This is a genomic window from Streptomyces sp. NPDC086777, assembly GCF_040702065.1.
GTDB lineage: Bacteria > Actinomycetota > Actinomycetes > Streptomycetales > Streptomycetaceae > Streptomyces.
The window spans coordinates 1-113,717 of sequence record NZ_JBFBJI010000026.1; the positions used below are offsets into that span (position 1 = coordinate 1).

A 113,717-nucleotide genomic window follows, 5' to 3' on the forward strand; every position below is an offset into this window, starting at 1 on the left:
CCGGGCGGGGGGGGGGCCGGCATCGCGCCCCCGGCGGGGGGCCCGCCAAACCCCCCCCCCCGGGGGGCGGGGGCGCCCGGGCGCACCACGGGGGCCCCCCCCCGCCCCCCCCCCCCGGTCCGGTCGGCCGGGCCTGAACCCCGGCCGACCGGACCTGAACGTTCCTGCGGGGCCTGACGACCGCCGTCGGACCGCTCTCAGACCCCCGCCGCCTCCGCGTCCGGCCGGGCGGCCAGCGCGGCGGCCGCGGCGCCCACCAGACCCGCGTCCGTGCCCATCTGGGCCGGTACGACCGTCAGGCGCTGGACGAAGGAGAGGGTCGCGTAGTCGGTGAGCGCCTTGCGCAGGGGCGTGAAGAGGATGTCCCCCGCCTTCCCGACGCCACCGCCGATCACCGCGATGTCGATCTCGACCAGGGTCGCGGTGGCCGCGATCCCGGCCGCGAGCGCCTGCGCGGCCCGTTCGAAGGAGGCCACCGCGACCGGGTCGCCGGCCCGGGCGGCGGCGGCCACCGCCGCCGCCGAGGTGTCGCCGTCCGGGCCCGGCTGCCAGCCGCCCTCCAGCGCGCGCCGGGCGATGTTGGGGCCGCTCGCGATGCGCTCGACGCAGCCGCGCGACCCGCAGGGGCAGGGATCCCCGTCGAGGTCGACGCTGATGTGGCCGATGTGGCCGGCGTTGCCCGTCGGGCCGGGGTGCAGCCTGCCGCCGAGCACCAGGCCGCCGCCGACGCCCGTCGAGACCACCATGCACAGCGCGTTGTCGTGGCCGCGGGCGGCGCCCTGCCAGTGCTCGGCGGCCGTGATGGCGACGCCGTCGCCGATCAGCTCGACCGGCAGCCCGCCGGCGGCCGCCCGCACCCGCTCGACGAGCGGATACTCCCGCCAGCCGGGCACGTTGACCGGGCTCACGGTGCCGGCGGAGGCGTCCACCGGGCCCGCGCTGCCGATCCCGAGCGAACGGGCGCGCCCCCACAGCGGTGAACCGGCGAGTTCGCCGACCACCTCCTCGACGGCCCTCATGACCGTCTCGCCGTCCTGCTGGGCGGGCGTGGCGCGCTGGGCGCGCGCCTGGATCCGTCCGTGACCGTCCACCAGCGCGCCGGCGATCTTGGTGCCGCCGATGTCGAGGGCCGCCACGAGGTCGGTGTGCATCAGAGTCAGTTCTCCCCGTCAACCATGAGTAGCCGAGTGACACAACAGGCCGGTCAAGCGGTGGGGACGCAGGCCGGAGATTGCGGTGGACAGTCTCCCTTGCATCTGACAACGTTGTCCAGGCTCTATGCTCGACGCCACATCCTCATACAAACCCACGAGCCTGTGTATCCCTGATACAAACCCATGAGCCCAGACACAATTCCGTGAGCCCATGCATCCCGTGGACGACAGGACAGGACGCCGCATCGTGCCCGAGACCTCCCGCCGCGCAGACCGTCTCCCCGGCTCCCGTTACGGGACCCGGCCGACGATGAAGGACGTGGCGGCTCGGGCCGGTGTGGGCCTCAAGACGGTGTCCAGGGTGGTCAACGGCGAGCCCGGCGTGACGCCGGACACCGAGCGCCGGGTCCAGGAGGCGATCGACGCGCTGGGCTTCCGCCGCAACGACAGCGCGCGGGTGCTGCGCAAGGGCCGTACCGCGAGCATCGGCCTGGTCCTGGAGGACCTCGCCGACCCGTTCTACGGCCCGCTGAGCCGCGCGGTGGAGGAAGTGGCCCGCGCGCACGGGGCGTTGCTCATCAACGGCTCCAGCGCCGAGGACCCGGACCGGGAGCAGGAGCTGGCACTCGCGCTGTGCGCGCGGCGGGTGGACGGCCTGGTGGTGATCCCTGCCGGGGACGACCACCGCTATCTGGAGCCGGAGATCAGGGCGGGCGTGGCGACGGTGTTCGTGGACCGCCCGGCCGGGAAGATCGACGCCGACGTGGTGCTCTCCGACAGCTACGGCGGTGCCCGGGACGGGGTCGCCCACCTGATCGCACACGGCCACCGCCGGATCGGGTTCATCGGCGACATGCCCCACATCCACACCGCGGCCGAGCGGTTGCGCGGCTACCAGGCGGCGCTGGAGGACGCCGGGATAGCCGTCGAGGCCGCGTGGACCTCCCTCGGCGTGACGGACCCGGAGCGGGTGCGCCGGGCCGCCGAGGAGATGCTGTCGGGGCCGGAACCGATCACGGCCATCTTCGCGGGCAACAACCGTGTCACCGTCACCGTGATCCGCGTCCTCGCCGAGCAGGCCCGCCCGGTCGCGCTCGTCGGCTTCGACGACATCGAACTCGCCGAGCTGCTGCACCCGGGCCTCACGGTCGTCGCCCAGGACGCGGCCCTGCTCGGCCGCACGGCCGCCGAACGGCTCTTCCGCCAGCTGGACGGCACCCTCATGGCACCCGAGCGGATCGAGCTGCCCACCAGGCTGATCACGCGCGGCTCGGGCGAACTGCCCCCGGCGGACTGAGCCGGGCATGACGGACCGGACGCGCACGGGACCGTGCCGCCGCACCGCCGCCGGCCGGGAGTGCGCCGAGGCGCGCCGCGGGAGGACCGTCCGGACGCCCGGGGCGTCGGGCCGCCGGTCGACGGGGCGGATGCCGGCCGCGCCGAGCCGGACCACGGCCTGCCCCGCGCTCGCCGGATCGCGTCGCCCGTGACCGGCCGTACGCTGGCCGAGCTGGGCCTCGACAAGGCGCCGCGGGACCATCCGCTGACCTACCCCGGTGTCTGGCCCGCCGACTCCGGGCTGCTGGACGGCGACCGGCTGCTGCCGCTCGGGCGGCTGGTGCACGACGGGGACCGGGTGCCGGTGCTCGCGGTCGGCTCCAACGCCTCACCCGCCCAGCTCCAGCACAAGATGGCCGAGTCCGGTGTCACCGGAGCCATTCCCATGGTGCGCGCCCGGGTCCGCGGACTCGACGTCGGGGTATCGGCGCACGTCAGCCGCCTCGGCTATGTCTCGGCGTCCCCGATCGCCTCCCCTTCGGCGGTACGGGAGTTGTTCGTCCTCTGGCTGGACGGGCGGCAGCTGGAGGTGATCGACGCGAGCGAGGGCGTACCGCTGCCGAACGGGAACTTCGTGCGGGCCTGGCTGCCCGCCCCGGCCGTCCGCGCCACCCTCGCGGACGGCTCGACGCTTCCCGGCGTGCACGCGTACGTCAACCGGCACGGCGTGCTGCACGACGGCACCGGCGCGCCCCGCCGCCACCCCGGCGAGCGCGCCCTGCTCACCGAACTCCTCACGGGTTCCGCAGAGTTGAGAGAGCTGTTCGGAGGCACGCCCGAGCAGTTCTGTGCGCGGGCGCGGGCCGACGCGGCGCTGTGCGGGCAGGGCACCCGCTTGTTCGCGGAGCGGAAGTGGGCGGTCGCGTCGGGACTGGAGCGGTACGTCCGTGCTCAGCAGACGGGAAGTCCGGGCAGCGGCTCGTCGTTCGTGCCGCCCTTGATGTAGACGTCGCTGACGTACACGCCGGTGTTGCCCTTGTCGTCGTCGGTCTCGGCCCACCAGACGTTGGTCCACTGCCCGTGGGTCTCCCGGCGGCCCAGGTCGGCCTGGCAGTAGAACGAGTGGACGCCCGGGCGGACCTTGCCGACCTTGGTCCCGTCGGCGGTGTAGGACTTGGCGCCGCCGCTGCGCACCTGGCAGGTGTACGTGCCGTCCCCCGCGGGCGCGCAGACCGGGACGGGGGTGTCGGGGGCGGTGGCGGGAGCCGTCGCGGTGGCGGGGGCGGTGGCACCGGCGGTGCCGGATCCGCCGGAGGGGCTGGGGCCGGAGGACCGCGCCCCGGACGGTGTGGCGGAGGCGACGCCGTCCGCCGGTCCCGCCGGTGCGCCCCCGGCGGCGTGCGTGGCGCTGCCGGCCGGTACGGCGCCCGTCTCCGCGCCCTGCCCCACCGGATCGGCCCCGGCCGGGCGCCCGGCACCGGTGCCGCGGGCGCTCTTCGAGGCGCCGGGCGGCGTCGGGGCGGGCGGACCCGCGTCCGTCTTCGCCGTCTGTCCCCTGTCGTTCCGTAACGCGACGGTCAGTCCGGTCGCCGTGAGGACGACGGCGACGGCCATCACGACGAGCAACCGGGCGCGGCGGCGGGTGCGGCCCGGGCGGGCGGCGCCCAGCGGGCCGTCCGGGGCGCCGGGCAGGGGCGCGGGCGCTAATCTTCGGGCGCGCACCAGTTCGGCACTCCGGGTGCCGGCTCCGGTGGCGAGTCCGGCGGCGGGCACCGGGGCGAGCTGTCCGGCGTGCTCCGGGGCGGACCCCTCGGTGGGCTTCGGGCCCCGTTGCTCGCCGGCCCCGGCGCCGGCCTCCTCCCCGGTCCCCGGGACCGGCCCGTCCGCCGCCGGCAGCGGCACCGGCCCGGGCCCGGGCTCCGGCCGCTCGGGCTGGGGCTCCGGCTCCGGCTCCCTGAGGACCGTCGTCGGCGTGTCCGGGACCGGCTCCCGCGCGGCCGCCCGCAGCAGCGCGCAGGCCTCCTCGGCGTCCGGGCGGGCGTCGGGAAGCTTGTCCATCAGGCGCCGGAGCACCGGCGCGAGCGGGCCGGCCCTGCGGGGCTCCGGGAGGGGCTCGTCGACGATCGCCGTGAGCGTCGAGAAGGTGGACGTACGGCCGAACGGCGAGGTGCCCTCCACGGCCGCGTACAGGGCGGCGCCGAGGGCCCAGATGTCGGAGGCCGGGCCGGGGGCCGCGCCCTTGGCCCGCTCGGGCGCCAGGTAGTCGAGGGAACCGACGAGTTCGCCGCTGCCGGTCAGCTGGGTGGCGGAGCCGTCGCCTGGGTCCGCCATGGTGGCGATGCCGAAGTCGGTGAGGACGACCCGGCCCGAGCGGTCGAGGAGGATGTTGCCGGGCTTGACGTCGCGGTGCAGGACGCCGACCCGGTGGGCCGCGGCCAGGGCGTCCATGACCTCGGCGCCGACGCGGGCGGCCTCCTGTGCCCCGAGCGTGCCGCGCTCGCGCAGCAGGTCGTCCAGGGAGGGGCCGTCGACCAGTTCCATGACGATGAGCGGGCGGCCGTCGACCTCGGCTATGTCGTGCACGACGACCACCCCGGGGTGGCGCACCCGGGCGGCGGCCCGCGCCTCGCGTTGCATCCGCAGCCGCAGGTCGGCGAGTTCGGGTGCGGCGCTGTCGGTGTAGGCGCGCAGTTCCTTCACGGCGACCTCGCGGCCGAGGACCTCGTCGACGGCGCGCCACACCACACCCATACCACCGCGCCCGAGCCTGGCGACGACCCGGTACCGCCCTGCCAGCAGGCGACCGGTCCCGTCAGCCTGTCCGTACGAACCCGACACCGCAGCCCCGATCCTGAAGACACGTCCGTGAATGGCGCACCAGAGTACGGGGCAGTGACAGGGTCGGTTCAAGTCGGCTGGAAAAGCTGTGACTTGACCGGTACGCGCTACTTCCCGGAGGCCGTCAGGCCGCCGCGCCTGGGCACCGCGAAGCCCTCCAGGTCGGCCCGGGTCAGGCCGGTCAGCCGGGCCACCTCGCCGTTGTCGAGGGCGCCGCAGTCCAGGCCGCGCAGCAGGTAGCCGCTGAGGGCCTTGGCGGTGGCGGGCTCGTCCATGACGTCGCCGCCCGCGCGGTCGGCGTACCGGGCGAGCCGGGCGGCCGCCTGTTCCAGGCCCTCGCGGTAGAAGGCGAACACGGCGGCGTACCGCGTGGGGAGGTGGCCGGGGTGCATGTCCCAGCCCTGGTAGTAGGCGCGGGCCAGGGCGCGCCGGGTGAGGCCGTAGTGCAGCCGCCAGGCGTCGTGCACCCTGGCCGTCGGGCCGACCGGCAGGACGTTGGTGGAGCCGTCCGAGACGCGTACGCCCGTGCCGGCGGCGGCGACCTGCATGACCGCCTTGGCGTGGTCGGCGGCCGGGTGGTCGCTCGCCTGGTAGGCGGCGGAGACGCCGAGGCAGGCGCTGTAGTCGAAGGTGCCGTAGTGCAGGCCGGTGGCGCGGCCCTCGGCGGCCTGGATCATCCGGGCGACGGTGGCGGTGCCGTCGGCGGCGAGGACGGCCTGGCTGGTCTCGATCTGGATCTCGAACCCGATCCGGCCGGGCTCCAGTCCATGGACCTTCTCGAAGGCCTCCAGGAGCCGGGCCATCGCGGTGACCTGTTCGGGGTAGGTCACCTTGGGCAGGGTCAGCACGAGCCCGGCGGGCAGTCCTCCGGCCTCGATCAGCCCGGTGAGGAAGATGTCGAGGGTGCGGATGCCGCGGTCGCGCACCGGCGCCTCCATGCACTTCGTCCGGATGCCCATGTACGGCGCCGCGGTGCCCTCGGCGTACGCCTCGGCGATCAGCAGCGCGGCGCGGGCGGCGGCCTCGTCCTCCTCCGCGTCGGGGCGGGGGCCGTAGCCGTCCTCGAAGTCGACGCGCAGGTCTTCCACCGGCTCGCGCTCCAGTTTGGCGCGGACCCGGGAGTGGACGGGCTCGGCCAGCTCGTCGGGCAGGCCGAGGACGGCGGCGAAGGCGGCGGCGTCGGGTGCGTGTTCGTCGAGGGCGGCGAGGGCCCGGTCGCCCCAGGAGCGGATCGTGCCGGCCGTGAAGGCGTCGCCGGGGACGTACACGGTGTGGACGGGCTGCCGGGTTCCCGGATCACCCGGATAGCGGCGCTCCAGTTCGGCGTCGACGGGGGCGAGGGAGGCGCTGATCTCCTCGCTGACGGCGCCCGTGAGGCTCGTCGCCACCTTCTGCTGCCGACCCTGACCCATCCCGCACCCTCCTGTTTTCCACTGTACGGAATCAACAATCCGTTGAATGAAGGTATCCGGGCGTCGACGGGGCGGTCAACACCGTGTCCACGGGGCGACACGCCCCCATCTGGGCATGTTCACGCTCATCACACTCCGGGGTATCACACTGCTCAACGCCCGCCCGTCCGGCTTGTGCCCCCTTGAAGGAGCCGTCGTGCCGAACCAGCGCCGAGTCACCCGCCGGCTGGGACTGCAGGCCCTGTTGGCCGCAGCGGTCACCGTGCCCCTCTCCAGCGCCGCGATCCCCACCTCCGCCGCCTCCTCCGTCTCCGCCGCCGGATCCCGGGCCCGCCGGCTCGCGACCCGCGCGGTACCGGCGCGGCCGGCCCCCCGTCTCGACGTCATGACCTTCAACCTGCGCTACGCCGGCACCGCCGAGCCCAACAGCTGGGCCGACCGCCGCCCGGTGCTGGCCGAACTGCTGCGTCGCGCACAGCCCCAGGTCATCGGCACCCAGGAGGGCCTCTACCAGCAGCTGCGCGACATCGACAGCGACCTCGGACCGCACTACGACTGGGTCGGCACCGGCCGCGAGGGCGGCAGCCGGGACGAGTCGACCGCCGTCTACTACGACCTCCGGCGCCTGGCACCGGTGGAGCACTACACCTTCTGGCTCTCCGACACCCCGGAGGTCATCCGCTCCAACACCTGGGGCGCCGCGTTCCCCCGCATCGTCACCTGGGTCCGCTTCCGCGATCTGGCCGACGACGGGCGGGAGTTCTACGTCGCCAACACGCACTTCGACCAGAAGAGCCAGTACGCCCGCGAGCGCAGCGCCACGCTCCTGGTCAGGCGGATCGCGGAGTTCGACCGGAGGCTGCCCGTGGTGGTGACCGGCGACTTCAACGCCTACGCCCACCGGAACCGGGCCTACGACACCCTGGTGGACTCGGGGCTCGTCGACACCTGGGACGTGGCGGAGCACCGCGGCCCGCAGTACGCGACCTTCCACGGCTACCACCGCCTCAGGCCGGACGGCGACCGGATCGACTGGATCCTGACCTCGCCGGGCGTGACCACGCATCGGGCGACCATGGACACCTTCTCGATGCACGGCCAGTTCCCGAGCGACCACCTGCCCGTGCAGGTCTCACTGAGCCTGCGGTGACACGGCGAGGCCCCCGCGACCGGTGCCGGTCACGGGGGCCTCGCACCGCCCTGCGGCGGTGATCAGCCCTTGCGGGCCTTGACCTCGTCGGTCAGCTGCGGGACGACGTCGAAGAGGTCGCCGACCACGCCGAAGTCGACCAGCTCGAAGATCGGGGCCTCGGCGTCCTTGTTGACGGCCACGATGGTCTTCGAGGTCTGCATGCCCGCCCGGTGCTGGATCGCGCCGGAGATGCCGTTGGCGATGTACAGCTGCGGGGAGACGGACTTGCCGGTCTGGCCGACCTGGTTGGTGTGCGGGTACCAGCCGGCGTCGACGGCGGCACGCGAGGCGCCGACGGCCGCACCGAGGGAGTCGGCGAGGGCCTCGATGATCGCGAAGTTCTCGGCGCCGTTGACGCCGCGGCCGCCGGAGACCACGATCGCGGCCTCGGTCAGCTCCGGACGCCCGGTCGACTCGCGCGGGGTACGGCCGGTGACCTTGGTGCCGGTCGCCTGGTCCGAGAAGGTCACGCTCAGGGCCTCGACCGCACCGGCCGCCGGGGCCGCCTCGACGGCGGCGCTGTTCGGCTTGACCGTGATGACCGGGGTGCCCTTGGAGACACGGGACTTGGTGGTGAAGGACGCGGCGAACACCGACTGGGTGGCCACCGGGCCCTCGTCGCCGGCCTCCAGGTCGACGGCGTCGGTGATGATGCCGGAGCCGATGCGCAGCGCCAGGCGGGCGGCGATCTCCTTGCCCTCCGCGGAGGACGGGACCAGCACGGCGGCCGGGGAGACGGCCTCGACGGCGGCCTGGAGGGCGTCCACCTTCGGGACGACCAGGTAGTCGGCGTACTCGGACGCGTCGTCGGTGAGGACCTTGACCGCGCCGTGCTCGGCCAGCGCGGCGGCGGTGTCGGCGGCGCCGTTGCCCAGCGCGACGGCGACGGGCTCGCCGATCCGGCGGGCCAGGGTCAGCAGCTCCAGGGTGGGCTTGCGGACGGCACCGTCCACGTGGTCGACGTAGACGAGGACTTCAGCCATGGGAATGCTCTCCTGCTTGGATCAGTTGAGGGGCGGTCAGCGAGTGCGGGGCTCAGATGAACTTCTGGCCCGCGAGGAACTCGGCGAGCTGCTTGCCGCCCTCGCCCTCGTCCTTGACGATCGTGCCCGCCGTACGGGCCGGACGCGCGGTGGCGTCCTGGACCGCGGTCCAGGCACCCTCCAGGCCGACCTCCTCCGCCTCGAGGTCGAGGTCGGACAGGTCCCAGGACTGAACCGGCTTCTTCTTGGCGGCCATGATGCCCTTGAAGGACGGGTAACGCGCCTCACCCGACTGGTCGGTCACCGACACGACCGCCGGCAGGGAGGCCTCCAGCTGCTCGCTCGCGGCGTCGCCGTCACGGCGGCCCTTGACCGTGCCGCCCTCGACCGAGACCTCGGAGAGCAGGGTGACCTGCGGGACGCCGAGGCGCTCGGCGAGCAGCGCCGGCACGATACCGGCGGTGCCGTCGGTGGAGGCCATGCCGGAGACCACCAGGTCGAAGCCGGCCTTCTCGATCGCCTTGGCCAGCACCAGCGAGGTGCCGATGGCGTCGGTGCCGTGCAGGTCGTCGTCCTCGACGTGGATCGCCTTGTCCGCGCCCATCGACAGCGCCTTGCGCAGCGCGTCCTTGGCGTCCTCGGGGCCCACCGTCAGGACGGTGACCTCGACGTCGTCGTCCGAGTTCTCCGAGATCTGCAGCGCCTGCTCGACCGCGTACTCGTCCAGCTCGGAGAGGAGACCGTCCACGTCGTCACGGTCGACGGTCAGGTCATCGGCGAAGTGCCGGTCGCCAGTGGCGTCGGGCACGTACTTCACAGTGACAACGATCCTCAGGCTCACGCCGGCTCTCCTACTGCATCGTCTTTTCTGGGCTGCCTCTTGCAGGCAGCATAGGCGCCTCAAGCGGCTCATCCCGGTCGGGGCGGCCGCGCGCTCCGAACGAAATATTACTCACCAGTACACCCAGTTCGTTCCCGCTAAGCAAGCGCTTTGAACTGTGACCTTCGCAACGCAGCGTAACCGGAACTCGACGCGCTCGCAGAGCGAGCGGCGTGTGATCCGCGGAACCAGGGGCGTGTGATCAGTCCCGCAGTCCGTTGAAGGCGCCCTGGTGGTACAGGAGCGGCCGGCCGGCCCGGGAGGGATCACCGACGAGCACCTCGGCCAGCACGATCCGGTGGTCACCGGCAGGCACCCGCGCCACGACCCGGCACACCAGCCACACCAGCACGTCGTCGAGCACCGGGACGCCCTCGTGGCCGTCGCGCCAGCCGGTGGGCGCCCCGAACCGGTCCGCGCCGCTGCGCGCGAAGGTGGCCGCGAGCTCCGCCTGGTGCTCGCCGAGGATGTGGACGCCGATGTGCTCGGCGGTGGATATCGCGGGCCAGCTGGAGGCACCCGCGCCGACACCGAAGGAGAGCATCGGGGGCTCGGCGGAGACGGAGGTGAGGGAGGTGGCGGTGAAGCCGACCGGGCCGTGGGCGCCGCGCGCGGTGATCACCGCCACACCGGCCGCGTGCCGCCGGAAGGCGGAGCGGAGCAGGTCGGGAGAGGCGAGCCGAGGAGCGCCGAGGTCGGGCGTGGCCGTCATGGAGTTGTCCTTCTGCGGGAGGCGGTCGTCGGGTCCGGGGCTGCTCAACAACCCGGACAGCGCGCGCTCGCGGTGCGGGCCAGGTCCACGTGGACCCGTCCGAAGAGAAGGAGTTCCTGAGGCATACAGTCAGGCTGACGATAGGTGGTGCGCCCAGTCAAGTACGTTCCGGGATATGGGAGGTGCCTCACCGTCATCGTCATGGCCGTCAGACCGCCTCGCCCAGGGCCGCGATGACGTCGGCCCTGCGGGGCTGCCCGGTGGCCCGGCGCACCACCCGGCCGGTCGCGTCGAGCACCAGCACGGTGGGGGTCTTGAGGATCTCCAGCTCGCGTACGAGGTCCAGATGGGCCTCGGCGTCGATCTCGACGTGGGTGACGCCGGGGACCATCCCGGCGACCTCGTCCAGCACCCGCCGGGTGGCCCGGCAGGGGGCGCAGAAGGCGCTGGAGAACTGCACCAGTGTGGCCCGTTCGCCCAGTTCGCCGCCGAGTTCGGCCGCCCCGAGCCGCTTGCCGTCGTCGCGCCCGCGCACCCTCACCCTCCCGCTCCGCCGCCTGTGCAGCACTCCGTAGAAGCTCGCCGCCGCGAGCACCGCCACGCACACCACCAGTCCGGTCGTCACCGGACAAGGATCCACGAGACGGCTCACCGCGGGGAAAAGCGTTCACGAGACTGCAAAGATTCCCGGCTCCCCTACCGGCCCGCGGGGCGGAATCCTTGGCTCATGGACATCGACGCACGTGGGCCGCGGTTCGCGGCGACCGTGACGACGGTCGTACTGGCCGCCGCACTCATCACCAGGAGCCCCTGGATCCTCGCCTGGCAGACGCTGGCGTTCGCGCTCGGCGCGGCCGGGGGCGTGGGCAGATCACCGTACGGCTGGGCGTTCCGGACACTCGTACGACCGCGCCTCGGCGCCCCGACGGAGTTCGAACCGCCGGAGCCGCCGCGGTTCGCGCAGGCGGTCGGACTGGTCTTCGCGGGGCTCGGTCTGGTCGGATTCGCGCTGGGGCCCGCGTGGTTGGGCCTCGCGGCGACCGGGCTCGCACTCGCCGCGGCCTTCCTCAATGCGGCGTTCGGGTACTGCCTGGGATGCGAGATGTTCCTGCTCATACGGCGGTTGACGGCCCGCCCGGAGTAAAGACGGGTTAAAACCACGAGGTGGATCAAGGGGCCCAACGTGACGAGGATCTCGCCACGCCCGGGCACCAGGGCTGGCTACCCGTCCGTTCTTCGGGCACGATCTGCGAGACGCCGTAAACCTACGGCTCCGTAACTTCCCGCCGGGAGCCCCTTCCCCAGGCAGAGCAGAGAGGGTCCGCCCCGCCCATGCCAGAGCTGGTCTACCGTCCCGTCATCGGTTTCGCCAAGACGCTGTTCAAGGTCTGGGACCTCAGGATCGACTGCCAGGGCTCGGAGAACATCCCCCGCTCGGGCGGCGCCGTACTGGTGAGCAATCACATCAGCTACCTGGACTTCGTCTTCGACGGCCTGGCGGCGCTGCCGCAGAAGCGTCTGGTGCGGTTCATGGCGAAGGAGTCGGTGTTCCGGCACCGGATCTCCGGCCCCCTGATGCGCGGCATGAAGCACATCCCGGTGGACCGCAAGCAGGGCGAGGCCGCCTACCAGCACGCGCTGGACTCGCTGAAGTCCGGTGAGATCGTGGGCGTCTTCCCCGAGGCCACGATCTCCCAGTCCTTCACCCTGAAGAGTTTCAAGTCGGGTGCCGCGCGCCTCGCGCAGGAGGCCGGCGTCCCGCTCGTACCGATGGCCCTGTGGGGCACCCAGCGCATCTGGACCAAGGGCCAGGCGCGCAACTTCAAGCGGAACCACCTGCCCATCACCATCCGGGTCGGTGAGCCGGTCGACGCGCCGCGGGACCAGTACGCGGGCGCCATCACCCGCCGGCTGCGCGAGCGTGTCCAGGAGCTCCTCGACGCCGCCCAGCGCGCCTACCCCGCCCGCCCGAAGGACGCTTCGGACACCTGGTGGCTCCCGGCCCACCTGGGCGGCACGGCCCCCACGCTCGACCAGCTGAAGGCCGCCGAGGCGGTCTGAGCCTCAGCCCGCTCCGAGCCTCAGCCCGCCGGCTCGGGCGCGCGCACCTCGATACGGGCGCCCGGACTGAACTTCTCCAGCAGTTCGGCGAGTTCGGCGCCCGCCGCCACCACGTCCGGCACCGGGGCGAGGCCCTCCAGCAGGAAGACGGCCGACGCGGTCCGCTCCGTGAGGCGGGTGCGCGGGCCCTGGCGCCAGTTCCAGCGGCGGCAGGTGACCCCGGCGTCGTCGCACCACACGACCTCGCCGGCATCGGGGTGCTCGACGGTCTCCTCGCCCCCGGCCACGGTGACGAAGTCCTCCTCGCCGGTGGCGCGTACCAGGCGCATCCCGCCCTGGATCAGGTCGAGATCCTCGCCGCCGACCGGGATCAGGTGGGCGACGCTGACGGCGTTGTAGAGGTCCACGAGCAGGTTGATCCGGGGCAGGCCGCCGTCCGCGAGGGCCCGCTTCGCCAGCGCCTCGGCCGAGTTACGGGTGCGGGACGGCTTGGAGCCGAAGGCCGTGTAGGCGGCCCGCCAGGCCACCATGTGCGGGTCCTCGTGCGGGGCGCGGCCGTCGAGGCGTGCCGCCAGCCGGCCGGCCGCGTCGTCGAGGAGCGCCGAACTCGCCTCCGTGCTGGGCCCGTTGAGCAGGCCGTGGGCCTCGATGACGAGGTGCGTGAAGCCGGGCGCGAGAGCGCGCACCTCGTCGGACACGGTGAGCGTGAGAGTCATGGACCTTGCCTCAGAGTGCGGTGGGGAGCGTCTTCCAGAGGTACGGGCGGTCGGGCGCCGCTTCGAGCGCGCCGAGCACGGCCGGATGAGGTTCAGCGTACAGGACCGGATAGTCCACCTCATTGGACTGCGGGTCGGGGACCCAGGCCAGCCGTTCGCCGTCCAGGGAGAACCGCGCGTCCACCCCCGGCTTGTTGCCGCGGGGGTCCTGCCGGTGCCAGGCGCCGTGGAAGCGGACGGCGACCAGACCGTGCACGACGTGGCCTCCGCCGTCGTCGTGCGTCAGGCGCTGATAGCACAGGGCCGTGGGGATGTCCTCGGCGCGCAGCAGGGCGGCCAGGGCATGGGCCTTGGCGTGGCAGATGCCGGTGCGCCGCTCCAGCACGTCCGAGGCCCGCCAGGTCACGCGCAGGTCGCCGGAGTCCTGGGAGTGCGGGATGGCGTCGCGCACGAATTCGTAGGCGGCGCGTGCATAGCCATACGAGTCGTCGACTCCCGCAGCCAGCCGGGCAGCCGTCTCCCGGACCAGGGGATGGCGATGGTCGATGACCTCGTCAGCGGCCAAATAGGCAGACAGGTCGGTGGTGTTCTGGATCAGCTCCATGCCCGCAGAGCATAGGAATGCAGCCACCCGAGAGTCAATGACATTTCATTGGATCGCATACCTATGCAACATTGGTTCTGCGGCGCCCCGAAGGGGGCGCGGGGAACGGCGCGATCAGCCACGACGCCGCCGCGGCCGAAAGATCACGGCACTCCCCGCCGGGCCCTCAGCGCGCCATCTCCTCCTTGAGCGCGGCCACGAACGCGTCCACGTCCTCCTCGGTGGTGTCGAAGGCGCACATCCAGCGCACGTCCCCGGCCGCCTCGTCCCAGAAGTAGAACCGGAAACGCTTCTGCAGGCGCAGGCTCACGTCGTGCGGGAGCCGTGCGAAGACGCCGTTGGCCTGCACCGGATGCAGGATCTCGACGCCGTGCACGGCCCGCACCCCCTCGGCGAGCCGCTGGGCCATCCCGTTGGCGTGCCGGGCGTTGCGCAGCCACAGGTCCTTGGCGAGCAGGGCCTCCAGCTGGACCGACACGAAGCGCATCTTGGACGCGAGCTGCATGGACAGCTTGCGCAGGTGCTTCATGTGGCTGACGGCGTCCTGGTTGATCACCACGACCGCCTCGCCGAAGACCGCGCCGTTCTTGGTGCCGCCCAGCGAGAGGATGTCGACGCCGACGGCGTTGGTGAACGTGCGCATCGGCACGTCCAGGGAGGCCGCCGCGTTGGCTATCCGGGAGCCGTCCAGATGCACCTTCATGCCGTGCGCGTGGGCGTGCTCGCAGATCGCGCGGATCTCGTCCGGCGTGTACAGGGTGCCCAGCTCGGTGCTCTGGGTGATGGACACCACCTGGGGCATGGCGCGGTGCTCGTCGTCCCAGCCGTACGCCTGCCGGTCGATCAGGTCCGGGGTGAGCTTGCCGTCGGGGGTGGGCACGGTGAGCAGCTTGAGGCCGCCCATGCGCTCGGGGGCGCCGCCCTCGTCGACGTTGATGTGCGCGCTCTCGGCGCAGATCACCGCGCCCCAGCGGTCGGTGACCGCCTGGAGCGCGACGACGTTGGCGCCGGTGCCGTTGAAGACCGGGAAGGCCTCCGCGGTGGCCCCGAAGTGGCTGCGGACGATGCGCTGGAGGTTCTCGGTGTACTCGTCCTCGCCGTACGCCACCTGGTGGCCGCCGTTGGCGAGGGCCAGGGCGGCCAGCACCTCGGGGTGGGCTCCGGCGTAGTTGTCACTGGCGAAACCGCGGACCTGCGGGTCGTGGTGGCGACGGGCGTCGGTCCTGGGAGGGTTCACGGCTTCTCGGTCAGCCACAGACGGTTTCCGTTCACTTCGGCGGCGGACTTGCTCCAGACGCCCTCGACGGCCTCGGCGAGGTCCTTGACGTCCGTGAAGCCCGCGAACTTCGCGTTGGGCCGCTCCGCGCGCATCGCGTCGTGCACCAACGCCTTCACCACCAGGATGGCAGCAGCGGAGCGGGGGCCCGCCTCGCCCCCGGCCTTGCGGAAGCCGTCGGCCATGGCGAGCGTCCAGGCCTCGGCGGCCGCCTTGGCTGCCGAGTAGGCGGCGTTGCCGGCGGTGGGCCTGGCCGCGCCGGAGGCGCTGATCAGCACGTACCGGCCGCGCTCGCTGCGCTGCAGGCCCTCGTAGAAGGCCAGGGAGGTGTGCTGGACGGTGCGGATCAGCAGCTTCTCCAGCAGGTCCCAGTCGGCGAGGTCGGTCTCGGCGAAGGTGGCGCTGCCGCGCCAGCCGCCGACCAGGTGGACCAGGCCGTCGATCCGGTCGTGGTCCTTCTCGATGCGGTCGGCCCAGGCCCGGGTCGAGTCCAGGTCGAGCAGGTCGACCGTCTCGCCGGTGACCACGGCACCGCCCCCCGCGTACCTGGCCGCGTCCACGGCCTCCGCCAGACGCTCGGGACTGTTGTCGGCGCCGACGACGGTCGCGCCCGCCTCCGCCAGCCTGACCAGCGTCGCGTGCCCGGCGGGTCCGCCCGCCCCGGCCACCGCGATCACAGCACCACTGAGAGACCCGTTGCCCGCCATGTGCTTCCCCTCTTGAGCAGTGTTCCGCAGATCTTGAGCAGTGTTCCGCAGCAGGTCGCTCACGCGGCGACCGGCTCGGCGCTGTCCGCGGTGATGCCCCTGGTCTCGGCGATCACGTTCTTCAGCTTCTTGGACAGGGCCTCGTAGAACATGCTCAGCGGAAACTCGTCGGGAAGCACGTCGTCCACGAGCTTGCGCGGCGGCAGGGTCAGGTCCAGGGCGTCCGGACCCTTGGCCCACTTCGAGCCCGGGTGCGGGGCGAGGTAGCCGGCGACCAGTTCGTACCCGGCGAACCAGTGGACGAGCTTCGGGCGGTCGATGCCGTCCTTGTACAGCTTCTCGATCTCGGCGCACAGCTGGTTGGTGACCTGCGGGGCGCGCTCCCAGTCGATGGCGAGCTTGTTGTCGGTCCAGCGGACCACGTCGTGCTTGTGCAGGTAGGCGAAGAGCAGCTGCCCGCCGAGCCCGTCGTAGTTGCGGACCCGGTCGCCGGTGACCGGGAAGCGGAACATGCGGTCGAAGAGCACCGCGTACTGCACGTCACGGGCCTGCGGGACGCCGTCCTCGGCCAGCTTCACGGCCTCCTTGAAGGCGGTGAGGTCGCAGCGCAGCTCCTCCAGGCCGTACATCCAGAACGGCTGCCGCTGCTTGATCATGAACGGGTCGAACGGCAGGTCGCCGTGGCTGTGGGTGCGGTCGTGGACCATGTCCCACAGCACGAAGGCCTCCTCGCAGCGCTTCTGGTCGTGGACCATCGCGGCGATGTCCTCGGGGAGTTCGAGGCCGAGGATGCCGACGGCGGCGTCGGTGACCCGGCGGAAGCGGGCGGCCTCGCGGTCGCAGAAGATACCGCCCCAGGAGAATCGTTCCGGCGCCTCACGTACGGCGATGGTCTCGGGGAAGAGGACGGCGGAGTTGGTGTCGTAGCCGGCCGTGAAGTCCTCGAACTTGATGCCGCAGAACAGCGGGTTGTCGTACCGGGTGCGCTCCAGCTCGGCCAGCCAGTCCGGCCAGACCATGCGCAGCACGACCGCCTCCAGGTTGCGGTCCGGGTTGCCGTTCTGCGTGTACATCGGGAAGACGACCAGGTGCTGGAGGCCGTCCGTGCGACCCGCGGCGGGCTGGAAGGCGAGCAGCGAGTCGAGGAAGTCGGGCACCTGGAAGCCGCCGACGGCCCAGCGCCGCAGGTCCGTGACCAGCGCGTGGTGGTACTCGGCGTCGTGCGGGAGCAGCGGGGACAGCTCTTCCACCGCCTCGACGACCCGCCGGACGGCCGCCTCGGCGTCGGCACGTGCGGGCGCGCCCTCGGCCTCGAAGTCGACCGACCCGTCCTTCGACTGCCATGGCCGGATCCGCTCCACGGCATCCTTGAGCACGGGCCATGCCGGGTGCTCGACCACCCTGGTCACGGGAGAGACCTGTCCCTCCGAACCCACCTGCACAAGAATTTCCGTCATGACCCATCCTCCACGGGAGAAGCTTCCGTGTGGACACCGTATGCGTACGGGGTTTCTCCCAGCAAGGGGGCTCTCGGGAAATTATCCTGCGGCATCCCATCTTCACCGCGCTTTTTCCTGTGTGAAACCGTGAAGGCGCTCACATTCACTACGACGTGTGACGAGGCGTCAGTTGTGGCGGACCGCACGGATCCGGCCGGTCAATGCACGAGGGGACGCGCCCACCACCGGGTGACCGCCGACCGGGGCACGGGCCAGGTGTCGCGCGCCCGGCACACCAATCCCCCCGTGTACGTACGGGTTCATCGCGACGGGCGGCCATTAGGCTGCGCCCAGCCGCGTGGACAGCGACGTCCGTCGTACGGTCCGCGCGCCTGCCCCCCACCGCCGCCGTCGACGGAAGCGAGTTGAATCTTGAACTTCCTTACCATCGGTCACCGCGGAGTCATGGGCGTCGAGCCCGAGAACACCCTCCGTTCCTTCGTCGCCGCCCAGCAGGCCGGCCTCGACCTGATCGAACTCGATCTTCACCTCAGCAAGGACGGCGCCCTGGTCGTCATGCACGACGCGGAGGTGGACCGCACGACCGACGGCACCGGACCGATCGCCGAGAAGACCCTGGAGGAGCTGCGCGGCCTCGACGCCGGCCGGGGTGAGCGGGTACCGGTGTTCGAGGAGGTCCTGGACGCGGTGCGGACACCGTTGCAGGCCGAGATCAAGGACGTGGCCGCGGCCAGGGCGCTGGCCGAGGTCATGCAGCGACGGGACCTGGTGTCCCGGGTGGAGGTGTCCTCGTTCCACGACGAGGCGGTCGCCGAGATCGCCCGGCTGGTGCCCGGGGTGCGTACCGCGCTGATCGCCAGCCGCTACGGCACCGACGTCGTGGAGCGGGCCCGGGAGGCGGGGGCGGCCACCCTCTGCCTGAACATCCGCAGGCTGACCCTGGAGGTCGTGGAGCACGCCCGCAAGGCGGACCTGCGGCTGATCGGCTGGGTGGTGAACACCCATGACGATCTGCGGCTGGTGCGCGCGCTCCAGCTGGACGGTGCGACGACCGACTACCCGGAGATCAAGCGCACCGCCCGCTTCACGGCCTGACCACCGGCCCGCGCCTCACACCAGCGGCTTGACCAGCAGCTCGAACTCGAGGTCGGCACGCTGCGGAATGCCGAAGCGCTCCTCGCCGTACGGGAACGGGGTCATCCTTCCCGTACGGCGGTAGCCGCGCCGTTCGTACCAGGCGATGAGGTCCTCGCGCACCGAGATCACCGTCATGTGCATCTCGGTCACGCCCCAGTCCTCGCGGGCCTGGCGCTCCGCCTCGGCGATGACCGCCTTGCCGAGGCCGGCGCCCTGGCGGGCGGGGCTCACCGCGAACATGCCGAAGTAGGCGTGGTCACCGCGGTGTTCGAGCTGGCAGCAGGCGAGGACCCCGCCGTCCCGCTCGACGACGAGGAGCTTGCCGTCCGGCGCCTTGATCACTTCGAGGACGCCCTCCCGGTCGGTGCGCTGCCCCTCCAGGATGTCCGCCTCGGTGGTCCAGCCGACCCGGCTGTCGTCGCCCCGGTAGGCCGACTCGACCAACGCGACCAGGACGTCCACGTCGGCGTCGGTGGCGTCACGGAAGGTCAGTCCGGCGGCGACGTTCTCCATGGGCGGGTTCTCCGTTCTCAAGCGCTACTGAACCGGCCACGAGCCTATCCCCGCTTCCCCGCTCCCCCGCTCCGCCTCCCGGCACCCGTGGCACCCGGCTCCCGCCGTGGCCTGCCACTACGCTCCGGTCGCATGGTGCATGTACTGAGCAGCCGTACGCTGATCCACCCCACCGATCCCGAGCGGTCCCGCGCCTTCTACGGTGAGCGGCTCGGGCTCGCCGTCTACCGCGAGTTCGGTGAGGGCCCGGAGCGCGGCACGGTCTACTTCCTCGGCGGCGGGTTCCTGGAGGTCTCCGGCCGGTCGGACACGCCTCCCTCGCCGGCCGTGCAGCTGTGGCTGCAGGTCGCGGACGTCGCGGCGGCGCACGAGGAGCTGGCGGCGAAGGGCGTCGTGATCGTGCGCCCGCCCGTGCGGGAGCCGTGGGGCCTGGTCGAGATGTGGATCGCCGATCCGGACGGGATCGCCATCGTGCTGGTGGAGGTACCGGCCGACCATCCGCTGCGCCACCGTCCGGGGATCTGAGCAGGCCCGGCGCCCCGAAGGGGTGCTGGGGGCATCCCTGGCCGAGGGCTGGAGGAGGAACTGCGCGACCGGCCACGACGGCGCATCGCGGCCATCGGTGCCGCCGTCGCCTCAGGCCCGCAGCACGCCCGTCCTCCCCTCCAGCCGGCCCAGCAACTCCGCGAGGAGTCCCGCCAGTTCACCCTGCCCCTCGGGAGCGAGGACGGCCAGCACGGCCGTCTCGTAGGCGAGCTGCTCGGGCAGGATGCCGTCGACGAGGTCGCGGCCCGCGTCGGTGAGGCGGAGGTGGGCGACCCTGCGGTCACGGTCGTCGCCGCGCCGCTCGACCAGGCCGCGCTCGGTGAGCTGCTTGAGGCGTTTGGTGACGGCGGCGCCGGAGGAGAACGTCTCCTTGGCGAGCTCGCTCGGGGTCAGCTCGTGGCCGGTGCGGCGGAGCGCGCCGAGCAGGTCGAACTCGGGGCGGCTGAGGCCGGCCCGGCGCAGCGGGGCGTCCTCGGCCTGCTGGAGGAGGGCCGCGCAGCGGTTGATCCGGCCGATGACCTCCATGGGAGCCGTGTCCAGGGCGGGATGGACGCTCCGCCACTGCCGGACGACGGCCGCGACCGTGTCGTCCCGGCCGGCACCGCCTCCCGCGCCCCTGTCCGCGTCACTCCCGGCCGCCGGTCGTCCGTTGGTCGCCGTCATGGCCGTACGTCCTCCGTTGTCCTCGCGCCGTCCCAGGAGTGCGCTCCCTGGCGTCGTACCGTCGCGGCGAGCGTACGGTGTCCGGACTGCTCGGCGAGCACGACCCGCTCCTGGGGCAGCGCGCGCTGCCACCACTCGCCGGACGCGGCGTCGGCCGCGGCGCGCAGGTCGGCCAGGGCCGCGGACAGGGTGCGCCGGGCCGTCTCCAGGGCGCGCGGGGCCGGTCGCGGCCCGGTGAGCAGGCGGGCGGCCTGTTCGTGGGCCTGTTCGACGGCGGTCAGGGCGTGTTCGATGCGGTCGCCGGCCCGGCGGTTGGTGACGACGACGGCGGTGGCGAAGCCGACGAGCGCGCCGACCAGGGTGTCCACGACCCGCTCGGTGATCAGCTGTCCCGGGTCCTGGGTGCGGGCGAACTCGGTGACGAGCAGGGCCATCGGCGTGACGCAGACGCTGCCCAGCCAGTAGTTGCGGCCGATGACCGCCTCGGCGCCGAAGTTGAAGGCGAGGCAGCACAGCACCAGGGCGGCCGGGTGGAGGTGGGCGAGCGGCACGACGGCGGCGAAGACGAGGACGCCGAGCAGGTTGCCGACGACGCGCTGGACGCCCCGGCTCCAGGTGAGGGTGACATTCGCCTGGTAGAGGGAGGCGGCGGTGACCAGCGCCCAGTAGGGGCGGCCGACGCCCAGGGCCAGGGAGGCGTAGCCGGCCAGGGCGCAGCCGAGCGCGGTGCGGACGGCGAAGGGGGCGAGTGGGCCGAGCCGGCGCCACAACGGGGTCCGCGGTACGGCGCGTTCGGCGTCGACGCCGAGGAGGTCGTCGTCGGCGCCGGCGACGCGCGGGACGCGTCCGGTGCCGCGCAGGGCGCGGGACCAGCCGCGCAGCAGCGCGGGGTCGGCGTCGGCCGGGGCGGCGAGGGCGACCTCGGCGCGGACGACGAGGTGTTCGAGGGCGCGCCGGGTGCGGTCCGTGCGGGCGCCGGCGGCGAGCAGGGACTGCCAGGCGGCCTGCACGGCGGCGGCCGCGGCGGCCCGGGCCCGGTCGTGGCCGTCGCCGGTGCCGGTGCCCGTGCCGGTGCCGTGGGTGTCGGCGTAGGCGGCGGTGGCGTGCAGGGCGTGGGCGGTGGCCCGGCGTTCGGGGCCGTGCGGGCGCAGCAGGCCGGGGGCCATGCCGACCAGCCAGGCCCAGGCGCCCGCCGTGACGGCGAGGCCGACGTGGCCGGGGACCTGGCCGGGGGTCTGCGGGGCGAACAGGGAGGCGGAGCTGATGAAGGTGAGGACCACGTTCCCGGGCGGGCCGACGCGGGTGGCGTCGCAGAGGACCTTCTGCACCGCCGCCATGAGCGCGCCGACGGTGACCAGGACGACGGCGTCGGTGGTGAGCGAGGCCGCGGTCAGGGCGACGGCGAGGCCGCCCACCATGCCGAGGATCACCCACGCCAGGGTGCGGGCGCGGGCGGGGTAGGGGCGGTTGTGGCCGTAGAGGGCGCACAGCGAGCCCGCCATGGTGTACATCGCCAGATCGAGGCGGCCGAGGGCCAGCAGGGCCAGGTTGGGCGGGGCGACCGCGGCGACCACGCTGCAGGCGGGCTTGAACCAGATGTCGGAGGGCCGGCCGAGGCGCAGCGCACCGGCGAGGGGGAGACGGCGGGCGGTCGTGGGGGGCGCGGAGCTCATACCCATCAATTTAGCATGTGTTTTACTCGTAAATCATTCTCGAACAGCCCTGGTCACCGGCTGTGCTCCGGCGAATGCTCCCCGTGTACACCCTTGCGCTCGCGTGCGCGCCGCACGGCCTGGGCATCGCATCCAACGACGCGACGTCGAGTCGAGCGGGGAGGTGCGCCGTGCACGGACCGGCTTCGCCCGGCTGGCTGCTGGTCGCGCTGTGCGCGGCGACCGGGGCCTACTGCCTGCTGCGGATGCGCAGCAGTGTCCTGGAACAGCGGCGCGCCGCGGGCGGCGAGGCGCTGATGGGGTTCGGCATGGCCGCCATGGCCGTGCCCGGGACGGCGTTCACGCCGCCGGCGTGGGCCTGGCCGGTGTACGCGGCGGTGTTCGGCGCGGCCGCGCTGCGCGCCCTGTGGGGCGCCCGCAGCAGCTCGCACCATCTGCACCATCTGGTCGGAACGGCGGCGATGGTCTACATGGCGGTGGCGATGGCGGCCACCCCCGGCGCCCACCATCACGGCGGTGCCGGAGTCCCGTCGGTGACCGGGCTGTTGCTGCTCTACTTCACCGGCTACGTGCTGCTCTCCGGTGCGCGGCTCGTTCCGTTCGCGGTCGCCGCCGGGACGGGGACCCTCCGGTGGGGCGACCGGCCGGAGTTGGCGCGGGCGTGCCGGCTGTCGATGGGGATCGGCATGGTGGCGATGCTGCTGGCACTGTGAGGACCTGACGGCCCGCTCGGCGCGGACGTTGCCTGCGTCACTTTGGCGTCATGGCCTGTACCGGTGAACGGTCCCCCGCTCATAGGGTGCTGGCCATGATGGTCCCCGTGGCACTGCTGCTGCTCGGCGCCCTGACCGGCGTGGTCGGTCCCCGGCTGCTCGCCCGGGCCGACTGGCCGGACCGGGAGCCGGTGGTCGCGCTGTGGGTGTGGCAGTGCGTGGTGGCGGCCGTTCTGCTGTGCTGCGCGCTGTCGATGACGCTGAGCGCGGCGGCTGCCTGGCAGGCGGTGCGCGGGCACGTGTTCGCGACCGCCCCGAGCGGGGTGGTGGACGCCTACGCGCTCGGCACGGCCGGCCCGTGGGCAGCGGTGACCGCGGTGGCCCTCGCCGGTGCCGGGCTGTGGAGCGGGGCGATGCTGGTACGGGAGATCGCGCGGGCCAGAGCCAGACGCAACCGCCGGCAGGCCGAACTGCTGCTCCGGTCACCGCTGTTGCCCGGCGAGGAAGCGGCCGACGGCCGGCTCGTCGTCCTTGAGGGCGAGCGCCCGGACGCCTGGTGGCTGCCCGGAGCGGCACCCCAACTCGTCGTGACCACGGCCGCGTTGCGGCGCCTGAAGGGGCGTCAGCTGGACGCGGTCCTGGCCCACGAGCAGGGCCACGCGCAGGCCCGGCACGACTGGCTGCTGCACTGCTCGGCGGCGCTGGCGGGCGGGTTCCCGCAGATCCCGGTGTTCGCCGCGTTCCGCGACGAGATGCACCGGCTGGTCGAACTGGCCGCCGACGACGTGGCCTCCCGGCGGCACGGCCGTCTCACCACCGCGCTCGCCCTGGTCGAACTCAACGAGGACCGTGGGGTGTTCGGTCCCGGGCCGACCCCGCACGCCCATGTCCCGCAGCGGGTGGACCGGTTGCTCACCGCCCCGGACCGCCTCCCCGCCCGGCACCGGCTGCGGCTGACCGCGACGGCCGCCCTGGTCCCGGTGATCCCGGTACTCGTGGCGCTCGTACCGAGCCTGCGCGCCCTCGGGTAGAGCCGTACCCCGCAGGGGAATTGCCCCGCGGGCAATGATTCGGCAAAGATCGCGCCATGTTCCCCCCACCCGGCGACCGCCCGGCTCCCCTTCTCACGACCGCCGTCCTCGCCCTGGCGTCGGCGCTGCTGCTGGCCCTCGTCGCAGGCGAGTGGCCTCCCCTGGTCGCGGTGGACGAGGGCATCGCCGGGACCACCCACCGCTGGGCCGTGGCGGACCACGGCACCACACAGGTGCTGCGAGTCCTGGCGGACTGGGTCTGGGACCCGCTCACCATGCGCCTGCTGTGCGCCGCGGTCGCGGTGTGGCTGGTGTGGCGGCACTCGGCGTGGCGGACCGCACTGTGGCTGACCCTGACCTGTGCGCTCGGCACGGTCGCCCAGCAGTCCCTCAAGGCCGCCGTGGGCCGCCCGCGCCCGGCGTGGCCCGACCCGGTCGACTCCGCCCGCTACTCCGCCTTCCCGTCCGGGCACGCCATGACGGCGACGGTGGTCTGCGGCCTGCTGCTGTGGCTGCTGCACCGCTGCGGGGCCGGTCGCGCGATACGGCGTACGGCCCTGGCCGCGGCCGGGGTCTCGGTCGTGGGCGTCGGCCTGACCCGGGTGTGGCTCGGCGTCCACTGGCCCTCCGACGTGCTCGGCGGCTGGCTGCTCGGGGCGCTGGTGGTGGCGCTGGCGGTGCTGGCGTACGAGTGGGAGCGCGACCGCCGGGGACACCCTCGCCCCTAGGCCGCGCCACGGCGCCCCTCTGTAGAGTCCGGCGCATGACTGCCGTGCTCTTCGACTTCTCCGGAACACTCTTCCGCATCGAGTCCACCGAATCCTGGCTGCGGGCGGTGCTCGCCGAAACCGGGGCAGCGCTCTCCGAGACCGAGCTGACGCAGGCGGCGCGCGCGCTGGAAGCGGCGGGCGCACAGCCCGGCGGGGCCCTCCCGGTCGCGGTGCCCGCGGAGCTGTCCGACATGTGGGCGGTGCGCGACGAGAGCGCGGAGCTGCACCGGGCCGCCTACACGGCCATGTCCCGGCGGGTGATGCTGCCGGACCCCGCCCTGCACGACGCGCTCTACGAGCGGCACATGGACCCGCTGGCCTGGACCCCCTACCCGGACGCCGCCCCGGTCCTGCGCACGCTGCGCGAGCACGGCATCGGGGTCGGCGTGGTCAGCAACATCGGCTGGGACCCGCGGCCGGTCTTCCGCGAGCACGGACTCGACGCCTACGTGGACACGTACGTCCTGTCGTACGAGCACGGCGTCCAGAAGCCGGACCCCCGGCTCTTCACGGTCGCGCTGGAGGCGCTCGGCGCCGGGGCCGCGGAGACGCTGATGGTCGGGGACAGCAGGCCTGCCGACGGCGGGGCGGCGGCACTCGGCTGCCGGGTGCACTTCGTGGACCATCTGCCGGTGGCCGAACGTCCGGACGCGCTGCTGGCGGTCCTGGACCTGGTGGGCGCGGCCCGCCGACAGGTCACGCCCACCCAGGCCTGACCTGTCGCGCCGTCCGCCCGAGACGCTCCCCCGTGTCGCCCCGGACGGACGGCAGCCCTGAACAGGCCCCGCACAGGGCGGTGCCTACTGCGTCGATTATAGTTGGCTGGCAGCCAGTCAACGCAGGAGTTCCAGGATGTCCCCCCGCAGCCCCTCGGTCAATGAAGAATTGCGCAGGCGTTCGCGTGAGCGGCTGCTGCAGGCCGCGGTGGAGCTGGTGGACGAGCACGGTTTTGAAGCGACCACGCTGGGCGCCATCGCGGACCGGGCGGGGTCGGCGCGCGGACTGGTGTCGTACTACTTCCCCGGCAAGCGCCAGCTGGTCCAGTCCGCCGTGCACCGGCTGATGCACCGCACCCTGGAGGAGGCGCTGGAGCACGAGCCGCGCACCGAGGACGGGCGGGAGCGGCTGGCCCGGGCCATCGACGCGATCCTGGGGCTCGCGCAGGACCGGCCGGTGCTGATGCGCCAGCACATGGCCGGCCTGCTCCAGGCCGAGGGCTTCGTGCAGTGCCCCGAGCAGCGGCGGCTGGCGGAGCTGCTGGGCGACACCGTGGCCCGCTACGGCTCGCACCACGTCGAGGTCGACTACCCCATGCTGCGCGCCATGCTGATGGGCGCGGTGTACGCGGCGCTGGTACCGGGGGTGCCGATGCCGATCCCGGCGCTGCGGGCGGAGCTGTTCGAGCGCTACGGGCTCGACCGGGAGCTGGGCCTGCCCCTTCAGTCCGCGCCCCCGGCCGAACGGCGGGACCTGTCCCGGTTCTTCGCCACCGAGGACCGGTCGGAGCCCGGATCCGAACCCGGCCCCGAGGCCGGCTAGACGGCTCCCGGCTTCGCGAAGTCCGGCAGCAGACACCTCTCCGCATACGCAGCGCGATCACATGATCACATCTTCCGCACCTTGACACGCGTGCACGTCACCCCAGCGGCTCCTGCCCAGGCGGCCGGGCCGGTGGGATGCTGGAACCACCAGCCCCTCGGGCAAGGAGTCCCCCGTGTTGCGTGTCGCCGTCGTCGGCTCCGGGCCGAGCGGGTGCTACACCGCCCAGAACCTCGTCCAGCTCGACCCCACGGTTCGCGTGGATGTCCTGGACCGGCTGCCGTGCCCGTACGGACTGGTGCGGTACGGCGTCGCCCCGGACCACGAGAAGATCAAGTCGCTGCAGGGAAACCTGCGCACCGTACTGGAGCACGACCGGGTGCGGTTCCTCGGCGGCGTCCGGGTCGGGGGCGCGGGCGGGCTGCCGGTGGCGCGGCTGCGGGAGCTGTACCACGCGGTGGTGTACTGCGTGGGCGCCGCGACCGACCGCCGGCTCGGGATTCCCGGCGAGGAGCTGCCGGGCAGCTGGTCGGCGACCGAGTTCGTGTCCTGGTACAGCGCGCATCCGGACGCCGTCGACGCCGGGTTCGTGCGCGACGCCCGGTCCGCGGTGGTCATCGGGGTCGGCAACGTCGCGGTGGACGTGGCGCGGATGCTGGTCCGCGGCGTGGCGGAGCTGAGCCCCACCGACATGCCCCAGGCGGCCCTGACGGCACTGGCGGCGAGCCGGATAGAAGAGGTCCACGTGGTGGGCCGGCGGGGCCCCTCGCAGGCGCGGTTCACCACGAAGGAGCTGCGTGAGCTGGCCGGGCTGCCGGAAACCGAGGTCCGGGTGGAGGCAGCCGATCTGGCGCTCGATCCGGGCTGCGCCGACCCGTCCGCGCTGCCCGCCGCCCAGCGCCGCAACGTGGAGGTGCTGCGCGGCTGGGCGGAGGCCGGCGGCCGGGGCACGGGCCGCGGCATCCGGTTGCGCTTCTTCCTGCGTCCGGTCGAACTGCTCGACGACGGCGGCCGGGTGGGCGGCGTGCTCTTCGAACGCACCGAACCCGACGGCAGCGGCGGGGTGCGCGGCACCGGGCGGTACGAGACGGTCGAGGCACAGCTGGTGCTGCGCTCGGTCGGCTATCGAGGGGTGGCGCTGGACGGGCTCCCGTTCGACGAGGAGAGCGGCACCGTGCCGCACGAGGCGGGCCGGGTCCTGGACAGCTGCTTCGGCGCGCCCGGCAACTACGTGGCCGGCTGGATCAAGCGCGGCCCGACCGGCGTCATCGGCACCAACCGTCCCGACGCCAAGGAGACGGTGACCTCCCTCCTGGCGGACGCGCCCGCACTGCTGGACAAGGCGGTGCCGGAGGATCCGCTCGCCGCGCTCCGCTCGGCCGGCATCGAGCCGGTCCCGTGGACGGGATGGCAGGCGATCGAACGGGCCGAGGCCGCGCTCGGCGCCCGGCTCGGCCGGAGCGTGGTCAAGCTGGCCGACTGGAACTCCCTGCTGGCGGCGGCGCGGACCGGGTCGTAGCGGAGCGGGATCCACCCGCGTCCGGGTGGGCATGACACGTATCGGCAACAGACCGGAAATCAACAAACTGTTCAAACCGCTTACGGTCTCGTGCTGTCCGGATGTCGTCCCCGCTCTGGAGTCCTCATGGCCACCACCGGCGCCTCCGTCCATCCCGTCGACGAGGTCCCACCCGTACGGCAGTTGACCGCGTTCGGCCTGCAGCACGTGCTCGCGATGTACGCGGGCGCGGTCGCCGTGCCGCTGATCGTGGGCGGCGCGATGAAGCTGTCGCCCGCCGACCTGGCCTACCTGATCACCGCCGACCTGCTGGTGTGCGGCATTGCCACGCTCATCCAGTGCGTCGGCTTCTGGCGCTTCGGCGTCCGGCTGCCGATCATGCAGGGCTGTACGTTCGCGGCGGTCTCGCCGATGGTCCTCATCGGTACGACGGGGGGCGGACTCCCCGCGATCTACGGCTCGGTGATCGTCGCGGGCCTGGCGATCATGCTCCTCGCACCCGTCTTCGGCAGGCTGCTGCGCTTCTTCCCACCCCTGGTCACCGGCACGGTGATCCTGATCATCGGGGTCTCGCTGCTGCCGGTCGCCGGCAACTGGGCCGCGGGCGGCGCCGGGGCGAAGGACTTCGGGGAGCCGAAGAACCTGGCGCTGGCGGCCTTCGTGCTCGCGGTGGTGCTCGGCGTGCAGCGGTTCGCGCCCGCCTACCTCGCCCGGATCGCGGTCCTGATCGGCATCGCGGTGGGCCTCGCGGTGGCGGTGCCCTTCGGGTTCACGGACTTCGGCGGGGTCGGGGACGCCGACTGGCTCGGCATCAGCACGCCGTTCCACTTCGGGGCGCCCACGTTCCGGGCCTCGGCGATCGTCTCCATGCTGGTGGTGGCCCTGGTCACGATGACCGAGACGACCGGTGACCTGCTCGCGGTGGGCGAGCTGACCGGCCGCCGCGTCGAGGCGCGCCCGCTCGCCGACGGTCTGCGCGCCGACGGCCTCTCGACCGTCCTCGGCGGTGTCTTCAACACCTTCCCCTACACGGCGTTCGCGCAGAACGTGGGCCTGGTGGGGATGACCCGGGTGCGCAGCCGCTGGGTGGTCGCGGCGGCCGGCGGCATCCTGGTGCTGCTCGGCCTGCTGCCGAAGCTGGGCGCGGTGGTCGCGGCGATTCCCGCTCCGGTGCTGGGCGGTGCGGGCCTGGTGATGTTCGGCACGGTGGCGGCGAGCGGCCTGCGCACGCTGGCGGCCGTCGACTTCACGGGCAACAACAACCTGACGGTGGTCGCCGTCTCGGTGGCGGTCGGCGTCCTGCCGGTGGGCGTGCCCACGGTCTACGCGAAGTTCCCCGACTGGTTCCAGACGGTGATGAACAGCGGCATCAGCGCGGGCTGTCTGATGGCGATCGTCCTGAACCTGCTCTTCAACCACCTCCCGTCGAGAGCGGATTCGGCCCCGGGCACGGTCCCCACCGGGGCCGGGTCGGCCTAGGTGTTCTGTCCGGCGGACCACGTCGCGGGAAGGCCGGGAGCGCTGTTCAGCCGAGGTGAGCGGGCGTGCCGTACCCGGCGCGTCCGCGGCACGATCCGCCGGACAGCCCCCGGCCCTCCGCCCGCCGGGCAGCCCCGCGTGGGGCGCCCGTCTCACACCTCGACGAGGCCGAGCTGCCGCAGCATGCCGAGCTCGTCGCTGCTGCCCCAGCGTTCGACGAGTTTGCCGTCGGGGTCGAAGCGGCTGATCTGCATGCCCCGGTAGCTGGCCTTCCTGCCGGTCGCCGGGTGCCCCAGCAGCGGTCCCAGGTTCGTTCCGGAGATGACGTAGGCGAAGGCCAACTCGTCGTCGGTGGCCACCAGATGCTCGACCTGGATGTTCAGGTCGGGGAAGGCCGTTCGCAGTTCGCCGAACATGGTCTTGTACCCTCCGGGCCCGGGCGCCTGTCCCGGGGCGGGGTCGTGGTCGGTCGAGTCGGCCGCGACGATCGCGTCGAGGGCATCGAGGTCACCGGCGACGACGGCCTCTCCGAAAGCGGTCTGCGCGGCGATGTTCGTCTGCTGAGCCATGGGCACTCCCGGAGCATCTGGGCCACTGGCCGGAGGTCGGCTGCGAAGCGCATGCGCACGGTATGTCGAACGTACACCGCTCCCCCGGCCCCGGCATGTCCGCGCGACGGGCCCCCGGGGCAACCGCTCGCTGCCGGACCTCACGTGCCGAGGCCGCGTCTCACGTGCCGAGCCGGAGGCGTCGCAGTACGTCGGCGACCTGTTTGTGGTCGTCGCCGGACAGGCCGCGCAGCGGGAGGGGCAGGGTGTCGTGGGGCGTGAGGCCGAGTTCGGCGGCCACTGCCGCGATGACCCGCAGCGATCCGTGCCGGGCGAAGAGGTCCCACAGCGGCTGGAGCCGGTCCGACTCCTCCCGGGCCCCGTCCGCCCGCCCCGCCCGGGCCGCCCTGGTGATGGCGAGGGCCGGTCCGGGGAGGGTGCCGGCGGTCACCGAGTACCAGGCGTCGCAGCCGGCGATCAGTCCGGCCGCTCCCGACGCGTCCCCGCTCACCCCCACGGTCACGTGCGGCGGCAGGATCTCCCGCAGCCGCGCGACCCGGGCCCGGGCCGCGGCCGGGTCGGCGGGAACCCCGGGAATCTTCACCGACGCCACGCGGGGCAGCCGGCCCACCCGTGCGTACAGCTCGTCGGCGAAGGTGAACCGGGTGGTGCGCGGGTTGTCGTAGACCACCAGCGGCACGGAGAGGTTCGCGGTGACGTCCTCGTACAGCCCGAACACCTCCTCGTCGGTGAGCGGCTGGTACGACACCGGCGCCAGCAGCACGCCCGCGGCCCCGGCCCGCTGCGCGTCCTCGGCCGCCCTCAGCACGTCCCGGGTGCGCAGCGCACCGATGCCCACGACGACCGGGACGCCGTCGGCGTGCTCCACCGCGACACGGGCGGCGCGGGCCCGTTCCGGGAGGGTGAGGTAGGCGTACGACCCGGTGGAGCCCAACGCTCCGATCGAGTCGACGCCGGCCGCGGCGAGGCGCCGGACCAGACGGGCGAACGCTTCCTCGTCGACGTCCCCGTCGGCGGCGATCGGGGTCAGCGGAAAGGCGCTCAGGCCGGTGAACATGGGTGGCTCCTAGGTGGGTCCGGCGGTGTCGGAGGCCGGCATTCCGAGGGTGCGGGCGCACTCACTCATCGATCCGCCTGGCTCTCACCTCGTAGAACGCCGGCCCTTGCTGCTGAGCGTAAGGCCGCGCCGCCTCGGCGGAGCGGTGCGGCGGTCAGCTGGCCGGGGCCCCCGTCGGCCCGCTCAGTTCGGCGCGGTAGGCGGCGTACGCGGCGCGCAGTTCGTCGCCCGGCCAGTCGGCGGGCAGGAGTTCCGGGGGCAGCACGGGGTCGGTCAGCAGGTGGCGTACCGCTGCCGCGAACACCGTGAAGCGGTCGGCCGGGAGGCGGGCCCCGGACGCCCGGGCCAGGAGGGCGCGGGCGGTGCTGGACCAGGTGGTCAACGGCCAGAGTGCGGCGGCCAGTTCCGGGGCGGGGCGGTCGGGGCGGGCCGTGTAGGACTGGGCGGTGTCCGCGAGGTCGGCGGGGAGGGGCCTCGCCAGGTTCGCCGGGCGGAGCCAGACGCCCTCACGGAGTTCGGCCAGGCGCAGGGAGGTCAGACGGGTGCGCAGGTCGGCGCGTGCGGCGGGGTCGCGGCCCGTGGCGGTGACGACCAGCATCTCCCACTCGCCGCGCCACGCGCGCGTACGGGGCCGTACCGCCTCGTCCTGACGGCGCTGGCGGGCCAGCAGCCGGTCGCTGAGGCCGTAGACGGCGTCGCCGGTGCGGCGCAGGTCGCCGGCGGCCGTCATGCGGCTGAGCGCGGCGCGGAGCGTGGAGCCGCCGACCCCGAAGGGCTCGACGAACCGGACCAGGTCCTTCACCGGCAGCTGGGGCGGATGCGTGCCCAGCAGCAGGCTCAGCACGACCGACCGGGCGGACAGGGGCGGCAGGCCGACGTCGGCGGGCTCGGCGGACACGTCCTTCATGCGCATGGTCACGTACTGTACGTGCGGCACATTGTTGCACTATTGCTGCGGTCGCAGGATTCCTGCAACATGGCAGCCATGGACTCGACCGCCGCGCTTCCGCAGCCGCAGTACGCCACCCACGACGTCACCAACCAGCCGCCGCCGCTCGCCCCGTACGACGCCTCCGACGACCCGGCCCTCATCGAGGGACTGCGCCGGGAGGGGGCGGAGTGGGCCGAGGCGGGGATCCGGCGGCTCGGGGCGCGGGCCGGGAGCGCGGAGGCGCAGGAGTGGGGCGAGCTGGCCAACCGGCACGAGCCGGAGCTGCGCACCCACGACCGGTACGGCAACCGGATCGACGAGGTCGACTTCCACCCCAGCTGGCACCACCTGATGCGGGCGGCGGTGGAGGAGGGCCTGGCCGGGACGGCCTGGGCGGACGACCGGGCGGGGGCCCACGTCGCGCGGACCGCGGGCGGACTGGTGTGGGGGCACACCGAGTCCGGCCACGGGTGTCCCACGTCGATGACGTACGCCGCCGTTCCGGCGCTGCGGGCCGAGCCCGAGCTGGCCAAGGTGTACGAGCCGCTGCTGACCAGCCGGGAGTACGAGCCGGGGCTGCGCGTGCCGACCGAGAAGCCGGGGCTGCTGGCCGGGATGGGCATGACCGAGAAGCAGGGCGGTTCGGACGTCCGGACGAACACGACGGCCGCCGCACCCACCGCCGAGCCGGGCGTGTACACCCTGCGCGGGCACAAGTGGTTCACCTCGGCGCCGATGTGCGACGTCTTCCTGGTGCTGGCCCAGGCGCCGGGCGGCCTGTCCTGTTTCCTCGTGCCGCGCGTGCTCCCGGACGGCAGCCGCAACGCGTTCCGCATCCAGCGGCTGAAGGACAAGCTCGGCAACCGCTCCAACGCGTCCTGTGAACCGGAGTTCGACGGGACCGTGGCCTGGCTGGTCGGGCCCGAGGGGCGGGGGGTGAAGACCATCATCGAGATGGTCAACTGCACCCGGCTGGACTGCGTGATGAACTCGGCGACCCTGATGCGCAAGACGCTCGTCGAGGCCGGTCACCATGCGCGCCACCGCAGCGCGTTCGGGGCGCGGCTCGCCGACCAGCCGCTGATGCGCAACGTGCTGGCCGATCTGGCGGTGGAGTCGGAGGCCGCGACCACGCTGACCCTGCGGCTCGCGGGGGCGGCGGACCGGGCGGTGCGCGGGGACGAGCAGGAGCGGGCCTTCCGCCGGATCGCGACGGCCGTCGGCAAGTACTGGGTCACCAAGCGCGGCCCGGCCTTCACCGCGGAGGCCCTGGAGTGCCTGGGCGGCAACGGCTACGTCGAGGACTCCGGGATGCCCCGGCACTACCGCGAGGCGCCGCTGCTGTCGATCTGGGAGGGCTCGGGGAACGTCAACGCGCTCGACGTGCTGCGCGCGCTGTCCCGCGAACCCGGCGCCGCCGACGCCCTGTTCGGCGAACTCGCGCTCGCTCGCGGCGCGGACGCCCGGCTGGACGCGGCCGTGACCCGGCTGAGGAACGAATTGGCCGAGACCGACCAGGTGGCGGCGCGCCGGCTGGTCGAGCGAATGGCGCTGGCACTGCAGGGCTCGCTGCTGGTCCGGTACGCTCCCGCCGCCGTCGCGGACGCCTTCTGCGCGACCCGGCTCGGCGGCGACTGGGGCCACGCGTTCGGCACCCTGCCGGCCGGCACCGGGTTCGACGCGATCCTGGAGCGGGCGCTGCCTGGCCGGAACTGATCCCTGTGCGATCCGTCGACGGTCGCCGACCGTCGACGGATCGCACACAGTTGCCGTCCGATTCCGCATCGTTGTCAGTCCGGTGGTGCAGACTCCGGAACAGGTGGTACTCGCCTGGGGAGGACAACGGTGTTCACGGGGATCGACGAGGTCGACTGGGCCTCGCTGCGGCACGCGTACGGCAGTGCGGCGGACGTGCCCGGTCTGCTGCGCGGACTGGCCTCGGCCGACGCGGCCGAACGGGAGGCCGCGCTCGACGGGATGTACGGCTCGGTGCACCACCAGGGGAACGTGTACGACTCGACGCTCGCCTGCGTCCCGTTCCTCTTCGCGCTCGCGTCCCGTCCGGAGGTGCAGGACCGGGGCGCCATAGTCGAACTGCTGGTCAGCATCGGCGCGGAGAGCGCGGGTTCCCGGGCCCGGGCGGCCGTCCGCGCCGGCGCCGAGGCGCTCGTGCCGCTGGCCGACGACCCGTGCCCGGGGGTGCGCCGCGCGGTGCCCGGAGCGCTGGTCCGGTTCCTCGACGCACCGGAGCGGGTGCTGGCGCTGTTACGACGGCGGAGCACGGTCGAGCGCGACGAGCAGGTGCTGCTCGCCCTGACGGAGGCCCTCGGGATGTTCGTCCGGTGCCGTCCCGAACGGGCCGCCGCGGCGGTCGAGTTGCTGGCCGCGCAGAGCGGTCCGCCGTACGCGCCGGGGTCGCGGCTGGCCGCGCTCGGGCAGCTGGGGCTCGGCGCGCCCGAGCGGCTGCCCTCCGACCTGGTGCCGACCGCGGTCCGGCTGCTCAGGGAGCGGTCGGAGCGGCGTGCAACCGGTCCGGACCGGATGGACGCGGACACCCTGGTCGGCCGGATACGGCGGCTGCGGCCTTCGGACGAGGAGGGCTCGTATCTGCTGCGCACCCTGCACCGGGCGCTGGACGACCGGGTGGCGGACCGGATCGCGCTGCTCGTCGGCCAGTTGGGCAGCCCGGACCCGATGGACCGGTGCAACGCGGTGTGGATGTCGGCCGGCCTGTTCCGTGACTGGCGGGCGGACTTCACCGCGCCGGTCTCCCTGATCGGCAGACAACTGGGGCGTGAGGAGGACCAGTTGCGGGACGCGGCGGTCTCGGTGCTGGTGGACCTGTTCGGGCTCGCCGGGCCGGCCGCCGACGAGCTGCACGCGCTCGTGACCGTGCGGCCCGACCTGTGGATGCACACCTGGGAGCGCGGCAGGCCCTCGCTGGGCGGTCCGCTGAAAGCGCTGGCCAGAAGCGGCGATCCGCGCGCGGTGCCGGCCCTGTCCCAGCTGCTGGCCAGACCGGTGGTGCCCGGTGGGCTGGGCTTCGAGATCGTGCACCTGGGCCCGGCGGCCGCCCCGCTCGCGCCCGCGCTGCGCCGCCGGCTCGGCCAGGTCGACCCGGACTCGCCCGACGCCGCCGAGACCGCCGCGCCGCTGCTGGCGGCGGTCACCGCTCTCAAGGACCCGGCGGCGGTCCCCGAGGTGCTGCGGCTGCTGCGCGGCGCACCGGACGGGCTGGGCGCCAGGGAGGCACTCGTCGGGCAGGCGGTGCGCACGCTCGACGTCCTGGGTACGGCGGCCCGGGCGGCGGCGCCGGTCCTGCGCGGGCTCCTGGACACCCGGCACGCGGCCCTGGCGGCGGGGGCCCTGTGGTCGGCGGAGAGGGACGCGACGGCCGTACTCCCGGTGCTGCTGCGGGAGCTGACGCACGGCCGCAGCCGCAGCGCACGGACGGCCGCCGAGCAGCTGGGACGGCTGGGGGCGGCCGCCCGCGGCGCGCTGCCCGCGCTGCGCCGGCTCGCCGGGTCCGGCAGGGCCTGGGAACGGGCGGCGGCGGCCGAGGCGTTGTGGCACATCGACGGGGATCCGGAACCTGTCCTTCCGGCGTTCCGGGCCGCCTGGTCGGAGAACCCGTACACCCGGGGCGCGATCGCCGGGTGTCTGGCCGCCATGGGCCCGGCGGGTGCCCCGCTGCGCGACCTGGTGGCGGCCGAACTCGCCTGCGCCCGGCGGCACACGGCACGGCCCGGCGGTTACGGCAGCCACGACATCGCCCAGGACGAGCGGCTGCTCGCCGACTGCCGCCGGGCACTGGCTCGGCAGTCCCCGTGAACCGGCGGCCCGGCCGCGCGGGCACGGGCGCCGGCTGACGCCGCCGGACTCCGACGTCAGCCGGTCATCCGGCCCCACTGCGGTCCGAGCCGGGCCCATTCCGCGTCCCAGCGGTCCATCCGCCGCCGCTCCAGCCGGCCGCGCGCCACCAGACCGGCGACGAACGGGACGGCGGCCGCGCTCAGTCCGACCAGGCCGCCGATCAGCGCGGAGCGCAGGTGGGCCTCGGAGACGGTGGCGGGCCGGGTGACGAGGTGCCCCTGGAGGTCCGTCCAGACGGTGACCGGCGTGCCGACCTTGCTGCCGGCCGGGACCCGCGCCTGGCCGGTGTGCGCGGAGCCGTCGGCGACGGTCCAGCCCACGCGCGCCCAGACCCGTTCGCCGTTCGACGAGTCGGAGGACTCGGACTCGGAAGACCCGGAGGATCCCGAGGAGCCGGACTTCGAGCCCGCCGAGCCGGGGGCCCTGTCCAGTACATGGGCCACGACCGGGTGCCACTCGACGCGCTCGCGGGCCAGGCCGCCCTCGACCGACCGGGCCGCCGCGAGCCCGGCGAACACCCCGGCCAGCAGGGTGAACAGCCAGGCGCCCAGCAGCACCCAGGCCTCCATCGTGTCGGCACGACGCTTCAGCGGGTTGCGCCGCCAGCGCCACAGCCAGACCTTCGGACCACGGAACGCCTTCAAAGGCATCCTCCTCACGCGCGCACGGACAGCCCGGACCGCCCTCCCATACGGGAGCGGCCGCCCTGTTGCTCACGGGCGAACTCCGAGTCGACGGTCGCACGTGCGGCCCGGCTCGCGCAGGCGTCTCCCGGAACGCGTCCCGCTGTCTTGTCCGACCGGCCGACACGGCGGCTCCGACCTGCGCCGACGCCGGCCCTCGGGTGACTGTCAGTGGTGGGGTGCAGACTGGCGGGTGTCCGGGTGCCGACTGTGACGGGAACTGTGCGCCGGACCACGAACCCCGCCGTGTCCAGGACTGCGGCCAGGGGTCTGTGACAACGTCATGGAGGTGATCGGCATGACCGAGGTACTGCTCGCCGTGGGGACCCGCAAGGGGCTCTTCCTCGGTAGGCGGCGGGGTGGCGCCTGGGAGTTCGACGAGCGTCCCTGCTTCAACGCGCAGGCGATCTACTCGGTCGCCATCGACACCCGGGGCGCGCGGCCCCGGCTCCTGGCGGGCGGCGACAGCGCGCACTGGGGGCCGTCCGTCTTCCATTCCGACGACCTGGGCCGCACCTGGACCGAACCGGCCCGGCCCGCCGTGAGGTTCCCCAAGGACACCGGTGCCTCCCTGGAGCGGGTCTGGCAGCTCCACCCGGCCGCCGCCGAGCCGGACGTGGTCTACGCGGGCACCGAACCGGCCGCGCTGTACCGGTCCGAGGACCGCGGGGAGAGCTTCGAACTGGTCCGGCCCCTCTGGGAGCACCCGACCCGCGACAAGTGGGTGCCGGGCGGCGGCGGTGAGGGCCTGCACACCGTGGTCACCGACCGGCGCGACCCGAAGGCGGTGACGGTCGCCGTCTCGACGGCCGGCGTGTTCCGCACCGGCGACGGCGGCGCGAGCTGGACGCCGTCCAACTCCGGTGTCGCCGCGGTCTTCCTGCCGGACCCGGACCCGGAGTTCGGCCAGTGCGTGCACAAGGTCGCGCAGGACGCCGGGGACCCGGACCGGCTGTACCTGCAGAACCACTGGGGCGTCTACCGGAGCGACGACGCGGGGGCGCACTGGACCGACATCGGCGCGGGGCTGCCGTCCACGTTCGGTTTCGCGGCGGCCGCCCATCCGCACCGCGGGGAGACCGCGTACGTCTTCCCGATCAACGCGGACGCCGACCGGGTGCCCGCCGGGCACCGGTGCCGGGTCTTCCGCACGGCCGACGCGGGAAGGACCTGGGAGCCGCTGTCGGCGGGGCTGCCGACGGAGGACCACTACGGCACGGTGCTGCGTGACGCGCTCTGCACGGACGACGCGGATCCGGCCGGCGTGTACTTCGGCAACCGCAACGGCGAGGTGTTCGCCTCGGCCGACGACGGCGACAGCTGGCGCCAGTTGGCCTGCCACCTGCCGGACGTGCTGTGCGTGCGGGCGGCGGTCGTCGCCTGATGCCCGGTCCCCGCAAGGAGAGCGGCCTCTGTCATCCGGGGCGCCGGTCCGGTCGTCCCCGGTCGTCCCGCGACCTCGGTGGTCTCGGCTTGATCGCCGACCCGTGTACGGCAGTAGGGTGACGCCGTGGCACCACGACCCTTGCATGAAATCGTCGAACCGGGCTGGGCGAAGGCCCTGGAACCAGTGGCCGGGAGGATCGCCGCGATGGGCGACTTCCTGCGCGCGGAGATCGCCGCGGGACGCACCTACCTCCCGGCCGGCCCGAACGTCCTGCGGGCCTTCCAGCAACCTTTCGACGACGTCCGCGTCCTGATCGTCGGGCAGGACCCGTACCCGACCCCGGGGCACGCGGTGGGGCTGTCGTTCTCGGTGGCGCCCGAGGTACGCCCGCTGCCGGGCAGCCTGATCAACATCTACCGGGAGCTCAACACCGACCTGGGGCTGCCGCAGCCGTCCAACGGCGACCTCACCCCGTGGACCCAGCAGGGTGTGCTGCTGCTCAACAGGGCGCTCACCACCGCCCCCCGCTCCCCGGCCGCACACCGGGGCAAGGGCTGGGAGGAGGTCACCGAGCAGGCGATCCGGGCGCTGGCCGGCCGCGGCAAGCCGCTGGTGTCCGTCCTCTGGGGCCGCGACGCCCGCAATCTCCGCCCGCTGCTCGGCCAGTTGCCGGCGGTGGAGTCCGCGCACCCCTCGCCCATGTCGGCGGACCGCGGCTTCTTCGGCTCCCGCCCGTTCAGCCGCGCCAACGACCTGCTGATCCAGCAGGGTGGACAGCCGGTGGACTGGCGTCTGCCGTGAGCAACGCGGGTGGTGGGCCCGGGGAGGCGGGGTTCCTCGCCGTCGACTCCGGCGGCTCCGGGTTACGGGCCGTCGTGGGCGTGCCGGGGCGCGAGCCGTCGGCGCCCCTGGAGTCCCGGGAACCGGTGCGGACCGGGGCGCGGGGCATCGACCCCGGGCACCTGCTGGAACAACTCCTGCCCATGGCACGGGCGCTGGCCGCCTCGTACCGGCCGGTGCGGGTGACGACAGCCGTCGTGGGCGCCGCCGGGCTGGCCAGCCTCGGCGAGGCGCTGCGCGCCGAACTACCGGGCGCGCTGGCCCGCGAGCTCGGGGTCGGTACGGTCGCGCTGGCCGCCGACGCCGTGACCGCGTACGTCGGCGCCCTCGGCCCGCGCCCCGGCGCGGTCGTCGCCGCCGGGACCGGCCTGATCGCGACCGGGACCGATCTCACCCGGTGGCGGCGGGCGGACGGCTGGGGGCACCTGCTCGGCGACTGCGGCGGCGGCGCCTGGATCGGCCGGGCCGGGCTGGAGGCGGCGCTGCGCGCCTTCGACGGGCGCGACGGCGGCTCGGCCGCGCTGCGGGCCGCCGCCGAGGACCGGTTCGGGCCGCTGCCCGGGCTGCCGGGAGAGCTCTACCCGCGCGCCGACCGGCCCGCGGTACTGGCCTCCTTCGCCCCGTGCGTCGCGGCCTGCGCCGGTGCGGGCGACCCGGTCGCGGCCGCGATCCTGCGCGCCGCGGCCCGGCACATGGCCGAGTCGGCCGCCGCCGTCTGCCCCACCGAAGGTGACCCCCTGGTCGCCGGCACAGGCGGCCTGTTCAAGCTGGGCGGCCCGCTTCTCGTACCGCTGGCCGAGGAACTCGCGCGGCTGCTCCCGCGGGCGCGGCAGGTGCCGGCGGAGGGCGATCCGCTGCACGGAGCGGTACGCGTCGCGAGTGACCTGGTCACGGGTCGGCTCACCCTGCCGGGTGATGAGAAAATGCTGTCCGTTGTACACACAAACCTTGTACATACAAAAGGGTATTGATCCGGCCGGGACGCGAAGTGTCCGACAGGTGACGGAATCACCTCTGAATCATGCGTAACTCATCAGACAAAAGCGGACGGATACCGCTCACCTGCACCCTCCCCGAACAAGGGAGCCCAGATAGCCAGTAACATGCGGCGCCATGAGCTCCCCCACTGGGCCCGCCGGCCTGCCTGTACGAATGCCGCGCCCCCGCCAGCCCGGACGGCACCGCCGCCCCGAGCCGCTGGTGGCTCCCGAGGACGCGCCCGCGCTCGTCCTCGCGGTCCCGGGAACGCCCAGCGCGGCCACGCGCGGCCTCGCCGAGGAGGTCGTCAGCATCGCCCGCTCCGAGCTGCCCGGCCTGGACGCCCGCATCGGGTACCTGGACGGGGACGACGCGGAGTTCCCCACCCTCCAGTCCGTGCTGGCCCGTGCCGCCGAGGAGCGCACCGCCCGCTACGAGCAGGCCGTCGCCGCCGGCGTCGAGGGGATCAAGGCCCCCGACGGCCCGGTCGCCGTCGTCGTGCCGCTGCTGGCCGGCCCGGACAGCGCGCTGCTGCGCCAGGTCCGCCACGCGGTCATGGAGAGCCGGGTCGCCGCCGACCTGACCGACGTCCTCGGCCCGCACCCGCTGCTCGCCGAGGCACTGCACGTGCGCCTCTCGGAGGCGGGTCTGGCCCGCGCCGACCGCGCCCGGCTGTTCACCGTGGCCACGGCCGCGGACGGCATCGTCCTCGCGTCCGTGGGCGGCGACGAGGCGGTGCAGGCCGCCGGGATCACCGGCATGCTGCTCGCCGCGCGCCTGGCCGTGCCGGTGATGGCCGCCGCGCTGGACCAGGACGGTTCGATCGCCTCCGTCGCGGAGCAGCTGCGGGGTTCGGGGTCGCAGCAGCTGGCGCTGGCGCCGTACCTGATAGGGCCGGAGATCGACGCGGAGCTGCTGGCCGCGGCCGCGGAGGAGGCCGGTTGCGCCACCGCCGAGCCGCTGGGGGCGTACCCGGCGATCGGGAAGCTCGCGCTGGCCAAGTACACGACGGCGCTGGGGATCGCGCCGCAGCAGTCGCAGGGCGCGCCGGTGCGGTGATGCGCTTCGCGCGTCGGCCGACGTGAGGTGAGGGCCCGTTCCTTGAGGGAGCGGGTCCCTTTTTTTTGGGGGGTGCGGGTCCCTTTTTTTTTGGGGGGGACGGGCGGTGTTCGGGTGCGGGGCGGTGGGGGCTGGTCGCGCATTCCCCGCGCCCCTTGCGGGGCGCTGCAGACGGGGTACTGAAGGCGGGATGCCGGTGGTGGGGCGCTGGCGATCAGGTGGGTGGTCGGGTCTTCAGTCGAAGACGATGCAGGAAGGGGCCGGGATCTCCACTGAGCCGTCGTAGCGGGGCTGGCCCGTCTGCTGGTCGAGGGTGAACCAGGTGATGTTGCCCGAGCGCTCGTTGGCGGCGTAGAGGAAGCCGCCCGACTCGGTGATCGCGCGGGGCCAGTGGCCGCCGCAGGGGACCGTCGCCGTGCGGTGGAGTCGGTCCTCGCGGACCGTGAACGTGGTCAGGACGTCCTCGCCCCTGGTCGCCGTCCAGACGAAGCGGCCGTCGGGCGAGACGGCGATGCCGGACGGGTAGGCGTCGCCGGCCGGGGCGCCGGGCAGGACCGGGGTCTCGGTCAGCGGCTTGAGGGTGCCGGTGGTGGCGTCCCAGCGGCAGACGGTCACGGTCGGGGTGAGTTCGTTGACGACGTAGGCGTACCGGCCGCCGGGGTGGAAGGCCAGGTGGCGGGGGCCGGAGCCGGGGCGCAGGGCGAACTCGCGGTGCAGGGCCGGGGCGCCCTGGTCCAGGGTGCAGACGCGGACCGAGTCGGTGCCCAGGTCGACGCTGACCGCCCAGCGGCCACTGGGGTCGGGCTGCACCTGGTGGGCGTGCGGTCCGCGCTGGCGCCGTTCGTGCGGGCCCGAGCCGGTGTGCTGGAGCAGTCCGGAGGGGGCGGGGGCGAGCGTGCCGTCGGGGCGCACGGGGACGGCGGTGACACTGCCCGAGCCGTAGTTGGCGGTCAGGACATGGCCGTCGAAGACGCTGAGGTGGGTGGGGCCGCTGGCGTCGACCGGGACCGGCGGCCCCGCGAGGCGCGGTTTGTCGTCGTGGACGTGGTAGGCGGCCACCGCGCCGTCGGCGGTCTCGCTGACCGCGTACAGGGTGCGCCCGCCGGGCGCGAGCGCGAGATACGACGGGTCGGGGACGCCGTCGACGCTCTCCAGGAGCGCCAGGGCGCCGCTGTCCGGACGGACCGCCGCCGTCACGACTCCCGGGCCGCCCGCGGCCGTGAACGACCCGATGAAGGCCCTGCGCCGCCTGCCGCCGTCTGCCACCGCTGTCCCCTATCGCCGCGAGCCACCACGAGCCGGTACGTGTCGGAACGGGCCGGTTCGAGCCCGCCCGGGGCCGACGGTAGCAGCTGGCGGTCTAGACCAGGGTGTGGGGCGGCGCGTCTCAGGCGCCGACCAGGGGCGAGCCCGAGGGGGCGCGCAGCGGCTCGGCGAGCTCGGCCAGCGCGCGCTCCAGGCCGTGCAGATGGGCGAGGGCGGGTTCGGCGGGCGGCTCGGTGGGGGCGGTGATGTGCTCCGAACCCCTGGTGAGCGCCTGGACGGCGGCCTCGACGCGCCAGCAGGCGGCGGCCGGCCGGGCGTCGTGCGAGGCCTCCGGGTCGGCGGCGACCGCGACCAGACCGCGGATGTCGCGGGCGCATTCGTCCAGCAGGGCGAGGACGCGGCGGGCGCGGCGCCTGCGGCCGTGCATCGGGTTGAGCGGGTGCACGAGCGGGGCGACCGAGAGCCGCACCCGGCCGAGGAGCTGCTCCAGTTCGGCCACCCGGGGTGCCGGGTCGGCGGTGGCGGAGCCGGCGATTCGGGCGGCGGCCTCGGCCGTGCAGGCGTGCACGCAGCGCAGGGCGCGCTGGATCCAGACGTCGGTGGTGAGGTGGGTGGTGACCGGCAGCACGAACAGCACGGCGAGCACGGCGCCGAGGGCGCCCACCACGGTCTCGGCGAGCCGGAGCGCCAGCAGGCCCGGGGTGAGTACGCCGAGCAGGCCGTAGAGCAGTTCGGCGAGGAAGGTCACCCAGAGCATCATCCAGGTGTAGGAGACGGCGGCCGTGTAGAAGATGCCGAAGACGGCGACCGCGACCAGGACGGCGGTGGGGGCCGCGGCGCCGTGCACGGGAGCGGCGACCAGCAGGCCCAGCACGACGCCGATGACGGTGCCGAGGACCCGGCGGAAGCCGCGCACCAGGGTCTCGCCACGCGAGGCGGTGTTGACGAAGATCCACCACGCGGCGCCCACCGCCCAGTACCAGCGCTGGCCGGACACCAGCTGGCCGGCGACCAGCGCGAAACCCGCGCCGGCGGTCGCCTGGACCGCCTGCCGGGTGGTCACCCGGGCCAGGCCCGTGCCGGCGGACGGGGCGGGCACCGGCGGCGGAGGCAGCCGGCGCTCGTAGCACCAGAGGCCGAAGCGGACGGCGACGGCGCTGCCCACGGAGAGCAGGACGGCGGCGTACAGCTCCGGCAGCTGCCCCGGGGTGGCGTGCAGGAACTGGGCGACGAAGAAGGTCATGAAGGCGAACACGCCCAGGCTGTGGCCGCGCGGACCCCAGCGGCGCGCGTACACACCCGCGCCGACCACGGCGAGGAAGACCAGGTCGCGGGCGACCGGGACGTCGTGCAGCCAGGCCGCGGCCGCGAGCACCGGCAGGCCCGTGACGGGCAGCAGCGCGGTGGTGACGGCCTGTCCGCGCACCGTGCCGTCCGCGACGGTGAACAGGGCCAGCAGTGCGGCCAGACCGCCGGTGACGGCGCCCGTGACGGAGTGCCCGGCCGACGCGCAGACCACGACGGCGAGGCCGATGCCCAGCACGGCGCGCACGGCGAAGCGCAGCCGCACCCGCCCCGGGTCCGGAGCCACGAACACCCTCTTCAGCACTGCTTCCCCTCCGCGGCCGGCACAGAAAAGGCGCCGCGGGGATCCGCAGCGCCATCGACACACCCCATGAGAGCACCGGAGAGACACCTGGCTCAAGCCGCATCGATTTCGCTGTGCCAACGGCCTATTGACGAGGGGCATCACTTGGCGACCGAAATGCCAATGGTCCAGGTCAGCCGGGAACCTCGCTGAGCCATTGGTACAGTCGTACGCCATGACCGTGGACGAGCTCGACACCCGCATCCTGCGGCTGCTGCTGGAGCAGCCGCGCACCAGCGTGCGCGAGTACGCCCGGATCCTCGGGGTCGCCCGGGGCACGCTCCAGGCCCGGCTGGACCGGCTGGAGCGGGACGGTGTGATCACGGGCACCGGCCCCTTCCTCTCCCCCGCCGCACTCGGCCACCCGGTGCTGGCCTTCGTGCACATCGAGGTCACCCAGGGGCACCTGGACGACGTCGGGGACGCGCTGGCCGCGGTGCCGGAGATCGTGGAGGCCTTCTCGATCACGGGCGGCGGGGATCTGCTGACCCGGGTGGTGGCGCGGGACAACGCGCACCTGGAGGACGTGATCCAGAAGCTGATCAGCCTGCCGGGCGTGGTCCGCACCCGCACCGAGGTCGCGCTGCGCGAACGGGTCCCGCACCGGCTGCTGCCGCTGGTGGAGTCCGTCGGCCGGGCCGCGCGCGGGTAACGGCATCCTTGTCGCATGAACGATCCTGACGGCCTCGCGGTCATCTTCGACCTCGACGGCACCCTCGTGGACAGCGAGCCGAACTACTACGAGGCGACGCGGCGGATGCTGGCCCGGCACGGCGTCACGGACTACACCTGGGTGGAGCACGAGCGTCTCGTCGGCATCAGCACGCGGGAGACGGTGACCCTGCTGCGCGACCGCCACGGACTGCGGCCCCCGGTTGCCGAGCTGCTCGCGGAGGCGAACCGGCGGTATCTGGAGCTGGCCCGGACCGGGACGCGTGCCTACCCCGAGATGCGGAAGTTCGTGGAGCTGCTGGCGGCCGAGGGCGTCCCGACGGCGGTGGCCTCCGGCTCCTCTCCCGAGGCGATCGAGGCGATCCTGGCCGGCACCGGCCTCGGCGCCCATCTGCGCACCGCGGTCTCGGCGGACGAGGTGGCGCGCGGCAAACCGGCGCCGGACGTCTTCCTGGAGGCGGCCCGCCGCCTCGGTGCCGCACCGGCCGACTGCGTGGTGCTGGAGGACGCGGCTCCGGGCGTGGCAGCGGCGTACGCCGCCGGGATGCGCTGCATCGCGGTCCCTTCCACGACCGCCCGGGCCGATCTCTTCGGCACGGCCGATCTCCTGCTGCGCGGCGGCCAGGCGGAGTTCACGGCACGCGCGGCCCACGACTGGCTCACGTCGTCCTGAACAGCGGCCTCCCCGCGACCTTCCCTGCGTCCTCCAGGCGACCTTCCCCGCGTCCTCCCCACGACCTTCCCCGCCTCCTCCCGGCGACCTTCCCCGCGTCCTCCCCACGGCAGACGCCCGGGCCGTCACCCCGACGGAGCAGTTCGGCCATCCGTTCGCTCCGCCGGTCGTGCGATGCCCGGAATGCCTGCATAGCGTGGCCGCATGACCACGACCTGCTCAAAGCCGCAGCAGCCGGCCACCGACAACCGACGGTGGAAGGCGCTCGGGGTGTGCCTCGCAGCCGGCTTCATCTCGCTGCTCGACACCTCGATCGTCAACGTGGCGCTGCCCTCGATGGAGCGCGGACTGGGCGCGACGGAGGCCGCCCAGTCCTGGGTGGTCTCCGGGTACGCGCTGACCTTCGGACTGGCACTGGTCCCGGCCGGCCGGCTCGGCGACATGCGCGGCCGGCGCCAGGCCTTCCTGATCGGACTCGCCGCGTTCACGGTGGCCTCGGCGGCCTGCGGGCTCGCGGCGAGCCCCGACCGGCTGGTGGTGTTCCGGCTGATCCAGGGCGCGGCGGCGGGCATGGTCGCGCCGCAGACCTCGGGCCTGATCCAGCAGATGTTCCAGGGCTCCGAACGCGCCAAGGCCTTCGGGCTGCTCGGCAGCGTCATCGGGATCTCGACGGCGGTCGGCCCGCTGGCGGGCGGCGTGATCATCGACGCCGTGGGCACCGACCAGGGCTGGCGCTGGGTGTTCTTCGTCAACCTGCCCATCGGCATCGCCGCGTTCGTCGCCGGCCTGCGGCTGCTGCCCCGCTATCCCGCGTCGGCGGACCGGCGGGAACGGTTCGACCCGCTCGGGGTGCTGCTCCTCGGCGGCGGCGTGCTCGCGCTGATGCTGCCGCTGGTGCAGGAGCAGCAGTGGACCGGACGGGCGAAGTGGGCGCTGCTGCCGGTGGGCGCGGTGCTGCTCGGCCTGTTCTGGGTGTGGGAGCGGCGGCAGGGCAGGCTCGGACGGGCGCCCCTGCTCGATCTGAACCTGTTCTCGATGCGGTCCTTCACCCTCGGCGCGCTGGTGAGCCTGTCCTATTTCGCGGGCTTCACCACGGTCTTCTTCGTCCTCGCCATCTTCCTGCAGAACGCCGCGGGGTACAGCGCCCTGGCGGCCGGACTCGCGGTGCTGCCGTTCGCGATCGGCTCGGCGGTCGGTGCCGCGCTCGGCGGCCGGCTGGTGGTGCGCCACGGACGCAAGGTGGTCGTCCTCGGTCTCACCGGAGTGGCGGTGGGGCTGATCGGCATCATCGCGGTGGTGCGGCTGGTACCGCTGGAGAGCTTCGGATGGGCCGCGGCGGTGCCGATGATCATCGGCGGCATCGGCTCCGGCATCACGGTCTCCCCCAACACCACGCTCACCCTGACCCGGGTCCCGGTGAAGCGGGCCGGCGCGGCCGGCGGCGTGCTGCAGACCGGCCAGCGCGTCGGCTCGGCGGCCGGTATCGCGGTGGTGGGCTCGGTGTACTTCGCCCACCTCGCGCACCACGGCCCGGCCTCCGAGGCGCTTCAGCTGGGCCTGCTCACCTCGGTGGGGTTCATCCTGGTGGCGCTGGGCCTGGCGGTGGCCGATCTGGGGGAACGGGCGAAGGTGCCGGAGACGCCGAAGGCGCAGGGCATGCCGGAGGCCGAGAGCCTGACGCCCTGACCACGAGGGGCCGGGGCAGCTCCCCTGGAGGGGCGCTACGAGCGACGACGGGGCTTGCCGCGCTTCGCGGGCTTGGCGGACTTCGCGCCGGCGGCACGCGCGCGTGATGTGCGGGCGCCCGGCGCCGCCTTGGCCGATGCGGCCGGCTTCTGCGCCCGTTTGGCCTTCTCCGGTGCGGCCTGCGCCGCCTTCGGGGCGGGTGCTGCCTGACGGCCGCGGGTGCTGTTGACCGTGCGGCCGCGGACGATGCCGATGAAGTCGTCGACCAGGTCGGTGGTGGCCTCCTCGGGCCAGGACAGGGCGACGGCGGACTCCGGGCCGTCCGTGAGCGGCCGGTAGGTGAGGTCCCGGCGGTGGTAAAGGCGGGCCAGGGACTGCGGGACGACCAGGAGTCCGACACCGGCGGCGACCAGTTCCACCGCGTCCTCGGTGGTCGCGGGGCGCTCGAAGGCGGGCTCGCCAGGCGGCGCGTCCCAGTCGAAGACGTCGTCGAGGGGATGGAAGAGGACCTCGTCGGCGAGGTCCGCGACGGTGACCTCCTCGGCCGCCGTGATCACGTGGTCCCTGGGGACGACGACCACCGTCGTCTCGGTGTAGAGGGGGATCGCGCTGAAGAACGTGCGGTCGACCGGGAGCCGTACGAGACCGGCGTCCGCGTCGCCCGCGCGCAGTACGGCGGACGCCTCCGCGGCGGGGACCTGGAGGAGGGTGAGGGGGACGCCGGGCCGGCGCTCGTTCCAGATCCGAGCCCACTTGGCGGGCGTCACGCCGGGGACGTACGCGAGCCGGAACGACGGTGTTTCCTCCGAGCCTGTCACCAGCCCAGGTTAACGGGCCGCGGACGGCCGTCCGGCACCGGCCACGGAAGGCCGCCGGTATCGGCCGTGGTCGGGGCCCGGCATCGGCCGTGGTCGGGGCCCCGTATCGGCCGTGGTCGGGGCCCCCGCGCCCGGCCGATACCCTTGACCTCATGAGTTCGCACCAGACCGCCCAGACGATGAAGCCCGCTACCGCGGCGAAGAAGCTCGGCGTGTACCTGCCCGCCACGCCCGCCGCCTTCCAGGAGGGCGTCGTCTCGCGCGCCGAGCTGACCGAGCTCCAGGCGAATCCGCCCGAGTGGCTGCGCGAGCTGCAGGCCAACGGGCCGCACCCGCGTCCGGTGGTCGCGGCCAAGCTGGGCGTGTCCATCGCGGGGCTGGCGCGCGGCGGGGTGACGGAACCGCTCACCACGGAGCAGATCGAGGAGCTCAAGCGTGAGCTGCCCGAGTGGCTGGCCAAGGAGCGCACCACGCAGGCCGAGGTCCGCAAGGAGACCGTGCGGCTGAAGAACCTGCAGCGGGAGAAGGAGTCGGGCCAGGGCTGAGGCCACTCCCGCCGCGACTCTGCACGGCCCCGGTCCAGGCGCCTCCGCCTGCACTCCGGGGCCGTTGCCGTACCCGCCGCGCCCCTTTCCCGGTCCGGGGTTCCCCGTCCCGTCATCCGCCCCGGTCCCCGTCCGGACCCGGCCTCGGCCCCGGCCACCGTCGCGGCCCGCCGGCTCCCCGCCCCAGCCCCCTCGGCCGGTCCCCGACTCCGCCTCGTGCCACTCCTGCGCAGGCCCATGCCACCCTGGCCGAGCCGCGGTTTCCCCGTCGTCCACAGACCGCGGCAGGCGTTGTCAGTGGTCTCCCCTACAGTCGCCATCACTTGATCACTGCGGTGCGGGGAGGCACGCATGGGGTGGGTGACGGCCGGGGACTACGAAGTGGCCCTGGACGACGGGAAGGTGGTCTGCCGCAACGCGGCGGGGCGGCAGCTGAAGTCCGTGCCCGCGAAGCTGGCGGACGATCCGGCCGTGCTGGGGCTGCGGCAGCTCGCCGAGTGGCTGGAGCGGCACGAACGGCAGTGCCTGGCCGACGTGGAGCGGTGGCTGACCCGCTCGCTTCCGGTGCCGCTCGCCGTCCTCGCGCAGGTCTGGCCGGACCCCGCCTGGCAGGCGGCGCTGCGCGACCTGGTGGTCACCGGCGCCGACGGTGAGGTCGCCGGATTCCTGCGGGACGCCGACGCCGAACGCGGGCTCGGCCTGGTCGACCTCGACGGCGACACCGTGCGCATCGCCCCCGAGCTGGTCCGCCTGCCACACCCGGTCCTCCTTGAAGACCTGGAGGAACTGCGGGAGTTCGCCGTCGACCTCGGCGTCGAGCAGAAGGCCGGACAGCTGTTCCGTGAGGTCTGGCACCGCCCGGCCGCGCTGGACGCCGAGGGCACCCAGATCGAGGAGTACGCGGGCGGCGTCTTCAAGGAGCTGCGGTTCCTGCACGGCAGGGCCACCCAGCTGGGGTACCGCGTACGCGGCGGATACGCGGTGTGCTCGGTGCTGGAGGAGGGCCGCGGTGTCGAGGCCCGGGTCTGGATCGGCGACTACGACAGCTACTTCGAGACCGAGACCGGCCCGCTGGCGTGGACCGATCCGACGGGCCGCACGCTGAGGCTGGGTCAGGTCGGCCCGGTCGCCTGGTCGGAAGGCATGCGGATGGCGGCGGCGCTGTACGCCGGGCGGGACATCGAGGACGAGGAGCGGGCGGCATGACCACGTACGACGACACCACGGCCGCGCTGCTCGACGCAGGCGCGATCCTGCCCCCGGGCACCACCGCGCGGGAGGACGCCGACGTCCTGACCGCACGCACGTACACGCACCCCGCTTGGGACGAGCGGGCGGTGGTGCGGCTGGTGCCGGGCACCCTCGGTGAGGCCGAGGACCTGGCCCTGGAGTTCCTCGGTCTGACCCGGGAGCCGGCGGCGCCCGAGGTCGGCCAGGTGCGCCGGGAGACCCTGGGTTTCCCCGCCTGGGCGCTGGTGCACGACCCGGCCAACGGCCATCACGCCCTCGCCCTGGTCAAGGACGTCGAGCGGCTGGCCCGGCAGGCCAAGTCCAAGCCGGGCAACGCGAAGGAAGGCTTCGAGGCGCTCGGTGAGCGGCTGGGCCGCGCGGTCCCGCACTTCCTGCCGACCTTCTACGAGCAGGCCGCCCGGATCTTCCTCCAGCACGAGAACACGACCTACGCGGCCGCCTTCTTCGGCAAGGCGCGCGAGGCCGAGCGGGTGCACGCGCTGGCCGTGGACGAGGAGCGGCAGCGGGCGGTGTTCCTGGAGTTCGCCTTCGCCGGCGCACTCACCGTCAAGGCGCTGAAGGAGTACGTGAAGGACCTCGCGCGCCGACTCGAACCGGCCACCGCCTGGGCGCAGTTCCGGCAGCTGACGGTGGAGCGGTGCGCGGCCGGCATGCCGCCGTACGCCTCGCTGCCGCAGGACGCGCGGGGGCTGATCAAGGCGGCCGGGCTGGACCGGGTCACCGAGGAGTGCGCGCTCGTCGCCGACCTGCTCGCGTCCCCGGCCGCGGTACGGGCACCCGGCTCCTTCTGGAACGCCTACCGGGGCGTGCTGCCGGTCCTCGCCGAGCGGCGGCCCGGGACCCGGGCACGGCTGCTGGAGATCATGCCGGCCGGTCTCGGCCGGGAGGTCGAGGACGACGAGTTCTGGCTGGCGCTGCTGGCCGAGTGCGGGGCCGACCTGCTGCTCACCGAGGACGGCGACGCCGAGGTCGACCCGGCGGACTGGCTCGGCCGGTGGGCCCAGCACCGCAAGCACGGGGCGGCGTACTCGCACCGCTCCCCCGCGACGCTGGCCCTGGCCGAGCGGATGGCGCCCCGGCTGCGGGCGGCCGGACGCCCCGTCGACCTGTTCACCGGGCGCTGGCAGGCGGGTGCCGACCTCGACCTGCTGGACCTGTGCGTGGCGGAGGGCATCGCGCTCGCCGTACCCGACGCGGAGACGCAGGTGCATCTGCCGCTGGCCCTCTGGCTGCGCGACAAGCGGCCCGGGCAGCGGGACCTGAAGGCCGTCGCCGCCGAGTCCCGTTACCGCACGCTGCTGTTCGAGGCCGTCAAGGGCCTCGGCCGCGGACAGGGGCCCGCGGTACTTCCCACGGTGGCCGCGCATCCGGTGCTCGGCGACGTGCTGCGCGAGTGGCTGCGGGAGGCCACCGAGGAGTTCGCCGCCGTCGCCGGACTGCCCGGCGCCGACGCCGGGCTGGAGCGGCTGCGGCCCTTCCGGGCGGTGGTGCAGGAGAGCCCGCAGGCCGTGAGCCGGCTCACCGGGTACGACATCGTGCCGGTCCTCGGCCGTACGCTGCGCGCCGGGATCCTGGACGAACTGGGCTGGCCCGCGCTGGACGAGGCGCTGGAGCTGCTCGACGGAGAGGTCCGCAAGGACCGGGACGTCGCCCTGACGGTGACCGACGCGTGGCCCGCACTGATCCTGGTGCGCGGTCACAAGGCGGTCGTCGTCGGCCCCGAGGGGATCCTGCTCAGCCACGACCTGCGGCTGCCCGCCGGCCTGGACCGCTGGCAGCGCCCGCGGTTCCGGTACGCCGACGGCGAGTTGCTGGTGATGTGGCGGGACGGCTCGAAGCAGCACGGCTACTGGTCGAACCGCCCGTCGGAGGTGTTCCCGGTCGGCGGTGAGCAGATCCCCCACTGGTGGTCGGCGATGGACGCGGCCAACGCCTCGATCCCGCTGCCGGCCGGCGGCCGGGTCACGGGCGGCCGCACCCTGCACGCCGGGGACACCGTCGTGCCGCCGAGCCGCCCGGTCATGGGCGACGGCACCACGTACTGGCGTCAGGGCAGGCAGGGCCGGCAGTCGCTGTGGCTGGAGTACGACCCGGCGACCGGCGAGCACGGGCGGGCCTCGCTGCCCGCGCTGCTGGCGTCGGCCGTCCGCGAGGACGCCTCGCTGCTGCACGGCTCCTGCGAGGTGCTGCCGCTGCAACCCGGGCTTGAGCGCAGTCCGTTCGGCACCGACGGCACGGTCCTCGGGCGCTGGGTGCGTACCGAGGGCGAGGGAGCGCAGGCGCGGACGACCGCGGGTACGCCGGACGGGCGGACGGCGACCCTGCGGGCGGCCCGCAACGGCCGGGTGCCGGCCGTGCCGCTGGGAGCCCTGCGGCTGCCCGGCGGAGCCGAGCCGGTCGCCGCCCAGACGTACCAGAGCGTCGCCCTGCACGCCCACGACGGCACCGAGCTCGGGCGGGTGTCCTTCGGCGAGTCCGGCGGGGCGTACGCGGCCGGTACCCGGCTGGTGCCGCCGGTCGCGTTCTGGCACGCGCTGCGCCCGCGTGACGAGCGCGGGTCGGCCGTGCTGCGCGCCCTGACCGACGACTCGGCCGGTGCGCTGCTGCGGGCGACGGCGACCGCGCTGGACGAACGGCGGCAGGCGCTCGCCGAAGCCGGGAAGGACGAACGGGCCAGGGCCGCGGTGCCGAGCACGGACGACGTCGCCGTGACCGCGTCGGCACGGGCGCTGCCCGGACTGACCGACCGGCGGCTGCTGGCCGGTGTCGCCTCCCTGGTCCTCACGGCGCTGCGGATCGCCGAGGCGGCCGCATCCCTGGCCCGGCCTGCGCAGGAGCGGCCGCGGCAGCCCCGGCAGCGGACCGAGGGCATGTTCGCCGACTACTCCCCGGACCACGGTGGCGACCGGATGCTGCACGAGGCCACGGCCGGAGTCGTGGCCCTGCAGAGCGCGTGGCACGGCGGCTGGGCCACGCTCCGCCAGATCCGCGCGGTCAACCACGTGCTGTCCGGCAGACCCGCCGACGGCAAGCCGCTGCCCGACTCCGAGCGGCTCACCGGCGTCGGAGCCGGCTGGCAGAGCGACGAGCACACCATCCCCACCATCGGCGCGGTGTGGCCGCCCGTCCTGGGCGCCCTGCGGCCCCTCGCCTACCGCGCCGCGTCGCCGGCCCTCACCGACGCCCAACGCGAGCCGCTGCTCCTGCTGTTCGAGGCGCTGACCGAGGGGCCGCTCCCCGGGCTCGGGACCACGCTGCGCGAGGTGGTGCTGAGCGAGCCGCACGACAAGCAGCAGCGGGTGGGCCAGGTGCTCCGCCGGGACGGCCGTACGGTGGTGGTGCTCGGCTGCCAGAGCGTCGACGGCCGGCCGGGATCGGTCGAGTGGCTGGCGCTGGACCACGACCCGTCCGGGGCGTTCGGTGCCGTCGGGCACTTCACGCTGGTCCGGGAGGCGCGGTACGACGCCGGGATCCCGGCGGACCGGCTGGCCGAACTGACCCGCCTGGTCCGGGGGAAGGGCGCCGCGCCCTGGCGGCCCGCGGCCGCCGAGGCACTGGTCGCCGCGACCGGCGGCGCCCTCGGCCCCCTCCAGGCCGCCGTGCTGCTGGCCGGGCTTCCGCACGCGCCCGTCGCCGAGGGGCTCGCCGCCGTCGGACTGAAGCCCGGGCAGCGGGCTTTCGGCGCACAGCTGCTGAACTCCCTGGGCCAGGACGAGAGGCGGGCCCTCCTCGGCGCGCTGCTGCCGGACGACCCGGGCGAGCTGTGGACGACCGGCCCCGACACGGCGGCAGCGGGCCGGCTGTGGGCGGAGCGCCTCGGCACCCTGGTGCGTCTGCCGGAGGACCTCAGCGCCGATCTCGCCGGCGTGGCGGCCGGTCATGCCGAGGCGGTACTCAACCCCGCGCGCACCCCCTGGCTCGCCCGCACCACGGTGTTCCGGCCCGACAAGGACGGCGACCTCGCACCGGCCGACCCGGCGGCGGTGCCCGGCTCGTACACGCTGGCCGGGGCCGTGGAGAGCCTGGCCGCGCTGGCGTACGTGCTGCCGTACGGGCATCCGCTGCGGGCCGGGCTGGCGGACGGGCTCGGCGCGGTGCGCCGCCGGCTGGCCGATCCCGAGCTGCTGCTCGACCTGGACCTGGAGTGGACCGAGAAGGGCGGGCCGACCAGCGTGCAGCTGCGCAAGGTCTTCGGCCTGCCCGAGACCGGCGGCGGCGACGCGCACGGGCTGACGAGGGCCGGTGACACGCTGGTGCTGCGCCCCTGGTACTCGGACACGGAGCACGTGCTGCTGCGGCCCGGAGCGCTGAGCGGGCCCGACGACCCCGTCTTCGGGCTCCTGGAGGGCCTGCTCGGCGAGGGGCGTTCGTCCCGACTGCGGGCCGTCCGGACGCTCCTCGGCGACGAGCTCGCCCGTGCCCTCGCGGCCGGCGGCCCGGCCGGTCACGCCCAGGACCCCACGGTGTCCGTGCCCGCACTGGTCGCGGAGGTCGCCGAGGCGCACGGTCTCGGCGCGGACGCCGCTGCGCTCTACCTCCAGTTGCTGGCGCTGCCCGACCCCACCGACCGCAACTGCGCGCGCTGGACCGGCTGGAAGCCGGCCCGGACGAAGAAGGCGCGCGCCGAACTGGCGGCGACCGACCTCGTCGTCGAGGCGAAGCGCCCGCGGGCCGGCCGCTCCCTCTTCCTGCCCGGCGGCTGGCGCGAGCTCCGGGCTCCCGCCCTGCCGTCCGAGACCTGGAAGGAAACCCTCTATCCCGTCGCCGACGGCCACCGGACCCTCCCGCTGGTCCCGGTGCCGGAGCTGTTCGCCCGCGCCTGGGAGCGCGTGCGCACCGGGGACGCACCCGCGTACGAGCAGCTCACCACGCGGGCGACCCGAGCGGGCCGCCGCCGATGACCACGATCCGCACCACCGTCCGCACCGCCCCGGAGGACCTCCGCCGATGACCGTCAGCACCGCGCCCCTGCGCCAGATCGTTCCGCCCGAGGACCGGTACGCCACCGAACTGGCCTTCCTCGCCGCGTACGACGCCGGTCCGCGTCCGCCCGCCTGGCGGCTCACGCCCCGGGCCGTCGTCACCTTCGTCATGGGCAGCGGCGGCCTGGCGCTGCGGCTGCCCGACGACGCCGAGGTGCCGGAGGGCGTGCCGCGCCGGCTGGTCGTGGAGGGCAAGTTCGTCGGCGACCGGGCCCTCGTCGAGCGCTGTGTGGTGACCCTCGCCGGTGAGCGGGGGCTGCTGCTGGTCGGCGAGCCCGGCACCGCCAAGTCGATGCTGTCCGAGCTGCTGTCGGCCGCCGTGTGCGGCACCAGCGGCCTGGTCGTGCAGGGCACCGCGGGCACGACGGAGGACCAGCTCAAGTACGGCTGGAACTACGCCCTGTTGCTCGCCCAGGGCCCGAGCCGCCATGCGCTGGTGCCGTCGCCGGTCCTCACCGCGATGTCCCGGGGTGCCGTCGCCCGCGTGGAGGAGGTCACCCGCTGCCTCCCCGAGGTGCAGGACTCCCTGGTGTCACTGCTGTCCGAGCGGCGCATCGCGGTTCCCGAACTGGCGGGAACGGAGGACGCGTTGGCGCATGCCGTACCCGGGTTCAGCCTGATCGCCACGGCCAACCTGCGGGACAAGGGGGTCTCCGAGATGTCCGCGGCGCTCAAGCGGCGCTTCAACTTCGAGACCGTGGGTCCGATTCCGGACCTCGACGCCGAGACCGCGCTGGTGCGCGGCCAGGCCCGGGCGTCGGTGGAGCGGGCCGGGGCGCCCTTCCAGGTCGACGACGCGGTCCTGGAGGCCCTGGTGACCGCGTTCCGTGACCTGCGCGAGGGACGGTCGGCGGAGGGCTGGGAAGTGGAGCGCCCGTCCACGGTGATGAGCACCGCGGAGGCGGTCTCGGTGGCGGGCGCGCTGGCCCTGGCGGCGGCCTACTTCCCCGGGGACCGCGACGTCCTCGGCCTGCTGCCGGGTCATCTGCTCGGCGTCGTGCGCAAGGACGACCCCGCCGACGCGGCGCGGCTGCGCGGCTACTGGGACGGTCCGGTACGGCGGCGCGCGGAACAGGGCTCGGCGACCTGGCGCACGCTGTGGGACCTGCGCACGGTCCTGGAGGCATGACGTCGTGCCCGACTCCCCCGAGGCGGCCCTTGCCGCGCTCACCGACCCGGCGGGGCCCTACCTGATGGGGGTGCGGCACCACGCGCCCTCGCTGGCCGCCGCCGTACCCGACCTGCTGGACGCGGCGAAACCGGAGGTGCTCCTCGTCGAACTGCCGGCGGAGTTGCAGGAGTGGCTGCCATGGCTGGCCCACGAGGAGACCCGGGCCCCGGTCGCCCTCGCCGCGGCACCGGCCGACGGCAGCGGTGGCCCGGCGTTCTACCCGTTCGCGGACTTCTCCCCCGAACTGGCGGCGGTGCGGTGGGCGGCGCGCACCGGGGTGCCGGTCGTGGCCTGCGATCTGCCGCTCGCCGATCGGGGATGGCGGGTAGGGGAGCGTGCCGTTCAGGGGCCGGGCCGGCTGTCGGAAGCCCTGCGTTCCCGGCTCACCGGACGGCCGGGCGACGACCTCTGGGACCGCCTGGTCGAGGCCGCCGCGCCCGGTTCGACACCGGAGGCACTGCGGCGGGCGGCCCTGCTGACGGGGTGGGCGCTACGGGAGGAGTCGGCCGTGTCGGAGGTGGATCTGCGACGGGAGGAGTGGATGCGTTCCCGGCTGGCCACCGCGACGGCGAACGGCGAACGAGCAGCCGTAGTGGTCGGCGCCTTCCACGCCCCGGCGCTGTTGCGCCCCGTCAAAGGCGCGGTGAACTGCACGACCAGCCCCCACCGGTCCGGACCCGAATGGACAACCTCCCTCATCCCCTACACCTACGCCCTCCTGGACGAGCGTTCCGGCTACCCGGCCGGAATCCGCGACCCCGAATGGCAGCACATGGTCCTGGCAGCAGCGGGCGACCCCCGCGCTCTGGAGCACGCGCTGACCGGCGCGGCGGTCCGCATCTGCGCCGAACTCCGCGGTCTCGGCCACCCCTGCGGCCCCGCCGACGCCCGCGAGATCACCCGGCTGGCCGGCGACCTCGCCCGCCTCCGCGGCCTTCCCGCCGCGGGCCGCGGCGAGTTGGTGGAGGCGACCCAGACCGTGCTGGCCCAGGGCGAACCGTACGGACGGGGCCGGGCGGTGGCGAGGGCGATGGAGAACGTCCTGGTCGGCACCCGTGCCGGCCGACCCGCGCCGGAGGCGCCGCGCAGCGGTCTCGCCCCCGCCGTCGAGGCCGAGCTCACGGCGCTCGGCCTGCCCGGTCCGGCGGACAGCGGGGCCGCCGCCCGGGACCTCCGGCTCGACCCGCTCCGCTCGGACCACGACCGGCGTCGCGAACTGCTGCTGCGCCGCCTGACGTTGTGCTCCGTGCCGTACGCCGACCCCAGGCCGGTGACCGGGGCGGGCGGGGCCGACGCGCTCACCTCGCGCTGGGAGGTGCGCTGGACCCCGGCGACCGCCGCGATGCTGACGGCCACCGGGGTCCGCGGGGTCACCCTCGCCCAGGCGGCCGAGGGCCTGCTGCGCGAGCGGAGCCGCAAGGAGCGCAACGCGGGTGGGCCGACGGCGGCGCAGGTGCTCGACGGCCTGGAGCAGGCGGCGCTCTGCGGTCTGCCCGGCCTCGTCGAGGAGCGACTCGGCGACACCGCCGAGGTACTCCCGGACGCCGGTACGCTGCCCGAACTCCTCGCGGGGCTGGCCCTGCTGGACCGGCTGCGGACCGGGCACATCGGCGGTCCGGACCCGGAGGGCGACCGTGGCGCCAGGTCCGTCGCCGTGGTGGAACTGCTGACGGCGGCCGCGGTGCGCCAGGTCGACGGCCTGACCGGTTCCGAGGACCCGGCCGACGCCCGCGCCCTGCTCGAACTCGCGCACCGCGCCGACCTGTCCGGCGGCATCCGGCTCGCCGACGCCCTGGCGCGGCTGGCGGCCGACGGCTCCCCGTTGATGCGGGGCGCCGCCGGAGCCGTCCGCGTGCTGCTCGACCAGGAGGATCCGGGGGCGTTCGGCGACCGGGTCGCCTCCTGGGTGGACGGCGCGGTCGACGCCGGGTCACGGGCCGCGCTCACCGCTCGGCTGACGGGGTTGCTGACGGCGGCCGGACGGTTGCTGGCGGCGGCCGTACCGGCGTTGGAGCCCCTGGTCGAGAGGGTGTCGGAGCTGTCCGACCAGGACTTCCTGGACCGGCTGCCGGCCCTGCGCGGTGGTTTCGACACGCTGAGCCCGGCCGACCGGGAGCGGCTGCTGTCCGCGGTCGAGGAGCGGCTCGGCGTCGACCGGGTGGCCGACACCGGGACGGTCGACCCGGCCGCGCTGGCCACCTGGACCCGCGCGGACCTCGCCGCTCGCGAAACCCTGGGCGTGCTCGGCCTGCTGCCCCCGCCGCGGACGGCTCGGGAGTCCGGACCGCCCCGTGCCGCGGCGGTCCCGCCGGAACGTCGGCTGGCCCCCGCCGACCGCTGGCGTCTGCTGCTCGGCCGCCGTACCGACCGGCTCCCCAAGTCGGCACGCGCCTTGGCCACCGCGCTCGACGAGCTGTACGGCAGCGGGCAGGGCGAGGGCAGCCGACGCGACTTCGACGGCTCGGGCGGCGGGCGCGAGGCGTCGTACCCCGGGGTACGGGAGTGGTCGGAGGAGCTGGCGGCGCTGTTCGGGCCGGGCATCCGGGAGGAGGTGCTGGCGGCGGCCGCCGCGACGGGCCGGCAGGACGTGCTGGCCGAGCTGGACCCGGACGGCGTTCGGCCCTCCGTGGACCTGCTGCGCGCGGTGCTGCGGCACGCGGGCGGGCTGCCCGAGGCCCGGCTGGCCGCGCTGCGCCCGCTGGTCCGGCGTCTGGTGGACGCGCTGACCCGGGAGCTGGCGACCCGGCTGCGCCCCGCTCTGCACGGAAGCGTCCTGCCCCGGCCCAGCCGGCGCCCCGGCGGCGGCCTGGACCTGCCGCGCACGCTGCGGGCCAACCTGGCCACGGCTCGCCGGGCGGCCGACGGCACGGTCCGGGTGATCCCGGAGCACCCGGTCTTCCGGGCCCGGGCCCGGCGTGCCGCCGACTGGCGGCTGATCCTGGTCACGGACGTGTCCGGGTCCATGGAGGCGTCGACGATCTGGGCGGCACTGACCGCCTCGGTGCTGGCCGGGGTGCCGACCCTGTCCACGCACTTCCTCGCGTTCTCCACCGAGGTCGTCGACCTCACCGGGCACGTCGACGACCCGCTGTCGCTGCTCCTGGAGGTGAGCGTCGGCGGCGGCACCCATATCGCGGCGGGGTTGCGGCACGCGCGCGAGCTGGTCACCGTGCCGTCCCGCACGCTCGTGGTCGTGGTGAGCGACTTCGAGGAGGGCTATCCGGTCGGCGGGCTGCTCGCCGAGGTGAGGGCGCTGGTGGGGGCGGGCTGCCAGGTCCTGGGGTGCGCGAGCCTCGACGACTCGGGGCGGCCCCGCTACTCCACCGGAATCGCGGGGCAGCTGGTCGGCGCCGGGATGCCGGTCGCCGCCCTCAGTCCGCTGGAACTCGCCCGCTGGGTAGGGGAGAAGATCGCATGAGTACGGAACGGGAGCTGCCCGGCGTCGCCCCGGCCGTGACGGCCGACCTGGTCGCGGCCCTCTCGCCCCGGTTGCGCAAGCGGCTGGACGCGGGCATCGCCAAGCTGGCGGACCGGCCGGTGGTGCGCGACGGCGACACCGTGCGCGTCACCGTCGACGACGAGGGCTCCGAGCTCGAACTGCACGCCCCCGGGGGCGTCGTGGCCGAGGCCGCGGCCATCCGCTGCGGCTGTCTGCTGGCCCCGGACTGCCTGCACCGCGCGGCAGTGGCCTCGGCGGCACCGGTCGCGAACGCCGCCGCGAACACGGCGAGCGCACGGGACGCGCACGGGACCGCGGGCACCCGGACCACCGAAACCACCACGACCACCGCGCAGTCGGCGCCCCTCTCGGGTGCCCGTGGGGCACCCGTCCTCGACGAGCCGGCGACGCCCCCGCAACTCGACGCCGCCCAGGCCGTGCTCGACGCCGTGGCCGCCGTGCTCGACGCCGGTACGGACGGTTCAGGTGCCGTGCTCCAGGCCGAGTTGCTGCGGGCCGCGCACTCCGCGCGCCTCGCGGGTCTGCCCCGGGCGGCCGCGGCCGCGGTCTCCGTGGTCACGGCGGTGCGCGCGGCCCGTGCGGCCGACCCGGCGTTCCGGCTCGCCGAACTCGTCGGCGCCGTGTCGGAGGCCCTGTTCGTCGCCCACCGGGTCCCGCACGCCACGGGCGCCGAGCTGGCCGGGCTGCGCGGCACGGTACGGCAGCCGTACACGCCGGACGGTTCGCTGCGGCTGTACGGCCTGTTCTCGGAACCGGTACTCACCGCCGGCGGCTACGCGGGGGCCGTCACCTGGACCGCCGACGCCGAGGGGCGGCTGTACACGGTCCCGGACGTGGCGCCGGGCGGCACCGGCCGGGCGGTGGGCGCCGCCGACCGGGCCGTACGCATCGGGGACACCGCGCTCACCCACCGCGAGCTGGCGCGGGCGGGGCTCGCGGTGTCGGGGGCGACGGTCTCGCCGACCGGTCGGCTGGGCGCCGGTGGGGGGGTACGGGCGGTGCGCGCGTCCGGGGCGGAGTGGCGGGCCGAGCCACTGGACCGGTTGTGGGCGACGCCCGTGGCCGAGCAGGTCGGGCGGGCTCTGGACGGCGGCCACGATCTGCTCTTCCTGGAGGTGACGCTGGTCGGCGCGGTGCGCGAGGCGGCGGGCGACTGTCTGCTGGCCGACTGCGACGGGGTGCCGGTGCGGCTGACGCCGGCGCACGACCATCCGGCGCTCCCGCACCGCGACAACCTGCGGCTGCTGGCCGCCGCGCGGGGCAGCCGGCTGCGGGTGATCACACGCCTCGCCGCGGCCCCGCACGCCCGTGCCCAGCTCCTCGCGACGGAGCACCCCTTGACTGCCGGGAGCCGTGTCGACGTGGGGCTGGACCGGCTCCAGCACGCGGACCTGCCGGCTCCGGCAGCGCCGTCCGCCGCGCCGGTTCACGTGGTGCACACGCCCGACGAGGCGCCCCTGCACCTGCTGCGCCGCCGGATCGAGCAGGCGCTTTCGGGCGGGCGGCGCGTGCTGGCCTTTCCGGGGGATTCCGCGGCCGACGCCCGCCGGCTGCACCGGCACGGCCTGGGCACGGCCGGCGATATCCTCGACGAGTTGCTCGCCGCGGCCGCGGAGCGCTCGCGCGACGCCTTCGGCCGTCTCCTTCCCGCGGACACCGGCCGCTTCGCGCGGGCCTGGCTGACCGCGGCGCGCTACACGGACGAGGTCGACCGGGTGCTCTGTGCGGCAGCCTGGGGCGGCTGACGGGCACGGCGACGACCGGAAGCGGGCCGCCGCTCCCCCGTGCCGGCGGCCCGCGTGACCGGAGTCGTCCGATCCGGTGCCGGGTTGAAGCATGCGACACCCGGCCGCCGCCTGGGTATGCGTAGAACTGCGTAGGGGGACGAGCGGAGAGGAAGACGTGGTACACGGGCTGGACAGGGCCTATGAACGCCTCACCGGACTGGCCGTCGCCGCGCTCAACGAACGCGAGCCCGAGCGGCTCTGGCCGCTGCTGGCCGACGCGGTGACCGGCCTGTGCGGCGGGGAGACGCTGATCTACAAACTGGACGACTGGAGCGAGGGCAGGGGCACGCTCGGCCTGTCGCCCGCCGCCGCGGACGCGTGGGACCGGCTCGGCGGCGAGGCGCTGGGGGTGCTGCGCTCCGGCTACCCGTTCGCCCGCCACTACGGGGCCGGTCTCGGCCGTGCGCCGGTGACGGCCCGTCGGCTGGCCGGCCGGGCCTGGCCGGTGAGCGAGACCGCCCGGATACTCGGCGACGGCCTGGACCTGAACCAGGTCCTGGCGCTCCCGCTGCCCGGCACGGTCGCACCGATCACGGGCTGCCTGGTCTACCGCTCCGGCGCGGACTTCACCGACGACCACCTGCGGATCGCCGAGCGCGCGCAGCCGGTGCTGGCCGCCGTCGAGCAGCAGCGCAAACTCCTGGAGCAGTGGCGCCGGTCGACGGCGGCGGCCGGCGAGGCGGAGGAGAGCGCGGCGGAGTGCGCGCTGACGCCCCGGGAGCTCACCGTCCTCCTGCTGCTCACCGACGCGCTGACCGCCGACGCGATCGGCCGTCGGCTCGGCATCTCGGCGCGCACGGTGCACAAGCACGTCGAGAACATCTACCGCAAGCTCGGCACCCGCGACCGTCTCGGGACCGTCCTGCACGCCCAGCGGCTGGGGCTGGTGCCGGCGCCCGGTCCGGCCCGGTCCGGAAGGCGGCCGGCGGCCGGGAAATCCGGTGGACAGCGGCGTCGTCCGCCCGGCACAGTGACCGCTCGTGACGACCAGTGAGCTGTGGGGCAGGGCCGAGGCAGACCGTTACGACGGCGAGGAGACCGAGATGTCCTCGGCCGCGGTGCTCGGGCCGACCGTCGACTTCCTCGCCGGACTCGCCGGAGACGGCCGGGCGCTGGAGTTCGCCGTGGGCACCGGACGGGTCGCCGTCCCGCTACGGGAGCGCGGGGTGCCGGTGGCGGGCATCGAGTTCTCCGAGCACATGGTGGCGGTCCTGCGGCGGAAGGCCGACGAGCAGTCGCTGCCGGTCGTGGTCGGGGACATGGCCACGGCCACCATGCCCGGTGAGTTCGCCCTGGTCTACCTCGTCTACAACACGATCTCGAACCTGCTCACCCAGGACGAGCAGGTCGAGTGCTTCCGCAACGCGGCCCGGCATCTGCGGCCCGGGGGCCGGTTCGTGATCGAGCTGGGCGTGCCGCCGCTGCGGTCGCTGCCGCCCGGTCAGGTCGCGGTGCCGTTCGACGTCTCCGCGGGACACCTCGGTTTCGACACCTTCGACCTGGTCGAGCAGATCCTCGTCTCGCACCACCTCACCCGTGACGGCGCGGACGGCCGCTATCGCCGCGATGCCTCCCGGCACCGTTACGCGTGGCCCGCGGAGCTGGACCTGATGGCCCGGATCGCGGGCCTCGCGCTGGAGCGCCGGGTGGCCGACTGGGACGGCTCGCCGTTCACCCAGAACGCCACGAAGCACATCTCGGTGTGGCGCAGACCCGAGTGACCGGCCCGGGCCCCCTCCGCGCGGTCAGCCGCTCACCGGCGTCCACTGGATGCGCGTACTGCACAGGGAGACCACGACGGCCGCCGCGGCGACGACTCCGAGGCCCCACACCAGGCTGCTCGAACCCGCGACGAACCCGATGAGCGGCGGCCCGGCCAGCAGGCCCGTCGTGCCCATGGCCGCGACCAGGGCCAGCGCCTCCGAACCCTGTTTGGCCGCGGCGACGTAGACGCACGGGGTCACGGCGGCACAGCCGAGTCCGACGCAGGCGAACCCGACGAGCGCCGCCGCCACTCCCCCGGTCAGCAGGGCGAAGGCGAGCCCGGCGGCGGCGAGGGCGCTGCCGAAGAGCACGACACGGCCGTCGCCCCAGCGGCTGCGCCAGCCGTCCGCGAAGAGGCGGGCCAGGACCATCATGCCGGAGAACACGGCGATACCCATCGGGGCCAACTCGGCGGTCGCCTTGGCGACTTCTCGCAGGTAGAGGGCGGACCAGTCGTTCATGGCGCCCTCGGTCACCGTGCCGAACGCCATGGCGCAGCACATCCAGAGCGTGACCCGGGTCGGCAGGCTCCATCCGGCGCGGCTCCGGCGCTCGTTCTCCGCCTCGCTCTCCCCCGCGGTCTCCGTCGCCGTGCCCCTCGTCACCTCCTTCTCCTTCTCCGCCGCGGGAGCGTCGTCCTGGAGCAGGCCGGAGCGGGCCAGGGCCGCCAGCAGGACGAGGACGACCGCGGCCACGCCGAAGTGGGCCGCGACCGAGGAGGTGGCCGCGTTCATGCCGGAGGCGAGCAGCGCGGCGAGCAGCGAACCGGCGCTGAACGTCGCGTGCAGCCGGGCCATGGTGTTGCGGGTGTACCGGGTCTCCAGGGCCGTTCCCTGCGCGTTCATGGCCACGTTCAGGCACCCGACGAAGACACCGTCGGCGACCATGACCAGCAGGGCGACCGGATAGTCCGGGGCCAGTGCGAGCGCCACCAGCAGCAGGGTCAGGCAGAGGGCCGACAGCAGTGCCAGCCGTGCCGAGCCCAGCCGTCTCATGAGCACCGGCACCAGGGGGAACGAGGCGACGGCGCCGATGCCGGCCGCCATGAGCAGCACCCCCACCTCGGCCGCGGTCAGCCCCAGGTCCGCCTTGATGGCGGGGATCCTGGAGGCCCAGGTGGCGTACTGGAAGCCGAGGGCGCAGAACAGCGCGGCGATCGCCACCTGGCTGCGCTGGAAGGGATCACGGGCAGGGAACACACGCATCAACTCGCTTCGTCGGCTCGGCCGTCGCCCGGGACATGGACGTCCCGGACGTGCGCGCCCGGGGCGTTCGGGCGGGACATGTAGACGGCGTTCGTGCCGTATCCGCCGGGGGCGATCCCCGGGTACGCGGTGAACCCGCGGGTCGCCCAGAAGGGCTCGCTGCGGCCGACGGCGATCAGCGAGATCCGTTCGAACCCCCGGGCACCGGCGGTCCGGGTGAGGTGGGTCAGGAGACGCCGGCCCAGTCCCCGGCCGCGCTGCCGCTCCGCCACGACCATGTCGTGCAGATGCAGGTTGCGTGGCCCGGGCGGGGGGCCGGCGGCGGGCTCCTCGGCCCGTTCGAGGTCGGGGTACCGGAACACGGGATACGGCAGCGCCAGCACGTATCCCGCGGGTTCGGAGCCGACGTCGAGGACGAAACAGGTCTCCGGCGAGGCGTCCGCCCTGGATTGCAGGGCGGCACGTCCCTCGGAGAGGCCGAGTTCCGCGTAGGCACGGGCCTCCATCGCGGAGATGGCGTCCCAGTCGGCGTCGGCGATGCGGCGTATGCGTACCCCGTCGCCGCTCACGCGCGTCCTCCGCCGACGCAGGTGTACGGGAGCGGGGCGAAGCCGTTGAAGCCCTGGGTGGTGTAGCTGATCGCGTAGGCGCCGCTGGAGAGCACCCAGACGGGGTCGCCGGAGGCCAGGTCCCGGGGCACGTGGACGAGGGCGTGTCCCTGGGGGTAGGCGTCGTCGCTGTCGCAGGTGGGTCCGGCCAGGACGGCGGGGACGTACCCGGCCCCGGGGCCCGGGTGGGTCGGGAAGACGAGCGGGTACTGGAGCGCGTCCATCTCGTAGAGGCCGTTGAACTTGCCGCAGCTGAGGTAGAGCCAGTGCTGCCGCCGGCCGTCCGGCCGGCGGCGCTCGGACAGGCGGGCCACGTGGGCCCGGATGGCCCCGTGGTCGGCGACGAGGTGGCGCCCCGGCTCCATGACGAACGAGAGGTGGTCGCCGTGGACCTTCCTGAGGTGGCGCATTCCCTCCCGGACGACGGCGAAGATCTTGTCCAGCGGCGGTTCCAGGGGGAGGCCGTGCCGGTCGAGGTAGCCCAGGGCCGGCAGCCCGCCGCCGAGGTTGACGTGGTCGAGGACGATCCCGCGCCGGCCGAGGGCGGTCAGGACGTCCGCCAGACACTCGACGGCGTTGTGCCAGGCGTCGGCGGTCATCTGCTGGGAGCCGACGTGCACGGAGAGCCCGGAGGGTGTCAGGCCCATCCCCGGGGCCGCCGCCAGGATGCGCACCGCTTCGGCGGGCGAGCAGCCGAACTTGTTGCTCAGCCCCCACAGTGCGCCGTCGCCGCTGGTCGCCAGCCGGCAGAACACGCGTGCTCCCGGCGCGTGGGCCGCGATGGCCGCCAGGTCCTCCATGCTGTCGGTCGCGAAGTCCCGGACGCCGAGCCGGTGGGCTTCGGCGATGTCCTGGTCGGACTTGACGGTGTTGCCGTAGTGCGTCCGGCCGGCCGGCACGCCCGCGCGCAGCGCCTGCGCCAGTTCGGGCGGGCTGGCTCCGTCGACCCCGGCGCCCTCGTCCGCGAGGCAGCCGAGCACCTCGTCCACCGGGCAGGACTTCAGGGCGAACCGGATGTCGACGTCCGGCAGTTCGCGCCGCAGGGTGCGGTAGCCGCGCCGGATGCCGGCCAGGTCGAAGAAGATCCCGTCCTCGGCGGCGTCCGTCAGCGCGGCGCGCAGCGGGGAGACGTGGGCCATGGTCGCCGTCACCGCTGCCGCCCTGGCGTCCGGGGCACGGACGTGGTGCGGGCCGCTTCGACGAGCGGCTCCCACGCCTCCGTGAGCAGGGCGAAGTCCTCGATGTCGCCGCGCGCTTCGTCCAGCAGGCGGTCACGGCGCCCGGCCAGCAGGTCGGCGAACGCGGCGTACCGGCCGCCGAGTGCGCGGTACGCGGTGTCGAGGACGTCCAGCCGGTGCGCGTTCTCGTCCGGGTCGAGCCCCGCGCTCTCCCGCGCCAGCCGGGCCACGACGGATCCGCGCACCTGCCCCTGTCCGTCGAGCAGCGACGCGCCGGCCCGCCCCATCCGGTCGTAGACGAAGTTGAAGTAGAGCATCGACAGCAGGAACTTGACGAAGCGCAGTTGGTACGCGACGAACCCGGAGTCGGTCCGGCGTTCGCCGGTGTAGAAGTTGACGATGTTCCGGTTGTGCAGGACGCCGGGCAGCGCGGCGTCGTGGACCAGGTGGATCAGGAAGTAGTCGCTGCCGATCGTGTCGGTCGCCGGTGGCAGCGGCACCCGTTCGTGCACGCCGTGGAAGGCGATGTTGCACATGTCCACACGCATGGGGTCGACCACGGTCAGGGTGGAGTGGTCCGCGGTGAAGGCGTCCGTGCCCGCGCCCCGGAAGGACTCCTCGACGAGTTCCCGCTTCTGCTCGGGCGACCAGTGCGCGGGCGCCCACAGGCCGACCATGTCGTGGTAGACGTCCGGGTCGATCCGCAGTATCTCGCCGATGTCCACGGACAGTTCGCCGACGAAGGAGCTGCCGACCATGGCCACCCGCCGGTCCATCCGGTCGGCGGCGAGTGCTGTCTCGGTGACGTGGTGGGCGGCGTCGGCCGCGCGGCTGCCGAGCGAGAGCAGTTCGTGGTGGACGGGGAAGACGGGCTCGCCGTCCACCGTCTGGTAGCGGCTGTCGGAGTCCCTGCGGTGCACGGATTCGCAGCCGAGCGCGGCGGCGAGCAGGAAGGCGCGGTTCGTGCAGGCGCCGTAGGAGACGCCGGCGGGCAGCATCAGGTCCAGCAGGAGGTCGGGCTTCGTGGCCGCGGACCGGTCGATCGCGCGCCGCAGGAAGTCCCGCTGACGTGCCTCGTCGAGATGGTGGACGACGATCCGCGGGTCGTCGGGTATCCGGTGCACGGCCTCGGCGTGTTCGGCGAAGGCCGGTGCCGTGCAGGAGTCCAGGATCAGGAGGTGCACTTCGGCTTCGAAGTGCCGGACGGCGTAGGCCGCTTCCTCGGCCAGGGCCGTGATCGTCGCCGCGCAGGGCCTGTTGGTCGGCAGCGTCAGGCAGATTCGGCGCATGTCTCTTCTCCGGCCGGCCGCTCCGCACCGTCGAGGTCCGCCCCGTCGAGGTCCGCCCCGGTCCAGGACGTGAGGCCCAGCAGCTTCTCCCCGAGGTCGTCGAGCCTGGCCCTGCCGTACCGCAGGGACTCGTGGCGCTTGGCGTCGCCCAGCAGCGTCGCGTTCCAGTCGGGCGTGGCGAGGGTGCGCCAGGACTCGACCCGGGAGCGCCTGAGCGTGTCGTGGGACTCCAGCGCCGGCATCATCGACAGGTACTGGACCGCGCGGACCGTCCGTTCCGAGGTGTTCGGTGCCACGCCGTGCGCCAGCAGGCCGTTGAAGATCAGCAGGTCGCCGGCTTCGAGCTGCGGGCGTACCACGGGGAACTCGGCGCGGTCGATCCTGGGGCGGATCGGGTCGCGGTCCGCCGGCTGGAACGCCTTCCACTGGTCGAAGCGTTTGAACAGCTCGGGACAGCACTGGAAGCCGCCCAGTTCCGGCCTGGTGTCGGTGAGGGCGATGATCCCCTGGACCCGCTGCGGCAGCACGCCGAGCGTGGTGTCGACGTCCCAGTGCAGTTCGATGTCGAAGCCCTCGGCCGTGCCCGGTATCAGGGCCCGGTCGCGGTTCCTGATGTTGGGCGGGTTCAGGTTGAGCCGGTCGAGGGTCACCCAGAGCTCTTCGCAGTCCCAGATGTCGACGAAGGCGTCGTAGACCCGGCGGGTCTGCCGGCTGTCCCAGATGAGCTGGTGGTGGTAGGCCTCGACGAAGCCGTAGATGTGCAGGTCCCGGTCCAGGTCGGAGCGGTACTCGCGCTCCTCGTACCAGGTCTCCGGGCGCTCGGCGTCGAGTCCCTCGAACTCCCAGGCGAAGTCGAGCAGTTCGCGGGCCGCAGTGGTGGGGATGGCCTGCTTGACCACCACGTAGCCGTACGTCTGCCAGTGGGCGAGGTCCTCCTCGGAGAGGACTCGCAGCGGGCGGGTCTTGGCCAGGTCCCGCAGGGGTGTCTGGGCGAGGTAGGTCTCGCCGTCCGAGCTGAAGTAGGGGATGTCCGAGGGGGCTCGATGGAGATAACGGTCAGTCGTGGGCATGCGGTGCTCCACACCTCGATATCAGGTACCGGCGGCCCGTCCGGGTCGCCAACTGCGCGGAGTGAGGGGCGGGGACCGCGTCGGCAGGGTCACTGCACCACTGGCCGCACCAGCCCCTCTTCGAACTCGCGTGCCTCCAACTTGGACTAGACCAACTCATCCTGTCAAACACCCCAGTTGAGGGCGCGTCGCACCAACAGGGCACCCCTCAGGCCCCCTTGACACGGGCCGTTAGCCTGGCGGAGACGCATTGGTCTGTACCAACCAGGAGGGCGCACGCTATGGTCTCCAGCAAGCACAGCCAGGAGTTGCGACGACTGGCGCGCTCCGTCCTGCAGCCGGGGTTCATGGGCACCGAGGCCCCCGACTGGGTGCTGCGCGAGATCGGGGACGGACTGGCATCGGTCGTGCTCTTCTCCCGCAACATCGTCACGCCCGAGCAGGTCGCCCGCCTCACCGGGCAACTTCGCGCGGAGAACCCCGAGTTGATCATCGCGATCGACGAGGAGGCCGGTGACGTCACCCGGATCGAGTCGGCGACCGGCTCCACCCGGCCGGGCAACTTCGCGCTCGGAACCGTCGACGACACCGAACTGACCGAGGCCGTCGCCGCCGACCTGGGCCGTCAGCTGCGCACGGCCGGGGTGAGCCTCGACTACGCACCGAGCGCGGACGTGAACTCCAACCCCGACAACCCGATCATCGGGGTCAGATCCTTCGGCGTCGACGCCAAGGTGGTGGCACGGCACACCGGCGCCTGGATCCGCGGACTGCAGTCGGCCGGAGTCGCCGCCTGCGCCAAGCACTTCCCCGGCCACGGCGATGTCGCCGTCGACTCCCACCACGGACTGCCCGTCTACGAGGCCGACCGCGACCGGATCGCCGAGCAGGCCCTGCCGCCGTTCCGGGCCGCCCTCGACGCCGGCGTCCGCGCGGTGATGAGCGGCCACCTGCTGGTCCCCGCCTACGACCCCGACCTGCCCGCCACGCTGAGCCGCCGCATCCTGGAGCAACTGCTGCGCCAGGAGCTCGGGTTCGACGGCATCATCGTCACCGACGCCATCGAGATGGGCGCCGTGACCGGCCGGTACGGGATCGGTGGGGCCACGGTCCGGGCCGTCGCCGCCGGAGCCGACGCCGTCTGCGTCGGCGGCGAGAACGCCGACGAGGCCACCGCCACCCTGCTCGTGACCGCCCTCGCGGACGCCGTCCTGGCCGGCGGCCTGCCGGAGGAGCGGCTCGCCGAGGCGAGCCTTCGGGTCCGCGAGTTCGCGGCCTGGTCGGCAGGGCTGAACCCGGCCGGCGCCGCGGTCTGGGACGCCGACGGCATCGGCTTCACGGCGGCCCGCCGCGCCATCCGGCTGACCGGAGCCGTCCGGCACGCCCTGCCCCTGGTCAACGCGCCGCACGTGGTCGAACTAGTGCCCACCACCCATCTGGCCATCGGCAAGGAGACCCCGTGGGGCGTGGCCGCCCCGCTGGGCGAGCGACTGCCGGGGACGACGTCGGTCCGGGTGGGCCGCGAGGAGCTGCTGTCCCGCGCCGGCACGCTGGAGACCCGGGCGCTCGCCCCCGCCGCGGGACGGCCCCTGGTCGTGGTGGTGCGGGACGCCGCCCGGCACACCTGGATGGCGCAGGCGCTCACGGAACTGGTCGCCGCCCGGCCCGACGCGATCGTCGTGGAGATGGGCCTGCCGGGCACCGTCGCGGCCTCCGCCGCCCAGATCTTCACGCACGGCGCCACGGCCGCCTCCGGGGTGGCCGCCGCGGAGGTGCTGGCGGGTGCCCTTTAGTGCAGACCTGAGTGCAGATTGGTACGGACCTGCGCGCAACATCCGTACCCGTGCGCGACGTTGACGCCTCCCCGTCCCTTCCCTACGTTCCGAGAGCGCTCTCACATCCATCCCCCCGAAGCAGGGAGGTCCCCATGCCCTCCGTGCGCAGACCGAGCAGCCGCCGCCTTCGCCGACTGGCGGCGGCACTCGCTCCGGCACTGTTCACCGTCCTCGTCCCCCTCACGCCCCCGGCGGCCGCGGCCGGCACGGGCGCGGCGGCGGCCGTGTGCAACAAGTACTGCGACGCCCGGGACCCCGCGCTCTCCCCGGGCAACCGCACCCCGGTCTCCGCGGGCATCTACGCACGGTCGATCGTCCTGCACTTCGACGACACCGACGCCATGGGGTGGGCCTCCCTCGACAACGGCAACCCCGGCGACGAGGTGTGGCTCGACCGGTCCTTCGACGGCGGCCGCACCTGGAGCTCGGGCAGCAAGCTCGGCGACACCGGCGTCCCCAGCGGTCAGCGTGGCCGGCGCACGCTCATGTACAACGTCGACGACTGGAACAACCTCGGCGTCGGCGCCCTGCGCGCCTGCGGCAAGGCCGGGGACCGCGCCGAGATCGCGTGCACCCCCTGGGCCCGCACCACCTGGAACGCGGGCGAGCCGCGCACCGCGGCGGCCACCGGCCTGATGACCTTCTACGACTACGGAACCGGCCTGTTCGACACCACCGGCTGGTGGAACTCGGCGAACGCCCTGACCGCAATCATCGACAACATCCGTGTGACGGGCATGGGCAGTTACCGGTACGCGATCGCCCGCACCTACGACCTGAACATCAACGCCCAGGGTGGGCAGTTCCGCAACGACTACATCGACGACACCGGCTGGTGGGGCCTCGCCTGGGTGGCCGCCTACGACCTGACCGGCGACAGCCGCTACCTCGACACGGCCCGCGCGGACGCCGACCACATGGCCGCCTACTGGGACTCCACCTGCGGCGGCGGCGTGTGGTGGAGCACGGCGCGGACGTACAAGAACGCCATCGCCAACTCCCTCTACATCCAGCTCGACGCGGCCCTCCACAACCGCATCCAGGGCGACACGACGTACCTGGCCCGGGCCCGGGCCGGCTGGACCTGGTTCCAGGGGACCGGCATGGTCAACGGCTCGCACCTGGTCAACGACGGCATCGACCTGTCCACCTGCGGCAACAACGGGCAGACCGTCTGGTCGTACAACCAGGGTGTGCTCCTCGGCGCGCTCGCCGAGCTGTACCGGGCCACGGGCGACGGCAAACTCCTCACCAGCGCGCGGCAGATCGCCGACGCCGCCACCACGACCCCCCTGCTCCACACCTCCGACGGCATCCTGCGCGATCCGTGCGAGAGCGGCGACTGCGGAGCCGACGGCCCGTCCTTCAAGGGCGCCGACGTACGCGGCCTCGGCAGACTCGACTCGGTCCTGCCGGACCACCCGTACACCGCCTACCTCGGACGCCAGGCCGACCGCGCCCGCGCGAGCGACCGCAACGCCCTCGACCAGTACGGCCTGCGCTGGTACGGACCGCTCGACCAGGTGGACGCCGCCCGTCAGCAGAGCGCCGTCGACCTGCTGGACGCGGCGCCCTGACCGGCCGCGGCCCGGGGGTCAGGAGCCCCTGAGGAACGAGAGTCGAACCTTCCGTCGGGGATTGTCCCGGTTCGTGTCGACCAGGCACACCGACTGCCAGGTGCCCAGTGCCAGGCGGCCGTCGATCACCGGGAGGGTGGCGTGCGGGGGGACGATCGCCGGGAGGACGTGGTCGCGGCCGTGTCCGGGGCTGCCGTGCCGGTGCTGCCAGCGGTCGTCGGCGGGCAGCAGGGTGTGCAGGGCGGCCAGCAGGTCGTCGTCGCTGCCGGCGCCGGTCTCCAGGACCGCGACGCCGGCCGTCGCGTGCGGGACGAAGATGTTCAGCAGTCCGTCGCGTCCGGCCGCGGCCTCGCGGAGGAAGTCCTCGCAGTCGCCGGTCAGGTCGACGACCCGCTCCCGGCTGCCCGTGGCGACGTCGAGCTCTCGTGTGGTGAAGGCGTCCGACATGCCTCCATCCTGTCCCATGCGCGGGGCGGCCGGCGCGGCGGCCGGGCCGGGAAGATCCACGCCCGTCCCCGCTGTTGGTAGAGGCGTGAACAACGCGCGCGTGGCCCAAGAGGTCGAGGTAGTGGTCATCGGCGCCGGTCAGGCGGGTCTGTCCGGCGCCTATCACCTGCGGCGCACCGGTTTCGAGCCGGACCGTGACTTCGTCGTGCTCGACCACTCCCCCGCACCCGGCGGCGCCTGGCAGTTCCGGTGGCCGTCCCTGACCTACGGCAGGGTGCACGGGATGCACGCGCTCCCGGGCATGGAGCTGACCGGGGCGGACCCGGCGCGGCCGTCCGCCGAGGTCATCGGGGAGTACTTCGCGGACTACGAGCGCACCTTCGGCCTGCGGGTGCGCCGACCGGTCGACGTCCGCGCGGTACGCGAGGGCGCTGGCGGGCGGCTGCTCGTGGAGACCGACCACGGCGACTGGTCGACGCGGGCGCTGATCAACGCCACCGGCACCTGGGACCGGCCGTTCTGGCCGCGCTACCCGGGCCAGGAGACCTTCCGCGGACGGCAGTTGCACACCGCGCAGTACGCCGGGCCCGAGGAGTTCGCCGGGAAACGGGTCGTGGTCGTCGGCGGTGGCGCCTCCGGCACCCAGCACCTGCTGGAACTCGCCCCGTACGCGGCCGCCACGACCTGGGTCACCCGGCGCCCGCCGGTCTTCCGCGAGGGCCCCTTCGACGAGGGCACGGGCCGGGCCGCGGTGGCGCTGGTGGAGGAGCGCGTACGGCAGGGGCTGCCGCCGCGGAGTGTGGTCTCGGTCACCGGGCTCCCGCTCAACGACGCGATCCGGCAGGGCCTGGCGGACGGGGTCCTGGACCGGCAGCCGATGTTCGACCGCGTCACGCCCGAGGGTGTGGCGTGGCAGGACGGCCGGCACGTCGACGCGGACGTCATCCTGTGGGCCACCGGCTTCCGGGCGGCCCTGGACCATCTGACCCCGCTGCGGCTGCGCGAGCCGGGCGGCGGGATCCGGGTCGAGGGGACCCGGGCGGTCGCCGACCCGCGCGTCCACCTCGTCGGCTACGGTCCGTCCGCCAGCACCATCGGCGCCAACCGCGCCGGGCGCGAGGCCGTACGGGACATCAGGCGGCTGCTGGCCGGGGAGCCGGCCGCCGCGTGACGCACCGGCCGCTCACCGCGGCGGCAGCGAGACCTGCGGCGACCGCCGGCTCCTGGCCTTCTGCTCGGCGTTGAAGTCGGCGACGTTGCGCTGGTGTTCGGCGAAGTCGGCGGTGAACCGCGTGTCCCCCGGCTTGACCGTGACGAAGTACAGCCAGTTGCCCGGCGGCGGGTTGAGCGCGGCACGCATCGCGTCGGTGCCCGGGTTGTCGATCGGAGTGGGCGGCAGGCCCATGCGCTGGTAGGAGTTGTACGGGTTCTCGACGCGGGTGTCGTTCACCGTGGTGTTGAGGGTGCTGCGGTTGAGGGCGTAGTTCAGGGTGGAGTCCATCTGGAGCGGCATGCCCCGCTGCAGCCGGTTGAGGACGACGCGGGCCACCTTTCCCATGTCGGTCTTGTCGGCGGCCTCCGCCTGGACGATGCTGGCGATGGTCACGGCCTGGTAGACGTTCATCGCGTCGCGCTGCGCGCCGGCCGCGACGGGCGCCCAGCCGAACCGCTGGTTGGCGGTGTCGACCATGACCCGCAGCACCGACTGCGGGGTCGCGTCCTTGTTCAGGGGGTAGGTGGCCGGGAAGAGATAGCCCTCCGGGTTGCCCCCGGCCTCGCCGGGGAGTTTCAGGCCCGCGGTGCCGACGGAGTTCCTGGTGCTTCCGGACGGGAGGGCGAGGGCCTTGTCGACGGCATCGTAGACCTGGGAGGCGCGCCAGCCCTCCGGGACGACCAGGGTGGCGGGTCCGGCCGTGATGCCGGCCAGGGACAGCAGGGGCACCGCCACGGCGGCGCCGGCGATGACGGCGCCGGTCAGGACGAGGACGAGCCTGCCCCGGCGGGTCAGCCGGACCGACTTGCCGCGCGTCGAGGCGCCACGGCCGGCGGGGGTCCGCCGGCCCGGGGTCCGTGACGGAGTGTTGATCTGCATGCGGGCACGTTAGCTCGCAGACCGCCATAAACCCGACATATCTTCAGCTTGTCGACGGCAATTCGTCAGCTCCGGCGGACCGGGGTGACGAGCCGCCCGACACGAGGCGACCGACGCGGGTCGGGCGGCGGCACGGGGAGTCGCGGTCCGTCCATGTGCCGCAGCTCGGCCCGCTCCGGCCGTTCGGCGCAGGTCGACCGGTCCTCGCCGGTCGGGGCCGAGGAAGATGGGCGGTCCACGCGGGCGGCTCGGCCGACTCCGGCGGTTCGGCTTGGGCCGGGCGGGCGGGGCGGGGCGACCCCGGTCGTGGGCTTCGGTCGGCCGGGGCCGGCCGTCGGCTTCAGCCTGCCGGTGGTGTCGCGTGCCTGCGTCCCCGGTCGCCCCGCCTGCGCACCGGTCGCAGGGCCGTCTCCCGCTGGGCCGCCTCGCCGGTTCCGGGCTGCTCCCCCGCCGTCTCCAGCCGGGCGTCCCGGCGTACCAGCGCCGCGTAACGGCCGTCGAGTTCCAGCAGCTCCTCGTGCGTGCCGCGTTCGGCCACCCGTCCGGAGTCGAGGACGACGATCTGGTCGGCGTCCTGGATCGTGGAGAGCCGGTGGGCGATGGTGATGGTCGTCCGGTTGGCCGACAGGGCGTCGATCGCGTCCTGGACCGCGTGTTCGGTGCGGGTGTCCAGGGCGCTGGTGGCCTCGTCGAGGATGAGGACCGGCGGGTCGCGCAGGATGGTGCGGGCGATGGCCAGCCGCTGCTTCTCACCGCCCGAGAAACGGTGCCCGCGTTCGCCGACGACGGTGTCGTAACCGTCGGGCAGCGCGGCGATGTGGTCGTGTATCTGGGCCGCGCGGGCGGCCGCGTGCAGTTCCTCCTCGGTGGCGTCCGGCTTGGCGAAGCGCAGGTTGTCGGCGACCGAGGCGTGGAAGAGGTAGGTCTCCTGGGAGACGACCCCGACCGCGCGGGCGAGGGTGTCGAAGTCGAGGTCGCGGACGTCGACGCCGTCCAGGGTGACCCGGCCGCCGGTGACGTCGTAGAGCCGGGGCACCAGGTAGCCGAGCGTGGACTTGCCGGCGCCGGTGGGGCCGACGACGGCCAGGCCGGTGCCGGCCGGGACGGTGATGTCGATGCCGTCGAGGACGGGACCCAGCTTGTCGTCGTGCCTGTCGTACCGGAACTCGACCTTCTCGAAGCGGACCTCGCCCTTCACGCGGTCGAGGTGGACCGGCTCCGCGCGCTCGGTGATGTCGATCGGCAGGTCGAGGTACTCGAAGATGCGCTGGAACAGGGCGAGGGACGTCTGGATCTGCACGCCGGTCGCCAGCAGGCTCACGGCGGGGCGGAACAGGCCCTGCTGGAGGGAGACGAAGGCGACGATGGTGCCGAGCGAGATCTGCGGGCCGCCCATCCGGAGGGCCATGCCGGCGGTCCAGTAGATGACGGCGGGCATCGCGGCCATCACGATGGTGATCACGGCCATCCGCCAGCGCCCTGCCATGTTCGACCGGACTTCCAGGTCGACCAGCTGCTCGGACTCGTCGGCGAAGGACGCGGTGAGCGAGTCGGCGCGGCCCATGGTGCGGCCGAGCAGGATGCCGCTGACCGAGAGCGACTCGGTGACCGTCGCCGCCATCGCGGCCATCTGCTTCTGGCGCTCGGTGGTGATCTTCTTGCGCTCGTTGCCCACCCGGCGGCTGATCCACACGAAGAGCGGGAGCAGCACCATCGAGACGATGGTGAGCCGCCAGTCCAGGGCGATCATCGCGACGATGGTGGCGACGACGCTGGTCAGGTTGGAGACCAGGGAGGTGGCCGTCGAGGTGACGGTGGCCTGCATGCCGCCGATGTCGTTGGCGATGCGGGACTGCACCTCGCCGGTGCGGGTGCGGGTGAAGAAGGCGAGCGACATGCGCTGCAGCCGGCCGTAGACGGCGGTGCGCAGGTCGTGCATGACGCGCTGGCCGACGGTGGTCGATATCAGCGTCTGCAGGACGCCGAAGACGCTGTTGAGGACGGCACTGAGGATCATGCCCAGCGCCAGCAGGCTGAGCAGTCCGGTGCGGCCCTGCGGGATCGCGGTGTCGAGGGTCGCCTTGAGCAGGAACGGGGTGGCGACCGAGACCAGCGAGGCGGCGCCGACCAGCAGGCCGACGATCGCGAGCCGGCCGCGGTAGGGGCGGAAGAGCCGGAGGATGCGGCGCACCTGGCGGGGTTGACCGGCCGAGGTGCCGTCAGGGGTCCAGTTGATCTCGTCTCGGGGCATGGCTCCTGCGGATGGGTGTGGTGTGTACGGACTCACGGAGCATAGCTCACTGTTACCTATACTCACAATGCACATAGTCCTGATAGTGTTCCCGTATGAGCACCCCCGACCCCGACGGCCCGCTCGCCGAGCAGTTGCTGCGCCTCACCCGCCGGGTGTGGCGCATCCAGAAGCGCCATCTGGCGGCGCGCGATCTGGGCGTCACCCCCGCCCAGTCTCGACTGCTGCGCACACTCGCGCACTACGAGGCGCCCCCGCGCATGGCCGACCTCGCGGAGCGGCTGGAGGTGGTGCCGCGCGCGGTGACGACACTGGTCGACGGGCTGGAGGCGAGCGGCAAGGTGTGCCGGGTGCCGGATCCGACGAACCGCCGGGTGACCCGGATCGAGATCACGGACGAGGGGCACGAGACCCTGCGCGAGTTGCGGGCGGCACGGCGCTCGGCGGCCGAGGAGATCCTGGCTCCGCTCTCGCCGGAGCAGCGGGAGATGCTGACCGGGCTCCTGGACACCCTGGTCGACGGCCCGGTGGCGGCCAGGCACTGCTGAGACACGGCGACGCGGCTCCCCGTCGGAACGGGGAGCCGCGTCGCCGTACGGTCTCAGCCCTCCGGCACCAGCTCCTCGGCCTGCTCCTCCGTCACGACCACGACCTCACCGCCCAGTACCCGCTTCGCCCGCTCCACGTCCAGCGCGCCCTCCCAGCGGGAGACGGCGAAGACGGCCACGCAGTTGCCGAGCAGGTTGGTGACGACGCGCATCGAGTCCATGATGCGGTCGACGCCCAGCAGCAGGGCGACGGCACCGGCGGGGATGGCCCCGAGCGAGGAGGCGGTCGCGGACAGGGCGAGGAAGGCCGAGCCGGGGATGCCGGCCATGCCCTTGCTGGTGAGCATCAGCACCAGGACCACGGTGATCTGCTGACCGAGGCTCAGGTCGACGCCCACCGCCTGGGCGATGAACAGGGTGCCGATGGAGAGGTAGAGCGAGGCGCCGTCGAGGTTGAAGGAGTAGCCGGTGGGCAGCACCAGGCCCACCGCGTCGTCCCGGGCACCGGCCCTGCGGAGCTTGTGCATCACGCGTGGCAGCACGGACTCCGTGGAGGCGGTACCGAGCGCGAGCAGCAGCTCCTCGCGGATGTAGCGGACGAACCTCCAGAGGCTGAGCCCGGTGAGCGCCTTCAGGGCGACGGCGAGCAGGGCGACGAAGAGCGCGGCGGCCGCGTAGCAGAGGACGATCAGCTTGGCGTAGGTCTCGATGACACCGAGGCCGTACTGGCCGATCAGGACGGCCGTCGCGCCGAAGACGGCGATCGGGGCGAGGCGCATCACGAAGCCGACGATCGCGAAGATGATCTCCTGGGCCTGCTCGACGGCCGGCAGCACCTGCGGCACCCTGGTGTTCCCGAGGTGGAGCAGGGCCGCGCCCACCAGGCAGGCCAGGACCAGCACCTGGAGCAGGGAGTTCTCGGCGAAGGCGCCTATGAAACTGGTGGGCAGGGCGTTGAGCACGAACTCGGTGGTCGAGGGCAGCGAGCCGCCGCCCGTCCTGGCGTCGACCGCCTTGGCGCTCAGTGTGGCCGGATCGACGTGCATCCCGGCGCCGGGCTGGACGACGTTGGCGGCCACGAGTCCGATGACGAGCGCCAGCGTACTGGCCGCCTCGAACCAGATCAGCGCCTTGAGCCCGATCCGCCCGAAGGCCTTCAGGTCACCGGCCTTCGCGATGCCGACGACGACCACGCAGAACACCAGCGGCGAGATGATCGTCTTGATCAGCCGGGTGAAACCGTCGCCGAGCGGCTGGAGGTCCGAGGCGAACCCGGGCCACAGCCGCCCGACGACGATGCCGAGCACGAGCACACAGGCGACCTGTGCGAAGAGAGAGGTACGCAGGGCGCGTGCGACGCGACGCGGCAGGGACGGTGGGGACAGCGGCACGGGCACTCCAGGTGGGGGGATCGACTCACGGAAGCCGAGCGGGACTTCTGCCATGCGGAAAGCGATTTCCGTGCCGATCACTCTGGAGGTGTTCTTGATCCCGTTCGAGACCGCCGTGTCACAGCCGCGTGAACAACGCGCAGGTTGACGCCTCGCCCACGACCCGGATCGACGGCCGCCGCTCAGCAGCGGCTGCGATCGACCGTCAGCACCCCCTGTTCGGTGGCCAGCGAGCGGTCGTAGCAGCTGTGCGGGCCGTAGAGGCGGTAGCGCTCGCTCGACGTGCCGACCGCGTGCCGCTGGTCGCGCGGCACGTTCAGGGTGTAGGTCGCGTCCCCGCTGTAGGTGTCGTCGAGCCGCGACCAGCCGCCTCCGGGCCGCCGGACCGCCGCCCGGTCGCCGAGGGCGATCTCGGTGCGCAGCCGGTCGTCGGAGCCGATGGTGGTGGCGCCGTCCATGGTGTACGTGCGGTGGGTGCGGGTCGTCCGGGGTGCACCGCCCGCCGCCCGTACCGTGACGTTCTGGTCGTCCGTCCAGGTGGCGTCGAGGGCGTCCGTGGTCTCGCCGTCGTTCCAGCGGTGCACGGAGGTGTTGGCCAGCGTGTGGCTGACGGTGGTCGTCACCCGGCCGTGCGAGGTGTCGACGTATCCGGAGACGGTGAGCCGGTGCCCGGCGTCGGTGTCGACCCGGTACTGCCCGGAACCCGGCGAGTACACCGAGGAGTTGACGGGCTCGGAGGCCGTGGTCCCGGTGAGCCCGCCGGTGACCCGCCTCCGGTGCGCGTCCCGCCAGACCAGCACGTTCACGGGGGCGCTCCAGCCCTCCTGCCCCGCGGGCACGCCGGCCACGGAGACCTCGACCTGGTGCGGGCGGCCGTCGTCGAGGATCCCCGCGAACGGCGTCAGGTCGTACTCGATCGGCTTGACGTCGAAGGCGCGCGGCCCCGGTACGACGTACCAGAGGAACGGGTCGGACCAGCCGCCCGTCCACACGTTCGGGAACGGGGCGGCGATTCCGGCCAGGCGGCCGTCGACCCTGATCTGCACCTCCCGGTAGGGGCCCTTGTCCGCCGTGCAGGAGTACGGCGCCGGGTCTGCCACGGTCAGGTACCAGAACTCCTCGCAGCCGCCGCCGGATCCGGTCGCGTACACCTCGGCGAGGATGCGTTCGCTGTTGCGCGGGGTGGTGAGGGTGGTGCCGTCGTCGGCCAGGGTGAGCACCTTGTCGGGGACCGCGGCCTCGGGGCGTCCCGCGTAGAAGGTGAGCGTGGCCCTGACGTCGATGACGCCGGTGTAGGTGTCGTCGACAACGTTGCCGATGAGCATCTCGACGTCCTGCGCGGAGCGGAAGGTGTCGCTGTAGCGCGTGACGTCCTTCGCCACGTGCCACTCGACGCCGTCCGGCGAGGGCTCCGGGGTGGAGGTGCGCAGCACCTCGACGCCGCCGACGTGCAGGTAGCCCAGCCGGTCGTACTGACGGCCCTTCACCTTGCCGTCCAGCCGCAGCACGACCCTGCTCCAGCGGTCGCCGCAGCCCCGCGGGGGCGTGTACGTCCCCCGGTACGGGGTGAAGTCGCTGAACCGGGCCTCGGCCAGGGTGACTTGGCAGGACCTGGCGCCCTTGGGCACGGAGACCGGCGGGGCCGCGGTCACCGGGTCGTGCCAGTCGGTGCCGAACTCGGCCGGGACGTCGGCGGCGCGGGCGGCGGGCGCTCCCGTACCGAGGAGCGCGCTCGCCAGGAGGGCCGCCCCTGCGAACATGGACATGACGATCCGTCTTCTCATGGCCGGTGTTCTACGGGGAGTTGGCCGTCGGCCGCAACGGCGGGACCGGTGGACGACAGGCCGTTCGGCCACCGGGACCGGGCGGGCGGGAACCATCGTCACAAATGGTGCTATAACCGGATGACACTGCCACAGTGCTGCCATGAAGATCACGAACGCTCGCGCCCTGCGCACCGTCCTCGCCCTCACCGGCGCCGTCGCGCTCACCGGCACCGGCTGTTCGGGCGGTGTCCCGCACCGTGGCCACGGCTCCGCCGCCCCCGGCGCCTCGGCGGCCTCGTCCGGCGCCGCCCCCGCCCCCGGCGCACCGGGCATCGGCGACCCGCTCATGCCGCTGGACGGCAACGGCGGCTACACGGTCCGCCGTTACACGCTCGACCTCGACTGGCGGGCTCCCAAGACACCCTTCCCGGCCGGTACCACCATCAGCGCCACCGCCACTCAGGCCCTGTCCCGCTTCGACCTGGACTTCGCGGGCAACACGCTGCACCGGGTCACCGTCGACGGCGCGCCGGCCCGCGCCGTGCGCCACGGTGACGAACTCGTCGTCACGCCCGCGCGGCCGATCCCGCGCGGCAGCACCTTCACCGTCCACGTCGCCTACACGGCCGACCCGACCCAGCGACGGCAGCGGAGCGACGCGATCCGCGCGTACGGCTGGGTGCCCACCCCCGACGGCACACTGATCTGCGCTCAGCCGGACGGCGCCAAGATGGTCTTCCCGGTGGACGACCACCCCAGCCTGCGGGCCCCCATGACGTTCCGGATCACCACCCCGCCGGATCTCAGCGCGGTGGCCAACGGCCGGCTCGTCGAACGCGTCCGGCAGCCCGACGGCCGGGTGCAGTGGACGTACGACTCCGAGGACCCCATCGCGGCCCAGCTGGTCCAGCTGGCGATCGGGAAGTTCACGTTCGTCGCCGGCCGGGGGCAGGGCGGGCCTGCCGTGCGGGACGTGGTCCCGGACGACCTGGTCGCGGACACCGAGGCCGAACGCTCGCTCACCCCGCAGCACCTCGCCTGGCTGGAACAGCACCTCGGCCCGTACCCGTTCAGCCGTTACGGCATCCTCGTCGGCGACACCGACCTGCCGGTGGCGCTGGAGACGCAGTCGCTGTCGCTCGTGCCGAAGGGCGACCTGCTCGGCGACCGGGTCGACGCCGAACGCAATCTCGTGCACGAGCTGACACACCATTGGACGGGCGACAGCGTCGCCGTCAGACGCTGGTCCGACCTGTGGCTGAGCGAGGGTCATGCCCGTTACTACGAACGGCTGTACTCCGCCGAGCACGACGGCGTCAGCATGGAGGAAGCCATGCGTGCGGCGTACGAGCAGCACGACCAGTGGCGCCACGACGACGGCGCCCCGGCGGAGCCCACGGAGCCGACGCTGTTCAAGGTGATGCGCTACGACGGCTCGGCACTGGTGCTGTATGCCCTGCGGGAGAAGGTCGGTGACGCGACGTTCGACCGGATCGAACGCACCTGGGTGACCCGGTACCGGGGGCGGGCGGCCGGTACGAAGGACTTCGTCGCGCTCGCCTCCCAGGTCGCGGGCAAGGATCTGACGCCGTTTCTGACGCCTTGGCTGTACGGGCCCCACACGCCGCCGATGCCGGGACATCCGGACTGGCACGTGGACCCCGTCGAGGACTGAGCCCGCGCGCCGCACGGCCGGCCGCGGCCGCCCGGCCGTTGCCCGCCGACCGGGTGGCCTCTGCCGGAGCGCTGGGCCACCCGGTCGACGCTCGGCGCGCCGTGTCGCGCCGGGCACGGAAACGTACGAGGGGTGACGTGAAGGGCAACCCCCTTGCCCTGGTTGCGACGAGCGTGCTTGGAGATCCTCAGCAAGCGGTTGGAGACCCTCTGGTATGAGAAGAACTGTCGCTGAACGTGTGCCCAGTGCCCTCCGGACGTGCACCCTGACGGCCTGCCTGATCGCGACGGCCGCGCTGCTGCCACCGCTGCTGATCCTCCCGGCGTCCGGCACCGACGACTCGGAGGACCAGCGTCTGCAACACGCCTTCACGGACGCCGCGCGCGAGTTCCACGTGCCACGCAGCGTGCTGATGGGCGTGTCCTACATGCAGTCGCGCTGGGACACCCATCCGGGCGCCCCGAGCATCGCGGGCGGCTACGGCCCGATGCACCTGGTGGACAGCGCCCTGGTCCGCGCCCCGGACCGGTCACCCGCACCGGGCCCGCCGGTGCCCGACGGCGGCAAGGCCGACCCGCTGACCGGAACGGCGTTCACCGCCGGCGGCCACGCCGTGCGGCCCGCCGACCTGGAACGCGCCGCACGGCTGCTCAAGGTCCCCGCCAAACAGCTACGGACGGACGCCGTCGCCAACGTACGCGGCGGCGCGGCGCTGCTGGCCGCCGCCCAACGGCGTCTCGGCAAGCCGCTCAGCGCCGACCCGGAGGACTGGTGGCAGGCGGTGGAACGTTTCCCCGGTACCCGTGACATCACGTCGGCGAGGACGTACGCCAACGACGTCTTCGGCCTGATCCGCCGGGGCGCCCACCGGACCACCGCGGAGGGACAGGAGGTCACCCTCCCCGCCACCCCCGGCGTCAGCCCGCACCCCGGCCCGCAGGCCCCCAAGCGGCCGAAGGAGGTCGAGTGCCCGACCGACCTGGCCTGCGACTGGCTCGCCGCGCCCTACGAGGAGATCGACGAGGACGGCGACTACGGCAACCACGACCTCGCCGACCGGCCGCGTGACCAGCGGATCGAGTACATCGTCATCCACGACACCGAGTCGACGCTGCCCAACATGTTCAAGACCGTGCAGGACCCGACCGAGGCGTCCTGGCACTACTCGATCCGCTCCAGCGACGGCCACATCACCCAGCACGTCAGGACCAAGGACGAGGCCTGGCACTCCGGCAGCCAGTTCGTGAACGCCCGCTCGATCGGCATCGAGCACGAGGGGTTCCTCGCCCACCCCGGGACCTGGTACACGGAGCAGATGTACCGGTCCTCGGCCCGGCTGGTGCGCTACCTGGCCAAGAAGTACGACGTCCCGATGGACCGGCAGCACATCTTCGGCCACGACAACGTGCCGTCCCCGACCGGCGACAGCATCCCCGACATGCACGAGGACCCCGGGCCGTTCTGGGACTGGCGGCACTACTTCGACCTGCTCGGCGCGCCGCTGAAGGCCACAGCGGGACCGGACAGCCCCATGGTGATGATCCTGCCGGACTACGCCACCCACAAACCGCGGTACACGGGGTGCGACGGCGACGGCAAACGGTGCCTGCCGCACGGCTCCAGCGCCGTGCGCCTGTACACCCGGCCGGACGAGAACGCTCCGCTGATCCAGGACCCCGGCCGCAGGCCGGACGGCGACCCGTCCACCGAGGACGTGAGCGACCTGGGGTCGCGGGCCTCCACCGGTCAGACCTTCGCCGTGGCCGACCGCAGGGGCGAGTGGACGGCGATCTGGTACCAGGGCAACAAGGCGTGGTTCAAGAACCCCGCGGTGCACCCGACGGCCGTCGGTGCGAGCGGCCGCATGGTGACGCCCAAGCAGGGCCTGGACGAGATCCCGGTGTTCGGGCGCGCTCTCCCGGAGGAGGAGGCCTACCCGGACGGGATGGAGGAGGAGGACGAGGCGCCGCTGCCGTACACCCTGCGGGCGGGCCAGCGGTACGTGACGCAGTCCGAGCTGGGCGGCTCCTACGTCGAACGGTCAACCATCTCCGCCACGCCCCAGCCCGTGGTGGTGGGTCAGGAGCGGTACTACGAGATCCAGTTCGGTCACCGGCTCGCCTACGTCCGGGCGGACGACGTGGACGTGCTGGACACGCACGCCGGCGGCACGACGGGCGCGTCCGGGAGCGAGGCCGTCCCGGACGGCCGGTGAGCACCGCCGGACCAGGCCCTGCACCGGACCCGCTCAGGACATCAGGGCCGGCCTGTCCCCCATCACCACGACGGGGTCACGGGCCGGGTCGAGGGTGCGCAACAGGTACTCCATGGCCTCCCTGGGCAGGCCGATGCAGGCCGAGGTGCCGCTGCCGTGGTCGAGGTGCAGCCAGATGGCGCCGCCCCGGGCGGCGCCCAGGGGCCGGGTGGTGTCGTGCGGCGGCGTGCCCCGCAGGCGGTTGTAGTCGACGGCGATGACGTAGTCGAAGTCGTGGCGGTACGCCGGGCTCCAGGAGTGCGGGGGGGTGTAGAGATCCCGGCCCTGGGCGTAGGAGAGCCGGGTTCCCGGGTCGGGGAGCACACCGCCGGCGTCGGTGACGGTGAACACGCCGACCGGGCTGCGTCCGTCACCCGCGTGGTGGGCGGTGGTCCAGCCGGACCGCCCGTTGTGGGCGGGCCAGCTGCCCGTCGGCCGCCAGCCGCGGTCCTCCCGGGTGTACAGCACGACCGTGGAGTCGGCCGAGTCCGCGCCCTCGCCGTACACGGCGACGACCTGGCGGGTGTCCGCGGGGATCTCCGCCTGCAACAGCCCGCCGACTCCCGGCAGCCGGCCGGGATCCCCCACGGGCACCGACCGGTCGGGCCGGCTCCAGTCCGGGCCCGCCGCGGTGGCCCGCGGGACCGGCGCGGCTCTCGGGACTCCGGTGTGCGGCCCCGGCAGGCCGTTCTTCGCACCACCGCCCGGCGACGCCTCACAGGCGCTCAGGGCCACCAGGACGGCGCCCAGCACCGCCGCCGTGACGGTCGTCCGCCGGACACTCTTGATCTGCACCCGGCCATCCTGGCATCACATAAGGGTCAATTAATTGAATTCATGCCATTCAGCGCGTTCGGGACAGGAGGCGCTGGCCTGAAGGCAGCGGATTTCGAGGGCCTTCGCGGAAAACCGTTTGATTTCGACGACGCTCCGACGCGAACCTTTCACGGCTTGTCGCCACCTCCCCCGACCCGAACCGCTGGGACGCCATGCAGATTCAAGATCTTCCGTATTCCGATCCAGGCGTGCCGGACGCGCGTTCGGGGCCCCGGTTCCTGTGGTGGCTGGGACGGAATCAGCTGGGCGGTCAGCTCAAGGCACTGGCCTGGGGACTGCTGCACTTCGTGTCCGTCTCCGCGCTCCCGTTCTGCGTGGGCCTCGCCGTCCAGGCCGTGGTCGACCGCTCCGGCACCCGGCTGGCCCTGACGGGCGGTCTGCTGGTGCTGTGCGGCACGGCGATCGCCGTCGGCGACACCTTCCTGCACCGGTCCGCCGTCACCAACTGGATCACCGCGGCCGCCCGGGTCCAGCAGCTGCTCGCCCGCAAGGCCGCCCTGCTGGGCTCCGCGCTGACCCGCCGGGTGGCGGCCGGCGAGGTGGTGGCCGTGTCCACCGGCGACGTGGAGAAGATCGGCTGGTTCGTGGAGGCCGTCTCCCGGTTCACCGCCGCCGCGCTGACGGTCGTCGTGGTCGGCGTCGCCCTGGTGTTCTACCAGCCCGCCCTCGGCTGGATCGTCGCCGCCGGGCTGCCCCTGGTCGCGCTGTCCGTGCTGCCGCTGCTGCCCCGGGCCACCCGGCGCGCCGACCTCCAGCGTGCCAAGGCCGGCCGGGCCACCGAGCTGGCCTCCGACACCGTCGCGGGACTGCGCGTGCTGCGCGGCATCGGCGGCGAGGACCTCTTCCTCGACCGCTACCGCCGGGCCTCCCAGGAGGTACGGCACGCCGCCGTGCGCAGCGCCCGGATGTGGTCGCTGATCTCCGCGATCCAGGTGCTGCTGCCCGGGCTGCTGCTGATCGCGGTCGTCTGGCACGGCGTCCAACTGGCCCGGCAGGGCCGCGTCACCGTCGGTGAACTGGTCACCGTCTACAGCGCGGTCATGATCCTCAACTACCCGTTGCAGCACTTCACCGAGATCGCCATGGCCTACTCGTTCTCCCGCCCCTCGGCGAAGCGGGCGGCTCGGGTGCTCTCCCTGGAACGGGCCACGGACACCGGCGGTTCACGGACGGACACGGTGCCGGCGGGCGACCTGTACGACCCGGCCACCGGGCTGCTCGCGCCCGCGGGCCGGCTGACCGCCGTGGTCTGCGGCGACCCCGACGCGGCCGGGCGCCTCGCCGAACGGCTCGGCGGCCACCCCGCCGACCCCGGCACGTCGGTGCTGCTCGGCGGCGTACCGCTGGACGAGCTGTCCCTGGCGGCCGCCCGGACCGCGGTGCTCGTCCAGGACAAGGACCCGGTGCTGCTCTCCGGTTCGCTGCGGGAGCTGCTCGACGTACCGGCCTCCGGGACCGTGCGGGCCGAGGACGCGCTGGCCGCCGCCCAGTGCGGTGACGTCCTGGAGGCCCTGGTCCAGGGCTCGCTCGACGTCGCCGACCCGCTGGACGCCCGGATCACCGAGCGGGGCCGGTCCCTGTCCGGCGGGCAGCGCCAGCGGCTCGCGCTGGCCCGGTCGCTGATCACCGACCCCGGGGTGCTCGTCCTCGACGAACCCACCTCCGCCGTCGACTCGCACACCGAGGCCCGGATCGCGGAGGGCGTCCGGGCGCTGCGCTCCGGCCGCACGACCGTGGTGTTCACCTCCTCGCCCCTGCTCCTCGACCGGGCCGACCGGGTGGTCCTCGTCCACGAGGGCGAGGTCGTGGCGGTCGGCGTGCACCGCGAACTGGTGCGCACCGAGCGGCGGTACCGGGCGGTGGTGACACGTGAGACGGACGAGGAGGCCGCGCTGCGCGGCACGGCGCCCGAGGAGAACGCACCCACGCTGCGCGGCACGGCGCCCGAGGAGAACGCACCCACGCTGCGCGGCACGGCGCCCGAGGAGAACGCATCCGCGCTGCGCGGCCGGGCGGACGAGAGCAAAGCCGCGCTGCGAGGTCGCAGGGCGCTGGAAGAGATCGAGGAGAGCGCATGATCGGCGTCGCACCACCGGCCTACGATCCGGCGGCCCCGACGACGGCCACCACCCTGCCCGTCGGCGCCACCGCGACCGTCCGTGCCTACGTGGCCGAACTGTTCCGCCGGCACCGCCGGGCCTTCATCCTCCTCATCGCCGTCAACACGGTGGCCGTGGTCGCCTCCATGGCCGGTCCCTACCTGCTCGGCGGGCTCGTCGAGCGGGTCTCCGACGGCGCCCGCGAACTCCATCTGGGCCTGACCATCGGCCTGTTCGTGCTCGCGCTCGCCGTCCAGTCCGTCTTCGTGCGCGAGGTGCGGCTGCGCGGCGCCGTGCTCGGCGAGCGGATGCTGGCCGATCTGCGCGAGGACTTCCTGGTCCGGTCGGTGGGGCTGCCGCCGGGTGTCCTGGAGCGGGCCGGCACGGGCGACCTGCTGTCCCGGATCACCACGGACATCGACCGGCTCGCCAACGCCATGCGGGAGGCGGTGCCACAGCTGTCGATCGGCGTGGTGTGGGTCGTGCTGCTGATCAGCGGGCTCGTGGTGACGGCTCCGCCGCTGGCCGCGACCGTGCTGCTCGCCCTCCCGCTCCTGGTGGCCGTGTGCCGCTGGTACTTCAGGCGGGCGCCCTCCGGCTACCGCTCCGAGGCCGCCGGGTACGCGTCCGTGGCCGCCGCCCTCGCCGAGTCGGTGGACGCGGGGCACACCATCGAGGCACACCGGCTCGCCGACCGCCGCATCGCGCTGTCCGACCGCCGGGTCAAGGAGTGGACGGCCTGGGAGCGCTACACGCTGTGGCTGCGGTCGGTGCTGTTCCCGGCCGTCAACGCCACCCACACCACGGTCCTCGGTTCGGTGCTGATGATCGGCGGGGTCTTCGTCCTGAAGGGCTGGATCGACGTCGGCCAGCTGACCACGGGCGCCCTCATCGCCCAGATGCTCGTCGATCCGGTGAACCTGATCCTGCGCTGGTACGACGAGGTCCAGGTCGCGCAGGTGTCGCTGGCCCGGCTGGTCGGCGTCCGGGACATCGAGCCGGACGCCGGGGACGCGGCGCTGGCCCCGGCCGGCCGCGAGGTGCACGCGGACGAGGTCCGCTTCGGCTACCTCGAGGGCGTCGACGTGCTGCGCCAGGTCTCCCTGGAGGTGGCCCCCGGCACCCGGCTGGCCCTGGTCGGCCCCTCCGGCGCGGGCAAGTCCACGCTCGGCCGGCTGCTCGCCGGGATCTACGCTCCCCGGGACGGCCGGATCACCCTGGGCGGCGCGGAACTCTCCCGGATGACCGCCGAGCGGGTCCGTTCCCATGTCGCCCTCGTGAACCAGGAGCACCACGTCTTCGTGGGCTCCCTGCGCGACAACCTGCTGCTCGCCCGGACCGACGCGGAGGACGCCGAGCTGTGGGCGGCGCTCGGGGCGGTCGACGCGGACGGCTGGGCACGGGCCCTGGACGAGGGCCTGGACACCGAGGTCGGCTCGGGCGGGCTGGGCCTGACCCCGGCGCAGGCGCAGCAGATCGCGCTGGCCCGGCTGGTGCTGGCCGACCCGCACACGCTGGTCCTGGACGAGGCGACCTCGCTCCTGGACCCGCGTGCGGCCCGCCACCTGGAGCGGTCCCTGGCCCGGGTCCTGGACGGCCGCACGGTGGTCGCCATCGCGCACCGGCTGCACACCGCCCATGACGCGGACGTCATCGCCGTGGTCGAGAACGGCCGGATCAGCGAACTCGGCAGCCACGACACGCTGGTGGCGGCCGGCGGCGCCTACGCTGCCCTGTGGCGGTCGTGGCACGGGTGACGGGTCCACGGGGCGCGGCGGCGCACGGCCGGTGCCGGACGCGGCGCTCCCGGGCGCGATCATGGGGTGCATCGGGACCGGCACGCGGGCCCGGAGACGAAGGGGTTGCCACATGGGCACGTCGCGCGAGGAGCACCGCAAGGTCACCCTGGCCTCCTGGCCGACACCGCTCGAACCCGCACCTCGGCTGGCACAGGCGCTGGGACTGGGGCCGGACGACCTGTGGATCAAGCGGGACGACCTGATCGGGCTCGGCGGCGGCGGGAACAAGGTCCGCAAGCTCGAATGGACCTGCGGACAGGCCCTCGCCGAGGGGGCGCGGACCCTGGTCACCAGCGGGGCCCCGCAGAGCAACCACGCCCGCCTCACCGCGGCGGCCGGGGCCCGGCTCGGCATGGACGTGGTGCTCGTCCTCGCGGGCGAGCCCACCGGCACGGCCGCGGGCAACCTGGCCCTCGACGCCCTCCTCGGCGCGCGGATCGTGTGGGCCGGCGCGGTGGACGAGGCAAAACTCGCCGCCGTCCTCGACGGTGTCGTCGCGGAACTGCGCGAGCGCGACGCGGCTCCGGCGCTCATCCCCTTCGGCGGGTCCAGTCCCGTCGGCGCCCTCGGCTACGTCGACGGCGGGCACGAGCTCCTCGCGCAGGCTCCGGACCTGGCCACCGCCGTGGTCGCGCTGGGCAGTGGCGGCACGATGGCGGGGCTGGTGCGTGCCTTGGGCGAGGACCGCGTCCTGGGCGTGCACTGCGGGGCCGTGGCCGATCCGGGACACACACTCGACCTGCTGCTGACAGAGCTGTACGCGCCCTCCCCCGCCCCGCGGCGGCCACGGCTGCGCCTCGACCAGGTCGGGGCCGGCTACTCCCGCCTCACCGAGCCGGTGACCGAGGCGGTCCTGCTCGCCGCCCGGACCGAGGGGCTCGTGCTGGATCCCGTCTACACCGGGCGGGCCATGGCCGGCCTCGTCGCGGCCGTGCGCGAGGGGGACATCCGCCCGGGTGACCGCACCGTCTTCGTCCACACCGGAGGACTCCCCGGGCTCTTCGGCCATCAGGAGGCACTACGACGGGCCGGAGAGGTCCTCTCGGACCACGGCGTGTGACCCGGACGGTCCGTGACGCGCCGCCGCCCCGGACGCCCCGCCGAGGGGAAGAGCGCGTTCGACCTCGACCGTCGTGGTGACCCGGGTGAGGGCGGGGCGGCGCGGGACCGAACCGAAGCCGAACCGCACGGGAGGTTCGACCGGGGCGAGCGCGCCCAGGTCCGTGCCGTCGTAGGCGCCCGACAGTTCACGGACCACGAGCAGATCCCGCGCGCCGTACCACTCCCTGCGGCCGCCGCCCGCGCTGCCGCGGGTGCGTACACCGGGCAGCAGCACGCGGGCCGCCCCGTCGGTGAGCGCGGACCACGCCGGGCGGCGGGCGAGCGGGCCGGGCACGGCGCGCAGCAGGTGGCCGAGGAGCGTGCGGCGCCCGGTGGTGAAGCGCAGGCGGAGCGGTCCGGCCGTGACGGTCCAGGTGTCCCCGAGGACGGCGACGTCGACCGGTACGACGTGCACCGCGTCGAAGCGGTAGGTGCCGCCGACGAACTCGGCCGTCCGCCGGGTCGGAGCGAGCAGCAGCCGTCCCCCGTCGTCCCGTTCCAGCATCACGTCGCTGAACGGGCCGAACGGCGACCGAGGCCAGTGGCCGAGCACGACCCGGGTGCCGGACGCGGTGCCGAGGCCCGCGATCCAGCCGTCGAAACGCAGCCGGGGGCACCGGGCGCCCGGTCGCAACACCCGCCTCATGCGTCCGCCCTTCCCCTCGTCGCCCCGCCCGGTATGTACCCGCCGGAGGCCGTCGCGTACCCGCCGGCCTCCGACCACAGCCGCCGGTCTCCCCGCTGGCCGGCCGAGGCGGCGGCGGACGGACCGCCGTGGGTGACGGCTCGGCTGCGCGCCCCGCCCGGGGCTGCACCCAGGGACGGCGCCCCGCCCGGGGCTGCGCGCCGTCCCTGGACGACCGGTCCGAAGCCGCCGGCTGCGCCCGCTGCGGCCGCGTGCCGTTGCGCGGGTGCGAGCAGGGGTGGAAGGCTGGAGAGCGGCACCGGTTCGTGGGCCGGCCGGGAACCGCCCGGTTCCCGGCGTGCGCGCCCCGCGGCCGGGGCGCCGGCGGCCCGCCGTACGGACCGCGTCCTCACTCCCTGGAGGTAGCCGTGACCACCGCCGAAGGATGGGGGGACGACGTCTACCAGCCCGACGGATCCGAGATCCGTGAGGACACGGGGCTGCTCGACGTGGAGGACACGCTGGAGTCCGACGGCGTCGGCGATCCCCTGGACCGTGGCTGGTCCCCGCCCGAGCGGCCGTGGGCGGTGGAGCACACCGGGGTGACCGCGGCGGAGCGCCACCGGGGCGAGACGCTGGACCAGCGGCTCGCCGAGGAGCTGCCCGAACCGGCCGCCCCCGACGGCGACGGCATCGGAGACTGCCCGGGCAGCGACGGCGAACTCCTCGACAACGAGGTCGGCGACCTGCGCTCCGGTCGGCTCGTGGCCCCGAACGAGGGAGCGCACGAGGACGACGAGAGCGGCCTCGTGGCGACCGACGTCGGCATCGACGGTGCCGGGGCCTCCGCGGAGGAGGCCGCCATGCACATCGTCGACGAGGACACCGCCTACGGCTGAGCACACCCGTCCCCGCCCCATCGCCCCGTCCTTCGAGGAGCCGCCATGCAGCAGGACAAGCAACCCGACTACCACCCCGTGGTCTTCCGTGACCGCGCCGCCGGATACGCCTTCCTGACCCGGTCCACCGCGACCAGCGACCAGACCATCGAATGGGACGACGGCCAGACCTACCCGGTGGTCGACGTGGAGATCTCGTCCGAGAGCCATCCCTTCTACACCGGGAAGGCCCGCACGGTGGACACGGAGGGCCGCGTCGCCGCGTTCGAACGCCGCTACGGGGGCGGCTCGGGGACGGCCGGCTGACCCGCGAAGCCCTCGTCGTCCTCGAAGGCCGGCCGGCCGCCGGTTCAGATCACGTTCAACGCGGCCGCGCAGCCTATGCCGCCGAGCACCATGAACACCGGCATCAGCACCTTCAGCTCGACCCAGCTGCCCGCGCGGAAACGCATCACCTTCGGCGGGCCCAGCGGGTACCAGCGCTTGCGACCGATCGGGATGGGCCACAGGATCGGGCACCCGGAGACGGTCAGCGCGTCCCCGATGTCGTGCACCAGCGCCCCCAGCACCACCGGCAGCCCCAGCCACAGGTACTCCTGGCCGGGCTGGGTGAACAGCCAGTCCGAGCCGTTGCCGGGCTTGTCCAGGATGCCGGCCAGGATCCAGGCGCTGGTCGCCGCCAGCAGCCACACCAGGACGTCGCTGCTGGAGCCGCGCGCCGCCCGCCACAGCAGGCCCTCGATCGCCAGCACCATGTGCGCGAAGAGGATCGCCAGCACCGCCCAGCGGCCGCCCAGGATCGCGGCGGCCGAGCAGCCCCCGCCGATCAGCGCCGCCCACACCCAGGTGTGCGTCAGCGTCCGGTGCCCGCCGGAGCGGCGCGGGTCGCCCGCCATCCGGGTCGCCTTGTAGACGGCGTAGGACAGCTTGTCGACGATCTCGCAGACCCAGCGCGACAGCGGTCCGAAGGCGCGCGAGATGGTCGCCGCCTTGTGGTCGAGGTCCGGGGCGAGCGCTGCGCCGGCGCAGATCAGCGCCCCTACCAGGAGCACCGGCCAGGGCATCGTATGCCCGGTCGCTGCCGCCGCGGCTCCTATGCCGAGCCAGGCGGCCGCTCCCGACAGTGAGTGTGCTGGTCCCATCATGGCCGTTGCCCGCCCCATTCCTCGTATGCCGCTGTCCAGTTGACCGGGTGCGATGACGCTCCGTCGGCGACACAGAGTATCGGCCATGATCTTCGTGCTCGAAGCCGATTCCCCCCCGGGCGGGTGGGCCAGGCAAGATGGGGGCGTGACCCTCATCGATCAGCTGCCGCCGACCGCCGACCCCGACGCCCTGTACGAAGCCTTCGAGGCCTGGGCGCAGGAGCGCGGTCTCACGCTCTACCCCCACCAGGAGGAGGCGCTGATCGAGGCGGTCTCCGGGGCGAACGTGATCGTGTCGACGCCGACCGGCTCCGGCAAGAGCATGATCGCCGCGGGCGCGCACTTCGCCGCGCTGGCCCGGGACGAGGTCACCTTCTACACGGCGCCGATCAAGGCACTGGTGTCGGAGAAGTTCTTCGAGCTGTGCAAGCTCTTCGGCACCGAGAACGTCGGCATGCTCACCGGCGACGCCTCCGTGAACTCCGACGCGCCCGTCATCTGCTGCACCGCCGAGGTCCTCGCCTCCATCGCCCTGCGCGACGGCAAGCAGGCGGACGTCGGCCAGGTCGTCATGGACGAGTTCCACTTCTACGCCGAGGGCGACCGCGGCTGGGCGTGGCAGATCCCGCTGCTCGAACTGCCGCAGGCGCAGTTCATCCTCATGTCGGCGACCCTCGGCGACGTCTCCTTCTTCGAGAAGGACCTCACCCGCCGCACCGGCCACCCCACCGCGGTGGTCCGCTCGGCGACCCGCCCGGTGCCGCTGTCCTACGAGTACCAGCTCACCCCGATGACCGAGACGCTCACCGAGCTCCTGGAGAGCAGGCAGGCGCCGGTGTACATCGTGCACTTCACGCAGGCACAGGCGGTGGAGCGGGCACAGGCGCTGATGAGCATCAACATGTGCTCGAAGGAGGAGAAGGAGCAGATCGCCGAGCTGATCGGCAACTTCCGCTTCACCACCAAGTTCGGCCAGAACCTCTCCCGGTACGTCCGGCACGGCATCGGCGTGCACCACGCCGGCATGCTCCCCAAATACCGGCGCCTGGTGGAGAAGCTCGCCCAAGCGGGTCTGCTGAAGGTCATCTGCGGCACCGACACCCTGGGCGTCGGCGTCAACGTACCCATCCGCACGGTGCTGTTCACGGCCCTCACCAAGTACGACGGCAACCGGGTGCGCACCCTGCGCGCCCGTGAGTTCCACCAGATCGCCGGCCGCGCGGGGCGTGCGGGGTTCGACACGGCCGGTCTGGTGGTCGCGCAGGCCCCCGAGCACGTCATCGAGAACGAGAAGGCACTCGCCAAGGCCGGCGACGACCCGAAGAAGCGGCGCAAGGTGGTGCGCAAGAAGGCGCCGGAGGGCTTCGTCGGCTGGACGGAGAACACCTTCGAGAAGCTGATCGCGTCCGAGCCCGAGCCGCTGACGTCGCGGTTCCGGGTGACGCACACGATGCTGCTGTCGGTGATCGCCCGCCCGGGCAACGCCTTCGATGCGATGCGTCACCTGCTGGAGGACAACCACGAGCCGCGCAAGCAGCAGCTGCGGCACATCCGCCGGGCGATCGCCATCTACCGCTCGCTGCTCGACGGCGGCATCGTGGAGAAGCTCGACGAGCCCGACGCCACCGGCCGTATCGTCCGCCTCACGGTCGACCTCCAGCAGGACTTCGCGCTCAACCAGCCGCTGTCGACCTTCGCCCTGGCCGCGTTCGAACTCCTCGACCCCGAATCGCCGTCCTACGCCCTCGACATGGTGTCCGTGGTCGAGTCCACCCTGGACGACCCGCGCCAGATCCTGGCCGCCCAGATGAACAAGGCGAAGGGCGAGGCCGTCGCCGCCATGAAGGCGGACGGCGTCGAGTACGAGGAGCGCATGGAGCGCCTCCAGGACGTCACCTACCCGAAGCCCCTGGAGGAGCTGCTCTTCCACGCGTACAACACGTACCGCAAGAGCCACCCCTGGGTCGGCGACCACCCGCTGTCGCCGAAGTCGGTCATCCGTGACATGTACGAACGGGCGCTGACCTTCACCGAGTTGGTGTCGGTCTACGAACTGGCCCGCACCGAGGGCATCGTGCTGCGCTACCTCGCGAGCGCCTACAAGGCCCTCGACCACAACATCCCGGACGACCTGAAGTCCGAGGACCTGCAGGACCTGATCGAGTGGCTGGGCGAGATGGTCCGCCAGGTCGACTCCAGCCTGCTGGACGAGTGGGAGCAGCTCGCCAACCCGGAGGAGATGACCGCCGAGGAGGCCCAGGAGAAGGCCGACGAGGTCAAGCCGGTCACGGCCAACGCGCGCGCCTTCCGGGTCCTGGTGCGCAACGCGATGTTCCGCCGGGTGGAGCTCGCCGCCCTCGACCAGGTCGACGAACTGGGCGAGATGGACGCGGACTCCGGCTGGGACGCCGAAGCCTGGGGCGAGGCGATGGACAGGTACTGGGACGAGTACGAGGACCTGGGCACCGGACCCGACGCCCGCGGCCCCAAGCTGCTCGTGATCCAGGAGGAACCGCGGAACGGGCTGTGGCGGGTCCGGCAGATCTTCGACGACCCGAACGACGACCACGACTGGGGCATCAGCGCGGAGGTCGACCTGACGGCCTCGGACGCCGAGGGCCGCGCGGTCGTCCGCGTCACCGATGTCGGCCAGCTCTGAGCAGCACAGGAGAACCCAACCGATGACCAACCCGGCCGAGAGACTGGTCGACCTGCTCGACCTGGAGCAGATCGAGGTCAACATCTTCCGTGGCCGCAGTCCCCAGGAGTCCCTGCAGCGGGTCTTCGGCGGCCAGGTGGCGGGCCAGGCGCTGGTCGCCGCGAGCCGCACCGTGGAGGGCGACCGTCCGGTGCACTCGCTGCACGCGTACTTCCTGCGGCCGGGCCGGCCGGGCGTGCCGATCGTGTACCAGGTCGAACGGGTGCGGGACGGGCGGTCGTTCACGACGCGCCGGGTCACCGCCGTGCAGCAGGGCCGCACGATCTTCAATCTGACCGCCTCCTTCCGCAAGCCCGAGGTGGGAGCTTTTGATCACCAGCTGCCGCAGTTCCGCGAGGTGCCGCATCCGGAGTCGCTGCCGACGCTCGCGGAGGAGATCCGCAAGCATCTGGGCGAGCTGCCCGAGCAGCTGGAGCGGATGGCGCGCCGCCAGCCCTTCGACATCCGCTACGTCGACCGGCTGCGCTGGCACCCCGAGGAGATAGCCGGCGCCGAGCCGCGCAGCGCCGTGTGGATGCGCGCGGTCGGTCCGCTGGGCGACGATCCGCTGGTGCACACCTGCGCGCTGACCTACGCCAGCGACATGACGCTCCTGGACGCGGTCCGGGTCCCCGTCGAACCGCTGTGGGGGCCGCGGAACTTCGACATCGCCTCGCTGGACCACGCCATGTGGTTCCACCGGCCGTTCCGCGCCGACGAGTGGTTCCTGTACGACCAGGAGTCCCCCATCGCCACGGGCGGCCTCGGCCTGGCCCGCGGGCGGGTCTACGACCTCGAAGGACGGCTGCTGGTGTCGGTGGTCCAGGAGGGGCTGTTCCGCGCGGTCTAGCGGGCGCGGATGCCGGCACGGGCGGCGTCCGGGCCGCCGTTCGGTGAGGTCGTCAGTGGGCGGCGGGCCCCGGGTTTCTGCGCAGCAGCCAGCCGCGCAGGCCTCGGGCGAGCGTCGGCCGGCCGGGGGCGGGAGGCCGGGAAGACGATGCCGCTGGACGGGACACCGGCCGGTGTGCGCGGGCCTGCGCCGCTTCCCGGGCGAGATCGTGCCTGAACCACTCGATCTCGTCCGGGTCGGCCGCCGTCATCACCTCCTCGGCGAGCTGCGCGGCCGGTGAACCCGGCGCGCCGTGGGCGGGCGGGGCCGGCCGCAGGGCCGTCACGCGGGCACGCTCGTGCGGGTCGGTGAGCACCTCGTCGATCTCGCCGGGGTCCAGGAAACCTGCCACCACCCCGGCCCGCTCCCACGGTCCGTCCGCCTGCCTGAGCAGGAAACCGCAGTGGCGTCCGCGCCAGTTCCGGGCCCGCTGGTCCGTGCCGGACCTCAGGCGGTCGCTCAGTTCCGCGGGCGTACGGCCGGTGAGCAGCCGCGTGTTCGTCTCGTCGGCCGCGAACCGCCGCAGTTCCTCCGCCAGGTAGAGCCAGACCACGGCCCGGTAGCGGTTCGGGTACCACCTGACCGGAGTCACCAGGCCGAGTTTCGCGACGCGGGTGAACCTGCCCGCCGGGATCCCCATCAGGGCCGCGGCCTCGGTCGTCCCCACGACCCGCACGCTCTCGCCGAGGGATGCGCAACGGCCCCGGAGCCGGTCGATCTCGGACCGTGGAACACGGCGGCCTCCACCGCCTCCCTCGTCGGGCACGGTGCGGATCCGTCCGAGGTGTACCGCGAGGTCGAACTCGCCGCGCCTGAGGCCCAGTTCGCGGGCAGCGCGGCTCGGCGCGCAGGTGAGCGGGCGGTTGTGGGCAAGGGTGGTGCCGGACATGGCCGTTCTCCCCCGTGGAGCGGGTGGCTCGCGCCGGATGCGCTCGCCGTGAAAAAAACCGTAGCCGGTTCGGCGACATTCGTGGCGGGCCTGTGGATAACTCCACGGCGGTGATGAATGAGCAGGTCAGAGGTCCATCGCGGAGGAACTCTCCGGCTGCCGGGCGTCCACGGCGAGGTGTTCGCCGACGCGGTTGACCAGCAGGGTCATCTCGTAGGCGATCTGGCCGATGTCGGCCTCCGCGCCGCTGAGCACGCACAGGCAGCTGCCGGTCCCGGCCGCGGTGACGAAGAGGACCGCCTCGTCGTACTCGATCATCGTCTGCCGGACCTGGCCCGCTCCGAAGTGCCGCCCTGAGCCCTTGGCGAGGCTGTGCAGTCCGGAGGCGACGGCGGCCAGGTGCTCCGCGTCCTCCCGGCGAAGGCCGGTGCTCGCTCCCGTGACCAGCCCGTCGTTGGACAGGACCAGCGCGTGCCGTACGTGCTCCACGCGCTCGGTCAGGTCGTCGAGCAGCCAGCCGAGTCCCTGGTTCTGCGCCATGTCGTAAGCGTCTCCCCGTGTGCCGTCTCCCCCTGGCTGGAGGATCTCCCCGCCAGCCTTCCCCACCACCGGCGTCCGGGCAAGGAGGATGGGGGGCATGGCAGAGAAGATGACCGACGAGGAATGGCGGGCGTTCGTCTCGTACGGCACCCGCACCGGCAAACTGTCCACCGTCAACGCAGACGGCAGCCCCCATGTGGCGCCCGTCTGGTTCCTGCTGGACGGGGACGAGCTGGTCTTCAACACCGGCAAGGACACCGTGAAAGGGCGCAATCTCGCCCGTGACGGGCGTGTCGCCCTCTGTGTGGACGACGACCGGCCCCCTTTCCACTTCGTGGTGCTGAACGGGCGCGCCCGGCTCTCGGAGGACCTCGGCGAACTGCGCGATTCGGCCACCCGGATCGCGGCCCGGTACATGGGCGCCGAACGCGCGGAGGAGTTCGGCGCCCGCAACGGCGTCCCGGGCGAACTGCTCGTCCGGGTCACCGTGGAGAAGGTGGTGGCGCTCAAGGACCTGACGGGCTGAGGCTCAGCCCACCGAGTCGAGGAGCCGGGCGGTGTGCATCCGCCCGGCGTACTCGACGAGCCGGATCAGCACCTCCTTGCCGGAGTCCCGGTCCCGGGCGTCGCACAGGACCACGGGGGTGCCCCGGTCCAGGTCGAGGGCGCGGGAGACGTCGTGGGCGCCGTAGGAGCGGGCACCGGTGAAGCAGTTGACCGCCACGACGAACGGGATGTGCCGGTGCTCGAAGTAGTCGACCGCCGGGAAGCAGTCCTCCAGGCGGCGGGTGTCGGCGAGGACGACGGCACCGAGGGCTCCCTGCGACAGTTCGTCCCACAGGAACCAGAAGCGGTCCTGGCCGGGGGTGCCGAAGAGGTACAGGGCGAGACCGGAGCGGATGGTGATCCGTCCGAAGTCCATGGCGACGGTGGTGGTGACCTTCTGGTCCACGCCGTCCGTGTCGTCCACCATCTGGCCCGCCTCGCTGAGCATCTCCTCGGTGCGCAACGGCCGGATCTCGCTGACGGCGCCGACCAGAGTCGTCTTTCCGACGCCGAAGCCGCCGGCGACCAGAATCTTGAGCGCCATGGCCGACGTGTCGTCGGCGGTGGACTCGGGGTGCTCGGAGACCATGATCACTTCTCTCGGGAGTGCCTGCGGGAGTGCCTGGGGGAGCTGCTGCGGCGGACTTCGGGGCACCGGCGGAGCGGTACGGGACGGTGCGAAGCCGACATCGTGACAACTGCCGCTCCGCTGGGGGCGGTCGGACCGGAGCAGGCCTGTTCCGACCGGCTCGGGCACGGTTGCTTCCGGATGCTCATCTACAGTGCCCGCAATCCCGCGATGACCTCGCGCAGAATCCGTTCGTCGGGCAGCTGGGCCGGTGGCACCGGGCGGCTCACGATGACGCGGCCCAGTTCCAGCAGGTCGCCCAGGAGCACCCGGACCACGCCGACGGGGAGGTCCGCGCCGGCGGCAAGTTCGGCGACGGACTGCGTCTCCAGCCGGCACAGGTCGACCAGCGCGCGGTGTTCGGGGCCGAGCGGGGCGTCGTCGTCGGTGCCGGACCTGCCCGGGTCGAGCGTGACCAGGGCGATCAGGTCGAACTTCACACCGCTGGGGCCGGGTTCGGTGCGGCCCCCGGTCATGGCGTACGGGCGGACCAGCGGGCCGGCCTCGCCGTCGTACCACTGGCTGCCCGGCTCGTGCGATGTGCCGGTCGTGTACTCGGTCATCGGTGGCGGTCTTCCGGCTCAGCCGGCGGCGGGCGGCCGGGCGGCGACGCGCGGTGCGGTGTAGAGGTGCTCGCCGACGCGCTTGACCAGACGGGCCATCTCGTAGGCGACCAGGCCGATGTCGGCGGTCACGTCGGTGAGCAGGGCGAGACAGGAGCCGTCGCCCGCGGCGGCCACGAAGAGGAAGGCGTCGTCCATCTCGACCATGGTCTGGCGCACCCCGCCCGCCCCGAAATGCCGTCCGGCGCCCTTGGCGAGGCTGTTGAAACCGGAGGCGACGGCGGCGAGGTGCTCGGCGTCCTCGCGTTTGAGGCCGCTCGAGGCGCCGACGGCGAGGCCGTCGTTGGAGAGCACGACGGCGTGCCGTACCTCGGTGACGCGCAGCACCAGGTCGTCGAGGAGCCAGTCGAGTTCGCCGGAGCGCCGGTCCGTCCTCGGGGTCGGGTCCTGGATCATGGGCGGTCTCCTTCGGTGCGGTCGGTGCCGTCTTCGGGTTCCGGGGCGGCTCCGCGGCCTGGTCGTCTGCCGCCGCCGCGCGCCCAGCCGTCGCGGTAGGCGGTCATGCGGTCGCGGACGAGTTCGGGGGTGCGCTCCTCCCGGCCGCGGACGGGCAGAGGCTCCTCGGCTCGGGGATCGCGCAGTTGAGGGGCGAGGTTCGCCTGACGCACCCGGCGTGGCAGGTCGTCGTCGGAGGGGTCGGAGTCGTTCGGCGGGCGGTGCGGCCTCAAGGTGGTGACTCCGGGGGGCGGCGGTTCGGGCGCGGGGCGCGGTGCGGTGTGGGTGACGGCGAGGGCGGGCCGGCCCGCGGGGGCGGGCTCCGGGAGGGCGGCGCCGGGCACGCGCGCGTGGGTGCGTGCCGGTGCCTGCTCGGTGTCCGCGGCCGGGCGGACGGGGTGGTGCGCCGGGCCGCCGTGGAGCAGCGCCTTCGGCAGCAGGACCACCGCGGTGGTGCCGCCGTACGGGGAGGTGCGCAGGTGCACCCTGATGCCGTGCCGGGCCGCGAGCCTGCTGACCACGAAGAGGCCCAGCCGGTCGCTGTCGAACAGGTCGAGGGCCTCGGACTGTTCGATGCGTCGGTTGGCCTCGGCGAGGGTCTCCTGACCCATGCCGAGCCCGCGGTCCTCGACCTCCAGGGCGTATCCGTTGCCGACGGGTTCTCCGGTGACACGCACGCGCGTGTGCGGCGGCGAGAACTGGGCGGCGTTCTCCACGACCTCGGCGAGCAGGTGCGTGAGGTCGGCGACGGCGGCGCCGACGACGGCCGCCTCGGGGAGCTGCCGTACCTCCACGCGCGCGTAGTCCTCGACCTCTGACACGGCGGCCCGTACGACGTTGGTCAGGGACACGGGCATCCGCCAGGCGCGGCCGGGGGCCGCTCCGGAAAGGATGATCAGGCTCTCCGCGTGCCGGCGCATGCGGGTGGTGAGGTGGTCGAGGCGGAAGAGGTCGCTCAGTTCGCCGGGGTCGTCGGAGCGGCGTTCCATGCTGTCCAGCAGGCTCAGCTGGCGGTGGACCAGGATCTGGCTGCGGCGGGCGAGGTTGACGAAGACACCCGAGATGCCGCTGGCGAGTTCGGCGCGTTCCACGGCGGCGCGCAGGGCGGCCCGGTGCACGGTGCCGAGGGCCTCGGCGACCTGTCCGGTCTCGTCCTCCGCGGGCGGCCCCGAGGGCGCCTCGGCACGGACGTCGATCTCCTCGCCGGCCCGCAGCCTGCGCATCGCCTCGGGGAGTTTGCGACGGGCGATCTCCAGGGCGCTGTTGCGCAGACTCACCAGCTCGACGACGAGGCCGCGGCCGATGCGTACCGAGATGACGAGCGAGGCGACCACGGCGAGCAGACCGAACACGACGGCGGCGCCGGCCGGGGTGAGCAGGCCGCGTGCGAACGGATCGGCCCGGCCGGCCACCGCGTGGGCCGTGCCGGCCTGGATGCTCCGCATGCCGTCCTGCACCCGCGTGTACGCGGTGTTCCAGGGGGTTTGCGGGGCCGCGCCGACCGCCTTCGCTCCGGGTGAGCTCGCCAGGGCCCGGTCCTCGGCGGCGCCCAGGGTGGCGTAGTCGCCACCGTCGGCGAGGCGGTGCCAGGCGGTGCGCTGGGCACCGGGCAGGTCGGCGACGGCCGCGTCGGTGAGGACGCGGCGGGTGTCGACGGCGCCGGTGAACAGCCGCAGCCGCTCGCCGTCGAGGCCGCCGGCCAGCCGGGCGCCGCCGAGCACCGCGTCCTCCTGGGCCAGCGCCTCGCCCGCCCGGGAGAATTCGAGCAGCACGCGCGCGTCGGAGCCCATGTCGTCGGCCTGGATGCCGGTGAGGGCGCCGTCCACGGCGAAGGCCGAGGCGATGACCTGCGTGTACTGCCCGTAGGCCGCGTCCCAGCCGGCGCCGCGGTTCTGCACTTCGCGACGCAGGGCACGCAGTTGCCCGGCGCCGGTGACGAAGGACTGCAGGCGCTGGGCGACGCCCGGGGGCAGTTCCTCGCCGTCGGCGACGGTACTGTCCCTGCCGAGCCGTAGCGCGGCCACGGCCCGATCGGTGCCGGCACCCAGTCTCCTGAGATCGGCGGTCGGTTCGGCGGCGGGGTCGGTCGCGTACCGGACCGCGGCGGCCCGCTCGGCCTGGAGCGCCGCGACGGCGGTGGCGACGGGGGTGCGCAGCGCGGCGTCGACGTGCTGGGACTGGCGCAGCCGGGCGACGTCCTGGGCCGTGGTGACCGTGGCGTACGCCCACAGGGCGAGCAGGGACATCACCGGCACCATGAGCAGGCAGACGACCTTGGCCCGCACGGTCCGCGGGCGGATCCGCCAGCCTCCGGGCCGGGTGGCCGCGTTGTCGGCCGTGGTGCCGACGACGTCGTCGACGGGTTCGTCGGCGGGCGGTCCGGCGTGCGCGCGGCGGCCGCGTGCGGGCCGCGGTGACAGTGTCTCCGGGCCTGCTGTCGGGGTCCTACGGGGTGTACGCATGGCCTCCTCGCTCGGGAAAGGTGGGTCCGGGCGCCGGTTCAGCGCGCGGCGCCCGCGACGGGCCGCTGGGCCGAGGCGGACGCCTCGCGTTCCCCGGCCGTGGGCGACAGCGCGACGAAGGCCGAGGTCAGGAAGAGATAGGACCCGAGGCCGACGGCGAGGGGGAAGATGAACTGCATCGCCGTGGCCCCGGCCAGGGGGCTGCCGGAGGGCGTGACGTGCACGCTGACCGCGAACATGCCGGTGTAGTGCATGCTGCTGACGGCCGCTCCCATGACCAGGGAGGCGACGGTGACGGCGACGGGCGACCTGATGTTGAGCGCCGCCCACAGGGCGGCGGTCGCGGCGACCACGGCGATGAGGACGGAGAGCCCGACGAGCATCGGGTCGTAGCGCACGGCGCCGTGCAGCCGGACGGCAGCCATGCCGAGGTAGTGCATGCTGGCGACGCCGAGCCCGGTGGTGAGGCCGCCGAGCAGGAGTGCCCGGTTGCGGTCGCGGCTGTAGCCGACGGCGAAGACGCCGGCGCTGACGACGGCCACGGCGACGAGCAGGCTGAGGACGGTCAGCGGTACGTCGTAGCGGATGTCGGTGCCGCTGACGCTGAAGCCGAGCATGGCCACGAAGTGCATGGTCCAGATGCCGGTGCCGAGCGCGGAGGCCGCGGTGAGCAGCCAGTTGCGGCGCGAGCGGCCGGTGCTGGCCAGTGCGCGGACCGTGCAGCGCAGCCCCAGCGCGGCGCCTATGCAGGCCATGGCGTACGACAGCACGGGGGTCAGCCAGCCGAAGGTGGCGTGGTGCAGGTGTCCCATGGCCCAGGGACGCTAGGGGGGCACGGGCGCACAAAGGGGGCGCATTTCGAAAGGTGTTGCAATATGACTCAGAGATGTGCCGGAACGATCGCCTCCCGCTCGAACGTGCGCGCAGGGTCGTCCTCCGTGACGGTGAGGGATCATGCGGACCATGAGCGATGACCACACACACGTCCGGGAGTTCTTCACCGCACGCGCCGCCGACTGGGACAGCAGGTTTCCCGACGACGGTCCCGCGTACGCAGCCGCCGTCACCGATCTGGGTCTGCGCCCGGGCGACCGGGTGCTCGACGCGGGGTGCGGCACCGGGCGCGCCCTGCCGCCGCTCCGCCGGGCCGTGGGGCCCACCGGCACGGTCCTCGGGATGGACCTCACGCCCGCGATGCTCCAGGCCGCCCGGCGGGCCGGGCGGGACCGTGACGCGCAGTTGCTGCTCGCCGACGTCGCCGCGGTGCCGGTGCGTTCGGGGTCCCTCGACGCCGTGTTCGCCGCGGGTCTGATCGCCCATCTGCCCCGTCCGGCGGAAAACCTGCGGGAGTTGGCGCGCGTGGTCCGCCCCGGCGGCACCCTCGCCCTGTTCCACCCGATCGGCCGGGCCGCCCTGGCGGCGCGCCAGGGCCGGCAGATCACGCCGGACGACCTGCGCGCGGAGGGCCGTCTCGGCCCGCTGCTGGCCGGCTCGGGCTGGCGCATGACGTCTTACGTGGACGAGGACGCCCGCTTCCTGGCGCTGGCGGTCCGCGGACGTTAGCCCGCGACCGCGGCGAAAATGCCGGGTCCGGCCCCTGTGCGCCATGCCCTCTTCTGCTGCCGGGGCTTCAACCCTACGTTCGACGGAGGAAGGCAGATGTTCGCAGGCGCATGCCGACAGGCGGAAGGAGACCCGCGTGTTCGACCGGATCCGCAGGTACGCAGGCAGACGGCGTGGCGCCGACGGCGGCGCGGTGCCGCAACCGCGTGCGAGCCGTGAGCGGCGCGCGCACAACTTGTTCGAGGCCGCGGCCGCCTATGTCGCGGCCCGGGCCGCGGACGACCAGGACCGCATCGAGGAGGCGGCGGGCTGGGTGTCGCCGGAGGCGCTGTCGTTCGGGGTGAGCGAGCTGGCGTGCCGGGCCGTGGTCGCCCTGGCCCGGGAGCGTGACGAGTCGCCGGCGGCGGTGGCGCGCGACCTCCTCGGGCTGCCGGTGACCTGACCCTCCGGCCCGGCCGATGTCGTGGTTGTGTGGTTGTTCCGTGCCCACGAGGTCGTTTCGTCCCCTCCCGGTGGAAACCTGCAGCTCGCGTATGGAGGCCGGTCGTGACAACGGCCTTGCCGTCGCACTAGGGTGCGCGCCGTTGGACGAACCACTGGGGAGGCAGGGATGGCCGGGACCGACGAGGAGGCCGTCGCCGCGGACGAGGCACTGTACGTGCTCACGGCGGTGCTGCTGACGCCGGCGAAGTTTCCGAGTGTGCTGGGCGACGACTATCCGGAGGCCTGCGCGGCGCTGGAACTGGCACCGCGCGCCGACGGGTACGGCCTGGTGCTCGGCCAGGACGGCGAAGGGGCCCGCTGGACGGTCGTCATCGACGACGTCTCGCTGGTCGCCGTGGCGATCGCGTCCTGGGACTGCGGGATGGAGTACGACCTGTCGCCGGACGAGCGCACGGTGGTCGCCGCCCTGCCCGGCTGGCCGCTGGCGGTCGCCGTGGCGGCTCCCAACGTGCCCGCGCCGCACGACCCCGGTCCGGAGGTGGCGGACCAGGCCCCGCTGACCCCGCCGGACACCAGCACCTGGGGTCCGGCGCAGCGGCGGCTGGGCGCGGACGAGATCGCCCTCCAGTGGGCGATCTGGCGGGAGCAGATCAGCGACGACCACTTCCCGTCGGCGGCCGCCGACGCCGCAAAAGCCCCCGAGAAGGCTCCGCAGGACGACGAAGCGGCCCCGCAGGTCCCGCAGGCCCCGGAGACCCCACAGGGGCACGCGGGAGTGCGGCGGGTCCTGGCCGAGGCGTGGGCCTACGTGGACGCGCCTCCGCCGCTGGGCCGGGTGCGCTCCTCGTTCGCCCCGGGCGACGCGCGGACGCTGCGCGCCGACGGGCCCGGCTGGTCGCTGGTGGCCCGGACCGACGACATCGCCTTCGTCCTCCTGGACGACGAGCCCGGCGAGGTCCTGCCGGTCGGCCGGGGTCCCGAACTTCCCGGCCTCCTGGAAGCCCTCGACAAGATGGCCGTACGGCCCCTGTGAGCCTGCCGGGCCGCATTCCGCCGCCAGGCGGGTCAGGGGCGGGGCGCGGTCCCGGGCAGGTGGCTCAGCGGCCGATCTCCCTGCGCGTGGCCCGGCGCAGCCTGCGTCGCTGCGAGGGGTCGAGGGTCAGGTACGCGGCCACGGGGACGCCCACGACGATCAGGAACGTCACCCACCAGGGCAGCCATATCAGCAGGATGAGCCCGACCGCCACACCCCCTGCGGCGATCTTCGCGTTCTTCGACATCAGCGTCGCCTCCTTCGCGGCCCTTGCCGCTCTCTGATGTGAGAACGGGCCCGCGCTTCCCACGGTTCCGGACCACGCCCCTGAGACATCCCTGACGAGCCACCCCTACGGGCCCGGGCATCGACTCGAACAGGTTGTGAAGCAGCTCCGATCCCAGGGTAACCGTCCCCGGTGGACCGTCGTACCGGAACGTACCGGAGCAGCCCGGAGCGGCCCGGAGCGGCTCCGGGCTGCGGAAAACCCCACCCGCACAGGCCGGTTGGCCGGATGGCCGGTGGCCGCGGCGGTTCGCACGGTCACGGTATGAGGCGAACCCATATGAAGCGGATCAACAGATTACTGGCGTTATCTGCGGTTTCGGTGGCCTTGACCGCGAGCGGCGCGACGGCCGTGGTCGCCCAGGGGTCCGGTGCCCCGGTGGCTGCCACTTCCGCCCCGGCGGGGGCACACGCGTCACGCCGGACGGTGGTGTCCGTCGAGCACCTGCGGACCCTGACCGCCCGGCAGGCCGTGGCCCAGCTGGCGGGTGACGAGGACGGCGCCTGGGACACCGGCGCCGTGCGCTACGGCCTGGACACCTTCAGGATCGTGTACCGCACGGTGGACCCGCACGGCAGGCCGACCACCGCCGTTCACCGTGCTGGCCCTGCCGCGCAGCGGTGAACGGCGTCTGCGCGCAGTGTCGTTCACGCACGGCACCGAACTGTTCAAGGGCGACGTCGCCTCGGTCTCGGCGGAGGTGTGGGACCAGGCACCTGCCCTGACCTACGCGTCCGCCGGGTTCGCCGCGGTGCTCCCCGACCACCTCGGGCTGGGTCTGGGCCCCGGCCCCCACCCCTGGATGGACGTACCGTCGGAGACCACCGCCGCGCTGGACATGCTGCGGGCGTCGTGCACCGTCGCGGCCCGGCAGGGCCGGGAGATGCGCCGGAAGGGCCTGGCCACCGGCTTCTCCCAGGGCGCGTCGGCGGCACTGGGGCTGGCCCGGTCGCTGCAGGCGGGGGCCGACGGCTGGTTCCGGCTCCGTGCGGTGGCACCCGTCAGCGGCGCCTACGCGTTCCGGGACGTGGCGATTCCGTCGCTGCTGGCCGGCCGGACGGACCCGAAGGCGAGCGTGATCCACACGGCGCTGGCCCTGGTCGCGTTCAACCGCCTGTATCACCTGTACGACACGCCGGCCCAGGTGTTCCGGGCGCCCTACGACCGCACGGTCGAGGGCCTGCTGGACGGCACGCACACGGGTCAGGAGGTCGTGTCCGGCACCCCGGACTCCCTGGACGCGCTGCTCATAGCCCGCGGCCGGGCGATGCCGCCGCCAGCCCACCGGTGGGCTGGCGGCGGCCCTGCGGACCACGGACAGTGTGCGCACCGACTGGGTGCCGCGGGCTCCGGTCAGGCTCTGCTACGACGACGGGGACGAGCAGGCGGTCAACACGAACACGGCCCACTGCCGCGCCGCCCTGCGCGGCCATGGCGTCGACGCCCCGACGGGTCGACCTCGGCACGCCGGACTACGGCGGCTCCCGCCATCTCGGGTCCCAGCGGGCGGGAACCGCCGCCGTGGTGCGGTGGTTCCGGACGCTGCGGTAGGCGCAGCGGAGGCCGTGGCTATCCGAGAAGTGAGGGCAGCAGGGAATCCAGACCGCTCGGCAGCTCACTCGGCAGACCGCTGGGCAGTTCCGAGGGCCACTGCGAAGGGAGTTGGCTCGGCAGGCCCGACGGCAGGCTGCTGGGCAGCCCGCTCGGGAGGCCGAGCGACGGGCGGGCCGGGCCGGAGGGGCTCTGGCTGCTCGCACCGGGTTTCCCGTCGGTCGAGCCGTCGCCGCCGGACACCAGCAGAACGACGGCGGCGACGGCCACCGCGGCCACCAGGAGGGCGAGAACGGCGAACAACGGGCCCCTGCGCCGACGCGGCGGCCCCGGTGGGCGCGGCGGCATCCACCCCACGGCCGTGGGCGGCTCCTGGTCACCGGGGGGAGCACCGAAGCCGACGTGCGGGGGCGGGTCGTAACCCCCGTGCGGGGGCGGGTCGTAACCCCCGTGCGGGGGCGGGTCGTAACCCCCGTGCGGGGGCGGGTCGTAGCCTCCGCCCGGCGGCGTGGAGTCGTTCGGCGGGCCGGGCGGTCGCGGCGGTACGGGCGGCATGGCCATACCGCCAAGAGTCACCGCGTTCCGGTCGTCGCGCGAGCCCGGCGCGGGAGTTGACACGGACTCATGCCACGGACCGCACGATTCCGGAGCATTTCCGGTGCGAACCGGGCACGCGGGCACCGGATCCGGACACCGAGGACGACACGCGCGCGTGAGGGCACCGCTGCGGAAGCGGCCCCCACGCGCGCGTGCGTGGTCAGCCCCGGGCGCCCAGCAGGTGGTCCATCGCCAGCTGGTCGAGCTGCTCGAAGGCCATCCCGCGCGCGGCGGTCGCCTCCACGTCGAACTCCTCGAAGGCCGCGCGGTCGGCGAGCAGGGCCTGGAGGCCGTCCGCGGCGGTCGGCTGGGCCAGCTGGTCCAGGCGGGAGGCGCGCAGGGCCTCCTGGACCTCCGGGTCGGCACGGAAAGCGGCCGCGCGCTCCTTGAGGATCAGGTAGTTGCGCATGCAGCCGGCGGCCGAGGCCCACACGCCGTCGAGGTCCTCGGTCCGCGGCGGCTTGAAGTCGAAGTGCTTCGGGCCCGCGTAGCCGGCGCTCTCCAGGAGGTCGACCAGCCAGAAGGCGGCGCGCAGGTCACCGGCGCCGAAGCGCAGGTCCTGGTCGTACTTGATGCCGGACTGACCGTTGAGGTCGATGTGGAAGAGCTTGCCCGCCCACAGGGCCTGGGCGATGCCGTGCGGGAAGTTCAGGCCGGCCATCTGCTCGTGGCCCACCTCGGGGTTGACGCCGTACAGCTCGGGGCGCTCCAGGCGCTCGATGAAGGCGAGGGCGTGACCGACGGTGGGGAGCAGGATGTCGCCGCGCGGCTCGTTCGGCTTCGGCTCGATGGCGAAGCGCAGGGCGTAGCCCTGGGAGGTGACGTACTCGCCGAGGAGGTCGAAGGCCTCCTTCATGCGGTCGAGGGCGACCCGCACGTCCTTGGCGGCACCGGACTCGGCGCCCTCCCGGCCGCCCCAGGCGACGTACGTCTCGGCGCCCAGCTCAGCGGCCAGGTCGATGTTCCGGATGGTCTTGCGTAGCGCGTAGCGGCGCACGTCACGGTCGTTCGCGGTGAACGCGCCGTCCTTGAAGACCGGGTGGGTGAAGAGGTTCGTGGTGGCCATCGGCACCTTCATGCCGGTGGCGTCGAGGGCCTGGCGGAAGCGCTTGATGTGCGACTCGCGCTCGCTGTCGGAGGACCCGAAGGGGATCAGGTCGTCGTCGTGGAACGTCACACCGTGGGCGCCCAGTTCGGACAGGCGCTGGACCGTCTCGACGGGGTCGAGGGCGCGGCGGGTGGCGTCGCCGAACGGGTCCCTTCCCTGCCAGCCGACGGTCCACAGGCCGAAGGTGAACCTGTCTTCGGGGGTGGGCTGGAAGCTCATTGCCGCGGCTCCTTGCTCGGGGGCTGTGCTCGATGACTGCGGTGGATGACCGGTGGATGACTGTCGTGCCGACTATTTCGTCATCGCGGTTTACAAATTAGTATGCCAACGCGTCCCTGGGAAGGGTCACCCTGTCCCCGAAGGACGAAAACCGGGTCGCGACACCCCGACGAGCCGGGAAAACTGCAGGTCAGATACACCGCGAGCCGCGGAAAAAGGGAGAGAGCCCGATGTCAGCAGCCGAGGGTCCGCTCGTCGTCGGCGTGGACACGTCCACCCAGTCCACCAAGGCGCTGGTCGTCGACGCGTCCACCGGCGAGGTCGTCGCGAGCGGCCAGGCGCCGCACACGGTGACCACCGGCGCGGGCCGGGAGAGCGACCCGCGCCAGTGGTGGGACGCGCTGTGCGAGGCGCTGCGCCAGTGCGGGGACGCCGCGCACGAGGCGGCGGCCGTGTCGATCGGCGGGCAGCAGCACGGCCTGGTCACCCTGGACGAGCACGGCGAGCCGGTGCGGCCCGCGCTGCTCTGGAACGACGTCCGCTCGGCGCCGCAGGCGCAGCGGCTGATCGAGGAGCTGGGCGGCCCGAAGGCCTGGGCGGAGCGCACCGGGAGTGTGCCGGGCGCGTCGTTCACGGTCACCAAGTGGGCCTGGCTGGCCGAGCACGAGCCGGAGGCGGTCCGGGCGACCAGGGCGGTACGGCTCCCCCACGACTACCTCACCGAGCGCCTGACCGGGCTGGGCACGACCGACCGCGGTGACGCCTCCGGCACCGGCTGGTGGGCGTCGGCGACCGAGTCGTACGACGCGGAGACGCTCGCGCATGTGGGCCTGGACCCGGCGTTCCTGCCCCGGGTGGTCCGGCCCGGCGAGGTCGCCGGCACCGTCCGGGACAGCCACGACCTGCCGTTCTCCAAGGGCACCCTGGTGGCGCCCGGCACCGGTGACAACGCGGCGGCCGCACTGGGCCTCGGGCTGCGTCCGGGCACCCCCGTGCTGAGCCTCGGCACGTCGGGCACGGTCTACGCGGTCTCCAGGCACCGCCCGGCCGACCCGACCGGCACGGTGGCGGGCTTCGCCGACGCGCACGGCGACTGGCTGCCGCTCGCCTGCACCCTGAACTGCACGCTCGCGGTCGACCGGGTCGCGGCGCTGCTCGGCCTGGACCGCGAGGCCGTCGAGCCCGGCACCTCGGTGACCCTGCTGCCGTACCTGGACGGCGAGCGCACCCCGAACCTGCCCAACGCCTCCGGGCTGCTGCACGGCCTGCGTCACGACACCACCGCGGGCCAGGTCCTCCAGGCCGCCTACGACGGCGCCGTGCACGCCCTGCTGGGCGCTCTCGACCTGGTGCTCGACGCGGACGCCGACCGGACCAGCCCGCTGCTGCTGATCGGCGGCGGCGCCCGGGGCCGGGCCTGGCAGGAGACGGTACGGCGGCTTTCGGGGCGGCCGGTGCAGGTGCCCGAGGCGAAGGAGCTGGTCGCCCTCGGCGCCGCCGCGCAGGCGGCCGCGCTGCTCACCGGCGAGGACCCGGCGGCGGTGGCGCGCCGCTGGAACACGGCCGCGGGACCGGTGCTGGACGCGGTGGAGCGGGACGAGGCCACGCTGTCCAGGATCTCCGGGGTACTCTCCGACGCGGCCCCGCTGCTGGAGCGGGCGCCGGAGAACCGCTGAGCGCCAGGGGACTGCCGAGACGGCTCCCGAGGATCCCAGAGGATTGATGGAGGCATGACCGCACCGCTGCACGAGGCCCGCCCGACGGCGACCGGCCGCGCCCTGCCGGACACCCAGCAGGGCATGCGGCGGCGCAACCTCGCGCGTGTGATGCACGCGGTCCGTGCGGAGGGCTCGCTGTCGCGGGCCGCGGTCGCCTCCCGCATCGGCCTCACCAGAGCGGCCGTGTCGACCCTCGTCGACGAGCTGATCCGCTGGGGACTCCTGGAGGAACTGGGACCTGAGCGGCCCAACCGCGTGGGGCGGCCCGGCTCGGCGCTCGCGATGAGCGGGCACGGTCCGGCCGGTCTCGGGGCGGAGGTCGGGGTCGACCACCTCGCCGTGTGCGCGGTGGACCTGCGCGGCGAGATACGGGCGCGTGCCGTGCGCCACGGTGCGAACCGGGGCCGGGATCCGCGCCCGGTGGTGGCGGAGCTGACCGGCCTGGTCCGGCACGTCGCGGCGGACGCCGAACGGCACGGCCTGTGGCCCGCCGGTCTCGCGGTCGCCGTCCCCGGCCTGGTGGCCCGCGACGGGCACACGGTCGTCCACGCCCCGAACCTCGACTGGCACGACACCGACCTCGCCGCGCTGCTGCCCGCCGGCCTCGCGCTGACGGTGGACAACGAGGCCAACTTCGGCGCCCTGGCCGAGCTGTGGCTCGGCGACTCGACGCCCCGGGACTTCCTGCACGTGTCCGCCGAGATCGGCATCGGCGCCGCCGTCGTTGTGGACGGACAGCTGCTGCGCGGCAGACGCGGTTTCGCGGGCGAGCTCGGCCATGTGCCGGTCCACCCCGACGGGCCGCGGTGCGCCTGCGGCGGGCGCGGGTGCCTGGAGCAGTACGCCGGCGAGGAGGCGGTGCTGCGCGCGGCCGGCCTCGAATCCCGCGAGGACGCGGTGGGACTGCTCGCGCAACGGGCGGGCGCGGACCACGAGGGCGTCCGACGTGCCCTGGAGGACGCCGGTACGGCCCTGGGCATCGCCCTGACCGGTGCCGTCAACCTCCTCGACCCCGAGTCCGTGGTCCTGGGCGGGGCCCTGGCCGGTCTCGCCCCCTGGCTCCTGCCGTCCCTGGAAGCCGAACTGGCCGACCGCACCGCGGGCCCGGCCTGCCCGGTCTCCGTCTCCCGCCTGGGCTCCGAGGGCCCCCTCCTCGGCGCGGCCCACTCGGTGATCCGGGCCGTCCTGGACGATCCGGCGATCGTGGCCGAGCGGGTCTGACCGAGAACCGCCCAGGAGCGTCCGTCTTCGCGCCCGGTGGCTCGCGACGGCCGCGCCGTGGCGAGCCCGCCTGAAGTTCCCGCGGAGCGCACTTCGTTCACCCGCCCGGGTGGCGCGGTTGTCCACAGTCGCCGCTCCGTCCACGGAACCCCCCGGCACTCTTCTGCCCAACCCGCAAGCGCCGTACCGTGATTCACGCGAGGCATCCGCCGGAACGATGGGAACACGCACGTCAGGGGGGACGTATGTCGGCAGAGGCGGCCGCGGGACTGCGGCGGGACGCGGTGGGGTTGCGGGAGGTGCTGTTCCAGAGCGTGACGGCGATGGCGCCTGCCGCCGCGGTCGCCGCGTCCATCCCGGCGGGGGCGGCGTTCGCCGGCGGCAGCCTGCCGCTGGCCGTGCTGATCGCCCTGGTGGCCTGTCTGTTCACCGCGTCGTGCGTGGCGGAGCTGGCGCGCGAGCTGCCCGCCGCCGGGTCCGTGGCCACGTACGCGGCGCAGGGGTTGCACCCGGCCGTGGGCTTCCTGGTCGGGTGGGGCTACGTGTTCGTGGAGGCGCTGGTGCCACCGTTGCTGCTGCTCCAGCTCGGGTTCACCGCGGCGGGGACCCTGCATGACGAGTGGGCCTCGTACCCGGCCGACCTGTGGTGGCCGTGGGCGCTGGCCGGCGCCGTCGTCATCGCCGTCGCCGGATATCTGGGCGTACAGGCCTCGGCCCGCTTCGGGACCGTCCTCGGGGTCTTCGAGATCGCGGTGTTCCTCGTCTTCGCCGGATGGCTGATCATCCGGGCCGGCGGCCACAACACCCTCTCCGTGTTCGGGACTTCGCACACAGCGGACGGCTACGGCGGGGTCAGCGGGGTCTTCGCCGGTTCCGTCTACACCGTGCTGGCGTTCGCCGGCTTCGAGGCGGCCGCGCCGCTCGCAGAGGAGACCCGCGACCCGCGCCGCACCATGCACCGCGCGGTGCTCGGCGCGGCCCTGGGGATCGGCCTGTTCTACGTGGTGACGACCTACGCGATGACCGTGTACTTCGGCCCCGGCCGGTTCGCCTCCTTCGGGGCGGCGGGCGAGGCCTCCTGGCAGGGCGTCGCCCGGGCCTCCTTCGGGCTCTTCTGGGTGCTGGTGTTCCTCGCGGTCGTGAACTCGACGATCGCCAACGCCAACGCCTGCGCCAACGTCTCCACGCGGACGGCCTTCGCGCTGGCCCGCATCCGGGTCCTCCCGCGTGTCCTCGCCACGCTCCACCCGCGGTACCGCTCCCCCGTCGCCGGTATCGCGGTCCAGACGGCCGTGGCGGTCGGCGCGGTGCTGGGGCTGGGCTTCGGCTACGACCCGGTGACCGCGTTCCTGCTGCTGGCGACGGTGATCGTCACGGTCGTCATCGGCGTCTACATCGTCGTCAACCTCGCCTGTGCCGGCTACTTCCTGCGGCGCGGCCGCCCGTCCCTCAAGCCGGTGCGGCACCTGCTCCTCCCGCTGCTGGGCATCGTGGCCTTCGTCCCCGCCCTGCTCACCGCGGCCGGGCTGCCCGTCTTCGACTTCGTGACGAAGCTGACCGCCCCGGTGTCGTACGCCGGTCCTGTGGTCGGGGTATGGATGGCGACCGGAGTGGTCGTCCTCCTGGTGCTGGTCCGGCGTCACCCCGAGCGGATAGCCGAGACAGCACGGGTCCACCTCGAAGACGACACCCCCGGCATCGACACCGCACAGAACGGAGCACGACCGCGATGAGCGACCCCCGTATCCTCACCGTACGGCCCGGACCGGACGACTACGCCTGGACGTTCGGCGGGGCGCCACCCGTGGCGCGGATCGCGCCCGGCACGGTCCTCGACCTGTACACGGAGGACTGCTTCGCCGGCCGGGTGCGGTCGGAGAAGGACCTGGTGTCAAAGGTGTGCGAGTTCCCGTTCCTCAACCCGCAGACCGGGCCCTTCCACATCGAGGGCGCGGAGCCGGGCGACACCGTCGCCGTGCACTTCGTGTCGATCGAACCGGCCCGGGACTGGGCGGCGTCGACGACGGTTCCCCTGTTCGGGGCGCTCACCTCGACGCACACCACGGCCACGCTCCAGCCGCCGCTGCCGGAGACGGTGTGGATCTGGCAGCTGGACCGCACCCGGCGCACGGCCCTGTTCCGGGCGCGCGAGGGCGGCATCGAGCTGGAGCTGCCGATGGACCCGATGCACGGCACGGTGGGGGTGGCCCCCGCGAACCTGGAGGTGCGCTCGGCCCTGGTGCCGGACGCGCACGGCGGGAACATGGACACGCCGGAGATGCGGGCCGGCGTCACCTGTTACCTCGGGGTCAACGTCGAGGGCGCGCTGCTCAGTCTCGGCGACGGCCACGCCCGGCAGGGCGAGGGCGAGACCTGCGGGGTGGCCGTGGAGTGCGCGATGAACACCGTCGTGATCGTGGAGTTGCTGAAGGGGATCGCGACGCCGTGGCCCCGGCTGGAGTCGGACACGCACATCGTCTCGACGGGGTCGGCGCGTCCGCTGGAGGACGCCTTCCGGATTTCGCAGCTCGACCTGGTGCAGTGGCTGGTGCGCGACTACGGGTTCGGCGAACTCGACGCGTACCAGTACGCAACCCAGACGGTGGAGTCGCCGTTGGCC

The 113,717-nt window shown here is 73.6% G+C and carries 98 protein-coding genes (1 of these 98 running past the window's edge); 54 read left to right on the forward strand and 44 right to left on the reverse strand.

What is annotated here, in order from left to right:
* Window positions 1-197: 197 nt before the first annotated feature.
* Window positions 198-1,151 carry an ROK family protein gene (locus AB0472_RS30870; protein WP_366361194.1) on the reverse strand — a complete coding sequence of 318 codons (954 nt, stop codon included), beginning with the start codon at window positions 1,149-1,151 and terminating at the stop codon, window positions 198-200.
* A gap of 214 nt (window positions 1,152-1,365) precedes the next feature.
* On the opposite strand from AB0472_RS30870, the gene AB0472_RS30875 reads away from it, so the two are divergent.
* Window positions 1,366-2,451: a LacI family DNA-binding transcriptional regulator gene (locus AB0472_RS30875; protein ID WP_366361196.1), complete on the forward strand. Its 1,086-nt coding sequence runs from the start codon at window positions 1,366-1,368 to the stop codon at window positions 2,449-2,451.
* Window positions 2,452-2,640: 189 nt separating this feature from the next.
* Window positions 2,641-3,438, forward strand: coding sequence for a hypothetical protein (locus AB0472_RS30880; protein ID WP_366361197.1), 798 nt, complete (start codon window positions 2,641-2,643; stop codon window positions 3,436-3,438).
* Here the strand turns inward: AB0472_RS30880 and AB0472_RS30885 are convergent.
* Together AB0472_RS30885 and AB0472_RS30890 are read right to left on the reverse strand one after the other, a co-directional pair.
* Window positions 3,384-5,270, reverse strand: a complete 1,887-nt coding sequence (locus tag AB0472_RS30885) for a serine/threonine-protein kinase (RefSeq protein ID WP_366361199.1) — start codon at window positions 5,268-5,270, stop codon at window positions 3,384-3,386. The genes AB0472_RS30880 and AB0472_RS30885 overlap by 55 nt on opposite strands.
* Before the next feature lie 107 nt (window positions 5,271-5,377).
* A complete protein-coding gene (locus AB0472_RS30890) occupies window positions 5,378-6,682 on the reverse strand; it encodes an aldolase/citrate lyase family protein (protein ID WP_366361201.1) in 1,305 nt (434 codons plus the stop codon).
* Between the two features lie 196 nt (window positions 6,683-6,878).
* Here AB0472_RS30890 and AB0472_RS30895 point away from each other — a divergent pair, with 196 nt between their 5' ends.
* The gene (locus AB0472_RS30895) at window positions 6,879-7,832 is read left to right on the forward strand and encodes an endonuclease/exonuclease/phosphatase family protein (RefSeq protein WP_366361203.1); all 954 of its coding nucleotides are present in this window, start codon (window positions 6,879-6,881) and stop codon (window positions 7,830-7,832) included.
* 62 nt (window positions 7,833-7,894) lie between these two features.
* Here AB0472_RS30895 and AB0472_RS30900 read toward each other — a convergent pair whose 3' ends face one another.
* The 4 genes from AB0472_RS30900 to AB0472_RS30915 form a co-directional block, all read right to left on the reverse strand.
* Complete coding sequence (locus tag AB0472_RS30900) at window positions 7,895-8,857, reverse strand: electron transfer flavoprotein subunit alpha/FixB family protein (protein WP_366361205.1); 963 nt, start codon at window positions 8,855-8,857, stop codon at window positions 7,895-7,897.
* A gap of 52 nt (window positions 8,858-8,909) precedes the next feature.
* On the reverse strand, window positions 8,910-9,698 hold the full coding sequence (locus tag AB0472_RS30905) for an electron transfer flavoprotein subunit beta/FixA family protein (RefSeq protein WP_366361206.1): 789 nt from the start codon (window positions 9,696-9,698) through the stop codon (window positions 8,910-8,912).
* A 241-nt stretch (window positions 9,699-9,939) separates the two neighbouring features.
* The gene (locus tag AB0472_RS30910) at window positions 9,940-10,449 is read right to left on the reverse strand and encodes a flavin reductase family protein (protein ID WP_366361208.1); all 510 of its coding nucleotides are present in this window, start codon (window positions 10,447-10,449) and stop codon (window positions 9,940-9,942) included.
* Window positions 10,450-10,657: 208 nt separating this feature from the next.
* Window positions 10,658-11,074, reverse strand: a complete 417-nt coding sequence (locus AB0472_RS30915) for a thioredoxin family protein (RefSeq protein ID WP_366361210.1) — start codon at window positions 11,072-11,074, stop codon at window positions 10,658-10,660.
* A 102-nt stretch (window positions 11,075-11,176) separates the two neighbouring features.
* Between AB0472_RS30915 and AB0472_RS30920 the strand changes: the two genes are divergently transcribed.
* Both AB0472_RS30920 and AB0472_RS30925 read left to right on the forward strand, forming a co-directional pair.
* Window positions 11,177-11,593 (forward strand): DUF4395 domain-containing protein, encoded by a 417-nt coding sequence (locus tag AB0472_RS30920; protein ID WP_366361212.1) that lies wholly within the window; start codon window positions 11,177-11,179, stop codon window positions 11,591-11,593.
* Between the two features lie 188 nt (window positions 11,594-11,781).
* Entirely contained in the window at window positions 11,782-12,510 is a 729-nt protein-coding gene (locus AB0472_RS30925; protein WP_366361214.1) for a lysophospholipid acyltransferase family protein, read from the forward strand.
* A 20-nt stretch (window positions 12,511-12,530) separates the two neighbouring features.
* On the opposite strand, the gene AB0472_RS30930 is transcribed toward AB0472_RS30925, so the two are convergent.
* The 5 genes from AB0472_RS30930 to AB0472_RS30950 form a co-directional block, all read right to left on the reverse strand.
* Window positions 12,531-13,226, reverse strand: a complete 696-nt coding sequence (locus AB0472_RS30930) for a phenylalanine--tRNA ligase beta subunit-related protein (RefSeq protein ID WP_366361216.1) — start codon at window positions 13,224-13,226, stop codon at window positions 12,531-12,533.
* Window positions 13,227-13,236: 10 nt separating this feature from the next.
* Window positions 13,237-13,830, reverse strand: coding sequence for a transglutaminase family protein (locus AB0472_RS30935; protein WP_366361217.1), 594 nt, complete (start codon window positions 13,828-13,830; stop codon window positions 13,237-13,239).
* A 166-nt stretch (window positions 13,831-13,996) separates the two neighbouring features.
* Entirely contained in the window at window positions 13,997-15,067 is a 1,071-nt protein-coding gene (locus tag AB0472_RS30940; protein ID WP_366361219.1) for a low specificity L-threonine aldolase, read from the reverse strand.
* On the reverse strand, window positions 15,064-15,813 hold the full coding sequence (locus tag AB0472_RS30945) for an SDR family oxidoreductase (RefSeq protein ID WP_366361221.1): 750 nt from the start codon (window positions 15,811-15,813) through the stop codon (window positions 15,064-15,066). The genes AB0472_RS30940 and AB0472_RS30945 overlap by 4 nt, the downstream gene beginning before the upstream one ends.
* Before the next feature lie 59 nt (window positions 15,814-15,872).
* Window positions 15,873-17,270 (reverse strand): DUF6421 family protein, encoded by a 1,398-nt coding sequence (locus AB0472_RS30950; protein WP_366361223.1) that lies wholly within the window; start codon window positions 17,268-17,270, stop codon window positions 15,873-15,875.
* A 414-nt stretch (window positions 17,271-17,684) separates the two neighbouring features.
* Here AB0472_RS30950 and AB0472_RS30955 point away from each other — a divergent pair, with 414 nt between their 5' ends.
* On the forward strand, window positions 17,685-18,368 hold the full coding sequence (locus AB0472_RS30955; RefSeq protein WP_366361225.1) for a glycerophosphodiester phosphodiesterase family protein: 684 nt from the start codon (window positions 17,685-17,687) through the stop codon (window positions 18,366-18,368).
* A gap of 15 nt (window positions 18,369-18,383) precedes the next feature.
* Here the strand turns inward: AB0472_RS30955 and AB0472_RS30960 are convergent, their stop codons facing one another.
* A complete protein-coding gene (locus AB0472_RS30960) occupies window positions 18,384-18,923 on the reverse strand; it encodes a GNAT family N-acetyltransferase (protein ID WP_366361227.1) in 540 nt (179 codons plus the stop codon).
* Window positions 18,924-19,055: 132 nt separating this feature from the next.
* On the opposite strand from AB0472_RS30960, the gene AB0472_RS30965 reads away from it, so the two are divergent.
* Window positions 19,056-19,448 (forward strand): VOC family protein, encoded by a 393-nt coding sequence (locus tag AB0472_RS30965; protein ID WP_366361229.1) that lies wholly within the window; start codon window positions 19,056-19,058, stop codon window positions 19,446-19,448.
* A gap of 111 nt (window positions 19,449-19,559) precedes the next feature.
* Here the strand turns inward: AB0472_RS30965 and AB0472_RS30970 are convergent, their stop codons facing one another.
* Together AB0472_RS30970 and AB0472_RS30975 are read right to left on the reverse strand one after the other, a co-directional pair.
* The gene (locus tag AB0472_RS30970) at window positions 19,560-20,132 is read right to left on the reverse strand and encodes a MarR family transcriptional regulator (RefSeq protein WP_366361231.1); all 573 of its coding nucleotides are present in this window, start codon (window positions 20,130-20,132) and stop codon (window positions 19,560-19,562) included.
* Window positions 20,129-21,805, reverse strand: coding sequence for an FUSC family protein (locus AB0472_RS30975; protein WP_366361233.1), 1,677 nt, complete (start codon window positions 21,803-21,805; stop codon window positions 20,129-20,131). Before AB0472_RS30975 ends, AB0472_RS30970 begins: the two co-directional genes overlap by 4 nt.
* A gap of 170 nt (window positions 21,806-21,975) precedes the next feature.
* On the opposite strand from AB0472_RS30975, the gene AB0472_RS30980 reads away from it, so the two are divergent.
* From AB0472_RS30980 to AB0472_RS31010, 7 genes are all read left to right on the forward strand, one after another.
* On the forward strand, window positions 21,976-22,518 hold the full coding sequence (locus AB0472_RS30980; protein ID WP_366361235.1) for a DUF5134 domain-containing protein: 543 nt from the start codon (window positions 21,976-21,978) through the stop codon (window positions 22,516-22,518).
* A 95-nt stretch (window positions 22,519-22,613) separates the two neighbouring features.
* Window positions 22,614-23,549, forward strand: coding sequence for a M56 family metallopeptidase (locus AB0472_RS30985; protein ID WP_366361237.1), 936 nt, complete (start codon window positions 22,614-22,616; stop codon window positions 23,547-23,549).
* Window positions 23,550-23,605: 56 nt separating this feature from the next.
* Entirely contained in the window at window positions 23,606-24,277 is a 672-nt protein-coding gene (locus AB0472_RS30990) for a phosphatase PAP2 family protein (RefSeq protein WP_366361239.1), read from the forward strand.
* Window positions 24,278-24,312: 35 nt separating this feature from the next.
* On the forward strand, window positions 24,313-25,035 hold the full coding sequence (locus AB0472_RS30995) for an HAD-IA family hydrolase (protein WP_366361241.1): 723 nt from the start codon (window positions 24,313-24,315) through the stop codon (window positions 25,033-25,035).
* 136 nt (window positions 25,036-25,171) lie between these two features.
* Window positions 25,172-25,858 (forward strand): helix-turn-helix domain-containing protein, encoded by a 687-nt coding sequence (locus AB0472_RS31000; protein ID WP_366361243.1) that lies wholly within the window; start codon window positions 25,172-25,174, stop codon window positions 25,856-25,858.
* Between the two features lie 175 nt (window positions 25,859-26,033).
* Window positions 26,034-27,377, forward strand: a complete 1,344-nt coding sequence (locus AB0472_RS31005; protein WP_366361245.1) for an FAD-dependent oxidoreductase — start codon at window positions 26,034-26,036, stop codon at window positions 27,375-27,377.
* A 126-nt stretch (window positions 27,378-27,503) separates the two neighbouring features.
* On the forward strand, window positions 27,504-28,856 hold the full coding sequence (locus AB0472_RS31010) for a nucleobase:cation symporter-2 family protein (protein ID WP_366361247.1): 1,353 nt from the start codon (window positions 27,504-27,506) through the stop codon (window positions 28,854-28,856).
* A gap of 152 nt (window positions 28,857-29,008) precedes the next feature.
* On the opposite strand, the gene AB0472_RS31015 is transcribed toward AB0472_RS31010, so the two are convergent.
* From AB0472_RS31015 to AB0472_RS31025, 3 genes are all read right to left on the reverse strand, one after another.
* Window positions 29,009-29,425, reverse strand: coding sequence for an ester cyclase (locus AB0472_RS31015; RefSeq protein WP_366361249.1), 417 nt, complete (start codon window positions 29,423-29,425; stop codon window positions 29,009-29,011).
* A 160-nt stretch (window positions 29,426-29,585) separates the two neighbouring features.
* Complete coding sequence (locus AB0472_RS31020) at window positions 29,586-30,482, reverse strand: dihydrodipicolinate synthase family protein (RefSeq protein WP_366361251.1); 897 nt, start codon at window positions 30,480-30,482, stop codon at window positions 29,586-29,588.
* Window positions 30,483-30,636: 154 nt separating this feature from the next.
* Window positions 30,637-31,395, reverse strand: a complete 759-nt coding sequence (locus AB0472_RS31025; RefSeq protein ID WP_366361253.1) for a PaaX family transcriptional regulator C-terminal domain-containing protein — start codon at window positions 31,393-31,395, stop codon at window positions 30,637-30,639.
* A 63-nt stretch (window positions 31,396-31,458) separates the two neighbouring features.
* On the opposite strand from AB0472_RS31025, the gene AB0472_RS31030 reads away from it, so the two are divergent.
* Both AB0472_RS31030 and AB0472_RS31035 read left to right on the forward strand, forming a co-directional pair.
* On the forward strand, window positions 31,459-33,129 hold the full coding sequence (locus tag AB0472_RS31030; protein ID WP_366361254.1) for an acyl-CoA dehydrogenase family protein: 1,671 nt from the start codon (window positions 31,459-31,461) through the stop codon (window positions 33,127-33,129).
* 129 nt (window positions 33,130-33,258) lie between these two features.
* The gene (locus AB0472_RS31035; protein ID WP_366361255.1) at window positions 33,259-35,244 is read left to right on the forward strand and encodes a HEAT repeat domain-containing protein; all 1,986 of its coding nucleotides are present in this window, start codon (window positions 33,259-33,261) and stop codon (window positions 35,242-35,244) included.
* A gap of 56 nt (window positions 35,245-35,300) precedes the next feature.
* On the opposite strand, the gene AB0472_RS31040 is transcribed toward AB0472_RS31035, so the two are convergent.
* Complete coding sequence (locus AB0472_RS31040) at window positions 35,301-35,936, reverse strand: hypothetical protein (protein WP_366361257.1); 636 nt, start codon at window positions 35,934-35,936, stop codon at window positions 35,301-35,303.
* 331 nt (window positions 35,937-36,267) lie between these two features.
* Here AB0472_RS31040 and AB0472_RS31045 point away from each other — a divergent pair, with 331 nt between their 5' ends.
* The 4 genes from AB0472_RS31045 (at window position 36,268) to AB0472_RS31060 (ending at window position 40,233) form a co-directional block, all read left to right on the forward strand.
* Window positions 36,268-37,353, forward strand: a complete 1,086-nt coding sequence (locus AB0472_RS31045) for an exo-alpha-sialidase (RefSeq protein WP_366361259.1) — start codon at window positions 36,268-36,270, stop codon at window positions 37,351-37,353.
* A 126-nt stretch (window positions 37,354-37,479) separates the two neighbouring features.
* Complete coding sequence (locus AB0472_RS31050) at window positions 37,480-38,157, forward strand: uracil-DNA glycosylase (protein WP_366361261.1); 678 nt, start codon at window positions 37,480-37,482, stop codon at window positions 38,155-38,157.
* Window positions 38,154-39,167 carry a BadF/BadG/BcrA/BcrD ATPase family protein gene (locus tag AB0472_RS31055; protein WP_366361262.1) on the forward strand — a complete coding sequence of 338 codons (1,014 nt, stop codon included), beginning with the start codon at window positions 38,154-38,156 and terminating at the stop codon, window positions 39,165-39,167. Before AB0472_RS31050 ends, AB0472_RS31055 begins: the two co-directional genes overlap by 4 nt.
* A gap of 142 nt (window positions 39,168-39,309) precedes the next feature.
* On the forward strand, window positions 39,310-40,233 hold the full coding sequence (locus AB0472_RS31060; protein WP_366361264.1) for a hypothetical protein: 924 nt from the start codon (window positions 39,310-39,312) through the stop codon (window positions 40,231-40,233).
* A gap of 234 nt (window positions 40,234-40,467) precedes the next feature.
* Here the strand turns inward: AB0472_RS31060 and AB0472_RS31065 are convergent, their stop codons facing one another.
* The gene (locus AB0472_RS31065; RefSeq protein WP_366361266.1) at window positions 40,468-41,499 is read right to left on the reverse strand and encodes a lactonase family protein; all 1,032 of its coding nucleotides are present in this window, start codon (window positions 41,497-41,499) and stop codon (window positions 40,468-40,470) included.
* A 121-nt stretch (window positions 41,500-41,620) separates the two neighbouring features.
* Window positions 41,621-43,108 carry an FUSC family protein gene (locus AB0472_RS31070; protein ID WP_366361268.1) on the reverse strand — a complete coding sequence of 496 codons (1,488 nt, stop codon included), beginning with the start codon at window positions 43,106-43,108 and terminating at the stop codon, window positions 41,621-41,623.
* A gap of 214 nt (window positions 43,109-43,322) precedes the next feature.
* Here AB0472_RS31070 and AB0472_RS31075 point away from each other — a divergent pair, with 214 nt between their 5' ends.
* The 3 genes from AB0472_RS31075 to AB0472_RS31085 all read left to right on the forward strand — a co-directional run bounded on the left by AB0472_RS31075 (window position 43,323) and on the right by AB0472_RS31085 (window position 46,178).
* Entirely contained in the window at window positions 43,323-43,799 is a 477-nt protein-coding gene (locus AB0472_RS31075) for an Lrp/AsnC family transcriptional regulator (RefSeq protein ID WP_093497604.1), read from the forward strand.
* 15 nt (window positions 43,800-43,814) lie between these two features.
* Entirely contained in the window at window positions 43,815-44,492 is a 678-nt protein-coding gene (locus tag AB0472_RS31080; RefSeq protein ID WP_366361270.1) for an HAD family phosphatase, read from the forward strand.
* Between the two features lie 204 nt (window positions 44,493-44,696).
* Window positions 44,697-46,178, forward strand: coding sequence for an MFS transporter (locus AB0472_RS31085; protein ID WP_366361272.1), 1,482 nt, complete (start codon window positions 44,697-44,699; stop codon window positions 46,176-46,178).
* Window positions 46,179-46,213: 35 nt separating this feature from the next.
* Here AB0472_RS31085 and AB0472_RS31090 read toward each other — a convergent pair whose 3' ends face one another.
* Entirely contained in the window at window positions 46,214-46,996 is a 783-nt protein-coding gene (locus tag AB0472_RS31090; RefSeq protein ID WP_366361273.1) for a LysR family substrate-binding domain-containing protein, read from the reverse strand.
* A gap of 152 nt (window positions 46,997-47,148) precedes the next feature.
* On the opposite strand from AB0472_RS31090, the gene AB0472_RS31095 reads away from it, so the two are divergent.
* From AB0472_RS31095 to AB0472_RS31130, 8 genes are all read left to right on the forward strand, one after another.
* Complete coding sequence (locus tag AB0472_RS31095; protein ID WP_366361274.1) at window positions 47,149-47,541, forward strand: DUF5997 family protein; 393 nt, start codon at window positions 47,149-47,151, stop codon at window positions 47,539-47,541.
* 351 nt (window positions 47,542-47,892) lie between these two features.
* Window positions 47,893-48,747, forward strand: coding sequence for a DUF4132 domain-containing protein (locus tag AB0472_RS31100; RefSeq protein WP_366361276.1), 855 nt, complete (start codon window positions 47,893-47,895; stop codon window positions 48,745-48,747).
* Window positions 48,744-53,693: a hypothetical protein gene (locus tag AB0472_RS31105; RefSeq protein WP_366361277.1), complete on the forward strand. Its 4,950-nt coding sequence runs from the start codon at window positions 48,744-48,746 to the stop codon at window positions 53,691-53,693. The genes AB0472_RS31100 and AB0472_RS31105 overlap by 4 nt, the downstream gene beginning before the upstream one ends.
* A 46-nt stretch (window positions 53,694-53,739) precedes the next feature.
* Window positions 53,740-54,903 carry an AAA family ATPase gene (locus tag AB0472_RS31110; RefSeq protein WP_366361279.1) on the forward strand — a complete coding sequence of 388 codons (1,164 nt, stop codon included), beginning with the start codon at window positions 53,740-53,742 and terminating at the stop codon, window positions 54,901-54,903.
* 64 nt (window positions 54,904-54,967) lie between these two features.
* Window positions 54,968-58,363, forward strand: coding sequence for a DUF5682 family protein (locus tag AB0472_RS31115; RefSeq protein WP_366361399.1), 3,396 nt, complete (start codon window positions 54,968-54,970; stop codon window positions 58,361-58,363).
* On the forward strand, window positions 58,360-60,150 hold the full coding sequence (locus tag AB0472_RS31120) for a hypothetical protein (protein WP_366361280.1): 1,791 nt from the start codon (window positions 58,360-58,362) through the stop codon (window positions 60,148-60,150). The genes AB0472_RS31115 and AB0472_RS31120 overlap by 4 nt, the downstream gene beginning before the upstream one ends.
* 157 nt (window positions 60,151-60,307) lie before the next feature.
* Window positions 60,308-61,186, forward strand: coding sequence for a LuxR C-terminal-related transcriptional regulator (locus tag AB0472_RS31125; RefSeq protein WP_366361281.1), 879 nt, complete (start codon window positions 60,308-60,310; stop codon window positions 61,184-61,186).
* Window positions 61,173-61,913, forward strand: coding sequence for a class I SAM-dependent methyltransferase (locus AB0472_RS31130; protein ID WP_366361283.1), 741 nt, complete (start codon window positions 61,173-61,175; stop codon window positions 61,911-61,913). The genes AB0472_RS31125 and AB0472_RS31130 overlap by 14 nt, the downstream gene beginning before the upstream one ends.
* A gap of 24 nt (window positions 61,914-61,937) precedes the next feature.
* Here the strand turns inward: AB0472_RS31130 and AB0472_RS31135 are convergent, their stop codons facing one another.
* From AB0472_RS31135 to AB0472_RS31155, 5 genes are read right to left on the reverse strand one after another with little or no spacing between them, the layout of a single operon-like run.
* Window positions 61,938-63,161 (reverse strand): MFS transporter, encoded by a 1,224-nt coding sequence (locus tag AB0472_RS31135; RefSeq protein ID WP_366361285.1) that lies wholly within the window; start codon window positions 63,159-63,161, stop codon window positions 61,938-61,940.
* A complete protein-coding gene (locus tag AB0472_RS31140; protein WP_366361401.1) occupies window positions 63,161-63,667 on the reverse strand; it encodes a GNAT family N-acetyltransferase in 507 nt (168 codons plus the stop codon). The genes AB0472_RS31135 and AB0472_RS31140 overlap by 1 nt, the downstream gene beginning before the upstream one ends.
* Before the next feature lie 59 nt (window positions 63,668-63,726).
* Window positions 63,727-64,908, reverse strand: coding sequence for a type III PLP-dependent enzyme (locus AB0472_RS31145; protein WP_366361403.1), 1,182 nt, complete (start codon window positions 64,906-64,908; stop codon window positions 63,727-63,729).
* A gap of 8 nt (window positions 64,909-64,916) precedes the next feature.
* A complete protein-coding gene (locus AB0472_RS31150) occupies window positions 64,917-66,236 on the reverse strand; it encodes a DUF6271 family protein (protein ID WP_366361286.1) in 1,320 nt (439 codons plus the stop codon).
* A complete protein-coding gene (locus AB0472_RS31155) occupies window positions 66,218-67,306 on the reverse strand; it encodes a phytanoyl-CoA dioxygenase family protein (protein WP_366361288.1) in 1,089 nt (362 codons plus the stop codon). Before AB0472_RS31155 ends, AB0472_RS31150 begins: the two co-directional genes overlap by 19 nt.
* A gap of 281 nt (window positions 67,307-67,587) precedes the next feature.
* Between AB0472_RS31155 and AB0472_RS31160 the strand changes: the two genes are divergently transcribed.
* The gene (locus AB0472_RS31160) at window positions 67,588-69,099 is read left to right on the forward strand and encodes a glycoside hydrolase family 3 protein (protein WP_366361290.1); all 1,512 of its coding nucleotides are present in this window, start codon (window positions 67,588-67,590) and stop codon (window positions 69,097-69,099) included.
* A 134-nt stretch (window positions 69,100-69,233) separates the two neighbouring features.
* Window positions 69,234-70,718 carry a glycoside hydrolase family 76 protein gene (locus AB0472_RS31165; RefSeq protein ID WP_366361292.1) on the forward strand — a complete coding sequence of 495 codons (1,485 nt, stop codon included), beginning with the start codon at window positions 69,234-69,236 and terminating at the stop codon, window positions 70,716-70,718.
* An 18-nt stretch (window positions 70,719-70,736) separates the two neighbouring features.
* Here AB0472_RS31165 and AB0472_RS31170 read toward each other — a convergent pair whose 3' ends face one another.
* Window positions 70,737-71,165, reverse strand: coding sequence for a secondary thiamine-phosphate synthase enzyme YjbQ (locus AB0472_RS31170; RefSeq protein ID WP_366361294.1), 429 nt, complete (start codon window positions 71,163-71,165; stop codon window positions 70,737-70,739).
* Window positions 71,166-71,250: 85 nt separating this feature from the next.
* Between AB0472_RS31170 and AB0472_RS31175 the strand changes: the two genes are divergently transcribed.
* Complete coding sequence (locus tag AB0472_RS31175; protein WP_366361296.1) at window positions 71,251-72,336, forward strand: NAD(P)-binding domain-containing protein; 1,086 nt, start codon at window positions 71,251-71,253, stop codon at window positions 72,334-72,336.
* Window positions 72,337-72,348: 12 nt separating this feature from the next.
* On the opposite strand, the gene mltG is transcribed toward AB0472_RS31175, so the two are convergent.
* Together mltG and AB0472_RS31185 are read right to left on the reverse strand one after the other, a co-directional pair.
* Window positions 72,349-73,257, reverse strand: coding sequence for an endolytic transglycosylase MltG (mltG, locus tag AB0472_RS31180; protein WP_366361298.1), 909 nt, complete (start codon window positions 73,255-73,257; stop codon window positions 72,349-72,351).
* 340 nt (window positions 73,258-73,597) lie between these two features.
* Window positions 73,598-75,508 carry an ABC transporter ATP-binding protein gene (locus AB0472_RS31185; protein ID WP_366361300.1) on the reverse strand — a complete coding sequence of 637 codons (1,911 nt, stop codon included), beginning with the start codon at window positions 75,506-75,508 and terminating at the stop codon, window positions 73,598-73,600.
* A 95-nt stretch (window positions 75,509-75,603) separates the two neighbouring features.
* Here AB0472_RS31185 and AB0472_RS31190 point away from each other — a divergent pair, with 95 nt between their 5' ends.
* Window positions 75,604-76,056, forward strand: coding sequence for a MarR family transcriptional regulator (locus AB0472_RS31190; protein ID WP_366361302.1), 453 nt, complete (start codon window positions 75,604-75,606; stop codon window positions 76,054-76,056).
* Between the two features lie 53 nt (window positions 76,057-76,109).
* On the opposite strand, the gene AB0472_RS31195 is transcribed toward AB0472_RS31190, so the two are convergent.
* Both AB0472_RS31195 and AB0472_RS31200 read right to left on the reverse strand, forming a co-directional pair.
* On the reverse strand, window positions 76,110-77,447 hold the full coding sequence (locus AB0472_RS31195) for a cation:dicarboxylase symporter family transporter (protein WP_366361405.1): 1,338 nt from the start codon (window positions 77,445-77,447) through the stop codon (window positions 76,110-76,112).
* Window positions 77,448-77,629: 182 nt separating this feature from the next.
* A complete protein-coding gene (locus AB0472_RS31200; protein ID WP_366361304.1) occupies window positions 77,630-79,231 on the reverse strand; it encodes a peptide-N4-asparagine amidase in 1,602 nt (533 codons plus the stop codon).
* Between the two features lie 142 nt (window positions 79,232-79,373).
* Here AB0472_RS31200 and AB0472_RS31205 point away from each other — a divergent pair, with 142 nt between their 5' ends.
* The gene (locus AB0472_RS31205; RefSeq protein ID WP_366361306.1) at window positions 79,374-80,888 is read left to right on the forward strand and encodes a M1 family metallopeptidase; all 1,515 of its coding nucleotides are present in this window, start codon (window positions 79,374-79,376) and stop codon (window positions 80,886-80,888) included.
* 214 nt (window positions 80,889-81,102) lie between these two features.
* Window positions 81,103-83,103 carry a peptidoglycan recognition family protein gene (locus tag AB0472_RS31210; RefSeq protein WP_366361308.1) on the forward strand — a complete coding sequence of 667 codons (2,001 nt, stop codon included), beginning with the start codon at window positions 81,103-81,105 and terminating at the stop codon, window positions 83,101-83,103.
* 33 nt (window positions 83,104-83,136) lie between these two features.
* Here AB0472_RS31210 and AB0472_RS31215 read toward each other — a convergent pair whose 3' ends face one another.
* Complete coding sequence (locus tag AB0472_RS31215; protein ID WP_366361310.1) at window positions 83,137-83,937, reverse strand: L,D-transpeptidase family protein; 801 nt, start codon at window positions 83,935-83,937, stop codon at window positions 83,137-83,139.
* A 194-nt stretch (window positions 83,938-84,131) separates the two neighbouring features.
* Between AB0472_RS31215 and AB0472_RS31220 the strand changes: the two genes are divergently transcribed.
* The 3 genes from AB0472_RS31220 (at window position 84,132) to AB0472_RS31230 (ending at window position 88,937) form a co-directional block, all read left to right on the forward strand.
* Window positions 84,132-86,057 carry an ABC transporter ATP-binding protein gene (locus tag AB0472_RS31220; protein ID WP_366361311.1) on the forward strand — a complete coding sequence of 642 codons (1,926 nt, stop codon included), beginning with the start codon at window positions 84,132-84,134 and terminating at the stop codon, window positions 86,055-86,057.
* Complete coding sequence (locus AB0472_RS31225; protein WP_366361313.1) at window positions 86,054-87,835, forward strand: ABC transporter ATP-binding protein; 1,782 nt, start codon at window positions 86,054-86,056, stop codon at window positions 87,833-87,835. Before AB0472_RS31220 ends, AB0472_RS31225 begins: the two co-directional genes overlap by 4 nt.
* A gap of 112 nt (window positions 87,836-87,947) precedes the next feature.
* Complete coding sequence (locus AB0472_RS31230) at window positions 87,948-88,937, forward strand: D-cysteine desulfhydrase family protein (protein WP_366361315.1); 990 nt, start codon at window positions 87,948-87,950, stop codon at window positions 88,935-88,937.
* Here AB0472_RS31230 and AB0472_RS31235 read toward each other — a convergent pair.
* Window positions 88,896-89,624 carry a hypothetical protein gene (locus AB0472_RS31235; protein WP_366361316.1) on the reverse strand — a complete coding sequence of 243 codons (729 nt, stop codon included), beginning with the start codon at window positions 89,622-89,624 and terminating at the stop codon, window positions 88,896-88,898. The two genes, AB0472_RS31230 and AB0472_RS31235, sit on opposite strands and share 42 nt — an antisense overlap.
* A gap of 407 nt (window positions 89,625-90,031) precedes the next feature.
* Here AB0472_RS31235 and AB0472_RS31240 point away from each other — a divergent pair, with 407 nt between their 5' ends.
* Together AB0472_RS31240 and AB0472_RS31245 are read left to right on the forward strand one after the other, a co-directional pair.
* A complete protein-coding gene (locus AB0472_RS31240) occupies window positions 90,032-90,502 on the forward strand; it encodes a DUF5709 domain-containing protein (protein WP_366361318.1) in 471 nt (156 codons plus the stop codon).
* 45 nt (window positions 90,503-90,547) lie between these two features.
* Window positions 90,548-90,808: a type B 50S ribosomal protein L31 gene (locus AB0472_RS31245; protein ID WP_366361320.1), complete on the forward strand. Its 261-nt coding sequence runs from the start codon at window positions 90,548-90,550 to the stop codon at window positions 90,806-90,808.
* Window positions 90,809-90,852: 44 nt separating this feature from the next.
* Here the strand turns inward: AB0472_RS31245 and AB0472_RS31250 are convergent, their stop codons facing one another.
* Complete coding sequence (locus AB0472_RS31250; protein WP_366361322.1) at window positions 90,853-91,647, reverse strand: metal-dependent hydrolase; 795 nt, start codon at window positions 91,645-91,647, stop codon at window positions 90,853-90,855.
* Window positions 91,648-91,792: 145 nt separating this feature from the next.
* Between AB0472_RS31250 and AB0472_RS31255 the strand changes: the two genes are divergently transcribed.
* Window positions 91,793-94,306 carry a DUF3516 domain-containing protein gene (locus AB0472_RS31255; RefSeq protein WP_366361324.1) on the forward strand — a complete coding sequence of 838 codons (2,514 nt, stop codon included), beginning with the start codon at window positions 91,793-91,795 and terminating at the stop codon, window positions 94,304-94,306.
* Window positions 94,307-94,328: 22 nt separating this feature from the next.
* Entirely contained in the window at window positions 94,329-95,195 is an 867-nt protein-coding gene (locus AB0472_RS31260) for an acyl-CoA thioesterase II (RefSeq protein ID WP_366361326.1), read from the forward strand.
* A gap of 52 nt (window positions 95,196-95,247) precedes the next feature.
* Here AB0472_RS31260 and AB0472_RS31265 read toward each other — a convergent pair whose 3' ends face one another.
* Complete coding sequence (locus AB0472_RS31265) at window positions 95,248-96,123, reverse strand: DUF6397 family protein (RefSeq protein ID WP_366361328.1); 876 nt, start codon at window positions 96,121-96,123, stop codon at window positions 95,248-95,250.
* A gap of 126 nt (window positions 96,124-96,249) precedes the next feature.
* Complete coding sequence (locus AB0472_RS31270) at window positions 96,250-96,663, reverse strand: roadblock/LC7 domain-containing protein (RefSeq protein WP_366361330.1); 414 nt, start codon at window positions 96,661-96,663, stop codon at window positions 96,250-96,252.
* Window positions 96,664-96,760: 97 nt separating this feature from the next.
* Here AB0472_RS31270 and AB0472_RS31275 point away from each other — a divergent pair, with 97 nt between their 5' ends.
* A complete protein-coding gene (locus tag AB0472_RS31275) occupies window positions 96,761-97,189 on the forward strand; it encodes a PPOX class F420-dependent oxidoreductase (RefSeq protein ID WP_366361331.1) in 429 nt (142 codons plus the stop codon).
* A 3-nt stretch (window positions 97,190-97,192) separates the two neighbouring features.
* On the opposite strand, the gene AB0472_RS31280 is transcribed toward AB0472_RS31275, so the two are convergent.
* The 5 genes from AB0472_RS31280 to AB0472_RS31300 all read right to left on the reverse strand — a co-directional run bounded on the left by AB0472_RS31280 (window position 97,193) and on the right by AB0472_RS31300 (window position 102,169).
* Window positions 97,193-97,798: an ATP/GTP-binding protein gene (locus AB0472_RS31280; RefSeq protein WP_366361332.1), complete on the reverse strand. Its 606-nt coding sequence runs from the start codon at window positions 97,796-97,798 to the stop codon at window positions 97,193-97,195.
* Window positions 97,799-97,986: 188 nt separating this feature from the next.
* Window positions 97,987-98,400, reverse strand: coding sequence for a DUF742 domain-containing protein (locus tag AB0472_RS31285; RefSeq protein WP_366361334.1), 414 nt, complete (start codon window positions 98,398-98,400; stop codon window positions 97,987-97,989).
* An 18-nt stretch (window positions 98,401-98,418) separates the two neighbouring features.
* Window positions 98,419-98,856 (reverse strand): roadblock/LC7 domain-containing protein, encoded by a 438-nt coding sequence (locus AB0472_RS31290; RefSeq protein WP_366361335.1) that lies wholly within the window; start codon window positions 98,854-98,856, stop codon window positions 98,419-98,421.
* Window positions 98,853-101,357 (reverse strand): nitrate- and nitrite sensing domain-containing protein, encoded by a 2,505-nt coding sequence (locus AB0472_RS31295; RefSeq protein WP_366361337.1) that lies wholly within the window; start codon window positions 101,355-101,357, stop codon window positions 98,853-98,855. The genes AB0472_RS31290 and AB0472_RS31295 overlap by 4 nt, the downstream gene beginning before the upstream one ends.
* 38 nt (window positions 101,358-101,395) lie before the next feature.
* On the reverse strand, window positions 101,396-102,169 hold the full coding sequence (locus AB0472_RS31300; RefSeq protein WP_366361339.1) for an MHYT domain-containing protein: 774 nt from the start codon (window positions 102,167-102,169) through the stop codon (window positions 101,396-101,398).
* Between the two features lie 151 nt (window positions 102,170-102,320).
* Between AB0472_RS31300 and AB0472_RS31305 the strand changes: the two genes are divergently transcribed.
* The 3 genes from AB0472_RS31305 to AB0472_RS31315 all read left to right on the forward strand — a co-directional run bounded on the left by AB0472_RS31305 (window position 102,321) and on the right by AB0472_RS31315 (window position 104,397).
* Window positions 102,321-102,920 (forward strand): class I SAM-dependent methyltransferase, encoded by a 600-nt coding sequence (locus AB0472_RS31305; RefSeq protein WP_366361341.1) that lies wholly within the window; start codon window positions 102,321-102,323, stop codon window positions 102,918-102,920.
* 193 nt (window positions 102,921-103,113) lie between these two features.
* Window positions 103,114-103,362 carry a hypothetical protein gene (locus AB0472_RS31310; RefSeq protein ID WP_366361407.1) on the forward strand — a complete coding sequence of 83 codons (249 nt, stop codon included), beginning with the start codon at window positions 103,114-103,116 and terminating at the stop codon, window positions 103,360-103,362.
* A 168-nt stretch (window positions 103,363-103,530) separates the two neighbouring features.
* The gene (locus AB0472_RS31315; RefSeq protein ID WP_366361342.1) at window positions 103,531-104,397 is read left to right on the forward strand and encodes a hypothetical protein; all 867 of its coding nucleotides are present in this window, start codon (window positions 103,531-103,533) and stop codon (window positions 104,395-104,397) included.
* A 64-nt stretch (window positions 104,398-104,461) separates the two neighbouring features.
* Here the strand turns inward: AB0472_RS31315 and AB0472_RS31320 are convergent, their stop codons facing one another.
* The gene (locus tag AB0472_RS31320; protein WP_366361344.1) at window positions 104,462-104,644 is read right to left on the reverse strand and encodes a hypothetical protein; all 183 of its coding nucleotides are present in this window, start codon (window positions 104,642-104,644) and stop codon (window positions 104,462-104,464) included.
* Between the two features lie 417 nt (window positions 104,645-105,061).
* Here AB0472_RS31320 and AB0472_RS31325 point away from each other — a divergent pair, with 417 nt between their 5' ends.
* Window positions 105,062-105,307 (forward strand): hypothetical protein, encoded by a 246-nt coding sequence (locus AB0472_RS31325; protein WP_366361346.1) that lies wholly within the window; start codon window positions 105,062-105,064, stop codon window positions 105,305-105,307.
* A 16-nt stretch (window positions 105,308-105,323) separates the two neighbouring features.
* Window positions 105,324-106,655, forward strand: a complete 1,332-nt coding sequence (locus AB0472_RS31330) for a hypothetical protein (RefSeq protein ID WP_366361348.1) — start codon at window positions 105,324-105,326, stop codon at window positions 106,653-106,655.
* A 336-nt stretch (window positions 106,656-106,991) separates the two neighbouring features.
* Here AB0472_RS31330 and xylA read toward each other — a convergent pair whose 3' ends face one another.
* Window positions 106,992-108,158: a xylose isomerase gene (xylA, locus tag AB0472_RS31335; RefSeq protein ID WP_366361350.1), complete on the reverse strand. Its 1,167-nt coding sequence runs from the start codon at window positions 108,156-108,158 to the stop codon at window positions 106,992-106,994.
* Between the two features lie 230 nt (window positions 108,159-108,388).
* On the opposite strand from xylA, the gene xylB reads away from it, so the two are divergent.
* From xylB to AB0472_RS31355, 4 genes are all read left to right on the forward strand, one after another.
* Window positions 108,389-109,834, forward strand: a complete 1,446-nt coding sequence (gene xylB, locus AB0472_RS31340) for a xylulokinase (RefSeq protein ID WP_366361352.1) — start codon at window positions 108,389-108,391, stop codon at window positions 109,832-109,834.
* 54 nt (window positions 109,835-109,888) lie between these two features.
* Window positions 109,889-111,097, forward strand: coding sequence for an ROK family transcriptional regulator (locus AB0472_RS31345; RefSeq protein WP_366361354.1), 1,209 nt, complete (start codon window positions 109,889-109,891; stop codon window positions 111,095-111,097).
* Window positions 111,098-111,342: 245 nt separating this feature from the next.
* Window positions 111,343-112,830 (forward strand): APC family permease, encoded by a 1,488-nt coding sequence (locus AB0472_RS31350; RefSeq protein ID WP_366361356.1) that lies wholly within the window; start codon window positions 111,343-111,345, stop codon window positions 112,828-112,830.
* Window positions 112,827-113,717: the 5' portion of an acetamidase/formamidase family protein gene (locus AB0472_RS31355; protein ID WP_366361357.1), read on the forward strand. 123 nt of this gene lie beyond the right edge of the window; only the first 891 of its 1,014 coding nucleotides appear in the window; it begins with the start codon at window positions 112,827-112,829; the stop codon falls past the right edge of the window. The genes AB0472_RS31350 and AB0472_RS31355 overlap by 4 nt, the downstream gene beginning before the upstream one ends.

Bases quoted from the DNA above. Each gene is read 5' to 3' on its own strand.
- AB0472_RS31165 (WP_366361292.1), top strand. From the start codon at position 69,234: ATGCCCTCCGTGCGCAGACCGAGCAGCCGCCGCCTTCGCCGACTGGCG.
- AB0472_RS31200 (WP_366361304.1), bottom strand. From the start codon at position 79,231: ATGAGAAGACGGATCGTCATGTCCATGTTCGCAGGGGCGGCCCTCCTG.
- AB0472_RS31205 (WP_366361306.1), top strand. From the start codon at position 79,374: ATGAAGATCACGAACGCTCGCGCCCTGCGCACCGTCCTCGCCCTCACC.
- AB0472_RS31145 (WP_366361403.1), bottom strand. From the start codon at position 64,908: ATGGCCCACGTCTCCCCGCTGCGCGCCGCGCTGACGGACGCCGCCGAG.
- xylB (WP_366361352.1), top strand. From the start codon at position 108,389: ATGTCAGCAGCCGAGGGTCCGCTCGTCGTCGGCGTGGACACGTCCACC.
- AB0472_RS31030 (WP_366361254.1), top strand. From the start codon at position 31,459: ATGGCAGCCATGGACTCGACCGCCGCGCTTCCGCAGCCGCAGTACGCC.
- AB0472_RS30900 (WP_366361205.1), bottom strand. From the start codon at position 8,857: ATGGCTGAAGTCCTCGTCTACGTCGACCACGTGGACGGTGCCGTCCGC.
- AB0472_RS30935 (WP_366361217.1), bottom strand. From the start codon at position 13,830: ATGGAGCTGATCCAGAACACCACCGACCTGTCTGCCTATTTGGCCGCT.
- AB0472_RS31185 (WP_366361300.1), bottom strand. From the start codon at position 75,508: ATGCCCCGAGACGAGATCAACTGGACCCCTGACGGCACCTCGGCCGGT.
- AB0472_RS31320 (WP_366361344.1), bottom strand. From the start codon at position 104,644: ATGTCGAAGAACGCGAAGATCGCCGCAGGGGGTGTGGCGGTCGGGCTC.
- AB0472_RS31250 (WP_366361322.1), bottom strand. From the start codon at position 91,647: ATGATGGGACCAGCACACTCACTGTCGGGAGCGGCCGCCTGGCTCGGC.
- AB0472_RS31305 (WP_366361341.1), top strand. From the start codon at position 102,321: ATGAGCGATGACCACACACACGTCCGGGAGTTCTTCACCGCACGCGCC.
- AB0472_RS31235 (WP_366361316.1), bottom strand. From the start codon at position 89,624: ATGAGGCGGGTGTTGCGACCGGGCGCCCGGTGCCCCCGGCTGCGTTTC.
- AB0472_RS31225 (WP_366361313.1), top strand. From the start codon at position 86,054: ATGATCGGCGTCGCACCACCGGCCTACGATCCGGCGGCCCCGACGACG.
- AB0472_RS31260 (WP_366361326.1), top strand. From the start codon at position 94,329: ATGACCAACCCGGCCGAGAGACTGGTCGACCTGCTCGACCTGGAGCAG.
- mltG (WP_366361298.1), bottom strand. From the start codon at position 73,257: ATGCAGATCAACACTCCGTCACGGACCCCGGGCCGGCGGACCCCCGCC.
- AB0472_RS30995 (WP_366361241.1), top strand. From the start codon at position 24,313: ATGACTGCCGTGCTCTTCGACTTCTCCGGAACACTCTTCCGCATCGAG.
- AB0472_RS31220 (WP_366361311.1), top strand. From the start codon at position 84,132: ATGCAGATTCAAGATCTTCCGTATTCCGATCCAGGCGTGCCGGACGCG.
- AB0472_RS30910 (WP_366361208.1), bottom strand. From the start codon at position 10,449: ATGACGGCCACGCCCGACCTCGGCGCTCCTCGGCTCGCCTCTCCCGAC.
- AB0472_RS31230 (WP_366361315.1), top strand. From the start codon at position 87,948: ATGGGCACGTCGCGCGAGGAGCACCGCAAGGTCACCCTGGCCTCCTGG.
- xylA (WP_366361350.1), bottom strand. From the start codon at position 108,158: ATGAGCTTCCAGCCCACCCCCGAAGACAGGTTCACCTTCGGCCTGTGG.
- AB0472_RS31315 (WP_366361342.1), top strand. From the start codon at position 103,531: ATGGCCGGGACCGACGAGGAGGCCGTCGCCGCGGACGAGGCACTGTAC.
- AB0472_RS31265 (WP_366361328.1), bottom strand. From the start codon at position 96,123: ATGTCCGGCACCACCCTTGCCCACAACCGCCCGCTCACCTGCGCGCCG.
- AB0472_RS31010 (WP_366361247.1), top strand. From the start codon at position 27,504: ATGGCCACCACCGGCGCCTCCGTCCATCCCGTCGACGAGGTCCCACCC.
- AB0472_RS30965 (WP_366361229.1), top strand. From the start codon at position 19,056: ATGGTGCATGTACTGAGCAGCCGTACGCTGATCCACCCCACCGATCCC.
- AB0472_RS31245 (WP_366361320.1), top strand. From the start codon at position 90,548: ATGCAGCAGGACAAGCAACCCGACTACCACCCCGTGGTCTTCCGTGAC.
- AB0472_RS31100 (WP_366361276.1), top strand. From the start codon at position 47,893: ATGGGGTGGGTGACGGCCGGGGACTACGAAGTGGCCCTGGACGACGGG.
- AB0472_RS31350 (WP_366361356.1), top strand. From the start codon at position 111,343: ATGTCGGCAGAGGCGGCCGCGGGACTGCGGCGGGACGCGGTGGGGTTG.
- AB0472_RS31210 (WP_366361308.1), top strand. From the start codon at position 81,103: ATGAGAAGAACTGTCGCTGAACGTGTGCCCAGTGCCCTCCGGACGTGC.
- AB0472_RS31080 (WP_366361270.1), top strand. From the start codon at position 43,815: ATGAACGATCCTGACGGCCTCGCGGTCATCTTCGACCTCGACGGCACC.
- AB0472_RS31105 (WP_366361277.1), top strand. From the start codon at position 48,744: ATGACCACGTACGACGACACCACGGCCGCGCTGCTCGACGCAGGCGCG.
- AB0472_RS31345 (WP_366361354.1), top strand. From the start codon at position 109,889: ATGACCGCACCGCTGCACGAGGCCCGCCCGACGGCGACCGGCCGCGCC.
- AB0472_RS31280 (WP_366361332.1), bottom strand. From the start codon at position 97,798: ATGGTCTCCGAGCACCCCGAGTCCACCGCCGACGACACGTCGGCCATG.
- AB0472_RS31060 (WP_366361264.1), top strand. From the start codon at position 39,310: ATGAGCTCCCCCACTGGGCCCGCCGGCCTGCCTGTACGAATGCCGCGC.
- AB0472_RS31075 (WP_093497604.1), top strand. From the start codon at position 43,323: ATGACCGTGGACGAGCTCGACACCCGCATCCTGCGGCTGCTGCTGGAG.
- AB0472_RS30985 (WP_366361237.1), top strand. From the start codon at position 22,614: ATGATGGTCCCCGTGGCACTGCTGCTGCTCGGCGCCCTGACCGGCGTG.
- AB0472_RS31190 (WP_366361302.1), top strand. From the start codon at position 75,604: ATGAGCACCCCCGACCCCGACGGCCCGCTCGCCGAGCAGTTGCTGCGC.
- AB0472_RS30950 (WP_366361223.1), bottom strand. From the start codon at position 17,270: ATGACGGAAATTCTTGTGCAGGTGGGTTCGGAGGGACAGGTCTCTCCC.
- AB0472_RS31300 (WP_366361339.1), bottom strand. From the start codon at position 102,169: ATGGGACACCTGCACCACGCCACCTTCGGCTGGCTGACCCCCGTGCTG.
- AB0472_RS31120 (WP_366361280.1), top strand. From the start codon at position 58,360: ATGAGTACGGAACGGGAGCTGCCCGGCGTCGCCCCGGCCGTGACGGCC.
- AB0472_RS31155 (WP_366361288.1), bottom strand. From the start codon at position 67,306: ATGCCCACGACTGACCGTTATCTCCATCGAGCCCCCTCGGACATCCCC.
- AB0472_RS31025 (WP_366361253.1), bottom strand. From the start codon at position 31,395: ATGCGCATGAAGGACGTGTCCGCCGAGCCCGCCGACGTCGGCCTGCCG.
- AB0472_RS30990 (WP_366361239.1), top strand. From the start codon at position 23,606: ATGTTCCCCCCACCCGGCGACCGCCCGGCTCCCCTTCTCACGACCGCC.
- AB0472_RS31150 (WP_366361286.1), bottom strand. From the start codon at position 66,236: ATGCGCCGAATCTGCCTGACGCTGCCGACCAACAGGCCCTGCGCGGCG.
- AB0472_RS31015 (WP_366361249.1), bottom strand. From the start codon at position 29,425: ATGGCTCAGCAGACGAACATCGCCGCGCAGACCGCTTTCGGAGAGGCC.
- AB0472_RS30875 (WP_366361196.1), top strand. From the start codon at position 1,366: ATGCATCCCGTGGACGACAGGACAGGACGCCGCATCGTGCCCGAGACC.
- AB0472_RS30925 (WP_366361214.1), top strand. From the start codon at position 11,782: ATGCCAGAGCTGGTCTACCGTCCCGTCATCGGTTTCGCCAAGACGCTG.
- AB0472_RS31095 (WP_366361274.1), top strand. From the start codon at position 47,149: ATGAGTTCGCACCAGACCGCCCAGACGATGAAGCCCGCTACCGCGGCG.
- AB0472_RS31045 (WP_366361259.1), top strand. From the start codon at position 36,268: ATGACCGAGGTACTGCTCGCCGTGGGGACCCGCAAGGGGCTCTTCCTC.
- AB0472_RS30970 (WP_366361231.1), bottom strand. From the start codon at position 20,132: ATGACGGCGACCAACGGACGACCGGCGGCCGGGAGTGACGCGGACAGG.
- AB0472_RS30930 (WP_366361216.1), bottom strand. From the start codon at position 13,226: ATGACTCTCACGCTCACCGTGTCCGACGAGGTGCGCGCTCTCGCGCCC.
- AB0472_RS31135 (WP_366361285.1), bottom strand. From the start codon at position 63,161: ATGCGTGTGTTCCCTGCCCGTGATCCCTTCCAGCGCAGCCAGGTGGCG.
- AB0472_RS31020 (WP_366361251.1), bottom strand. From the start codon at position 30,482: ATGTTCACCGGCCTGAGCGCCTTTCCGCTGACCCCGATCGCCGCCGAC.
- AB0472_RS31110 (WP_366361279.1), top strand. From the start codon at position 53,740: ATGACCGTCAGCACCGCGCCCCTGCGCCAGATCGTTCCGCCCGAGGAC.
- AB0472_RS30945 (WP_366361221.1), bottom strand. From the start codon at position 15,813: ATGGCGGGCAACGGGTCTCTCAGTGGTGCTGTGATCGCGGTGGCCGGG.
- AB0472_RS31285 (WP_366361334.1), bottom strand. From the start codon at position 98,400: ATGACCGAGTACACGACCGGCACATCGCACGAGCCGGGCAGCCAGTGG.
- AB0472_RS31170 (WP_366361294.1), bottom strand. From the start codon at position 71,165: ATGTCGGACGCCTTCACCACACGAGAGCTCGACGTCGCCACGGGCAGC.
- AB0472_RS31000 (WP_366361243.1), top strand. From the start codon at position 25,172: ATGTCCCCCCGCAGCCCCTCGGTCAATGAAGAATTGCGCAGGCGTTCG.
- AB0472_RS31040 (WP_366361257.1), bottom strand. From the start codon at position 35,936: ATGCCTTTGAAGGCGTTCCGTGGTCCGAAGGTCTGGCTGTGGCGCTGG.
- AB0472_RS30920 (WP_366361212.1), top strand. From the start codon at position 11,177: ATGGACATCGACGCACGTGGGCCGCGGTTCGCGGCGACCGTGACGACG.
- AB0472_RS30960 (WP_366361227.1), bottom strand. From the start codon at position 18,923: ATGGAGAACGTCGCCGCCGGACTGACCTTCCGTGACGCCACCGACGCC.
- AB0472_RS31270 (WP_366361330.1), bottom strand. From the start codon at position 96,663: ATGGCGCAGAACCAGGGACTCGGCTGGCTGCTCGACGACCTGACCGAG.
- AB0472_RS31140 (WP_366361401.1), bottom strand. From the start codon at position 63,667: ATGGAGGCCCGTGCCTACGCGGAACTCGGCCTCTCCGAGGGACGTGCC.
- AB0472_RS31085 (WP_366361272.1), top strand. From the start codon at position 44,697: ATGACCACGACCTGCTCAAAGCCGCAGCAGCCGGCCACCGACAACCGA.
- AB0472_RS31115 (WP_366361399.1), top strand. From the start codon at position 54,968: ATGGGGGTGCGGCACCACGCGCCCTCGCTGGCCGCCGCCGTACCCGAC.
- AB0472_RS31290 (WP_366361335.1), bottom strand. From the start codon at position 98,856: ATGATCCAGGACCCGACCCCGAGGACGGACCGGCGCTCCGGCGAACTC.
- AB0472_RS31295 (WP_366361337.1), bottom strand. From the start codon at position 101,357: ATGCGTACACCCCGTAGGACCCCGACAGCAGGCCCGGAGACACTGTCA.
- AB0472_RS31160 (WP_366361290.1), top strand. From the start codon at position 67,588: ATGGTCTCCAGCAAGCACAGCCAGGAGTTGCGACGACTGGCGCGCTCC.
- AB0472_RS30890 (WP_366361201.1), bottom strand. From the start codon at position 6,682: ATGGGTCAGGGTCGGCAGCAGAAGGTGGCGACGAGCCTCACGGGCGCC.
- AB0472_RS31275 (WP_366361331.1), top strand. From the start codon at position 96,761: ATGGCAGAGAAGATGACCGACGAGGAATGGCGGGCGTTCGTCTCGTAC.
- AB0472_RS30975 (WP_366361233.1), bottom strand. From the start codon at position 21,805: ATGAGCTCCGCGCCCCCCACGACCGCCCGCCGTCTCCCCCTCGCCGGT.
- AB0472_RS30870 (WP_366361194.1), bottom strand. From the start codon at position 1,151: ATGCACACCGACCTCGTGGCGGCCCTCGACATCGGCGGCACCAAGATC.